General features: G+C 68.6%; 95 protein-coding genes, 1 tRNA gene and 1 pseudogene (1 of these 97 running past the window's edge). 46 read left to right on the forward strand and 51 right to left on the reverse strand.

The annotated features are described in order from the left end of the window. On the reverse strand, positions 1–887 hold an 887-nt coding region (locus PHN62_RS08390; RefSeq protein WP_300148999.1), incomplete at its 3' end, for a TRAP transporter large permease subunit. Next, positions 884–1393, reverse strand: a complete 510-nt coding sequence (locus tag PHN62_RS08395; RefSeq protein ID WP_300149002.1) for a TRAP transporter small permease subunit — start codon at positions 1391–1393, stop codon at positions 884–886. The genes PHN62_RS08395 and PHN62_RS08390, both read right to left, overlap by 4 nt. A 296-nt stretch (positions 1394–1689) precedes the next feature. Here PHN62_RS08395 and PHN62_RS08400 point away from each other — a divergent pair, with 296 nt between their 5' ends. Both PHN62_RS08400 and PHN62_RS08405 read left to right on the forward strand, forming a co-directional pair. Then, a complete protein-coding gene (locus PHN62_RS08400) occupies positions 1690–2910 on the forward strand; it encodes a class I SAM-dependent methyltransferase (protein ID WP_300149004.1) in 1221 nt (406 codons plus the stop codon). Between the two features lie 247 nt (positions 2911–3157). Next, entirely contained in the window at positions 3158–4378 is a 1221-nt protein-coding gene (locus PHN62_RS08405) for a hypothetical protein (protein ID WP_300149007.1), read from the forward strand. Between the two features lie 97 nt (positions 4379–4475). On the opposite strand, the gene PHN62_RS08410 is transcribed toward PHN62_RS08405, so the two are convergent. Then, the gene (locus PHN62_RS08410; protein ID WP_300149011.1) at positions 4476–6611 is read right to left on the reverse strand and encodes a ComEC/Rec2 family competence protein; all 2136 of its coding nucleotides are present in this window, start codon (positions 6609–6611) and stop codon (positions 4476–4478) included. A 97-nt stretch (positions 6612–6708) separates the two neighbouring features. Continuing rightward, complete coding sequence (locus tag PHN62_RS08415; RefSeq protein ID WP_300149014.1) at positions 6709–7722, reverse strand: hypothetical protein; 1014 nt, start codon at positions 7720–7722, stop codon at positions 6709–6711. A gap of 232 nt (positions 7723–7954) precedes the next feature. Here PHN62_RS08415 and PHN62_RS08420 point away from each other — a divergent pair, with 232 nt between their 5' ends. Beyond that, positions 7955–8524 (forward strand): cold shock protein, encoded by a 570-nt coding sequence (locus PHN62_RS08420; RefSeq protein ID WP_300149016.1) that lies wholly within the window; start codon positions 7955–7957, stop codon positions 8522–8524. Then, positions 8511–9062 carry a DUF192 domain-containing protein gene (locus PHN62_RS08425; protein ID WP_300149019.1) on the forward strand — a complete coding sequence of 184 codons (552 nt, stop codon included), beginning with the start codon at positions 8511–8513 and terminating at the stop codon, positions 9060–9062. The genes PHN62_RS08420 and PHN62_RS08425 overlap by 14 nt, the downstream gene beginning before the upstream one ends. Positions 9063–9191: 129 nt before the next feature. On the opposite strand, the gene PHN62_RS08430 is transcribed toward PHN62_RS08425, so the two are convergent. From PHN62_RS08430 to hemB, 7 genes are all read right to left on the reverse strand, one after another. Further along, entirely contained in the window at positions 9192–10607 is a 1416-nt protein-coding gene (locus tag PHN62_RS08430) for a class II 3-deoxy-7-phosphoheptulonate synthase (protein ID WP_300149023.1), read from the reverse strand. A gap of 98 nt (positions 10608–10705) precedes the next feature. Next, positions 10706–11671, reverse strand: coding sequence for an NAD(P)-dependent oxidoreductase (locus PHN62_RS08435; RefSeq protein WP_300149026.1), 966 nt, complete (start codon positions 11669–11671; stop codon positions 10706–10708). Then, entirely contained in the window at positions 11668–13065 is a 1398-nt protein-coding gene (locus PHN62_RS08440) for a glycosyl transferase family protein (protein ID WP_300149029.1), read from the reverse strand. Before PHN62_RS08440 ends, PHN62_RS08435 begins: the two co-directional genes overlap by 4 nt. Before the next feature lie 24 nt (positions 13066–13089). Then, a complete protein-coding gene (locus tag PHN62_RS08445) occupies positions 13090–14028 on the reverse strand; it encodes an AEC family transporter (protein WP_300149031.1) in 939 nt (312 codons plus the stop codon). Positions 14029–14062: 34 nt separating this feature from the next. Further along, complete coding sequence (gene metG, locus PHN62_RS08450) at positions 14063–15796, reverse strand: methionine--tRNA ligase (protein WP_300149034.1); 1734 nt, start codon at positions 15794–15796, stop codon at positions 14063–14065. 108 nt (positions 15797–15904) lie between these two features. Then, positions 15905–16885, reverse strand: coding sequence for a phosphodiester glycosidase family protein (locus PHN62_RS08455; protein ID WP_300149037.1), 981 nt, complete (start codon positions 16883–16885; stop codon positions 15905–15907). Further along, the gene (gene hemB / locus PHN62_RS08460) at positions 16882–17925 is read right to left on the reverse strand and encodes a porphobilinogen synthase (protein ID WP_300149040.1); all 1044 of its coding nucleotides are present in this window, start codon (positions 17923–17925) and stop codon (positions 16882–16884) included. The genes PHN62_RS08455 and hemB overlap by 4 nt, the downstream gene beginning before the upstream one ends. 185 nt (positions 17926–18110) lie before the next feature. Between hemB and PHN62_RS08465 the strand changes: the two genes are divergently transcribed. From PHN62_RS08465 to mfd, 4 genes are all read left to right on the forward strand, one after another. After that, positions 18111–18737, forward strand: a complete 627-nt coding sequence (locus PHN62_RS08465) for a hypothetical protein (protein WP_300149043.1) — start codon at positions 18111–18113, stop codon at positions 18735–18737. Between the two features lie 235 nt (positions 18738–18972). Continuing rightward, positions 18973–20067, forward strand: a complete 1095-nt coding sequence (locus PHN62_RS08470) for an outer membrane beta-barrel protein (RefSeq protein WP_300149046.1) — start codon at positions 18973–18975, stop codon at positions 20065–20067. A gap of 378 nt (positions 20068–20445) precedes the next feature. After that, complete coding sequence (locus tag PHN62_RS08475) at positions 20446–21663, forward strand: outer membrane beta-barrel protein (protein WP_300149048.1); 1218 nt, start codon at positions 20446–20448, stop codon at positions 21661–21663. Positions 21664–21826: 163 nt separating this feature from the next. Then, on the forward strand, positions 21827–25489 hold the full coding sequence (gene mfd, locus PHN62_RS08480) for a transcription-repair coupling factor (protein ID WP_300149051.1): 3663 nt from the start codon (positions 21827–21829) through the stop codon (positions 25487–25489). Positions 25490–25554: 65 nt separating this feature from the next. On the opposite strand, the gene PHN62_RS08485 is transcribed toward mfd, so the two are convergent. The 3 genes from PHN62_RS08485 to PHN62_RS08495 all read right to left on the reverse strand — a co-directional run bounded on the left by PHN62_RS08485 (position 25555) and on the right by PHN62_RS08495 (position 27383). Further along, positions 25555–25878 carry a hypothetical protein gene (locus PHN62_RS08485; RefSeq protein ID WP_300149053.1) on the reverse strand — a complete coding sequence of 108 codons (324 nt, stop codon included), beginning with the start codon at positions 25876–25878 and terminating at the stop codon, positions 25555–25557. 150 nt (positions 25879–26028) lie between these two features. Beyond that, complete coding sequence (locus PHN62_RS08490; protein WP_300149056.1) at positions 26029–26385, reverse strand: hypothetical protein; 357 nt, start codon at positions 26383–26385, stop codon at positions 26029–26031. Between the two features lie 152 nt (positions 26386–26537). Beyond that, a complete protein-coding gene (locus PHN62_RS08495) occupies positions 26538–27383 on the reverse strand; it encodes a 23S rRNA (adenine(2030)-N(6))-methyltransferase RlmJ (protein ID WP_300149059.1) in 846 nt (281 codons plus the stop codon). Positions 27384–27617: 234 nt separating this feature from the next. Here PHN62_RS08495 and PHN62_RS08500 point away from each other — a divergent pair, with 234 nt between their 5' ends. After that, positions 27618–28331, forward strand: a complete 714-nt coding sequence (locus PHN62_RS08500; RefSeq protein ID WP_300149062.1) for a CAP domain-containing protein — start codon at positions 27618–27620, stop codon at positions 28329–28331. 64 nt (positions 28332–28395) lie between these two features. On the opposite strand, the gene PHN62_RS08505 is transcribed toward PHN62_RS08500, so the two are convergent. Then, entirely contained in the window at positions 28396–29700 is a 1305-nt protein-coding gene (locus tag PHN62_RS08505; RefSeq protein WP_300149065.1) for an adenylosuccinate synthase, read from the reverse strand. 199 nt (positions 29701–29899) lie between these two features. Here PHN62_RS08505 and PHN62_RS08510 point away from each other — a divergent pair, with 199 nt between their 5' ends. Then, positions 29900–31420 carry a YifB family Mg chelatase-like AAA ATPase gene (locus tag PHN62_RS08510; RefSeq protein WP_300149067.1) on the forward strand — a complete coding sequence of 507 codons (1521 nt, stop codon included), beginning with the start codon at positions 29900–29902 and terminating at the stop codon, positions 31418–31420. On the opposite strand, the gene PHN62_RS08515 is transcribed toward PHN62_RS08510, so the two are convergent. Then, a complete protein-coding gene (locus PHN62_RS08515; RefSeq protein WP_300149069.1) occupies positions 31417–32658 on the reverse strand; it encodes an aminopeptidase in 1242 nt (413 codons plus the stop codon). The two genes, PHN62_RS08510 and PHN62_RS08515, sit on opposite strands and share 4 nt — an antisense overlap. A gap of 82 nt (positions 32659–32740) precedes the next feature. On the opposite strand from PHN62_RS08515, the gene PHN62_RS08520 reads away from it, so the two are divergent. Beyond that, positions 32741–34426 (forward strand): peptidase M14, encoded by a 1686-nt coding sequence (locus PHN62_RS08520; RefSeq protein ID WP_300149072.1) that lies wholly within the window; start codon positions 32741–32743, stop codon positions 34424–34426. Here PHN62_RS08520 and PHN62_RS08525 read toward each other — a convergent pair. Then, positions 34387–35547, reverse strand: a complete 1161-nt coding sequence (locus PHN62_RS08525; RefSeq protein WP_300149075.1) for a DNA cytosine methyltransferase — start codon at positions 35545–35547, stop codon at positions 34387–34389. The genes PHN62_RS08520 and PHN62_RS08525 overlap by 40 nt on opposite strands. A gap of 391 nt (positions 35548–35938) precedes the next feature. Between PHN62_RS08525 and PHN62_RS08530 the strand changes: the two genes are divergently transcribed. After that, entirely contained in the window at positions 35939–38272 is a 2334-nt protein-coding gene (locus PHN62_RS08530; protein ID WP_300149077.1) for a TonB-dependent receptor, read from the forward strand. Between the two features lie 350 nt (positions 38273–38622). Continuing rightward, the gene (locus PHN62_RS08535; protein ID WP_300149079.1) at positions 38623–40143 is read left to right on the forward strand and encodes a CoA-acylating methylmalonate-semialdehyde dehydrogenase; all 1521 of its coding nucleotides are present in this window, start codon (positions 38623–38625) and stop codon (positions 40141–40143) included. Between the two features lie 43 nt (positions 40144–40186). Here PHN62_RS08535 and PHN62_RS08540 read toward each other — a convergent pair whose 3' ends face one another. Next, entirely contained in the window at positions 40187–41095 is a 909-nt protein-coding gene (locus PHN62_RS08540) for a LysR family transcriptional regulator (RefSeq protein ID WP_300149082.1), read from the reverse strand. A 210-nt stretch (positions 41096–41305) separates the two neighbouring features. Here PHN62_RS08540 and PHN62_RS08545 point away from each other — a divergent pair, with 210 nt between their 5' ends. The 6 genes from PHN62_RS08545 to PHN62_RS08570 are packed head-to-tail and all read left to right on the forward strand — an operon-like array spanning position 41306 to position 47547. Further along, positions 41306–42508 (forward strand): ABC transporter substrate-binding protein, encoded by a 1203-nt coding sequence (locus PHN62_RS08545; protein ID WP_300149085.1) that lies wholly within the window; start codon positions 41306–41308, stop codon positions 42506–42508. Positions 42509–42544: 36 nt separating this feature from the next. Next, on the forward strand, positions 42545–43333 hold the full coding sequence (locus tag PHN62_RS08550; RefSeq protein WP_300149089.1) for an ABC transporter ATP-binding protein: 789 nt from the start codon (positions 42545–42547) through the stop codon (positions 43331–43333). 2 nt (positions 43334–43335) lie between these two features. After that, the gene (locus PHN62_RS08555) at positions 43336–44040 is read left to right on the forward strand and encodes an ABC transporter ATP-binding protein (protein ID WP_300149092.1); all 705 of its coding nucleotides are present in this window, start codon (positions 43336–43338) and stop codon (positions 44038–44040) included. A 2-nt stretch (positions 44041–44042) separates the two neighbouring features. Continuing rightward, positions 44043–44930 carry a branched-chain amino acid ABC transporter permease gene (locus PHN62_RS08560; protein ID WP_300149095.1) on the forward strand — a complete coding sequence of 296 codons (888 nt, stop codon included), beginning with the start codon at positions 44043–44045 and terminating at the stop codon, positions 44928–44930. 1 nt (position 44931) lies between these two features. Further along, positions 44932–45924 (forward strand): branched-chain amino acid ABC transporter permease, encoded by a 993-nt coding sequence (locus PHN62_RS08565; RefSeq protein ID WP_300149098.1) that lies wholly within the window; start codon positions 44932–44934, stop codon positions 45922–45924. Between the two features lie 21 nt (positions 45925–45945). Continuing rightward, positions 45946–47547 (forward strand): GMC family oxidoreductase, encoded by a 1602-nt coding sequence (locus tag PHN62_RS08570; RefSeq protein ID WP_300149101.1) that lies wholly within the window; start codon positions 45946–45948, stop codon positions 47545–47547. A gap of 6 nt (positions 47548–47553) precedes the next feature. On the opposite strand, the gene PHN62_RS08575 is transcribed toward PHN62_RS08570, so the two are convergent. Next, on the reverse strand, positions 47554–48186 hold the full coding sequence (locus PHN62_RS08575) for a LysE family translocator (protein ID WP_300149104.1): 633 nt from the start codon (positions 48184–48186) through the stop codon (positions 47554–47556). Positions 48187–48339: 153 nt separating this feature from the next. Between PHN62_RS08575 and PHN62_RS08580 the strand changes: the two genes are divergently transcribed. From PHN62_RS08580 to PHN62_RS08605, 6 genes are all read left to right on the forward strand, one after another. Continuing rightward, entirely contained in the window at positions 48340–49647 is a 1308-nt protein-coding gene (locus tag PHN62_RS08580) for an SDR family oxidoreductase (protein WP_300149107.1), read from the forward strand. Next, on the forward strand, positions 49644–50111 hold the full coding sequence (locus tag PHN62_RS08585; RefSeq protein ID WP_300149109.1) for a DUF2269 domain-containing protein: 468 nt from the start codon (positions 49644–49646) through the stop codon (positions 50109–50111). Before PHN62_RS08580 ends, PHN62_RS08585 begins: the two co-directional genes overlap by 4 nt. A 91-nt stretch (positions 50112–50202) precedes the next feature. Continuing rightward, positions 50203–50293, forward strand: a tRNA-Ser gene (locus PHN62_RS08590). A gap of 253 nt (positions 50294–50546) precedes the next feature. Then, positions 50547–54008, forward strand: a complete 3462-nt coding sequence (locus tag PHN62_RS08595; RefSeq protein WP_300149112.1) for a DNA methyltransferase — start codon at positions 50547–50549, stop codon at positions 54006–54008. Between the two features lie 45 nt (positions 54009–54053). Then, complete coding sequence (locus tag PHN62_RS08600) at positions 54054–54407, forward strand: type II toxin-antitoxin system RelE/ParE family toxin (protein ID WP_300149115.1); 354 nt, start codon at positions 54054–54056, stop codon at positions 54405–54407. Continuing rightward, positions 54400–54690: a helix-turn-helix domain-containing protein gene (locus PHN62_RS08605; protein ID WP_300149118.1), complete on the forward strand. Its 291-nt coding sequence runs from the start codon at positions 54400–54402 to the stop codon at positions 54688–54690. Before PHN62_RS08600 ends, PHN62_RS08605 begins: the two co-directional genes overlap by 8 nt. A gap of 12 nt (positions 54691–54702) precedes the next feature. On the opposite strand, the gene PHN62_RS08610 is transcribed toward PHN62_RS08605, so the two are convergent. The 9 genes from PHN62_RS08610 to PHN62_RS08650 all read right to left on the reverse strand — a co-directional run bounded on the left by PHN62_RS08610 (position 54703) and on the right by PHN62_RS08650 (position 62780). Continuing rightward, entirely contained in the window at positions 54703–55293 is a 591-nt protein-coding gene (locus PHN62_RS08610) for a hypothetical protein (RefSeq protein WP_300149121.1), read from the reverse strand. A 150-nt stretch (positions 55294–55443) separates the two neighbouring features. Next, a complete protein-coding gene (locus tag PHN62_RS08615) occupies positions 55444–55827 on the reverse strand; it encodes a hypothetical protein (RefSeq protein ID WP_300149125.1) in 384 nt (127 codons plus the stop codon). Further along, a complete protein-coding gene (locus PHN62_RS08620) occupies positions 55820–57601 on the reverse strand; it encodes a DUF927 domain-containing protein (RefSeq protein WP_300149128.1) in 1782 nt (593 codons plus the stop codon). Before PHN62_RS08620 ends, PHN62_RS08615 begins: the two co-directional genes overlap by 8 nt. Beyond that, positions 57594–58484 (reverse strand): toprim domain-containing protein, encoded by an 891-nt coding sequence (locus PHN62_RS08625; protein WP_300149130.1) that lies wholly within the window; start codon positions 58482–58484, stop codon positions 57594–57596. The genes PHN62_RS08620 and PHN62_RS08625 overlap by 8 nt, the downstream gene beginning before the upstream one ends. After that, on the reverse strand, positions 58471–58710 hold the full coding sequence (locus PHN62_RS08630; protein ID WP_300149133.1) for a helix-turn-helix domain-containing protein: 240 nt from the start codon (positions 58708–58710) through the stop codon (positions 58471–58473). Before PHN62_RS08630 ends, PHN62_RS08625 begins: the two co-directional genes overlap by 14 nt. Before the next feature lie 107 nt (positions 58711–58817). Beyond that, a complete protein-coding gene (locus tag PHN62_RS08635) occupies positions 58818–59696 on the reverse strand; it encodes a hypothetical protein (RefSeq protein ID WP_300149136.1) in 879 nt (292 codons plus the stop codon). Then, positions 59680–60876 (reverse strand): hypothetical protein, encoded by a 1197-nt coding sequence (locus PHN62_RS08640; RefSeq protein WP_300149139.1) that lies wholly within the window; start codon positions 60874–60876, stop codon positions 59680–59682. The genes PHN62_RS08635 and PHN62_RS08640 overlap by 17 nt, the downstream gene beginning before the upstream one ends. A gap of 79 nt (positions 60877–60955) precedes the next feature. Next, complete coding sequence (locus PHN62_RS08645) at positions 60956–62101, reverse strand: integrase arm-type DNA-binding domain-containing protein (RefSeq protein ID WP_300149142.1); 1146 nt, start codon at positions 62099–62101, stop codon at positions 60956–60958. Positions 62102–62312: 211 nt separating this feature from the next. After that, positions 62313–62780 (reverse strand): very short patch repair endonuclease, encoded by a 468-nt coding sequence (locus tag PHN62_RS08650; RefSeq protein ID WP_300149144.1) that lies wholly within the window; start codon positions 62778–62780, stop codon positions 62313–62315. 66 nt (positions 62781–62846) lie between these two features. Between PHN62_RS08650 and PHN62_RS08655 the strand changes: the two genes are divergently transcribed. Then, a complete protein-coding gene (locus tag PHN62_RS08655) occupies positions 62847–64439 on the forward strand; it encodes a DNA cytosine methyltransferase (protein WP_300149146.1) in 1593 nt (530 codons plus the stop codon). Here PHN62_RS08655 and PHN62_RS08660 read toward each other — a convergent pair. From PHN62_RS08660 to PHN62_RS08680, 5 genes are read right to left on the reverse strand one after another with little or no spacing between them, the layout of a single operon-like run. Beyond that, complete coding sequence (locus tag PHN62_RS08660) at positions 64417–66219, reverse strand: AIPR family protein (RefSeq protein WP_300149148.1); 1803 nt, start codon at positions 66217–66219, stop codon at positions 64417–64419. The genes PHN62_RS08655 and PHN62_RS08660 overlap by 23 nt on opposite strands. Further along, the gene (locus PHN62_RS08665) at positions 66209–67228 is read right to left on the reverse strand and encodes a PD-(D/E)XK motif protein (RefSeq protein ID WP_300149150.1); all 1020 of its coding nucleotides are present in this window, start codon (positions 67226–67228) and stop codon (positions 66209–66211) included. The genes PHN62_RS08660 and PHN62_RS08665 overlap by 11 nt, the downstream gene beginning before the upstream one ends. Then, positions 67212–70064, reverse strand: coding sequence for a Z1 domain-containing protein (locus tag PHN62_RS08670; protein ID WP_300149153.1), 2853 nt, complete (start codon positions 70062–70064; stop codon positions 67212–67214). Before PHN62_RS08670 ends, PHN62_RS08665 begins: the two co-directional genes overlap by 17 nt. Beyond that, positions 70061–71566, reverse strand: coding sequence for an ATP-binding protein (locus tag PHN62_RS08675; RefSeq protein WP_300149155.1), 1506 nt, complete (start codon positions 71564–71566; stop codon positions 70061–70063). The genes PHN62_RS08670 and PHN62_RS08675 overlap by 4 nt, the downstream gene beginning before the upstream one ends. A 3-nt stretch (positions 71567–71569) precedes the next feature. Then, positions 71570–73624 carry a sigma-70 family RNA polymerase sigma factor gene (locus tag PHN62_RS08680; protein ID WP_300149158.1) on the reverse strand — a complete coding sequence of 685 codons (2055 nt, stop codon included), beginning with the start codon at positions 73622–73624 and terminating at the stop codon, positions 71570–71572. Between the two features lie 434 nt (positions 73625–74058). On the opposite strand from PHN62_RS08680, the gene PHN62_RS08685 reads away from it, so the two are divergent. Further along, a complete protein-coding gene (locus PHN62_RS08685) occupies positions 74059–74853 on the forward strand; it encodes an alpha/beta fold hydrolase (protein WP_300149161.1) in 795 nt (264 codons plus the stop codon). A 3-nt stretch (positions 74854–74856) separates the two neighbouring features. Here PHN62_RS08685 and PHN62_RS08690 read toward each other — a convergent pair whose 3' ends face one another. Continuing rightward, positions 74857–75336, reverse strand: a complete 480-nt coding sequence (locus PHN62_RS08690) for a hypothetical protein (protein WP_300149164.1) — start codon at positions 75334–75336, stop codon at positions 74857–74859. A gap of 319 nt (positions 75337–75655) precedes the next feature. On the opposite strand from PHN62_RS08690, the gene PHN62_RS08695 reads away from it, so the two are divergent. From PHN62_RS08695 to PHN62_RS08705, 3 genes are all read left to right on the forward strand, one after another. Beyond that, a complete protein-coding gene (locus PHN62_RS08695) occupies positions 75656–76270 on the forward strand; it encodes a d(CMP) kinase (protein WP_300149166.1) in 615 nt (204 codons plus the stop codon). Between the two features lie 168 nt (positions 76271–76438). Next, a complete protein-coding gene (gene rpsA, locus PHN62_RS08700) occupies positions 76439–78133 on the forward strand; it encodes a 30S ribosomal protein S1 (protein WP_300149168.1) in 1695 nt (564 codons plus the stop codon). Positions 78134–78308: 175 nt separating this feature from the next. Next, positions 78309–79958 carry a hypothetical protein gene (locus PHN62_RS08705; protein ID WP_300149170.1) on the forward strand — a complete coding sequence of 550 codons (1650 nt, stop codon included), beginning with the start codon at positions 78309–78311 and terminating at the stop codon, positions 79956–79958. A gap of 165 nt (positions 79959–80123) precedes the next feature. Here the strand turns inward: PHN62_RS08705 and PHN62_RS08710 are convergent, their stop codons facing one another. The 8 genes and pseudogenes from PHN62_RS08710 to PHN62_RS08745 form a co-directional block, all read right to left on the reverse strand. Continuing rightward, entirely contained in the window at positions 80124–81170 is a 1047-nt protein-coding gene (locus PHN62_RS08710) for a Gfo/Idh/MocA family oxidoreductase (RefSeq protein WP_300149171.1), read from the reverse strand. A 5-nt stretch (positions 81171–81175) separates the two neighbouring features. After that, complete coding sequence (locus tag PHN62_RS08715) at positions 81176–81961, reverse strand: ThuA domain-containing protein (RefSeq protein ID WP_300149173.1); 786 nt, start codon at positions 81959–81961, stop codon at positions 81176–81178. 60 nt (positions 81962–82021) lie between these two features. Continuing rightward, the gene (locus tag PHN62_RS08720) at positions 82022–83029 is read right to left on the reverse strand and encodes an ABC transporter ATP-binding protein (protein ID WP_300149174.1); all 1008 of its coding nucleotides are present in this window, start codon (positions 83027–83029) and stop codon (positions 82022–82024) included. A gap of 148 nt (positions 83030–83177) precedes the next feature. Then, positions 83178–83897 (reverse strand): annotated as a pseudogene (locus PHN62_RS17425) (carbohydrate ABC transporter permease); the annotation flags it as partial. Next, positions 83897–84856, reverse strand: a complete 960-nt coding sequence (locus tag PHN62_RS08730; protein WP_300149176.1) for a carbohydrate ABC transporter permease — start codon at positions 84854–84856, stop codon at positions 83897–83899. The pseudogene PHN62_RS17425 and the gene PHN62_RS08730, both read right to left, overlap by 1 nt. A gap of 177 nt (positions 84857–85033) precedes the next feature. Beyond that, positions 85034–86299, reverse strand: a complete 1266-nt coding sequence (locus PHN62_RS08735) for an ABC transporter substrate-binding protein (RefSeq protein ID WP_300149178.1) — start codon at positions 86297–86299, stop codon at positions 85034–85036. Positions 86300–86637: 338 nt separating this feature from the next. Beyond that, a complete protein-coding gene (gene hemH, locus PHN62_RS08740) occupies positions 86638–87696 on the reverse strand; it encodes a ferrochelatase (protein WP_300149180.1) in 1059 nt (352 codons plus the stop codon). 16 nt (positions 87697–87712) lie between these two features. Then, positions 87713–88612: a class I SAM-dependent methyltransferase gene (locus PHN62_RS08745; protein ID WP_300149182.1), complete on the reverse strand. Its 900-nt coding sequence runs from the start codon at positions 88610–88612 to the stop codon at positions 87713–87715. 73 nt (positions 88613–88685) lie between these two features. On the opposite strand from PHN62_RS08745, the gene PHN62_RS08750 reads away from it, so the two are divergent. From PHN62_RS08750 to PHN62_RS08790, 9 genes are all read left to right on the forward strand, one after another. Further along, positions 88686–89441 carry a double zinc ribbon domain-containing protein gene (locus PHN62_RS08750; protein WP_300149184.1) on the forward strand — a complete coding sequence of 252 codons (756 nt, stop codon included), beginning with the start codon at positions 88686–88688 and terminating at the stop codon, positions 89439–89441. An 11-nt stretch (positions 89442–89452) separates the two neighbouring features. Next, positions 89453–89716, forward strand: coding sequence for a glutaredoxin 3 (gene grxC, locus PHN62_RS08755; protein ID WP_300149186.1), 264 nt, complete (start codon positions 89453–89455; stop codon positions 89714–89716). Further along, positions 89713–90561: a carbon-nitrogen hydrolase family protein gene (locus PHN62_RS08760; RefSeq protein WP_300149188.1), complete on the forward strand. Its 849-nt coding sequence runs from the start codon at positions 89713–89715 to the stop codon at positions 90559–90561. Before grxC ends, PHN62_RS08760 begins: the two co-directional genes overlap by 4 nt. A gap of 97 nt (positions 90562–90658) precedes the next feature. Next, complete coding sequence (locus PHN62_RS08765) at positions 90659–91405, forward strand: FadR/GntR family transcriptional regulator (protein ID WP_300149190.1); 747 nt, start codon at positions 90659–90661, stop codon at positions 91403–91405. A gap of 62 nt (positions 91406–91467) precedes the next feature. Next, positions 91468–91794 (forward strand): cupin domain-containing protein, encoded by a 327-nt coding sequence (locus PHN62_RS08770; protein ID WP_300149192.1) that lies wholly within the window; start codon positions 91468–91470, stop codon positions 91792–91794. Between the two features lie 119 nt (positions 91795–91913). Then, on the forward strand, positions 91914–92936 hold the full coding sequence (locus PHN62_RS08775) for an ABC transporter permease (protein ID WP_300149194.1): 1023 nt from the start codon (positions 91914–91916) through the stop codon (positions 92934–92936). Beyond that, positions 92933–93820 carry an ABC transporter permease gene (locus PHN62_RS08780; protein ID WP_300149196.1) on the forward strand — a complete coding sequence of 296 codons (888 nt, stop codon included), beginning with the start codon at positions 92933–92935 and terminating at the stop codon, positions 93818–93820. Before PHN62_RS08775 ends, PHN62_RS08780 begins: the two co-directional genes overlap by 4 nt. 4 nt (positions 93821–93824) lie before the next feature. Then, positions 93825–94664, forward strand: coding sequence for an ABC transporter ATP-binding protein (locus tag PHN62_RS08785; RefSeq protein ID WP_300149197.1), 840 nt, complete (start codon positions 93825–93827; stop codon positions 94662–94664). After that, complete coding sequence (locus PHN62_RS08790) at positions 94661–95422, forward strand: ABC transporter ATP-binding protein (protein ID WP_300149198.1); 762 nt, start codon at positions 94661–94663, stop codon at positions 95420–95422. The genes PHN62_RS08785 and PHN62_RS08790 overlap by 4 nt, the downstream gene beginning before the upstream one ends. A 133-nt stretch (positions 95423–95555) precedes the next feature. On the opposite strand, the gene PHN62_RS08795 is transcribed toward PHN62_RS08790, so the two are convergent. The 3 genes from PHN62_RS08795 to PHN62_RS08805 all read right to left on the reverse strand — a co-directional run bounded on the left by PHN62_RS08795 (position 95556) and on the right by PHN62_RS08805 (position 99029). Continuing rightward, positions 95556–97154 carry an ABC transporter substrate-binding protein gene (locus tag PHN62_RS08795; protein ID WP_300149201.1) on the reverse strand — a complete coding sequence of 533 codons (1599 nt, stop codon included), beginning with the start codon at positions 97152–97154 and terminating at the stop codon, positions 95556–95558. 80 nt (positions 97155–97234) lie between these two features. Next, positions 97235–97867, reverse strand: coding sequence for an SGNH/GDSL hydrolase family protein (locus PHN62_RS08800; protein WP_300149203.1), 633 nt, complete (start codon positions 97865–97867; stop codon positions 97235–97237). Positions 97868–97880: 13 nt separating this feature from the next. Continuing rightward, positions 97881–99029 carry a mandelate racemase family protein gene (locus tag PHN62_RS08805; RefSeq protein ID WP_300149206.1) on the reverse strand — a complete coding sequence of 383 codons (1149 nt, stop codon included), beginning with the start codon at positions 99027–99029 and terminating at the stop codon, positions 97881–97883. Between the two features lie 332 nt (positions 99030–99361). Between PHN62_RS08805 and PHN62_RS08810 the strand changes: the two genes are divergently transcribed. Genes PHN62_RS08810 through PHN62_RS08820 form a run of 3 tightly spaced genes read left to right on the forward strand, consistent with a single transcriptional unit; the run spans position 99362 to position 103284 of the window. Further along, entirely contained in the window at positions 99362–100726 is a 1365-nt protein-coding gene (locus PHN62_RS08810) for a glutamine synthetase family protein (RefSeq protein ID WP_300149209.1), read from the forward strand. A 33-nt stretch (positions 100727–100759) separates the two neighbouring features. Continuing rightward, entirely contained in the window at positions 100760–102136 is a 1377-nt protein-coding gene (locus PHN62_RS08815; protein ID WP_300149211.1) for an aldehyde dehydrogenase family protein, read from the forward strand. Positions 102137–102138: 2 nt separating this feature from the next. Further along, positions 102139–103284, forward strand: coding sequence for an iron-containing alcohol dehydrogenase (locus PHN62_RS08820; RefSeq protein ID WP_300149214.1), 1146 nt, complete (start codon positions 102139–102141; stop codon positions 103282–103284). Positions 103285–103356: 72 nt separating this feature from the next. Here PHN62_RS08820 and dhbA read toward each other — a convergent pair whose 3' ends face one another. The 6 genes from dhbA to PHN62_RS08850 are packed head-to-tail and all read right to left on the reverse strand — an operon-like array spanning position 103357 to position 111797. Further along, positions 103357–104124, reverse strand: coding sequence for a 2,3-dihydro-2,3-dihydroxybenzoate dehydrogenase (gene dhbA, locus PHN62_RS08825; protein ID WP_300149217.1), 768 nt, complete (start codon positions 104122–104124; stop codon positions 103357–103359). Further along, entirely contained in the window at positions 104124–108083 is a 3960-nt protein-coding gene (locus PHN62_RS08830; RefSeq protein WP_300149220.1) for an amino acid adenylation domain-containing protein, read from the reverse strand. The genes dhbA and PHN62_RS08830 overlap by 1 nt, the downstream gene beginning before the upstream one ends. A gap of 1 nt (position 108084) precedes the next feature. Next, a complete protein-coding gene (locus tag PHN62_RS08835) occupies positions 108085–108321 on the reverse strand; it encodes a phosphopantetheine-binding protein (protein WP_300149223.1) in 237 nt (78 codons plus the stop codon). A gap of 13 nt (positions 108322–108334) precedes the next feature. Further along, positions 108335–108970, reverse strand: coding sequence for an isochorismatase family protein (locus tag PHN62_RS08840; protein WP_300149227.1), 636 nt, complete (start codon positions 108968–108970; stop codon positions 108335–108337). Further along, the gene (locus tag PHN62_RS08845) at positions 108967–110595 is read right to left on the reverse strand and encodes a (2,3-dihydroxybenzoyl)adenylate synthase (protein ID WP_300149229.1); all 1629 of its coding nucleotides are present in this window, start codon (positions 110593–110595) and stop codon (positions 108967–108969) included. The genes PHN62_RS08840 and PHN62_RS08845 overlap by 4 nt, the downstream gene beginning before the upstream one ends. Continuing rightward, positions 110592–111797, reverse strand: coding sequence for an isochorismate synthase MenF (locus PHN62_RS08850; protein WP_300149232.1), 1206 nt, complete (start codon positions 111795–111797; stop codon positions 110592–110594). Before PHN62_RS08850 ends, PHN62_RS08845 begins: the two co-directional genes overlap by 4 nt. A 328-nt stretch (positions 111798–112125) precedes the next feature. Between PHN62_RS08850 and PHN62_RS08855 the strand changes: the two genes are divergently transcribed. From PHN62_RS08855 to PHN62_RS08870, 4 genes are all read left to right on the forward strand, one after another. Then, positions 112126–113523: a YncE family protein gene (locus PHN62_RS08855; RefSeq protein WP_300149235.1), complete on the forward strand. Its 1398-nt coding sequence runs from the start codon at positions 112126–112128 to the stop codon at positions 113521–113523. Positions 113524–113664: 141 nt separating this feature from the next. Next, positions 113665–114198 (forward strand): hypothetical protein, encoded by a 534-nt coding sequence (locus PHN62_RS08860; protein ID WP_300149236.1) that lies wholly within the window; start codon positions 113665–113667, stop codon positions 114196–114198. Then, complete coding sequence (locus PHN62_RS08865) at positions 114195–115073, forward strand: alpha/beta hydrolase-fold protein (protein WP_300149238.1); 879 nt, start codon at positions 114195–114197, stop codon at positions 115071–115073. Before PHN62_RS08860 ends, PHN62_RS08865 begins: the two co-directional genes overlap by 4 nt. Then, positions 115070–115343, forward strand: partial view of an ABC transporter substrate-binding protein gene (locus PHN62_RS08870; RefSeq protein ID WP_300149240.1) — the 5' end (the start) only. The gene runs 821 nt beyond the window's last position; the window shows 274 of its 1095 coding nt (coding positions 1–274); its start codon is at positions 115070–115072; its stop codon lies beyond the right edge, outside the window. Before PHN62_RS08865 ends, PHN62_RS08870 begins: the two co-directional genes overlap by 4 nt.

Genomic DNA, 115343 nt, shown 5'->3' on the forward strand with positions numbered 1-115343 from the left:
GCCATGATCAGCCACATGAACATGCAGCTGACGCCGAGCGTCTTGCGGGCGGTCTGATGGAGCACGTCCCAGGTCAGGCGCCCCCGGATCAGGGCCACGAAGGTCGAGGCCGACGCGCCCACCGCCGCGCTCTCCACGAGGCTGGTGACGCCGGTCAGGAAAAGCCCCGTCATCGAGAAGAAGATGACGAAGGGCCAGATCCCCGCCTGAAGCGCATGGAGCTTCTCGGCGCGGGTGATCTTCGCGCGCTCCTCCTCGGGCATGGGGGGGCCGAGCTCGGGATTCAGCCGGCAACGCACCATGATGTAGAGCAGGAAGAGCGTCGCCATGAGCAGTCCGGGAAAGACGCCCGCCATCCAGAGATGGCCCACCGGCTGACGCGCGATCATGCCGTAAAGCACCAGCACCACGCTCGGCGGCAGCAGGATTCCCAGCGTCGAGCCGCCCTGGATCACGCCGGTGACCATGATCTTGTCATAGCCGCGCCGGAGCAGTTCGGGCAGGGCGATGGTCGCCCCGACCGCCATGCCCGCCACGCTCAACCCGTTGATCGCCGAGATGACGATCATCAGCAGCATGGTGCCTATGGCGAGTCCGCCCCGGATCGACCCCATCCAGACGTGGAACATCCGGTAGAGGTCGTCCGCGATGCGCGATTCCGCGAGCATGTAGCCCATGAAGACGAAGAGCGGCAGCGTCAGCATGGGATACCAGCGCATCAGCTTCATCGCCGAGGAGAAGGCCATGTTGAAGCTGCCCGAGCCGCCCCAGAGGAACAGCGCCGCCACGGCCCCCACGAAGCCGATCACGGCGAAGACGCGTTGTCCCGTCAGGAGCATGAGCATCATGCTCGAGAACATCAGGGCGGCGATGAGTTCATAGCTCATTCGATGGGGGCTCCGCGCAGGGTCGCCCAATCGCGGAAGAAGATCGCCACCGCCTGAAGGAGCGTCAGGAAGATTCCGAAGGTCATGACCAGCTTGACCGGCAGCATGGGCGGACGCCAGGCCGAGAAGCTGTGTTCGTTGGTCTGCCAGGCGTAGTAGGAGCTCGCCACGCCCCCCGCGAGCAGCAGCGCGAGAAAGAAGATCATCGCCAGCCCGGTGAAGAGATCCACGCCCGCCTTCCTGCGGGGCGTCCAGCGGCTGTAGAGCAGATCCATCCGCACATGCTCGCCTTCCTTGAGCGTCCAGGCGCCGCCGAGCAGGTAATAGGAGACCATGACGAATTGCGCCGCCTCCACCGTCCAGAGCGACGGCAGGAACCAGGTCTTCATGATCACCGACCAGAGCAGGATCCCCAGCAGGGCGAAGAGCAGGAGCATCGCGAAGATTCCCGTCCAGCGGCTGAGGGAATCCACCCATCTGACGTAAAGCCGGATCGCCTTTGGCATGGGCGGCCTTCCGGCCTGCGGTCCTCCGGATGCGGCTGTCTCCATGAGCTCTCCTCCGGCGTCGTCCGTCCCGTCTTCGAGGGGAGGATCCGCGCCCGATCTCCTTTGTCCCAAAGAGGAAGAAGGACTGTCAACGCCGCAGCCTTCACCCATGCGGATAAAGCGGAGGACATCACGAATTTCAGGGTTGATTCCGCATCTGCGCGTTGCGTCGCGCCGGGATGGGTTTATGATCCGCCGCCCTGAATTCTCCCTGATTCTCCCCGCTTGAAGCCCCTCCAGATCGGAGTTCCCGGATGAGCCTCGCGCCCGCCGATTCTGTTTCTTCCTCCGCGCGTCCCCGGATCCGGTTCCGGGAGAAGCGCGGAGGTCGCTTTCTGCGCGAGGGCGCGCCCTGGGCCTATCTCGACGAGATCGCCTTCGACCGCCGGACCAAAGCCCTGCCGCCGGGCTCGGTGGCGGCGCTGGAGGACGAGGAGCGCCGCCTCGTCGCGACCGTGGCGCTGAACGCCGGGACTCAGGTGGCCCTGCGGCTGCTCGATTCCGATCCCGAGGCCCGGATCGACGGCGCATGGTTCGCGGCGCGCTTCTCGGCGGCGCGGGATCTGCGGGCGCGTCTGATCGGGGGCGAGCATTACCGCCTCATCCACGCCGAGGGCGACGGCCTGCCCGGCGTGATCGTGGACCGCTTCGGCCCGGCCTGCGTGGTCCAGGCCAACGCCGCCTGGGCGGAGCTGCATCTCTCCGCCCTGCTGGAGGGGCTCGACCTCGCGCTCGCGCCCGAGGTGGTGGTCCTCAACGACGAATCCCGCCTGCGCGCCCTGGAGGGCCTGCCGCCCGGACGCCGCCTCGTGAAGGGGACGCTCGACGGCCCCGTGGAGGTGCCCCAGAACGGCGCGATCTATCTGGCGGATCTGCTCAAGGGCCAGAAGACCGGCTGGTATTTCGACCAGCGCCCCAATCACGCCTACGCCGCGCTTCTGGCGAAGGGCGGTCGGATGCTCGACGTCTTCGCCCATGCGGGCGGGTTTTCTCTGGCGGCTCTGGCGGCGGGCGCGACCTCGGCTCTGGCGGTGGACAGTTCGGAGCTGGCGCTCGACCTCGCCCGCGAGGCCGCCGCCCGCAACGGCTTCGGCGCGCGCTTCGCCGCCGCCCGCGCCGACGCCTTCGGCGCCATGACGCGTCTGGCGGAGGAGGGCGCCCGCTTCGAGGCGGTGGTCTGCGATCCTCCGGCCTTCGCGCCCAACCGCGCCGCGCTGGAGGCGGGCCTCCGGGCCTATCGCCGCACGGCGCGTCTGGGATCGGCTCTGGTGGAGCCGGGCGGCTTCCTCATGCTCTGCTCCTGCTCTCAGGCGGTGGAGCCGGAGGCTCTGCGCGAAGAGGCCTGGGCGGGCATGCGCGCTTCGGGACGTCGGGGTCGTCTGGTCCATTCGGGGCGCGCCGGGGCGGATCATCCGATTCATCCGGCCCTGCCCGAAACGGGCTATCTCAAGACTCTCGCCTTCCAGCTGGATTGAAAAAACGCCGCCTTTCGGGGAAAAGGCGGCGTGAGGCGAGCGATCAGGAGGCGCTGGACCCACAGAGGCGCGGCGGCTCTTGTTCGTTCACGGTAAATCAGGAGTCTTGACGGAGCGTGAACCTTCTTCTTCCTTGCGGCGCGCCCGACCGCGCCTATATCGCCCCGGAAGCCTCGCCTTCTTTCGCCTTGCGCGCCTCCTCGCCGTCTTCCGGCCCGGAGGCCCCTCCTCCAGACGGAGCCGCGTCATGACGCTTTTCATCCGCCCCTCCGCCTTCGCGCCCTCTTCGGGCCTCCTGCTGGCTCTGGGGCTGGCTCTGGCCGCGCCCGCGCCGGGCTGGGCGCAGGCTCAGACGCAGGGGGCGGCGATCTCCGATCCTCTGGCGGAGGATCCGGCCATGCGCCGCCTCTACGGCGAGCTCCGCGAGGTGCTGGAGCGCGCCGCCGAAGCCCGCCGCCGCTCGGCGGAAGGGGGCTCGCAGATCCTGCGCCGTCAGTTCGGACTCGATTCCGACAGCCGCGCGCGCGAGCTTCTGGGCTCGGCCTTCGGGCTGGTCTCGGAGCTTCCGGTGGTCGAGACCCAGGAGGAGATCGCCCGCCGCCGTCAGAACGTCGAGGCCCTGCGGGAAGAGATCTCCCGTCTGCGCGAGCGGCGCATGTCGGCGCCCGAGGACGCGGGCGTGATGGGCAGCCTCGGCCTGGCCCACGACCGCCAGAGCATCGACGCCGCCATCGCCGAGCTTCAGAACCGCATCCTTGAAAACGAAGCCTCCGTGGTCGAGGCGCGGGAGAAGTTCCGCGCCGCCATGGAGGGCGCAGGCGTGGCGCTCACGCCGGAGGAGGCGGAGCTTCTGCTCGACAGCGTGTCGGGCGGAGACCTGACGCGCATCGCGGCGGCCTATCAGGCGGCGCGCGGCGTGAGCGAGCAGCTCCGGGCGCTGCTCGACGACTCCGGCGAGGATCTGACCCAGGCCCGCCGCTATTACGGCATGCACGCCGCGACCATCGCGCTGCTCGCCGAGGCCCAGACGCAATTCATCGAGACGGTGGACGGGGGCTATCTGCCCAAGCTCGACCAGATCGAACGGGATCTGCGCGCCGCCCGCGCCGAGACCATGCGCCTGCTGCAGGGCGATCCCACGCCGGAGCAGAAACGCGCCCTCGAAGCCAATCTGGAGAGCCAGCGGCTGGCTCTGGAGGCGGCTGCGGTCTATCGTCGGCATCTGTCGGGCCAGCGCGACGAGATCCACGCCGAGCGCGAGAAGACCCTTCGGGAGCTGCACGTCGCCGACAACACCCTGCGCACGGTGGACGCCAGCTTCCAGCTGCGCCGCCTCATGGAGAACGCGGACCTCTCCTTCGAGGCTCTGGGCAGCATGAAGAGCCCCGGACTCGAGCGCATCTTCGAGAATCAGGAGCTGCGCCGCGAATTCGAGGCCCTGACCCGCCGTCTCGCGCCGGGGAGCTAGAGCGTTCTCCAGCGAAGCCGGAAGGGCTTCGCGTCGTGAGAACGCGACCAGCAAGAAGCCGGAGCCTTTGAGCGATCCGGCAGGATCGGAAAAGGCTCTAGAACTCCAGGGGGTTCGCGCGGGTCCAGATGCGCCCGACGCGGCGGCCGGAGGCGAAGACCGGACCCTCCGGCCAGAAGCTCACGGCCTGGGAGCCCTCGCGGCGCAGACGCCAGGCCGGCAGATGCAGACAGCCGCCCTCGATCCCTTCCCATATCTCGCCCGTCACGAGCAGGGTCTTCGGGGCGCAGCGGGCCGTCAGAGCCTCAGGCGCCGTCTTGCCGGACCAGACGATCACGCGCCAGCCCTCCGGCGCCGAGGCTTCGCAGCCCGCGTCCGCGCAGAGCCAGCCCGGACGCGCCGCCGCCTCTTCTTGCGAGGCCCCGTCGCCCTCGCGCCGCAGCCAGGCCGAGGCCTCGTAGCTCTTGCGTCCGTCATGGCTCAGCGCCAGAAGCCCGTCGGCGCCGCGCAGGCCCAGAAGCCGACCCTCGGCGTCGATGAGCAGATCCGGCCTCGGCGCCGCCCCCCAGAAGGCCAGCCCCAGACCCAGAGGCGCCAGACCCGCCAGCCTCAGCCGCCGGTCGCGCCAGAGGCAGAGCCACAGCCCTCCGAGCGTCGCCAGCCCCAGAGCCCAAGGCGCAGGAGAAGGCAGGATCGGCGCCGCGCCGGGCAATCCGGCGAAGAACTCCGCCAGCCGGTTCAGCGCCTCCAGACTCCAGCCCAGAGCCCGGAGCGCCGGAGCTTCGAGGCCGAAGGGCGCGAGAATCGCCGAAAGCGCCAGAGCGGGCATCACCGCCAGACTCGACAAGGGCGCCGCCGCCAGATTGGCGGGCAGATTATACAGCTGGACCCGGTTGAAATAGGCCGCGCCGTAGATCCCCGAGGCCAGTCCCGCCGCGAGGCTCATCACCACCGAGCCGAGCAGCGCCAGAACCAGACGCCGCGCCCATCTGCGGGCCGCGCCCTCGTCCGGCGAGCCCGCGAAGATCCGTCCGACGGGGATGGCCTCGAAGGCCGCGACCAGAGCCGCCGTCGCCGCGAAGGACATCTGGAAGCCCGGCTCCAGCAGGCTTTCGGGCCGCAGCATCAGCAGGATCAGAGAGGCCGCCGCCAGAGACCGGAAGCTGATCGCCCGCCGATCCAGCAGGATGGCGACCATCGCCGTCCCCGACATCACATAGGCCCTTTGCGCAGGCGCGTCCGCGCCGGAGGCCGCCAGATAGACCGTCGCCGCCGCCAGAGCCGCCAGAGCCGCCCATTTCCGGATCGGCCGCCGCGCCGCCAGACCGGGGACCGCCGCCAGCAGAGTCCGCGCCGCGCCGAAGATCAGGGCGGTCATCACCGCCATGTGCGCTCCCGAGATCGACAGCAGATGCGCGAGGCCCGAATCCCGCAAGGCGATCTCGACCTCTTCGGGCGCGAGCCCCCGCACGCCCACCGACAGCGCCGCCGCCACGCCTCCCGTGCGGGCGCCGAGGCGCTCGACGAGCGCCATCGCGACCTCCGTCCGCCAGCGCGAGAGCCGCGCCCCGGCGTCGAGATCCTCGGGCCGGGGCGGAAGGATCAGGATGGTCTCGGCGCGCGCCGAGCCCACGCCGCCGATTCCCTGAAACCAGACCCTCTGGCCGTAATCATAGCCGCCGGGCATGGGCGGGCCTCCGGGCGGCGTGAGCCATGCGGTCATCTTCACGCGCTCGCCCGCCTGAACTTCGAGATCCGGCGGGACGCCGACCTGAATCCGCTCGGGGACGCCCGCGCGCGGCGGCTTCTCGAAGACGAGGCGGTCGAGAATCAGCCGCCGCTTGCCCTCGGAGCGGAAAAGCTTCGTCTCCACGCGGCCTTCCAGCACGAAGCTCCCCTGATGCGCGAGGATCGGCGCGGCGACCAGACGGGCGCGGATCGTCGCCGCGCTCCAGCCGAGGCAGAGCGTCAGCAGCGCCCCCGCGAGAATCGCGAGCGGCAGGCTTCCGCGCGCCCGCGCCAGAACCCAGACGCCGAAGGCGAACCAGGAGGCGCCCGCGGTCCAGAGCGGCGGCTCGAAGGGCGCCGCGAACCAGAGCAGGATTCCGATCCCCAGACCCACCGGCGCCCAGAGCGTCAGCCTCCGGCGCTCCGTCGCCCGGATCGGGGGGCGCTGCGGCGCCTCATGGGCGAAGGCCCCGGCGAGAAGCCGCGGTTCGGAAGCGGCGGACATGAGCGGCTCCCTCCCGCCGGAGTTCAGGGGAGCGGCAGCATCGACGCCCGCGCCGCGCGCGTCAAGCGGCGGCGGCGCGACCGGAGGAGGAAGATCCTCAGCGGGAGGCCTGAAGCTCCGCCGGAGCGGGCGGCCTGGGCGCGGCCTGCGCCAGAGCGGGCGGCACGGGCGCGGTCAGGGCGGGCGGCGGCTCGATCAACTCGGCGTGACGCTCGGCCAGCTCCTGCGCCTCGAAGCCGACGAGCACGACGCGCTCTTCGCCTGCGGCGTTGCGCAGGAAGGCGCGTCGCGCGACGCGTCCGCGCCGGAAGCCCTCGGCCTGATGGCGGCCGATCCATTGCGGATCGCGCACCGGGCCTTCGGAGAGCAGCGCCAGAGCCGCGATTCCGTCGGGCTCCAGATGGAGCGCCCCCTTGGGGCCGTCGAAGCCGAGCAGCCAGACCACGGAGGCGTCCGGGCGATTGGCGAGGACGCGCTCTTCGGCCACGAGCGTCATCTCCTGACGCGCCGCCGGATCGACCAGCGTGGCCGAAACCCCGAGGGCGTAGGAGAAATGCGCCGCCGTGGCCAGAAGCCGGTCGCTTTCCGCCAGCAGACGGCAGCCGCAGTCTTCCCGGCCTTGCAGCGCCGCGAAGCAGCCTTGCAGCGCCGAACGGGCGGCGGCGGGCTCGTCCGCTCCGCGCCCGAGCGTCAGGGCGGGGCATTGTCTGGCGGGCTCGCCCTGGGCCAAAGCGCGCGGCCCGACGGTCTCGACGAAGGCGCGGCCCTGCGGATCGCCGTAGAGAAGTCCGATCTGGGCGGCCTCCAGACGGGTGGGGCGATAGGCGGCGTCGCTGCGGGCCAGAGTGGCCGCATGGCTGACGGCGGCCTCTATTCCGGCGGGCGTCCCGGCGACCACGTCCAGCCGCCGGATGGGGTTCAGGAAGCTTTGCTGCGCCGCAGGAGCGCGAATCGCTTCGGCGAATCCGCTTGCGGCGGCCGGGGCCTCGAGGCGGACTCCCGCGCCGGAGGGAGCCGTCGCGCCGCCATGGGCGCATCCGGCCGCGAGGACCGCCGGAAGCAGCCATCCGGACCAGCGGAGGACGCACGCGAAAGTAAGGGGCGGGGCCATGAAACCAACTCCGGATGCGAGAAAGGGCCGTCGAGAGGCGCGGCGGCGATGATCGTACGGAAAAAACATTAACCTCAAGGCCACATCCGGAAAGTTAACGCGCTTGTGCGTCGAAAGGCGTTTTGCGGGCGCAATCAGTTGACTTAAGCTCCGGACGGGGATGCGCGCGGGGAGAGATCTTCCCGGGCGCGAGGGTGTTTGGTGTGTCTGGTGTTCACGGTTGGCTGAAGTCATGAATGACGACGACGCGAAATCCGCCATGGCGGCGGACCTGGGCGGCACGATCGTCGAAGGCTGGATCAAGTGGTATGATCCCGGCAAGGGATATGGATTCATGGTCCCCAGAGACGGCGGGCCGGACGTGCTGCTGCACGCCTCCACGCTGAGGGCCGCCGGGGTGCAGACCCTGGTCGAGGGAGAGGCCGTCTCGGTGGAGGCGGCCCAGAGCGAACGCGGGCTGCAGGCCCTGCGCATCCTCAAGCTGGATGAAAGGATCCTGCCGCCGCGCGAGCGGCCGCCGCAGGAAGAGGGCGCGCGTCCTTCCGATTTCGCGGCCTCGGCTTCGGCCGAAGGGCCGTTGCTGCCCGCCCGGGTGAAATGGTTCGACAAGGCCAAGGGCTTCGGCTTCGTGAACATTCTGGGGCATCGGGACGACGTCTTCGTGCACATGGAGACCCTGCGGCGCTTCGGCATGCCCGAGCTGATCGCGGGGGAAGCCGTTCTGGTGCGCACCGGTCAGGGGCCGCGCGGGCGCATCACGGTCGAGGTGCGGCCCTGGGAGCACGCCTGTGATCCGCAATGAGCCTCTGCGCCGGTCCCTGACGATCCTGACGGCCGTTCTGGCCCTCGGGTCGGGCTGCGCCTCCACCCGAGCCGCGCCGGCGGCGGCTTCTCCGGCGCTGATCGCGTCGAATCCCGAGGAGGCCGCGCTCGAGACGCTCGATTGCGCCGCCGCCAGGGGGCGGATCGGCTTCGCCGGACGCGAGGAGGCCGCCTTCGCGGTCGAGATCGCCGCCGACGCCGAAAGCCAGCGCCAGGGCCTGATGTGGCGCGAGGCTCTGGGGCCGGAAGCGGGGATGCTGTTCATCTTCTCGCCGCCGCGTCCTTCGCAGTTCTGGATGAAGAACACGATCATTCCTCTGGACATGATCTTCATCGATCCCCGGGGGCGGATCCAGCACATCGAGCGCGAGGCGGTTCCGGGCGATCTCGCCCCGAGGGGCCCCGCGCGGGCGGTCTCGGGCGCGGTGCTGGAGATCGCGGGCGGACGCGCCGCCGAAGTCGGGCTGGAGCTGGGCGATCTGGCCGTCTGCCTCGTGGAGGAGGCGCGAAGCCTCTGATGCGGCGGGCGGGCGCGCCAAGCCTTCTCCGGAGGCGGCGCCTGAGGATCCCGGTTCAAGCCCTTGCGACGCCATGAAAAAAGCCTCCCCGTCCTGCGACGGGGAGGCTTTCGCGTTTCATCCGGAATCTCAGCTCGCGGCGGCGAGCCGGGCGCGTTCACGTTCATCCTCACGCCTGCGTTCGGCCTTGGCGGCCTGGGCGATCTCGTCGAACTCCTCGGCGAGGAGGAAGGCCAGCTCCAGCGACTGGCTGGCGTTCAGACGCGGATCGCAGGCCGTATGGTAGCGGTCCGAGAGATCCGCCGCCTTGAGGTCCTGCAGGCCGCCGAGGCATTCCGTCACGTCGGCGCCGGTCATCTCGATATGCGCGCCGCCGGGCTGGGCGTTCTCGGAGCGGCAGATGTCGAAGAACTCGCGCACTTCCTGAAGGATCCGCTCGAAGGGGCGGGTCTTGTAGCCGTTCTCGGCCTTGATGGTGTTGCCGTGCATGGGGTCGCAGCACCAGACGACCTTCCGGCCCTCGGCCTGCACGCGGCGGACGAGGCTCGGGAGATGCTCCTGGGTCTTGCCCGCGCCGAAGCGGCCGATCAGCGTGAGGCGGCCCGCCTCGTCCTCCGGATTGAGCCGGTCGATGAGCCGGATCAGCTCGTCGGGCTTGAGGCTCGGGCCGCATTTCAGGCCGATGGGATTGAGCACGCCGCGGCAATATTCGACATGCGCCCCGTCGAGCTGACGGGTGCGGTCGCCGATCCAGAGCATGTGCGCCGAACCCGCGACCATCTGGCCCAGATGGGTGGAGTCCTCGCGGGTCAGGGCCTGCTCGTATTCGAGCAGCAGCGCCTCATGCGAGGTGAAGAAATCCACCTCGTGCAGGGCGGGGGCCTCCTTGGTGCCCACGCCGCAGGCCTGCATGAAGTCCAGCGCGTCCGAAACCCGCTCGGCGATGCGGCGGTAGTCCTCGGCGCCCTCTCCGGCGGCGAAGTCGAGGTTCCATTCCGAGACGCGGCGCATGTCGGCGTAGCCGCCCTTCGCGAAGGCGCGCAGCAGGTTCAGCGTCGCGGCGCTCTGGGTGTAGGCTTCGAGCATCTTCTCGGGCCGGGGCCGACGCGCCTCCGCGGTGAAGGGCAGATCATTGATGATGTCGCCGCGGTAGCTGGGCAGCTCCACGCCGTCGATGGTCTCGGTGGGGGCGCTGCGCGGCTTGGCGAACTGCCCCGCCATGCGCCCGACCTTGATCACCGGCTTCTTGGCGCCCCAGGTCAGCACGACGGCCATCTGCAGCAGCACCCGGAAGGTGTCGCGGACGGCGTTGGCGCGGAAATCGGCGAAGGCCTCGGCGCAGTCTCCGCCCTGAAGCAGGAAGGCTTCGCCTCTGGAGGCGGCGGCCAGGCGCTGTTTGAGGGTGCGCGCCTCTCCTGCGAAAACAAGCGGCGGAAAGCTGGCGAGCCTCGAGGTGACGCCCGAGAGAGCCGCCGCGTCTTCATAGACGGGGCTCTGGTGGACGGTGAAATTGCGCCAGCTTTCTTTGCTCCAAGAGGCGGTCATGATGGGTCTCCTCACATCGATCCGATGGAGATAAACATTTTTCAACGATAAGGAAACCCCGGCTTTCCCGAAACGGCTCACAAGGGCGCGCAAGGCGCTCAGGCGAGGGGAGGAAGCCCCGGCAGATGCTCGACCTCGAAGCCCGCCGCGCGCAGGAGGGCGGCTTCGGGCGCCTCGCGGGCTTCTCCGGCGCGCAGCCTCGCGACGCGACGGCCGGCCTCCGCCGCCGCGCGCATGAGGGCGGAGGCGTCGCCTGCGAAGGCCAGGCGCTCGGAATCGCGGCGGGCGATCTCCAGGAAGCCGGGGTCTAGCCCGGGATCATGCAGGATCAGATCCGCCTCCTGGAGCCTCTGGGCGGCCCGCAGGCTGAGGAGATCCGGAGCCCCCGGCCCCGCGCCGATCACCGCAAGCGCGCCGGGCTCCGTCTCGGGGAGGCGCCCCTCCGCCATGGCGCGACGCATCAGGGCTTCGGCCTCCGCGAGCCGCCCTTGCGCCGCCAGACGCCGCGGCTCTCCGGCGAAGACCCAGAGCCAGAAGCCGCGCCGTGCCTCGGGGGGCAGGCTTTCGGCGAGAGGTTCGCGCAGATCCGCCGCCAGAGCGGCCAGGGCTCCGAGATCAGGCTCCAGAAGGCTTTCGAGCCGCGTCTTGATCCTCCGGGCGAGGACCGGCGCCGCGCCCTCGGTGCCGATGGCCGCCACCAGAGGCGCGCGGTCCACGAGGGCGGGCGTATAGAAATCGCAGAGCTCCGGGCGGTCGACCACATTGACCAGAGCGCCCCCCGCCCGCGCCAGAGCCGCCAGCCTGGCGTCTTCGGCCTCGTCTCCCGTGGCGACGAAGGCGACGCGCGCGCCCTGGAGATCCGACTCCCGCGCGAGGCGCGTGGCGCGCCCCGAAGCGACCAGCGCCGCCAGTTCCTCATTCAGATCAGCGGCGAAGACCTCGATCTTCACGCAGGATTTCAGCAGCAGCCGCGCCTTGCGGGCGGCCTCCTCGCCGCCGCCGAGGATCAGGGCGCGCTCCCCTTCGACTTTCACGAAGAGCGGGAAGGCCTTCATTTCATTCATCGGCGGTTCGCCCAGAGCTCCTCGGCGCGGGCCTGAGCCGCCGCGACGTCCGGCGCCGCGCCCGCCGCCAGCAGCGCCAGAGCCGCCGTTCCGGTCGCCACCGACGCCGAGAACTCATCCTCCAGCCGCCCTGCCCAGAGCGCGGCCAGATCCGCCGGATCGCCGCCCTTTTCCGCCGCGAGCCGCCGTTTCTCGCTCCAGACGGGCGGAGCGGAGTCGTCGAGGATCGCGCCATGCTCCAGGCGGTAAAGCTCGACGGCCTTGGCCGGATGACGCTCGAATTCGCCGCCGCCGCCCTTCAGGGCCATGAAGCGCGGTTGTTCGAGCAGAACCGCCGCATCGCGCTGCAAGTCCCTGTAGGGCGGATGAAACACCCCCTGAAGGCTGGTCTCGGCCCGCGCAGGATTCAGCGCCCGCAGGCAGGAGTTCACCGGAGAGCGCAGCCCGAAGACTTCGCGCAGCTTCATCAGCTCCTGAAAGCGCGGGTTCAGCGCCGCCAGAGGCGCGAAGGCGATTCCCTCCGCCGCGAGGGCCGCCTTCGCGGCCTCCGGAGTCTCCGTCACGGCGATTCCCAGAGCCCGCGATCCGGCCTCCGGCGTGGGGCCGAGCAGCGGCGTCCAGCCATGGAGCAGCACCGGCAGACCCGCCCGCGCCAGAAGCTTCGCCGAGAGCAGGAACAGCGGCAGGCCCCGACTCGCGCCTGCGGCGTAGGCGGGCCAGTCCACGGCGGCGCCGACCTCGCTCCAGCCCGGCGCCAGAGTCTCGCGCATGGCCTCGACGATCCCCGCCGCCTCGGCCGCGTCCTCGCTGCGATAGCGCAGCAGCATGAGCATCGCGCCCAGAGCCTCCGGCCGGGCCTCGCCCGCCAGAGCCAGACGGAAGGCCTCGCGGGCCTCCTCGCGGGTCAGATGCCGCGATTTCGACGGGCCGCGCGCCAGAGCCGCCACGAAAGGCGCCAGAGCCTTGCGCCGGGGCGCGCCGAGCAGAGGCGCGAAGGGACGCCAGAGCTTCGCAGGCTCCAGCCCCCGCGCGCGGCAGAAGGCGCGGGCCTCGGGCGAATCGAGAAGCTGCAGGGCTTCGGGCTCGATCTGCGCCGCCAGACCCGCAGCCCCCGCGCCATAGGCCAGTTCGGCCAGAGCCGCGCCTTGCGCCGCGATCTCCAGAATCTCTTCTTCGGCGGGCAGAAGCTGAACGCCGCGCCCATCCTCGAGCTCCAGCAGATCGCCGGGGGCGGCCTCAAGCGGCGGGTCGAAGGCGTAGGAGACCGCTTCCTCGTGAACCGTGGTCAGGCTTCCGGTCCCCAGCCGCCAGGCGTGATGCGGCAGAACCGCGACGTCCCAGGCGGTCGGCGGAGTCCCGGCGGCGCGGATCAGGCGACGGGCGGAGAGACTCATGGCGGATTCCTCACAGAGCGGGGGTCAGAACGCCGCCCGCGCGATCAAGAGCCAGACGGGAATCGTCAGCGCGCCCAGAAGCGTGCCCACCAGCAGCGTGGCGGCCGCGACGTCCTGTCCGCGCTTGAAGAGCGTGGCGAAGAGATAGATGTTCAGCCCTCCCGGCGAGGCCGCCACCACCACCGCGACCTTGGCCAGATCCGGCGGCGCCCGGAAGGCCAGCGCCAGACCCAGCACCAGCAGGGGATGCAGCATGGTCTTGGTCAGGGCGGCCGTGAAGGCGGGCTTGAGCGAACCGCGCAGACGGCTCTGCGCGAGGGCGCCGCCCACCCCGAAGAGCCCCACCGCCGGCGAGGCCTCGCCGAGCATGCGCGCCCCCTCCATGATCGGCGAGGGCACCGGCAGATTCAGCAGATTGACGATCAGCCCCAGCGCCACGCCCCAGATCAGCGGATTGCGCCAGAGTCCGAGCCCCACTTCCCGCACCGCCGCCAGAGCGCCCTTTCCGTCGCGGCGCGAGGTCTCCATCACCAGCGTCCCGACCAGATAGAGCAAGGGCGCATGCAGGCCGATGATCGCGAAGGCGGGGCCTTCGGCCTCGGGCCCGAAGGCGCGCACCGAAACCGGATAGCCGATGAAGAGCGAATTCGAGAAGGTGCAGGCGAAGGCGAAGGCGGCGGCCTCGCCCGGCGTCATGCCGAAGGCCTTGCGGCCCATGGTCATGCCCACGGCGAAGCTCGTGACGGCGCCCAGATAGAAGGCCCCCACCACCCGCGGATCGAAGGCCACCCCGAACTCCAGATTCGCCGCCCCCGTGAAGAGCAGCGCCGGACTGGCCACCCGGTTCACGAAGGAGAGCAGGAAATCCAGACCCGAGGCCGGAAAGAATCCGGTCTTCACCGCCAGCCAGCCCCCGGCGAGCAGCGCGAAGATCGGCGCGACGACGATCAGCACCTCGGTCATGAGGCTCGCCTCCCTGGGCCTTCTGCGGGCGCTCTTACGCGGCGACGCCGCTGAAGCGCGCCTCCAGAGCCTCGCGTCCGGAATCCTCCATCTTGCGGAAGAGGTTCTCGGGCACGGCGAAGGCGTGGCCCGCCGGAAGGGCCGTCAGCGCCGAGGCGGCGTCCGCAGGCCAGGCCTTCAGCGTCTCCTCCTCGGGCAGGTTCAGCGCCCTGAGGATCTTGCCGGAGGCCTCCGGGATGAAGGGCGCCGACAGGATCGCGTAGAGCCGCGCGAGATTCACCCCCACCCGCACCGTCTGGGCGGCGAGGGCCGGATCGGTCTTGAAGCTCGACCAGGGCGCGGCGCGTTGCAGGTAGTCGTTGCCCAGCGACCAGATCGCCCGCAGCTCCGAAGCGGCCTTGCGGATCTCCACCGCCTCCCAATGGGCGGCGTAGGCGGTCAGGGCCTTGTCGAGGGCCTCGGTCAGCTCGGCTTCGAGCGGGCCGGGCGCCCCGCCTTCGGGCAGGGTCTCGCCGAATTTCGCGGCGGAGAACTTCGTCACCCGCGAGACGAAGTTCCCGAGGACGTCCGCGAGATCCTTGTTCAGCGCCGTCTGGAGGATTCCCCAGGTGAAATCGGAATCGCTGCCTTCGGGCGCGTTGGAGAGCAAGGTCCAGCGCCAGACGTCGGAGTCGGGCAGCACTTCGAGAGCCTGGTCCATGAAGACGCCGCGTCCCTGGCTGGTCGAGAACTTCCCGCCGTCATAGTTCAGCCAGTTGAAGCCCTTGATGAGGTCGACCAGCTTCCAGGGCTCGCCCGAGCCCATGATGGTGGCGGGGAAATTGATGGTGTGGAAGGGCACGTTGTCCTTGCCCATGAACTGGACGTAGCGCACGTCGGCGGCGCCTTCGTCCGTACGCCACCAGCGCCGCCATGCGGAATCGGGCAGGCCCCTGGCCTCGGCCCATTCCGCCGCCGAGGCGATGTATTCGATGGGCGCGTCGAACCAGACGTAGAAGACCTTGCCCTCCATGCCCGGCCAGGGCTGATCGCCCTTGCGCACCGGCACGCCCCACTTGAGGTCTCGGGTGATGCTGCGGTCCTGGAGCCCGTCGCCGTCGTCGAGCCATTTGCGGGCGATGGAGGAGACCAGATTCGACCAGTCCTGTTTGGAGGAGATCCATGCCCGCAGCCGCTCGCGCATGGCCGACTGGCGCAGATAGAGATGCTTCGTCGCGCGGATCTCCAGATCCTTCGCGCCCGAGATCGCCGAATGCGGGTCGAGCAGGTCGGTCGGATCGAGCAGCTTGGTGCAGTTCTCGCACTGATCGCCGCGCGCGCGGGCGTAGCCGCAGTTCGGACAGGCGCCCTCGACGTAGCGGTCGGGCAGGAAGCGGCCGTCGGTGGGCGAGTAGAATTGCCGCTCCTCCACCTCGGAGATCAGCCCCGCCTTGTCGAGTTCGCCCGCGAGATGCTGCGTCAGGGCGCGGTTCTGCGCGCTGGAGCTGCGGCCGAACCAGTCCCACGAGATCCCGAAGCCCTCGCAGAGCTTCTTCTGCACCTCGAACATCTCGGCGCAATAGGCCTCGACCGGAACGCCCGCCTTGGCGGCGGCGATCTCGGCGGGGGTGCCGTGTTCGTCGGTGGCGCAGAGGAACATCACTTCATGTCCGCGCTGACGCATGAAGCGGGCGTAGGCGCAGGAGGGCAGAATCGAGCCGACCAGATTGCCCAGATGCTTCACGCCGTTGATGTAGGGCAAGGCCGAGGTGATGAGGATGCGCGCCATGAGACCGGAAACTCCCTGCGAATCCCTCCTTCATAGCCCTTTCGCGCTGCGGCGCAAAGCGGCGAGAACGGAGTCGCGCCTCCGGCCGCTTCCGGAGCGCGGCCCGGATCAGGGGGCGGAGGGAGGAACCGCAGGCGGCGCAGCCGGAGGCGTCGCCGGACGGGGGCGGGGCTGGGGCTGGGCCGAGGGGGGCTGGGCGGCGGCGGCTTCGTCCCGGGCCGGAGCCGCGGCGGCGGCTTCCGGCTGGGGCGCGTCGCGGGCGATGGCGGCCACCATCGGCCCCAGAGGCCGGGCGCGGTCGTCGCGGCGCAGCTCGGGGCTGAAGAGGCTGGAGAGCGAGCCGTCCAGAAACAGGGCGTTGGGCGTCTTGAGCCCGTCGCGGAAGAAGCGTCCGAAGGCGTGGAAGGTCACGGGCAGATCCGAGATGACGAAGATCGCCTCGCCCCCCGCCGTGACGCCCACCCCGTTGCGGAATTTGCGCGAGGCGCTGTCCTCCATGAAGGCGGGGTGGATCTTCCCGTCGACGACCAGCATCGGCCCCGATTGCGTGGCGTATTCCGGAGGCTTCACGTCCTCGCGCTCGAACCTGCGGGCGTAGGCCTCGGTTTCGAGCACGCCGGGGCGGCCCTCGCGGATGTAGAAGACGCCGTTGGGCTTGAGATGGAAATTGCCGTATCCGGCGCGGCGGTTCAGGGCCTTCAGCTTGCGCCCGGCCTCGATGTAGAGCCCGATGGGCTTCAGGGCCTCGTCGAACATGCCCGCGTTGAAGGCGAAGACGATCCGCTCGCCCTGAGCGGCCAGATGGTCGCGCAGAGTCCCGAAGGCGCCGAAGGGCTGGCCCGCCGGGTCGAGGTTGAACAGCGCCAGACGCATCTTCGCCGGATCATAGCGGCAGACCTTGTAGAAGCCGCTCTCGTAGATCTGCGCGCGGCAGGCGGCGGGCTCCGCCGGAGCCTCCCGGGGCGCCTGCTGGGCGGCGGCGCTCCAGGGCGCCAGCGCGGCCAGAGCCGCCGCGGCCCAGAGGAGCGCGAGCGAGGCCCAGGCCCGCCGGAGCCGACGCCCGATCCCTGCGCGGGAGGGCGGAGTCACGGAGCCCCCGCCCGCAGGCGTTTCGCGGCCTCGACGGCGAAATAGGTCAGCACGCCGTCGCATCCCGCGCGTCTGAATGAAATCAGCGTCTCCATCATGGCGCGTTCTCCGTCGATCCAGCCGTTGCGGGCGGCGGCCTGGATCATCGCGTATTCCCCGCTCACCTGATAGGCGAAGGTGGGCGCGCCGAAGGCGTCCTTCAAGCGGCGGCAGAGGTCCAGATAGGGCAGGCCCGGCTTGACCATCAGCATGTCGGCGCCTTCGGAGAGGTCGAGGGCGGCCTCCTTCAGGGCTTCGTCGCCGTTGGCGGGGTTCATCTGATAGGTCTTCTTGTCCTTGGGGACGTCCTCGCCCTTGCCGAGATTCCCGCCCGAGCCCACCGCGTCGCGGAAGGGGCCGTAGAAGGCCGAGGCGTATTTCGCCGTATAGGACATGATCAGCGTGTCCTGATGGCCGCCCGCCTCCAGAGCCGCCCGCAAGGCGCCGATGCGCCCGTCCATCATGTCCGAGGGGCCGATGACGTCGGCGCCCGCCTCGGCCTGGGCCATGGCCTGCCGCACGAGGGCCGTCACGCTCTCGTCGTTGGCGATCCTCCCGTCGCGGAGGATCCCGTCATGGCCGTGGAGGCTGTAGGGATCCAGCGCCACGTCGGTCATGACGCCGATCTCCGGAAGCTCGCGCTTGAGCGCCCGGATGACCCGGCAGACCAGATTCTCCGGATTCCAGGCCTCGGCGCACTCGAGGCTCTTCAGCGAGGGATCCACATAGGGAAAGAGCGTGACGCAGGGAATCCCGAGCCTGGCCGCCTCCTCCACCCGGACCAGCGCCCGGTCGAGGGTCAGGCGCGAGACTCCCGGCAGCGACTCCACCGGATCCTCGCGGCCTTCGCCCTCCATGACGAAGATCGGCCAGATGAGGTCCTCGGGCCCGAGCCGCGTCTCGGCGACCAGCGCGCGCCTCCAGGGAGCGGCCCTCAGGCGCCGGGGGCGCGACGAAGGATAGGGCGCCCAGGGCGCGAAGGCGGCGAAGGATGAGCTCATGACGTCTTCTCCACGAGAGCCCGCAGGGAGGCACGCCCGCGCGGCTCTGTCAATGCGGCGCGAGGGGAGCCCCCCGGCCGCGCCTGTCGGGAGGCTTCGGACCATCCTCATGCACCGATTGTCAATACAAGCCTTTTACCTTGAGCCCAGCACGCAATCGGTCGACAGGCAGCAGGGGACAACGCATGCGCCGGACTTCTTTCATCATCGCAGCGGCCGCGTCGACGGCGCTTTCCGCCGCTCTCCCGGCGCGGGCCGAGGGTTCGGGCTGGGGCGGACAGGTGCGCTTCACCGCCTCCGTGGACGCCGGAATCGGTCAGACGAAGCTGGGCCATTACGTCCGGGTCTACGAGGAATCCGACTACTGGGAGCAGAGGACGCGCGGCAAGGGCCTGGCTCTGGGCGCCAACTTCGGCGTGGAGGTGGGCCGCGACTGGGCCTTCCAGCTGGAGGCCCAGTATCTGGGCCTCGACCGCAATCTCTTCCTCCATTACGGCGGCGAGATCGGCACCATCATGCAGGATCAGGAGGACCACCTCTTCGCCGGCTTCGTCACGGGGCAATACCGCATTCCGATGGAAGGCTATTTCCGGCCCTATCTGGGCCTCGGCCTCGGCTTCCTGACCCATGACTTCGGCTCGGACGGCGACGACTACCTCTGGGCGACGAAGTTCCAGCTCGGCGGCGACCTCGCCGTGGGCGACACCATCTCCCTCTACGGCCAGTACGACATGATCGCGGCGGAAGGGAAGTTCGACCAGACCAACTCCCTCATCCATGTGGGCCGCGTGGGTCTGAAGAAGCGCTTCTGAGGCCTTTTCCCCTTCTGGTCCCTTTCCGGTCCGATCTTCGCCGCCGCTCCGCAAGGGGCGGCGGTCTTGTTTCATTGTGGATCATCTGGAGGCGAGAAATCCGGTTTCGACCTGAAGGGGGCGCCTTCTCCGGATATCCTTTAACGTAAACTCCCTGTTCATCCGCATCTGGAACGCTTCTTGCTGTTTTCTCCGCAATCGATGTCCTCAACGGGAATTTTGCGGAGACTCGCAGATGAAGCGCCATCTTCTTGTTTACACGGCTCTGTTTGCGGGGGTCGCCGGATCCGCGCTGGCGGGCGGCTACGCGGCTGCGCCTCAGGGCGCCGGCGTCCAGTACGGCGCTCCCGTCGGAGCGGTCCAGGCCGCGCCGGGGCAGCCGATCTTCGTCAACGGCCGCCCCGTCTACGACGACCGCGGCGCGATCCAGACCGGCGGCGCCATCTGGGGCGGCGACTTCGCGGGCTCGGCCCAGGGCGCGCCCCTGGTCGAGAGCCAGGTGGTGAGCGAGGAATACCTCCTCCAGCAGCAGGCCGCCTACGGCGTCTCCCAGGGCCAGGTCCAGACCGGCTACGGCTACGGCGTCGCGCATCAGGGCGCCGTGGTCGGCGCGCCGGTCTACGAGCAGACCACCACCACCCAGGACATCGTGGCCGTGACGAGCGTCCAGCCGACCCTCGTCCAGACCCGCGGCGGCTGGGGCCCCCGCGTCTTCGTGGGCGTTCAGGGCGGCGCGGCTCTGGGCGCGGCCTTCTCCGGCGACGGCGACCGGCTCAAGATCGACCGCGGCTATAATTTCGGCGTCCATGCGGGCGTCGGCTTCAGCGGCGGATGGCGCGCCAAGGTCGAGTATCTGCGCCTGGCGGGCAAGATCGAGGTGGCCGGCTACGACGGCGGACATGGCGGCGGCGACTGCGGATCGCAGAAGCCGGGCTGCGGCGGCGGCAAGCCCTCCTGGGGCGGCGGCAAGCACGGCGGCGGCGGAAACGGCGGCGGAGGCTCCACCACCTACGAGATCGACCACAGCGCCAATGCGGGCTTCGTGACGGTGGAGAAGGCCTTCGAGGTCTCGAAGACCTTCCAGCCCTATGTCGGCCTGGGCGTGGGCTACGTGGATCCGAAGGTGGACGGCCTGGATCTGAAGGGCTCCTTCGGCGTCAAGGCCTCGGTGGGCGCGAGCGTCGCGCTGAGCGACAACCTCGAGGCCTTCGGCGAATACGCCTACGTCATCGCGCCCGACGTCGAGTGCGATTGCGGCGAAGACGGCCTGCTCAAGGTGGATTACGACACCCATCTGCTCTCGGCGGGCCTGCGCATTTCGTTCAACTGAGCGCCTCCCGAGCGGGAGCGCGTTCCGCGGACTCCGGCGGCGCGAGGTCTGCGTCGCCGGAATCCGCTGAAATCATCCCTGCGCCCATGAGTTTTCGTCATGGTCCTCCGGCGAGCCGCCGGAGGCCGGGCCGGAGCCGGGGCGCGGAAGGCCGGAGTTCGGACTGAAATCCCTGTCGCTTCGCCCTTCGTCCCATTCTGGACCGCATCGTCTGAAATCGGGACAAGCTAAGTTCATGATTAAACTTCATGAACTCCGCATGATCGGCGATAATGCCACGTATTTCGACGAATTTCCCGAAAGACAGAAACAGGATTGAGAAATTTGCGACTCGTGCGCAATATATCCTTCAGGTCAATGTAGCGTTTCGAGGCAATCATGAAACTCCTCACCCTCTCGGGAGTGGCGTCCGGCGTGGCGACGCTGCTCGCTGGAACGGCGGCGGCGCAGGCGTACGGCGCCTATTCCCCCCGCGACGTCTTCGTGTCGGCGGACGTGCTGCGCGGCTCTCTGAACGCTTCCGCGGGGGCGATGTCCGGAGCCCAGTATCACGCGGCCTCCGAGGTCGTCTCCTCGACGGGCGTCCTCCCCGCCTCCTACGCGCCGGTCTCCTACGCGACCAGCGTCGCGCCGGGGAGCTACACCTCGGGCACGATTTCGGCGCCCATCACGGCGGCGATCTCCGGACCGATGTCGGGCACCTTCACGGGCCAGATCACCGGCACCATCACCGGCACGATCACGCTGAACCCGGTCGCGCCGGTCACGACCACGACCTACGCCGCTCCGGCCTATGTGGCTCCGGCGCCTGCGCCGATCTACACGCCCGCTCCGGCGCCGATCTACACCCCGGCTCCGGTCGTGGTCTCCGCGCCGGTCTACGCCGAGCCGGTCTACGTGGCGCCGCCCGCGCCCGCCTATGTTCCGCCTCCTCCGCCGGCCTATGTGCCGCCGCCGCCTCCGGTGGTGGTGCCCGTGGTGGTCGAGCCGGTGGCTGATTACTGCGCGCCCTGGGGCGGCAACCGGAACTTCTACGGCCAGATCGGCGGCGGCTACGCCTACGCCGGCGACAACATCGACGGTCTGCGTCTGGCCAGCCGCGGCCTGGACAAGAACTATCATGTCGCGGGCGGCCTCGGCGTGCGGCTGCGCGGCCAGGGCGTCGGCTGCGACGACCAGGTGCGCGTCTCGCTGCAGAACCACTACATCCGGCATGAGCTGCCCCGCGGCGGCCAGATCATCAACGGCCGCCGGATGCTCAACAAGGACGCGATCAACGGCGAGGCCTTCTTCGCTCAGGTCGAATACGCGCCGGACCTCGGCTGGGGCGGGATCCGTCCCTACATCGGCGCGGGCGTGGGCGCGGCGGGGATCAACGTCGGCGACGGCCATGACGGCTACGAGAACGACTGGGGCTTCGCCTACAAGGGCATCGCGGGCGTGACCTTCGAGGTCAATCCCAAGCTCGACCTCTTCGCCGAATACAACTACATCGGCGTCCCCGGCGTGGATCTGAAGACCGGCTCCGGCCGCAAGGACGGCGAGATCGACTACGACGCGCATCTGGTCAACATGGGCCTGCGCTACAATTTCTGACGCGTGACCGGAGTCCGGAGCCTTTCGCCGCGGCGAAACGCTCCGGGCCTCGCAAAGTCGGGAAAAACGTCGCCGGATGGCCCGTCCGGCGGCGTTTTTCCGTCAGACCCCCCTGAAAAGGCGCGCTTGTCAGGCCGGGGCCGGAATGCTAGCTCGGGGCATCATGAGCAAGACCCCTCAGCGCCCGCCGCAGCCCTCGACCCCCGCCCTGACGCCCGGGCGCATCGTCGTGGGCGGGGCGCCCGAAGGCTATGACGCCCTGCTGCTGATCCGGCTCGTCGAGCGGGCCAGAGGCCCCGTGCTGCACGTCGCGCGGGACGACGCCCGCATGGCCGCCATGGAGACCGCCCTCGGGGTGGTCGCGCCGGGAGTCCCGGTCTTCAGGCTGCCCGCCTGGGACTGCCTGCCCTACGACCGGCTGTCGCCCAATCCGGCGGTGGCGGCGGAGCGTCTGGCGACGCTGGCCCATCTCGCCGAGGGCTTCGACCGGCCTTGCGTGATCCTGACCACGGTCAACGCCGTGGCGCAGCGCGTTCCGCCCCGCGAGAGCCTGCGCCGCGCGCGCTTCGCGGCGGATGTGGGGTCGCGGATCGACCTCGACCAGCTTCAGGCCTTCTTCGCCGAAAACGGCTATGTGCGGGCGAGCTCGGTGGCCGAGCCCGGAGATTACGCCATCCGGGGCGGCGTCATCGACGCCTTTCCGCCGGGCTCCGAAAAGCCGGTGCGGCTCGATCTCTTCGGCGACATGCTGGAGAGTCTGAAAAGCTTCGATCCCGAGACCCAGCGCAGCGAAGGCAAGTTGCAGCGTCTGGAGCTGGCGCCCATCTCCGAGACGCCGCTGACTCCGGCTTCGATCCGGCTCTTCCGCCAGCGTTACCGCGAGACCTTCGGCGCGGCGGGCGACGATCCGCTCTATGAAGCCGTCTCCGAGGGGCGCCGTCATCAGGGCATGGAGCATTGGCTCGCCTTCTTCCACGACAGCCTCGAAACGATCTTCGACTATCTGCCCGAAGGCGCGCCCGTCTCGCTCGACCACCAGGCCGAGGAGGCGCGGGAATCGCGCATGGAGGTGGTGCGCGATCATTACGACAATCGCCGTCAGGCTCTGGAGAAGCCGGGCATCGGCGGTTCGCCCTATCGGCCTGCGACGCCCGCCTCGCTCTATCTGACCGATCGGGATTGGGCGGCGGCTCTGGCGGATCGGGCGGTGCGGGGCTTCTCGCCCTTTCCTCTGGGCGCGGGGCCCAATCTCGCCGACGCCGGGGGGCGTCCGGGCCGGGATTTCGCCCCCGAACGGCTTCAGGAGAAGATCAACCTCTTCGACGCTCTGGCGGCTCACGCCCGCGAGCGGATGAAGTCGGGGCGACGGGTGGTGCTGGCGGCCTATTCCGAGGGCTCGCGCGAGCGCATGGGCGGCCTGCTGGAGGACCACGGGCTCAAGACCGTGATCCTGCCGCGCTGGGGCGATCTCCCGGCGGCGAGGGAAGGCGCCGAGACGGCGCGTCTGCTGGTCTGGCCTCTGGAGCATGGCTTCGAGACCGAAGACCTCGCGGTGATCTCCGAACAGGACATCCTCGGCGACCGGCTCGTGCGGGCGGCGCGCAAGAAGCGTCGGGCGGACAACTTCATCTCCGAAGCGGCGAGCCTCTCGCCGGGGGATCTGGTGGTGCATGTCGAGCATGGCGTGGGGCGCTATCTCGGACTCCAGATGCTCAAGACCGACGGCGCCGAACGCGATTATCTCGCGCTGGAATACGCCGGCGAGGGCAATTCCAGGCTTTACGTCCCGGTCGAGAACATCGAGCTTCTGTCGCGCTTCGGCTCGGCCACGGAGGGCGTGCAGCTCGACCGCCTCGGCGGCGGGGCCTGGCAGGCCCGCAAGGCGCGGCTCAAGAAACAGGTGCTGGAGATCGCCGAGCGCCTGATCCGCGTGGCGGCCGAGCGTCGCCTGCGGACGGCGGAGGCCTATCATCCGGCCTCGGGGCTCTTCGAGGAGTTCTGCGCCCGCTTCCCCTATCAGGAGACCGACGACCAGCTTTCGGCCATCTCCGACGTGCTGGGCGACCTCTCGGCGGGACGTCCGATGGATCGGCTCATCTGCGGCGACGTGGGATTCGGCAAGACCGAAGTCGCCTTGCGGGCGGCCTTCGTGGCGGCCATGGAGGGGGCTCAGGTGGCGGTGATCGCCCCGACGACCCTGCTCGCGCGCCAGCACGCGAAGAACTTCGAGACCCGCTTCCGGGGCTTTCCCTTGCAAGTGCGGGATCTTTCGCGCTTCACCTCCACGAAGGCGGCCGCCGACACGAAATCCGGCCTGCGCGAGGGCGTGGTGGATGTGGTGGTCGGCACCCATGCGCTGCTGGCGAAGGACGTCGGATTCAAGCGGCTCGGGCTGCTGATCATCGACGAGGAGCAGCATTTCGGCGTCAAGCACAAGGAGCGGCTCAAGGAGCTGAAATCCGACGTCCATGTGCTGACCATGACCGCCACGCCCATTCCGCGCACTCTGCAGATGGCCATGACGGGCGTGCGGGAGCTCTCGCTCATCGCGACGCCGCCGGTGGATCGTCTGGCGATCCGGACCTATGTCGGGCCCTATGATCCGGTCACGACGCGGGAGGCGCTGCTCCGCGAGAAATACCGCGGCGGTCAGAGCTTCTACGTCGCGCCGCGCATCGCGGATCTGGCGGCCATCGAGGACTTCCTCCGCGAGCATGTGCCGGAGGTGAAGGTGGCGGTCGCGCATGGCCAGATGGCCGCCGGGGCGCTCGACGAGATCATGAACGCCTTCTACGACGGCGCCTATGACGTGCTGCTCGCGACGACCATCGTGGAATCGGGCCTCGACATCCCGACGGCGAACACGCTGATCGTCCATCGGGCGGACATGTTCGGCCTGGCGCAGCTCTATCAGATCCGGGGGCGCGTCGGGCGGGCCAAGACCCGCGCCTACGCCTATCTGACCACCCAGCCGCGCAAGGCTCTGACTCCGGCGGCGGAGAAGCGGCTCAAGGCTCTGGCTTCGCTGGATTCGCTCGGGGCGGGCTTCACTCTGGCGAGCCACGACCTCGACATTCGCGGCGCGGGCAACCTGCTCGGCGAGGAGCAATCGGGCCATATCCGCGAAGTCGGCTTCGAGCTCTATCAGGACATGCTGCAGGAGGCTCTGGAGCGGATGCGCTCGGGCGAGACGGATCTCCCCGAGGTCGCCGAAGTCTGGTCGCCGCAGATCAATCTGGGCGTGGCGGCGCTGATCCCCGAGAGCTACGCCGCGGATCTCGACGTGCGTCTGGGGCTTTACCGCCGCCTCGCCTCTCTGGAGGAGGGCGCGGAGCTGGAGGGCTTCGCCGCCGAACTCCATGACCGCTTCGGGCCTCCGCCGCCGGAAGTCGAGGGGCTGATCAAGCTCATCCGTCTGAAGGGGCTCTGCCGTCGGGCGGGGATCGCCAGGCTGGACGGCGGACCCAAGGGCGCTTCGATCTCCTTCCGCGAGGGCGCGGTGAAGAATCCGGCGGGGGTGGCCTCCTGGGCGATGCGTCAGGGGGCTCTGGCGCGTCTGAAGCCGGATTCCTCTCTGGTGGTCCTGCGCGACTGGGAGACTCCGGAAGCCCGGCTCAAGGGCGCGCTGACTCTGGCGCGGGATCTGGTCAAGGCCGCCGAATCCAGCGAGATCGACGTCCTCAAGGCGCCGCCTCCGCCGCCGAAGGCGCCTCCGCCCAGGCATCTGGCGCCGCAGACCCCGACGCCGCCGAAACGCGGCTCGCTCGGCGTGACGCGGGTGATTCCCCGCGGCTCATGGCGGGGCGGGCCGCGCGGAGGGCGCTGAAGCGCCCGGCGCCTCCAGGGGAGAGAGAGCGCCCCCGCGTCGCGGCGAGGGCGCGCTCGGGCGTCTCAGACGCAGGTGATGGAGCGGATGTTGCTGGTGGCCTTGTCATAGACCACCGTCTGGCGATCAAGGCGCAGATCCATGGTCATGGGATCTCCCTCGCCGACCACGCGGCGCGAGACGCCGTCCGGCACGGCGGGCAGAGCCGAAAGCGGCCCCCCGACGAGGCTCTGGAGCGCGGCGGCCCGACAGAGATCCTGCGGAGTCTCGGCCAGTTCGGTCGGCGGCGTCGGGACGGGGCGCGGCGTCGGGGCGTGGGCGGCCTGGCGGCTGCAGGCCGGAACCGCGAGCAGGGCGACGCCGAGCGCGGCGAAGACGAAGGATTTCATGACAGGGAGCCTCCGGGGATTGCGTCTCGCGGATCATCCGCGGACGCCATGCGGAGTCCATGATAGCTCATCCTCCGGCCCCGGGGGCGATGATCCGTCCACGCGCAGGGGCGGATTCCGTCGCTCCGGCGGGGCGAGTCCTGCGGGCCTTCAGCGGCTCGAGCGCAGAAGCCGTGCGTTTCTGGCGGCGTCGCGCTCCCTCTGGCAGATCGCTCTGTCGAAGGCGCCGAAGGCCCGGGCGAGGCAGGCCTGGAACATCTGTTCGTAAAGCTCCGCTTCGGGAGGGCGCCCGACCGGAACCCCGCCGTAGACCGGCGGCGGGCCGACCTGCGGGCCGCCCTGAGCCCCGTGAGGGTCGAAGCCTTCGGGCGCGAGGAGGAGTCCGGCCTGGGGGCTCCGGAGAGCCTGGATCTCCGCCCGGGCTCCCTGTCCCCCGAAGGACCCGTGGTCCTGGGCTGCGGCGGGGAGGGCGGCGAGCAGGCTGAACGCGAGACTCAGGCGTCGCATGGGATCTTCCTCCTGAAGCCGCCTTCGCCCCAGACCCGGAGCGCAGCGCAGGCGGCGTGAAGCTGTCCGGATGTTCCGCGCACATCATACGATTCATCCGGAGGAGGGAAACCCGGAATCTCCGCGCCCGGGCCCCATCTTTCATGGAGGCTTCAGCTCTCCGGGCGGATCCATTCTCCCGACCAGCGCCCCCGGAATCCCTCCACCGCCAGGCGTGGGGTCAGCCATTCGAGCAGCGTGGCGGCCTCCTCCGGGAAGCCGTAGGGCGGGTTGACCACCGTCATGCCGGTGCCGGTCAGGCCCGGCGCCTCGCGGGGGGCGAAATCCAGCCGCAGGTCCAGCACCGGCGCCGAGACCTCCTGGAGCGCTTCGAGGAATCCGGCGTCCGCGCCCCCCGCCTTGATCGGGCGCCAGAGCAGCCAGACTCCGGAGGCGAAGCGTTTCAACCCTGCCTTCAACCCCTTGACCATGCGCTCATATTCGTCCCTGCGCTCGAAGGGGGGGTCCACGAGGATCAGCCCCCGCCGGGAGGTCGGCGGCAGGAAGGCGCTCAGGGCGTCGTAGCCGTCCATGTGATAGGCGCGCGCGCGGGCGAAGGGCCGGAGCGTCTCCTCCAGAAGCGGGACCTCCTCGGGATGCAGCTCGCAGGCCATGACCCGGTCTCCGGGGCGGGTCAGCCGCGCCATGAGCCAGGGCGAACCCGGATAGAAGCGCCGCTCGGGCTGGTCGAGGTTGAGTTCGTCCAGAGCGTCCAGCCAGGGGTCGAGCAGGGGATGGGGCGCGGGATCCTCAAGGATCCTCCCGACGCCGCCGCGCCATTCGCCGCCGCGCAGGGCGCGTTCGTCCATCGCCAGATCGAAGAGCCCCGCGCCCGCGTGGCTGTCGAGCGCGAGGAAGGGCTTGTCCTTGCGCGTCATGGCCAGCAGGGCCCGGCAGAGAAGGGCGTGCTTCACCACATCGGCGGCGTTGCCCGCGTGATAGGCGTGACGGTAGTTCACGGCGCTTCGGACTCCTGACAGCGGAAACCGGGAGACGGCTCCCGGAGGGGCCGCGCGGCCGGACCAGGGCCCGGCCCGCCCGGCGGACATGATCCATGCGGATAGGGAGAGTGTTTATGTCTCGGTAACCACAAGCGTTCAACCTGCGGGGGCCCTTGCGCGGAATCTCTTCGCGCTTTCGCCGCCGGTTCGTTCCTCCCGAGCCGCGCGGCGCCCTTTCGGAGCCGCCCGACCATGCGCACCTCTCTTCTGCTTCGCCGTTTGCTGGCCGGCGCGATCCTGACGCTCGGCGCGGTTCAGGCGCAAGCCCAGACCGCCTACATCGTCAGCGCCGGTCTGCCGACCATCCGCGGCGGCGATCCGTCGATCTACAAGCCCATCGACCTGACGTCCACCGGTTCGCTCGACCTGTCCTCCCTCGACCGCCGCGCGCCCTCGGGCGACGGGTCTTACCGGCCCATCGTCCCGGCCTCCTCGACGCCGCAGATGGCGGGCGATCTGCGCGGGCCCTGGGGCGTCTCCTCGAACCGCTTCGCCACGGACCTCAGCCTGGCGGTCTTCCAGGAGGCCAACGTCGAGCGCCGCAAGCGGGGCCTGCGGCCCCTGACGCCCGACTTCGCTCTGGCCAAGGCCGCCGGCGCCCACGCCGCCGACATGATCTCGGGCGATTTCTTCGGCCATTTCGCCCCCGACGGCCGCGCCCTCAAGGAGCGCCTCCAGCAGAACGCCGTCCCCTCCTACGAGGAGGTCGCCGAGAATCTCTGGGAGGCTCAGGGCCGCATCAACTGGACCATTCCCGACAATCAGCGCCGCGCGATCCAGGATTGGCTCAACAGCGACAAGGGCCATCGCGAGGCCCTGCTCGACGCCAATCTCTTCACGGCGGGCGTGGGCGTGGCCATCCGCGACGGACGCATCGCCGTGGCCATGATGCTCGCGCGCCCCTGAGGCCGCCGCCCGGTCCTCGAACAGGGACGCCGCGCGGAGCCCTCCGCGCGGCGTCTTCGTCGTTTCAGCGGGAATCGGAGCCCGCGAAGGGGTCGGTCACGAGGATGGTGTCCTCGCGCTCGGGGCTGGTGGAGAGCAGCGCCACCGGGCAGTCGATCAGCTCCTCGAGCCGCTTGACGTATTTGATCGCGGCGGCGGGCAGATCCGCCCAGCGCCGCGCGCCCTGCGTGCTTTCCGACCAGCCGGGGAGAGTCTCGTAGATCGGCTTGGCCCTGGCCTGGAGCGCGGCGGCGGTCGGGAGATGGTCGTGGCGGACGCCGTCGATCTCGTAGCCCACGCCGATCCGGATTTCATCCAGCCCGTCGAGCACGTCGAGCTTGGTCAGGGCGATTCCGTGGATTCCGGCGGTGGCGATGGTCTGACGGACCAGGGCCGCGTCGAACCAGCCGCAGCGGCGCTTGCGCCCCGTGACGGTGCCGAATTCATGGCCGCGCGCGCCCAGCCTTTCGCCGATCTCGTCGAAGAGCTCGGTGGGGAAGGGGCCCGCGCCGACGCGCGTCGTGTAGGCCTTGGCGATGCCCAGCACATAGCCCACGCCGCCCGGCCCCATGCCCGAGCCGCTGGCGGCCTGTCCGGCCATGGTGTTGGAGGAGGTCACGTAGGGATAGGTGCCGAAATCCACGTCGAGCAAGGCGCCCTGGGCGCCTTCGAACAGCACCTTCGCGCCCTGCTTGCGCAATTCCGAGAGCCGCAGCCAGACCGGCGCCGCATAGGGCAGCACCTGAGGCGCGATCTCCTCGAGGGAGGCCTTGAGCGCGGCCCGGTCGATGGGCTCGGCGCCGAGGCCCCTGCGGAGCGCGTCGTGATGGGCGAGGAAGCGGTCGAGCCGCGCCTCCAGCGTCTCGGGATCGGCGAGATCCGCCAGACGGATCGCGCGACGCCCCGCCTTGTCTTCGTAGGCCGGGCCGATGCCGCGTCCGGTGGTGCCGATGCGCGACGCGCCGGCGGCCTCCTCGCGCATCTGGTCCAGCTCGCGATGCGGCGGCAGGATCAGCGGCGTGTTCTCGGCGATGAAGAGCTTGTCCGGCCCGATCTGCACGCCCTGAGCCCCCAGCTTCGCGATCTCCGCGAGCAGCGCCCAAGGGTCGAGCACCACGCCGTTGCCGATGAAGGAGAGCTTGCCCCCCCGCACCACGCCCGAAGGCAGGAGCGAAAGCTTGTAGGTCTGGCCGCTGATGACGAGCGTATGGCCTGCGTTATGTCCGCCCTGGAAGCGCACGACCGCGTCGGCGCGCTCGGAGAGCCAGTCCACAATCTTTCCCTTGCCCTCGTCGCCCCACTGGGCGCCGATGACCGCCACATTCGACATGCGTCGTCCCTTTCCTGAGGAGTTTTTGCGCCGGAGTCATATCGGGCTTCCTCGCAAAGGCGAAGGATATTTCGCGGCGAGCCGCGGAACGGCGACGTTCGGTCCCAGCTTGCGCGGGAAAAGCGCAGGTCGCGGGAGTTCGCGCTTGCCAAGCCGCGCGCGGCCCTCTTCCATGGCGGGCGGCAAGCGGGGAGGGGACATGCTCGCGAGGATCCTGACGACGGCCTTCCGGGGAATCGAGGCTCAGGCGGTGGAGGCGCAATGTCAGCTCTCCGCGGGGTTGCCCGCCTTCAATCTGGTGGGGCTGGCCGACAAGGCCGTGGCCGAATCGAAGGAGCGCGTGCGTGCGGCTCTGACGTCGCTCGGGATCGGGCTTCCTGCGAAGCGGATCACGGTGAACCTCGCCCCCGCCGATCTCCCGAAGGAGGGCTCGCATTACGACCTGCCCATCGCTCTGGCGCTGCTCGGCGCCATGGAGGCCGCGCCTGCGGAGCGGCTCGCGGAATGGCTGGCCATGGGGGAGCTGTCTCTGGATGGCGCCCTGAATCCGGTTCCGGGGGTGCTGCCCGCCGCGCTTCTGGCCGCCGAAAGGGGCAGGGGGATGATCTGTCCGGCCGCCTGCGCCTCCGAAGCGGCCTGGGTGGGCGCGACGAAGGTCCTCGGGGCGCAGAGCCTTTTGAGCCTGCTGAACCATTTCAACGGAAGGACGCGGATCGCTCCGGCGAAGCCGGGCGGCGCGGCGGCGCCTGAGGCGGAGTCCGCGGCCCTCCCCGACCTGCGCGAGGTGCGCGGGCAGGAGGGCGCGAAACGCGCTCTGGAGGTCGCGGCGGCGGGCGGCCACAATCTCCTGATGATGGGGCCTCCGGGGGCGGGGAAATCCATGCTGGCGGCGCGGGCGCCGGGCCTTCTGCCGCCGCTGGAGCCTCGGGAGGCGCTGGAGGTCAGTCTGATCCATTCCGTGGCGGGGCTGCTCAAGGAGGGGCGCGTCTCGATGCGGCGGCCCTTCCGCGCGCCGCATCACTCGGCGAGCATGGCGGCTCTGGTGGGGGGCGGGCGTCGGGCGGGGCCGGGAGAGGCCAGCCTCGCGCATCGCGGCGTGCTGTTCCTCGACGAGACGCCGGAGTTCCAGCCGCAGGTGCTGGAGGCCCTGCGCCAGCCTCTGGAGACCGGGGAGATCCTCGTCTCGCGGGCCGAGGCCCATGTGCGTTATCCGGCGCGGTTCCAGCTCATCGCGGCGATGAATCCCTGTCGCTGCGGCTATCTGACCGATCCGACGCGGGCCTGTTCACGGGCTCCGCGCTGCGGCATGGCCTATCAGGAGCGGCTGTCGGGGCCCTTCCTCGACCGCATCGACCTTCAGATCGAGGTTCCGGCCTTGCCCTTGTCGGATCTGGCGGCGCCTCCGCCGAAGGAGGGCTCGCGCGAGGCGGCGGCCCGCGTGGCCAGGGCCCGGCGGATCCAGGCGGCGCGTCATCAGGCTCTGGGGCTCGGGGCGCGGCTCAACGCGGAGGTGGGCGCGGAGGCTCTGGAGGAGGCCATGGAGCCCGCCGCGAGGACTCTGGCGCTGAAGGCCGCCGAGGCCCTGAGGCTCTCGGCGCGCGGACATCTGCGCCTGCTCCGTCTGGCGCGGACTCTGGCGGATCTGGAGGAAAGCGAGAGCCTCCGCCCCGGCCATGTGGCCGAGGCGGCGAGCTTCCGCAGGACCCCCCTGCAGGGTTAGGCCCATTCGCCCTTGCGGAAGACGGGCGTGGCGGCGCCCTTCTCGTCGAGGCCGTCGATGTCGATTTCGCCCGAACCGATCATCCAGTCCACATGGATCAGGCTGGAGTTGCCGCCCTGGGCCGCGATCTGCTCCTCGCTGAGGGAGGCGCCGCCGACGAAGCATTCGGAATAGCATTGCCCGAGCGCGATGTGGCAGGCGGCGTTCTCGTCGAAAAGCGTGTTGTAGAACAGCAGCCCGCTGGCCGAGATCGGCGAGCCATGGGGCACCAGCGCCACCTCGCCGAGACGGCGCGCGCCTTCGTCGGTGTCGATGAGCTTCTGAAGCACGGCCTCGCCTCTGGCGGCGTGGGCCTCGACGATGCGGCCTTCCCTGAAGGTCACGCGGATGCCGTCCAGCAGGGCGCCCTGATGCGAGAGCGGCTTGGTCGAGCTGACATGGCCCTCCACGCGCAGCTTATGGGGCGTGGTGAAGACCTCTTCGGTCGGGATGTTGGGATTGCAGACGACGCCGTTGCGGGCGGAATTGGCGCCGCCATGCCATTCATGGCCGTCGGCGAGCCCCACCGTCAGATCCGTGCCCGGCCCCCGGAAGCGCAAGGCCGAGAAGCGCTTCCCGTTCAGCCAGGCCGAGCGGGTCTTGAGCGCCGCGTTATGCGCCGCCCAGGCCGCCACCGGATCGGGACCATCCACACGCGAGGCCGCGAAGATCGCCTCCGCGAGACGGCGCACGGCTTCGTCCTCGGGCAGATCGGGGAAGACGCGCTTCGCCCAGGTCGCGCCCGGCCAGGCGGCGATGCTCCAGTTGATCCTGAAATTGCTGATATGCTCCAGAGCGGGCTTGTAGGCCCTGGAGGTGGCGCGATTGGCCCGGCTCACCTTGTCGGGGTCCTGCTCGGCGAGCAGCATGGGGTCGTCGCCGACCAGAGCCAGACGCGCCGTCCCCTCCGAGAAGGCTTCCGCCACGCCCTTGTAGAGCCAGCCCGGCGCGCGGTCGAAGCTCTGGTCCTGGCCATGGACGAAGCGCGCGAGGGTCAGCTTCTCGTCGCCGTAGAGCGGCGTGACCAGCCCCGCGCCCGCCTTGTAGGCCTCCTCGACGACCAGCCGCACGAGGGGCGCCGCCGAAATCGGGGCGGTGAGGAAAAGATCCTGTCCGGGCTTCAGGCCGAGCCCCACCTTGACGATGGTTTCGGCCAGACGGGCGAGCTTCACGGGATCGACAGGCGAGACTTGAGACATCGGGGGGACTCTGAACAAATGCCGGGAGGTCCAAGCTAGACCCCGCCCCGCGCCAAGGTCAACGCCGGGGCGCCATAGAGCCATGAGAACGCCTGTGATCCTCTCCGCCAGCTTCCCCCGGACTCTCGAGATTCTGGCGCGCCGCTTGCGCGATGCGGCGGCCCCCGTCGAAATCTGGAGCTTCGACGGCCCGCAGGCGCGTCGGGATCATGAGGCGCGGCTCGGGGCCCGGGGCGTCGAGGCCAGGATCCGCAGCGCTTACAAGCCTCTGCTCCACGCCTTCCTCGAAGAGATCCCGACCGAAGGCCTGATCCGCGCGGAGATCCTGCATCCGGTCCATCCTGCGGCGACGAGGCGGCGTTTCCAGCTGGAGGCCTATCCTCTGGCGGGGTTGTTTCCTGAAACAGAGTTCGCCTTCCTCCCCGCGCCCTCCGGCGAAGACCTGACCTATCGGCTCCGGCTCTTCCGGCGCGACGGCCCGGAGCAGGAGATGGAGGTCTTCGCGCCCAACCGCCTCCATCCTGATCCGACGGGGGCTTTGGTCCTCTCGCCGACGGGCTGGCTGAAGATCGGCGCCGGAGATCCCGGCGAAAGGATCGAAACCGAGCTTGAGGCGCTCTTCGCGGCGGCCTTGAGGGCGGTCCCAAAGGCGGGCTTCGAGGAGCTGCGTCTCAGCGCCCGGATTCCCATGCCCGACCAGCCTCTGGGCTTCGGCGAGGAGGTCGTCAGCCTTCAGGAGGCGCTGCATGAAGACCTCTACTTCTCCCTTCTGGAGCTTCTGGGCGAGCGCCCCGGCCAGATCGTCCCGGAGGTGGGCCTCGGGCCTCCCGAAGCGGCGCGCCTGACCATCGAGGCGCGGCCTCTCGACGCCAACGACCCCCAGAGCGCCGCCAGGGACTCCGCGCCCCTCGCCGGGCTTCAGGCGCCGCCCTCGCCGGAGCGCGTCGCGCGGGAGCTGGCGGCTCTGGGCGGCGTCTCCTTCGAGGCCCGCAGCCGCGCAGGGCGCGTCCTGCGCGGGGTTCATCTCCAGGGCTCGGACGCGCCCATGCTGCTGACCGCCGGGCAGCACGCCAACGAGACCACCGGAATCGTGGGGGCTCTGCGGGCGGCGCGGGAGATCGCGGCGCGTCCGGGGGCGCATCTGGCCGTGACGCCTCTGGACAATCCCGACGGCTACGCCCTGCATCGACGGCTCACGCGGGAGAATCCGCGCCACATGCATCATGCGGCGCGCTTCACCGCCTGGGGCGAGGATCTGGAGCGCGGCCCGCCCGAGGCCGAAGCCGCCATCCGGAGCGCCGCCCTGAAGCTCTGTCCGGCGCGTCTGCATGTGAATCTGCATGGCTATCCGGCCCATGAATGGACGCGGCCTTTCAGCGGCTATCTCCCGCGCGGCTACGAGACCTGGACCTTGCCGAAAGGGTTCTTCCTGATCCTGCGCCACAAGCCGGGCTCGACCGCCTTCGCCGAGGCGCTGCTGACGCGCATCGCGCGGGATCTGGCGGAGGCGCCCGGCCTGCTCGACTTCACCCGCGCTCAGATGCGCCTCGCCGAGGCCCATGCGGGGCCGCTCGGCTTCCGGCTGGTCGAGGGCTTTCCCTGTCTGGTCTCCGTCCGGTCCGATCTGCGGACGGAGGTGGAGCTCGTCACGGAATATCCCGACGAGACGATCCTCGGGCCCGCCTTCGTCCGGGGCCACGAGGCCCAGACCCGCGCCGCCCTCGCCGCCTATGAGGCCTTGCAGGTTCTGGCGGGCTCCGAGGCCTGAGCGGCGGCGAGCAGCGGCTCGAAGAGATGCCGCGCCAGATGCCGCACCACCGGCGCGGCCACGCCGTCTCCGGTCAGATGATAGGCCGCGCCCTGGGTCGGGGGCAGCCGATAGGCGTCGTCCAGGCCCATGAGCCGCGCCGTCTCCCTCGGCGAGAGCAGCCGCGAGCGCAGGCTTTCGCCCTCGACCACGAGGATCGTCTGTCGGCTGGAGCCTCCGGCGGGCGTGCGCAGACATCCGGCCAGCCCGTCGAAGCGGATTTCGGCGCGCTGGATCTTGCCGCCGGTCCCTGGATCGCGGCGGGTGCGCTTGTAGAGCGTCCCGACCCTCCGCAGGCCCTCCGCCTGAGCCGCCGCGACCTTGGCCCGATGGGGCTCGGCCATCATGGCGAGGAGCTTTCCGGTCTCCTCCGGGGAATCCCAGGGGAGGCCCGGCGCCTCCTCGATCAGATCCGCCAGGACGAGGCTCCGCGTCGGCGGCGGCGGCGGACGCCACCAGAGCAGCTTGCGCCGCGTCTGGAGCGGCAGGGCGGCGGCGGCGCGCCTCAGGGCGGGGGTGTGGAAGGGCGCCTGAGGCCCCGCCCCGAGCAGCGCCTCGGGAATGTGGATCTCCTCGCGCGCGCCGATGAGGAAGAGCCTCGGCCGCGACTGGGGGAGGAACAAGGCCGCGTCCATCGCCAGAGCCCCGAAGCGGTATCCGCCCTGGGCGAGGGCTCCGCAGAGCGCGGCGAAATCCGCGCCGCCATGAGAGCCGAGCGTCCCGAGGACGTTCTCCAGCGCCACGATGCGCGGCCCTCTGCCCTCGGCCCCGAGCGCCTCGATCAGCCGCCAGAAGGGATGGAAGCTGCCCGAGCGCGCGCCCTTGAGGCCTCCGCCTGCGCCCGCGACCGACAGATCCTGACAGGGAAAGGAGGCCCAGGCCAGATCGGCCCGCCCCGGCGCCTCCTGCGGCGTGAGGGCGGCCACGTCGCCGAGCCGGAATTCTCCGCCCTCGCCCCAGTTCTCGCGATAGGAGGCGGCCTTGCGCGGATCGAAGTCGTTGGCGAGCAGACAGCGCCAGCCCGGCCCGAGCCCCGCCCGCGCCATGCCTCCGCCTGCGAAGAATTCGTAGAAATCCGCCATGGGCTCCGTTCCGCTCCGGTCCGGGGGCTCCGGGTTCGGGGCTCCGATCTGGGGCGCGGATCATGGCGCGGGCGGAGGCGGCTGTCCATGGCTGCGTCTTTCGCGCCGCAACCCGGCCCGAGGCGGCGGGCTCTTGCGAAGACATCTTGACAGAATGAGTCGGAAATTGAAATCAGGGGGCGAGCGACGGCGTGCGGCGTTCGGGGGAGCGCCTTCCGCACAGGAAGGACGCCTCAGGGGAACGGCGTCGCGCGCAAGGCTCCGGATGCGAGTCCGGACCACGCCGCCATGTCAGCCAGAGCCGAACGGCGCGCCTGGAAGCCAGGCCCCGCTCCCGACTCAAGCCAGCGATGAAAACGACGGCTTGACAGCCTTTCGGGAGATTTTGGCGATGCGAAGGACTTGGCGCGCGACGGGCACGGCCGTCGGCATGGCGCTTGCGGCATGGCAGGGGATGGCGCAGGCGCAGATCTACGACGGGGCGACGGCTCAGCCCTACGTCTTCAGTCCCGCGCCGACCGAGGCCGTCGCGGCCTCGATCCAGAGCGTCTCCGCTCCGATCTATGATCCTGGCGCGGCCTCCGGGGCCGTCTCGGGCGTCTCCTACGGCGCGCCCCTCGTGGTTCCGGCCGCTCCGGTCTCCGCTCCGACCCCATATGCGGCGCCGGTCGCGGTCCAGGCCGCGCCGGTCGCGGCGGTCGAGCCCGTCCGCGCGCCTCTGCCGAGCTTCTACGCCGCGCCTCCGGCTGCGCCCGTCGTTCCGGCGCCTGCGCCGGTCGCGGCCGCGGCGGCTCAGCCTGCGGTGGTCTATCTGGAGCCCATCGACATCTCCGGCGTTTCGGAGGTCCGCGCGGCCGGAACCGGCGCCGCCGAGATCTCCGGCGAGACCATGTTCGTCGAGAGCGGCGTGCGCAAGCTCGACGACGTGCTGCGCGAAGTCCCCGGCGTCTTCACCCGCGTGAACTCCGGACAGCCCGGCGTGGCGGCGAACATCCGCGGCTTCGAGGGCTCGGGCCGCGTCAACATGATGGTGGACGGCGTCCGCCAGAACTTCCGCTTCACCGGCCACGAGGCCCAGGGCTACGGCTATGTGGATCCCAACCTCCTCGCCGGGATCGACGTCTCGCGCGGCGCCGAGACGGGCGTGGGCGGCGGCGGTCTGGCGGGTTCGGTGAACTTCCGCACGCTGGGCGTTTCGGACATCGTGCGTCCGGGCCAGAATTACGGCGCTCTGGCGCGCCTCTCCTGGAGCGACAACGAGGACGACTGGTCGGGCGTGGTCGGCGGCGGCCTGCGCTTCCGGAATTTCGGTCTGGCGGGCGCCGTGGGCTATCGCGACGCCGGAGACTACAAGAACGGCGACGGCGCGACCGTGGCCAGCTCCGGACAGGAGCTGACCTCCGGCCTGATCAAGGCCGAAGCCGGCTTCGGCGACCACAGCGTGAATCTCGGCGGCGTCTTCTACGAGAACGACTTCGCCGCGAACAGTTATCACCAGACCGTGACCAACCGCACCTTCACGGGCGGCTATCGCTACAATCCCGAGAACGATCTGGTCGATCTGCGGGCCAACCTCCGCCTCAACGAGACGGAGATGGAATATGGCGCGGCCATCGTCCCCTCGCCCTTCGCGACCAGCTCGGGCCGCGTGATCAAGGACAAGGGCTTCGGCGGCGACGTCTCGAACCGCTCCGCGGCGCGTCTGGGCCCGGTGGATCTGGTGAGCGTCAACGGCGTGGAGTATTTCCGCGACGACGTGAGCGCCACCAGGGGCGGCGTGAACCCCGGCGACGGCCAGGCGACCTATCTGGCCGCCTTCACCGACAACACCCTGAGCCACGGGATCTTCGACCTCAACGTCGGCCTGCGCTACGATCATTACAAGCTGGAGGGCTCGGGCTTCGCCTTCGCGGGCGTGCCCTATGACGTGGACAACTCCGACGGCGTGTTCAATCCGAGCGTGACCCTCGGCGTGGAGCCCGTCGAGGGCGTGCGGCCTTACGCCAAATGGTCGCGTTCGCTGCGCGCGCCGACCCTTCAGGAGACCATGCTCGGCGGCACCCATCCGCCCGGCGGCGGCACCACGGGCAGCTTCGGCCCCAACCCGAACCTCAAGCCCGAGCGTCAGCAGACCTTCGAGCTCGGCGTCGGGCTGGACCGCGACGACGCCTTCCAGCCGGGAGACCGGCTGACCGGCCGCGCCAACTACTACTGGATGAACGTGGACGACTACATCGTCGGCACCTTCGCGGCGCCGGGCACGGGTCGCCCGAGCTTCATCAACCTCGACGGCGAGTCGAAGCTCCAGGGCTTCGAGCTCGAAGGCTCCTACGACGCGGGCCCCTGGTTCCTGCGGGCGGGCTACGCTCACATGGACGCCTCCAGGCTGCCGAGCCAGCTTCCCGGCCTCGGCGCGAGCCAGTATCAGCCGGACGACACCTTCACGGCGACGGCGGGCGTCCGGCTTCTGGACCGCAAGCTGACCCTTGGCGGCAGCTACAGCTACGTCTCGGGCGGCCTGACCGCCGACGGCTCGGGCGGCTCGACCCAGAACGAAGCCTCCTACGGCCTCGTGGACCTCTTCGCCGACTACCGGATCAACGAGAATTTCCGCGTGGGCGCCAAGGCGGCCAACGTCGGCGACAAGCAATACACCCCCTGGCTCGCCACCAGCGGGACCGGGCCGGGCCGCACCTTCACCCTCACGGGCGAAGTGCGCTTCTGACCCCTGCGGGCCTGCGGGCTTCAGGACGGACGACAGGACGAGCGATTCGGGCGCCGGAGTCTTCCGGCGCCCGTTTTCGTCTGCGGCGCGGGGCGTCGGGCGGCGGGCGGCGCAGGGCTCGACAAGGCCTGTTCGTTTCTGAACAGAACTCCCCCCACCGAGAGGCCTTTTCAGCCGGATTGCGACGATTCGCGCCGGATATGACGGAAAATCCCCTGGTTTCTGTTCGGAATCATATTGGCTCCGGCTTCGTCATGGGCCATGGTCGGAGCCGCGGACGGGCGTGGGGACTCCTGATCAAGGGAGCCTGAAGGCGCTCGGGACCGACGATGCTTCAGGGAGGATCCGGGATGGCTCAAGGCCAGACGACGCGTCTTTTACGCCATTACATCCACGGCCGGTCCGTCGAGGGCGAGGGCTCCCGGCGCGGCGACGTGCTCAACCCCGCCACGGGCGAGGTTCAGGCTCAGGTGGTCCTCGGGACGGCGGCGGATCTGGAGAAGGCCGTGGCCTCGGCCGAGAAGGCCTTCGCCAAATGGTCGAACACCTCTCCGATGGCCCGCGCGCGGGTGATGTTCAAGTTCCGCGAGCTGGTGCTGAACGAACTCGACAGCCTCGCCGAAATGCTCTCCAGCGAGCACGGGAAGACCTTCTCCGACGCCAAGGGCGACATCCAGCGCGGCCTCGACGTCGTGGACTTCGCCTGCGGCATCCCGCATCTGCTCAAGGGCGAGAACAGCGACGTCGACGGCTCCGGCATCGACATCCGCAGCTATCGCCAGCCTCTGGGCGTCGTCTCGGGGATCACGCCCTTCAACTTCCCGGCGATGATTCCGCTTTGGATGGGCGCCGTGGCCATCGCCTGCGGCAACGCCTTCATCCTCAAGCCCTCGGAGCGCGATCCGGGCGTGCCGATCCGTCTCGGCGAGCTGATGCTCGAAGCGGGCGCTCCGGAAGGCGTGATGAACGTCATCCACGGCGACAAGGAGATGGTCGACGCCATCCTGGCGCATCCGGCGATCAAGGCGGTGAGCTTCGTCGGCTCGACCCCCATCGCGCGTTACGTCTACGCGACCGGCGCGGCGAACGGCAAGCGCGTCCAGGCCATGGGCGGCGCGAAGAACCATGCGCTGATCCTGCCCGACGCCGACATGGACGTCGTGACCAACGCCCTGATCGGCGCGGGCTACGGCTCGGCGGGCGAGCGCTGCATGGCGATCTCGGTCGCGGTGCCCGTCGGCGAGAAGACCGCCGACCGCCTCATCGAGGCCCTTGCGCCGCGCGTGCGCGACTTGCGCATCGCGCCGCCGATGGAGGATCTCGACATGGGTCCGCTGGTGACGGCGGCCCATCGCGACAAGGTGCGCGGCTACATCGACCTCGGGATCGAGGAAGGCGCCGAGCTGGTCGTGGACGGACGCGGCTTCAAGATGGACCGCCAGGGCTACGAGAACGGCTATTACCTCGGCGGCTGCCTCTTCGACCGCGTGAAGCCCGAGATGCGCATCTACAAGGAGGAGATCTTCGGACCGGTCCTCGGGGTGGTGCGCGCCGCGAGCTACGAGGAGGCGCTGAAGCTCCCCTCCGAGCATGAGTTCGGCAACGGCGTGGCGATCTTCACCCAGAACGGCCGCCTCGCGCAGCATTTCGCGACCCATGTCAACGTCGGCATGGTGGGCGTGAACGTGCCGATTCCGGTGCCTCTGGGCTTCCACACCTTCGGCGGCTGGAAGGCTTCGGCCTTCGGCGGCGTGAACCAGCATGGTCCGGAGGGCGTGCGTTTCTACACCCAGGTCAAGACCGTGACCTCGCGCTGGCCGCTGGACGGCAGCTCCGGGCCCGAGTTCACCATCCCGACCCAGAAGACCTGAGGTCTCAGGAGACGGGCGGCGGAGCGATCCGCCGCCTGTGTCGTCAGAGCCGCTGGAATCGCGAGGTCCGGGCGCTCACGGCCTCCTTGAGGAAGCCGGAGACCGCCCGGATGCGCGAGGAATCCCGCAGGTCGCGGTGATGCACCATCCAGTAGCTGCGCGAGAGCGCGATCTCCTCGCCGAGCACGCAGACGAGCTCCGGATCGTCTCCGGCGATGAAGTCGGGCAGCACGCAGAGTCCGATTCCGCAGCGCGCGGCGGCGAGCTGCGCCGAAAGGCTGGAGCTCTGGAAGCGGGCCTTCAGCCCCTTGTGGACGTCGCCGAGGTAATCCAGCCCCGGCGAGAAGATCATGTCCTCGATATAGCCCACGAAGGGCTGATCCAGCAGCGCGGCGCGGTCGGCGACGGGCGGCCCCTCGGCGAGCCTCCGCCGCGAGCCGTAGACGCGCAGGGTGTAGTCGCAGAGCTTCTCCGCGAGATAGGGCCCGCCCTTGGGGGGCTCCAGGCCCACGGCGAGATCCGCCTCCTTGCGCGAGAGGGAGAGGATCTGCTGGATCGTCACCAGTTCGAGCGTCACATGCGGCAGACGGGCGGCGAACTCCGGCAGAAGCTCGACGAAGAAATGATTGGCGAAGCCCTCGGGCGCGCTGAAGCGCACGACTCCGCGCTGGGCGCTGCGGCCTTCGGCGATTTCGTCCTGAAGGCGCCCGGTCTCCGATTCGACGCTCTCGGCGGTTTCGAGGAAGCGCCGTCCCATGGGCGTCAGGGCGTAGCCGCGCGGACTGCGCTCGAAGAGCCGCACCTTGAGTCCGAACTCCAGGCGGTCGATGCGCCGGAGCACCGTGGCGTGGCTGGTGCGCAGGCGCCGCGCGGCGGCCGAGAGCTGGCCCGTGCGCGCCACCGCGAGGAAATACCGGAGGTTGTCCCAGTCGAAGCCTTCGGCGTAGGTCACGGCGTCCTCCTGTCCTTTCAGATTTGAACAGGACTTGTGCGAAATTAGAAATGATGCGATCTTGCGTCAACCCGGATTCCGGGGCCAGTCTGCGACCGGTCGAGGCCGTCGCGCATGCCGGAAACATCCGGAAGACGGCGGCCCGGACACATCCGACAAAAAATCCGATGGGAAAAACCCCGGAAAGAATTCTCTTGGGAGGAGAACCCGATGAATCGCATGCTCGCCGCCTCTCTGGCGGCTCTGGTCATGGGCGCCGGTCCGGCCCTGGCGCAGATTTCGGACGGAGTCGTCAAGATCGGCATCCTCAACGACCAGTCGGGCGTCTACGCCGATTTCGGCGGACGCTGGTCCTATGAGGCGGCCCTGATGGCGGTCGAGGATTTCGGCGGCGAAGTCGCCGGCGCGAAGATCGAGGTGGTCACCGCCGACCACCAGAACAAACCCGACGTGGCTTCGAACATCGCCCGTCAGTGGTATGACGTCGACAAGGTCGACAGCATCATGGAGCTGACCTCCTCCTCGGTGGGTCTGGCGGTTCAGGGGCTCAGCCGCGATCTGAAGAAGATCACCATCAACACCGGCGCCGCCACCACCGAACTGACCGGCGCGCAATGCTCGCCCTACGGCTTCCACTGGGCCTACGACACCCACGCCCTCGCGGTGGGCACGGGCGGCGCCCTCGTGGAGCAGGGCGGCGACAAGTGGTTCTTCATCACCGCCGATTACGCCTTCGGCTATTCGCTGGAGGAGAACACCTCCAATTTCGTCAAGGAGAAGGGCGGTCAGGTGGTGGGCTCGGTGCGCCATCCGCTGGCGACCACCGATTTCTCCTCCTTCTTGCTCCAGGCCCAGGCTTCGGGCGCGAACGTGGTGGGCTTCGCCAACGCCGGACTCGACACCGCCAACGCGATCAAGCAGGCGGCGGAGTTCGGGATCGTCGAGGGCGGACAGAAGATCGCGGCGCTGCTCTTCACGCTGGCCGAGGTCCACGGCCTCGGGCTTGAGGCGGCGCAGGGCACAACCTTGACCGAATCCTTCTACTGGAAGCGCGACGAAGAGAGCGAGAAGTTCGGCCGCCGCTATTTCGAGCGCACCGGCCGCATGCCGAGCATGAACCACACCGGCGTCTATTCCGCCGTGACGCAATACCTCAAGGCGATCCAGCAGGCCGGAACCGACGACGGCGACGCCGTCTCCAAGGCGCTGCACGAGATGCCGGTGAACGACGTCTTCGCCCGCGAAGGCCGCGTGGCCGCCAACGGCCGCATGATCACCGACGTCTATCTGATGCAGGTCAAGACGCCCGCCGAAAGCACGGAGCCCTGGGACTATTACAACGTCCTCGCGACGATCCCCGGCGATCAGGCCTTCATGGACCCGGCCAGGAGCGGTTGCCCGCTGGTTCAGTGAAGCCGCGCGCTGCGCCTTTTCGCGACGGGAGCGAGCATGACCCTCAGAGACCCTCGTCCCGAGGGCGCGGCGGAGCCTCGGGCGGTGCTGACCGCCCGGGGCCTCACCAAGAGCTTCGGGAATTTCAAGGCCGTCTCCAACGTCGACCTCGACGTCCATCCTGCGCGGATCCACGCGCTGATCGGGCCGAACGGCGCCGGCAAGACGACCGTCTTCAACCTGCTGACGAAATTCCATCAGCCGACCTCGGGAGAGATCCGGCTTCTGGGCGAGGACGTCACGCGCGCCCGGCCCGACCGCGTGGCGCGCATGGGTCTGGTGCGCAGCTTCCAGATCTCGGCGGTCTTTCCGCATCTGAGCGTTCTGGACAATCTGCGCGTGGCGCTGCAGCGCCCCAATGGTCTGGCGACGCAGTTCTGGCGCTCGCCCGCGGCGCTGGACGTGCTGACGCCCCGCGCCATGGAGCTGCTGCGGCTGGTGGGGCTGGAGCGCGAGGCCGCAAGCCTGACGGCGGACCTCTCCTATGGCCGCAAGCGCCTGCTGGAGATCGCCACGACCCTGGCGCTCGATCCGACGGTGCTGCTGCTGGACGAGCCTCTGGCGGGCATGGGTCAGGAGGACATCCGCCGGGTGGCCGAAGTCATCCGCGACGCCGCCCGCACGCGCGCCGTGCTGATGGTGGAGCATAACCTCTCGGTGGTGGCCGACCTCTGCGACGAGGTGACGGTGCTCCAGCGCGGCGAGGTGCTGGCGCAGGGCGATTACGCCGAAGTGAGCCGCAATCCGCAGGTGCGCGCCGCCTACATGGGTTCGGAGGAGGCCTGACCATGAGCAGCCCGGTTCTTGAACTCAGGAATCTCCAGACCTGGTATGGCGAGAGCCATATCCTGCATGGAGTGGACCTGCATGTGGATCGCGGCGAGACCGTGACCATCCTCGGCCGCAACGGCATGGGCAAGACCACCACCCTGCGCAGCATCGTCGGCGTGGCGCGCAAGCGCACGGGCGAGATCCGCTTCAAGGGCGAGGATCTGATCCGCACGCCGCTGCATCGGGTGGCGCACAGGGGCCTCGGCTTCGTGCCGGAGGAGCGCGGGATCTTCGCCACGCTCACGGTGATGGAGAATCTGCTCCTGCCGCCGAAGGTGGCGCCGGGCGGCATGAGCCTCGACGAGATCTTCGCGCTGTTTCCGAACCTCCACGAGCGGCGCAACAGCCCCGGCACGAAGCTTTCGGGCGGCGAACAGCAGATGCTCGCCATCGCGCGGATCCTGCGCACCGGCGCCGACACCCTCCTGCTCGACGAGCCGACCGAGGGCCTCGCGCCGGTGATCGTGCAGAAGATCGGTGAGGCGTTGGGGGCCTTGCGCGCGCGCGGCATGACCATCGTGCTGGTGGAGCAGAACTTCCGCTTCGCGGCCAGGGTCTCGGACCGGTTCTACGTGATGGACCATGGCCGGGTCGCTCTGGGCTTCCCCGCTTCGGAGCTCGCCGCGCGGATGGATGACCTTCACGAACTTCTGGGAGTCTGAACATGGAGACCATCTTCGGAGTCCCCGTCGTCGCGCTGTACGGGCAACTGGTGCTGGGGCTGATCAACGGCTCCTTCTACGCGCTGCTGAGTCTGGGTCTGGCGGTCATCTTCGGACTTCTGCGGGTGATCAACTTCGCCCATGGCGCGCAGTTCATGCTGGGCGCCTTCACGGCCTGGCTGCTGCTGAACCATCTCGGGGTCGGCTACTGGTTCGCGCTGATCCTGACGCCTCTGATCGTCGGGCTGCTGGGCGCGGTGATCGAGCGGACCATGCTGCGGCGGCTCTATGCGGCCGATCCGCTCTATGGGCTGCTCTTCACCTTCGGTCTGGCGCTGGTGCTGGAGGGAATCTTCCGCTGGTATTTCGGCGCGGCGGGCAAACCCTATACGCCGCCTTCGGATCTTCAGGGCGCGGCGAATCTCGGCTTCATGCGTCTGCCGAAATACCGGATCTGGGTGATCGTCGCCTCGCTGATCATGTGCCTGAGCGTCTGGGCGCTGATCGAGAAGACGCGGCTCGGCGCGACGCTCCGGGCGGCCACGGAGAATCCGACCCTCGTGCAGGCCTTCGGCGTCAACGTGCCTCTGCTGCTGACCTTCACCTATGCGCTGGGCGTCGGCCTGGCGGCCTTCGCCGGAGTCCTCGCGGCGCCGATCCAGCAGGTTTCGCCGCTGATGGGCTCTCAGATCATCATCATCGTCTTCGCGGTGGTGGTGGTGGGGGGCATGGGCTCGATCATGGGGGCCATCGTGACGGGCTACATGCTCGGCCTCGCGGAGGCCCTGACCAAGGTCTATTACGCCGAGGCCTCCAACATCGTGATCTTCGTGATCATGGCCGTGGTGCTGCTGGTCAAGCCCGCCGGGCTCTTCGGAAAGGACGCCTGAGATGACGATCTCCTCGCCTCTGGAGGCCCCTGCGGCGACCGGCGTGAACCCGGCCCTGAAGTTCGGACTTCTGGGCCTCGGGCTGCTCGGACTGATCGCGGCGCCCTGGCTCGGAGCCTATCCGGTCTTCCTGATGAAGTTCCTGTGCTTCGCGCTCTTCGCCTGCGCCTTCAACCTGCTGCTCGGCTATACGGGGCTTCTGTCCTTCGGCCATGCGGCCTTCTTCGGCGGAGCGGCCTATTTCACCGGCCACGCCGCCAAGGAATGGGGCCTGACGCCCGAGCTCGCGATTCTGGTCGGCGCGGCGGGCGCGGCGGCGCTCGGGCTGATCATCGGCTTTCTGGCGATCCGGCGTCAGGGCATCTATTTCGCGATGATCACGCTGGCGCTCTCGCAGATGTTCTATTTCATCTGCCTGCGCTCGCCCTTCACCAAGGGCGAGGACGGCCTTCAGGGCGTGCCGCGCGGAAAACTCTTCGGCGTGATCGACCTCGCGCCTTCGCTGAACATGTATTATTTCGTGCTGGCGGTCTTCGTTCTGGGTCTGCTGATCATCTGGCGCTTCGTGAATTCGCCCTTCGGGATGATCCTGCGCGCCATCCGCGAGAACGAGCCGCGCGCCGTGTCGCTCGGCTACGACGTGGCGCGCTACAAGCTGATCGCCTTCGTGATGTCGGCGGCGCTGACGGGTCTGGCGGGGGGCGTCAAGGCTCTGGTCTTCCAGTTCGCGACCCTGACGGACGTGACCTGGCAGATGTCGGGCGAGGTGATCCTCATGACCTTGCTCGGCGGCATCGGGACGCTGATCGGGCCGATCCTCGGGGCGGGGGTGGTGGTGACGCTCCAGAACTACTTCGCCACCTCGCAATTCCCGGTGACGATCCTCACGGGCGCGGTCTTCATGATCTGCGTGCTGCTCTTCCGGCGCGGGATCGTCGGCGAGTTCTACGCCTCGCGTCTGGGGGCGCGTCTGGGCTTCGATCTGCGGCGTTAGGCGAAAGGGGAGGGGGCGTCCATGTCCGAGGCTTACGACTTCGTCATCGTCGGAGCGGGCAGCGCGGGCTGCCTTCTCGCCAACCGGCTTTCGGCGGACCCGGCGCATCGGGTGCTGCTGCTGGAGGCGGGCGGCAGCGACGCCTATCACTGGGTCTACATCCCGGTGGGCTATCTCTACTGCATCGGCAATCCGCGCACCGACTGGCTGTTCAGGACCGAATCCGAGCCCGGCCTGAACGGCCGCGCGCTGAGCTATCCGCGCGGGAAGGTGCTGGGCGGCTGCTCCTCGATCAACGGCATGATCTACATGCGCGGCCAGGCTCAGGATTACGACGGCTGGCGGCAGCTCGGCTGCGAGGGCTGGGCCTGGGAGGACGTGCTCCCCTGGTTCCGCAGATCCGAAGACAACTGGCGCGGCGCCGACGAACTCCACGGAGCGGGCGGCGAATGGCGCGTGGAGAAATCCCGCGTGCGCTGGGCGGTGCTCGACGCCTTCCAGAAGGCCGCCGAGGAAGCGGGCATCCCCCGCAGCCCGGATTTCAATCGCGGCGACAACGAGGGCTCGGGCTATTTCGACGTGAACCAGCGTTCGGGAATCCGGGTGAACACGGCGCGGGCCTTCCTCAAGCCCGCGCGCAACCGGCCGAACCTCACGGTGCTGACGAAAGCTCAGGCCCGCCGCGTGATCGTCGAGGAGGGCCGCGCGGTCGGCGTCGAGGTCCAGCATGAGGGCGCGGTCAGAAGCTTCAGGGCCCGCAAGGAGGTGATCCTCAGCGCGGGGGCGGTGGGCTCGCCGCATCTGCTGGAGCTCTCGGGGATCGGGCGCGGCGAGATTCTGCAGGCGGCGGGGATTCCCGTGCTGCGCGACGTCGCGGGCGTCGGCGAGAACCTTCAGGATCATCTGCAGTTGCGCCTGGTCTACAAGGTCTCCGGCGTGCCGACGCTCAACGAGAAGGCCAGCTCCCTCTGGGGCAAGGCGGCCATCGGCCTCGAATACGCCCTGAAGCGCAGCGGCCCGATGTCCATGGCCCCGAGCCAATTGGGAATCTTCACCCGCTCCGACCCTGCGAAGGCGACGGCGGATCTCGAATATCACGTGCAGCCGGTGTCTCTGGACAAGTTCGGCGATCCGGTCCACGCCTTCCCGGCCATGACCGCCAGCGTCTGCAATCTGCGACCTGAAAGCCGGGGCTCGATCCACCTGAAAAGCCCCGATTTCCGCGAGGCTCCGGCGATCCGGCCCAATTACCTCGCCACCCCCGGCGACCGCGAGACGGCGGTGCGTTCGATCCGTCTGACGCGGCGCATCGCGGCTCAGCCTTCCTTCGCGAAATTCCGCCCCGAGGAATACAGGCCCGGCTCCGCCTTCGAGAGCGACGCCGATCTGGAGCGCGCCGCGGGCGACATCGGCACGACGATCTTTCATCCGGTGGGCACGGCGCGCATGGGCTCGGATCCGGAGAGCGTGGTGGATCCCCGGCTTCGCCTGCGGGGCGTCGAGGGGCTGCGGGTGATCGACGCCTCGGTGATGCCGCGCATTCCCTCGGGCAACACCAATTCGCCGACCGTCATGATCGCCGAGAAGGGCGCCGACATGATCCTCCGGGACTGGCGGGGCTGAGGGGCTTCAGCGCCGTCCGCCTTCCAGGACCAGCCGCAGTCCGAATCCGACCATCGCGGCCCCCAGGGCGCCGTCGAGCCCCCGCGAGACCGCAGGCTTGCGCAGAAGCCGCGCCAGAGGCCGCGTCGCCAGCGTGAGCGCCGCGAACCAGGCCAGCCCCATCGCTCCGTGAATCCCCGCGAGCAGGGCGCCGAAGGCTCCGGGCGAGATCCCCGGCGGCAGGAACTGCGGCAGGAAGCTGACGTAGAACATGCCGACCTTCGGATTGAGCAGATTGGTCGTCAGCCCGCGCAGGAGCCATTCCCGGCCTCCGCGCGGCTGCTGGGCCTCTTTGGGGGCGGCCTGCGCGGCCCCGCCGAGGAGCGCGCTCCGGAGCAGCTTCAGCCCGAGATAGAAGAGATAGCCCGCCCCCGCGATCTGGAGCGCCCGGAAGGCGGCTTCGGAGACCGCGAGCAGGGCGCTCAGCCCGAGCGCCGCCGCGATTCCCCAGAACAGCACGCCGAGCGAAATCCCGAGGCCCGCCATCATGGCCGGACGCGGCCCCTCGACGGCGGCGGTCCGCAGCACGAGGGCCGTGTCGAGCCCCGGCGTGATGGTCATCAGGAAGGCGGCGGCGGAGAAGGCGAGAAGCGCGGTCATGGGCTCCATGGCGCGAGACCTTTCGGACGGGAGGAGAATCAAGCCGCAGAGATTATCCGGTTTCGGGCTTCGAGGCTGCGGCGATCGGCGGAGAGGGCGCGTCAAGGGCTTGGGATTATCCTGCGGGGGCTGATCGGGCGCAGGGAGAGACGCATGGCGCGGGCGGTGGTTCTCGGAGCTTACGGGTTGATCGGCGCGGCCTGTCTGCGGGCGCTGCGCGAGGCGGGGTTCTCCGTGACGGGGGTGGTGCGTTCGGAGGCCTCGGCGCGGCGCGCGGATCCGCTCGGTTCGCGCGCCGGAAGCTGGATCTTTCTGGACGTCGCGAAGACCCCGGCCGCGCGCTGGCGGGAGATCTTCACGGAGGCGGATGTGGTGGTGAACGCCGCCGGAGCCCTTCAGGACGGCGCCCGCGACGACCTCACGGCGATTCACGAGACGGCGGCGGGCGAGATCCTCAAGGCTCTGGAGGGGACGCGCACGCGCTTCATCCAGATCTCGGCGGCGGGCGTCTCGGATTCCGCCCCGACGGAGTTCTTCCGCTCCAAGGCGCGCGGCGACCGGCTGGTGACCGGCTCCGGCGTGGACTGGATCCTGTTGCGTCCGACCCTGGTGATCGGGGCTCAGGCTTACGGGGGGACGGCGCTCCTGCGGGCGGCGGCGGCTTTTCCTCTGGGTCATCCGCGGGTTCTGCCCGAGGCGCGGATCCAGACCGTCTGGGTGGAGGATCTGGCTCAGGCCGTGGTCCAGGCGGCGCGCGGCGAGATCCCCGCCTGGACCATCGCCGAACTCACCGAGCCCGAAGCCCGCAGCTTCGCGGAGACCACGCGGATCCTCCGGCGCTGGCTGGGCCTGCCGGACTGGCGGCGCGAGCTGCCTATCCCTCGGCCTCTCCTGCGGCTGGCGAGTCGGGGCGCGGATGTCCTGGGCTGGCTGGGCTGGCGTTCGCCCTTGCGGCGCAACGCGCTGCTCAGCCTGGAGGGGGGCGTCACGGGTTCGCCGAAGGCCTGGGCGCAGGCGGGCGGCGCGCCCTGCCGCTCTCTGGAGGCGACTCTGGCGCGCATGCCCGCCCCGCTTCAGGAGGTCTGGTTCGCGCGGCTCTACGGGCTGTTTCCGGTGATCGTCGGCGTTCTGGCGGGGTTCTGGATTCTCTCCGGGGCGATGGGGCTGGCGAGCTTCGGCGCCGCCCGCGAGGTGCTGACCTCACGGGGGATGGGGGCCTTCTGGGCGGGTCTGGCGGTGGGGGCGGGCTCCCTCGTCGATCTGGCGCTTGGTCTGGCGATTCTGCGGCGCTCCTGGGCGCGGGCGGCCTGTTTCGGGATGATCGCGGTTTCGCTGGCCTATCTGCTCGGCGCGACGCTGTTCGCGCCGGGTCTCTGGGCGGATCCTCTGGGGCCGCTGGTGAAAGTCTTTCCTTCGATGATTCTGGCCCTGGTCGCGGCGGCGCTGCTGGAGGAGCGATGACCTACGAGATCCTGCTCTTCGCCCATGTGATCGGGGCTTGCGTGCTGCTCGGGACGGGGGCGGGGATCGCCTTCTTCATGGTGATCTCCAACCTGAGCCGGGATCCGGCGCTGATCGCCCATGTGGCGGGGATCGTGGTGCTGGCGGATACGGTCTTCACCGCGACGGCGGCGGTTCTTCAGCCGGTCACGGGGTGGCTTCTGGCGCGGGAGGTGGGCTGGCCGCTGACCGAGGGCTGGATTCTGGCGTCTCTGGGGCTTTACGTCTTCGTGGGGATGTTCTGGCTGCCGGTGGTCTGGATCCAGATCCGCCTGAGGCGTCTGGCGGAGGAGGCCCGCGATTCCGGGACGGAGCTTCCGGAGGAGTATCGACGGCTTTACCGGGTGTGGTTCGCCTTCGGCTTTCCGGCTTTCGGAGCGGTGACGGCCATCGTCTGGCTGATGCTGACGAAACCCTCCTTCTGAGGGAGAAAAAGAGGAGAAAGGAGCCTTGCGCTTCCGTGCGACGCGGCATATGGTGCGCGCGCTTCGCCTCCGGTCCTCTGGGGGCGCGCACGGAGAGATGGCCGAGTGGTCGAAGGCGCACGCCTGGAAAGTGTGTATACGTCAAAAGCGTATCAAGGGTTCGAATCCCTTTCTCTCCGCCACCCATCCCAATAAATCATTGTTTTTATTGGGAATTATGAAATCAGAAAAAATCGTTCCCACATCTGTTCCCACATTCGACGGGGGATTGCTGGACCGTTTTCCTCGCTCCTCCCCTAGATTCGCATCCCCTCCGCAAAGCCGATAACGGATCCTCCGCGCCTTCTCAGGCCCTGCGCCCCAAAGACTAGAGACGACGCCTCCGAAATATGGGAGAGGGGAGGCGGAGCGTTTTGCGTGCGGGGGAGTCTGCAAGTGTCCGTTGACGACGAGAATGCGCGGGCGGCGAAGTTCATAGAGCGCTGGGCGGCTTCAAGCGCCAGCGAACGGGCGAATTATCAGAGCTTCCTGATCGAACTCGCCGAGCTTCTGGGCGCGCCGCGTCATGATCCCGCCAACGGCCTTAAAGATGATTATGTTTTTGAAAGGCGCGTGACCTTCCATCACGCGGGCGGCGCGACCTCTCCGGGCTTCATAGACCTCTACAAGCGCGGTTGCTTCGTTCTGGAGGCCAAGCAAAGCGCCAAGCCCGAGAAACCCGCCGATCTCCCTCAACTGCCCTTGCTCGCTCCGAAGTCAGGCCCCAAATCCGGCAAAGTGGCGCGCACCTCCTCAAGCTTCGACGCGGCCATGTGGAAGGCCCGTGCCCAGGCCGAGAAATATGCGAAGGCCTTGCCTAAGGATCACGGTTGGCCGCCCTTCATCATCGCGGTCGATATCGGGCATATCATCGACGTTTATGCGGATTTCTCTCTGATCGGGAAGAACTACGCGCCTTTCCCCGATCCTCAAAGCTACCGCATCAAGCTGGAGGATCTGCTCAAGCCCGAGATCCGCGCCCGCCTTCTGGCGATCTGGACGGATCCCCTCTCTCTGGACCGCAGCCGCGAAGCCGCCCGCGTCACGCGGGAGATCGCCACGCATCTCTCCCTTCTCGCCGTGAGTCTGGAGAAGGACGGTCATCCTTCCGAGGTCGTGGCGCGCTTCCTGATGCGTTGCCTCTTCACGATGTTCGCCGAAGACGTGAAGCTTTTGCCGAAGGACAGCTTCAAGGAGCTGCTGCGCGCCGCGCGCGGAGCGCCTGAGAGCTTCCCGCCTCTCGTCACGGAGCTTTGGCAGAAGATGGACGGAGGCGGCTTCTCGACCAGCCTTCGCAAGCAGGTCAGCCGCTTCAACGGCTTTCTCTTCAAGGAGACTCAAGCCCTTCCCCTGCGCCCCGAGCAGCTCGGCTTGCTGATCGGAGCGGCGGAGGCCGATTGGAGCCAGGTCGAGCCTGCGATTTTCGGAACCCTTCTGGAGCGCGCCCTCGCCGCGAAGGAGCGCCACAAGCTCGGCGCCCATTACACGCCCCGGCCCTATGTCGAGCGGCTTGTCCGGCCCGTCCTCATCGATCCCTTGCGCGAAGACTGGATGACCGCCAAGGGCGCCGCCCTCGCTCTGGCGGAGAAGGACGAGATCGAGGAGGCCCGCAAGGTCGTTCAGGATTTCCACAAGCGCCTTTGCGCCCTGAAGGTGCTGGATCCCGCCTGCGGCTCCGGCAACTTCCTGTATGTGGCGCTGGAGGAGATGAAGCGCCTCGAAGGCGAAGTGAACGAATTGCGGGCGCAGTTGCGGGATGCGGATTTCGGCCTCTCCGGCGAGACGGTCAGCCCCGAGCAATTCCTTGGTCTGGAGGTCAATCCCTGGGCGGCGGCGGTCGCGGAGCTTGTGCTCTGGATCGGCTCGCTTCAGCAGCATTTCCGGCTTTTCAAGGACGCCAAGCCTTCGGAGCCGATCCTCCGGGATTTCCGCAACATCGAAAACCGCGACGCGGTTCTGGCCTGGACTGGAAAACCCGCCCCGCGCCTTGACGACAAGGGCCAGCCCGTCACCCGTTGGGACGGCGTGAGCATGATCCTCAACCCGAGCACGGGCGCCGTGATTCCCGATCCCGCCGCGCGGGTTCCGGTGCTGGATTACAAGGCCCCGCGCGCCGCCTCATGGCCGAAAGCGGATGTGGTGATCGGCAATCCGCCTTTTCTGGGCAAGGGCGAGCCGATGCGAAGCGCCCTTGGCGATGGTTACGTCGAGGCCCTGCGCAAGGCTTGGCCGGACATGCCGGAATCCGCCGATTTCGTCATGTTCTGGTGGAACAAGGCGGCGCAGCTCGCTCAGGCGGGCTTGATCCGGCGTTTCGGCTTCGTCGCCACCAACAGCCTGCGCCAGACCTTCAACCGCCGCGTTCTGGAGGTTTTCCTGAACGATAAAAAGAAGCCGCTTTCGCTGATCTATGCGATTCCGGATCATCCTTGGGTGGATGCGACGGACGGCGCCGCCGTGCGCATCTCCATGACCGCCGCCGAGCGGGGCAGCAAGGACGGGCTTTTGCTAACTGTCATGTCTGAAGGCGAGGCGGAGGTCGAAGACAGCGGAATCGCCGTAACGCTATCCGAGCAGCGCGGCAAGATCTTCGCCAATCTTCAGATCGGAGCGGATGTGTCCGGGGCTCAGGATTTGCAGGCGAATAAAGGACTTTCCTCAAACGGCGTGATGCTGGCGGGCGAGGGTTTCATCGTCTCAAGACAACATGCGCAGAAACTTGGTTTAGGTCGGGTTGAAGGTCTGAAGAGCCATATCCGCCCTTACATGAACGGTCGCGATTTCATGTCCATCTCAAGGGACGCTTTCGTCATTGATTTATTCGGCTTGTCTGAGAGTGAGGCCGTCAGCCAATTCCCGGACGTTTACCAGCATGTTTTAGATAAAATCAAACCGTCACGGATGGAGAGTGCTCGCAAAAGCCATCGTGATCGGTGGTGGGTTTTCGCAGAGCCGCGCAGCGTCATCAGGCCAGCCCTGAAGACGATCCCCCGCTATATCGCCACGCCGGAAACCTCAAAGCATCGGGTTTTTCAGTTCCTTCCACAATCGACTTTGCCTGATCATATGCTGATCGCCATCGCGCTCGATAGCGCGGAGCATCTGGCGATCCTCTCCAGCCGCATTCATGTCCTTTGGGCGCTGGCGACGGGCGGAACGCTCGAAGATCGGCCAAGATATAACAAATCCCAATGTTTTGATCCCTTCCCCTTCCCGGCGCTCGCCGAAGCCGACCGGGCGCGCCTCGCCGAGCTTGGCGAGCAACTGGACGCTCATCGGAAGAGCAGACAAAAACTCCATCCCAAACTGACGCTCACCGAGATGTATAATGTGCTCGCCGCCCTGCGCGCCAGAGAGCTGATCGAGGGCAAGGCGAAAACCATTTACGATCAGGGTCTGATCGGGATCCTGCGCCAGCTTCACGACGACATCGACGCCGCGACCGCCGCCGCCTATGGCTGGCCTGCGGATTTGACGGAGCCGGAGATCCTCAAGCGCCTTGTGGCTTTGAACCACGCCCGCGCCGATGAAGAGGCGCGCGGCCAGGTGCTTTGGCTGAGGCCGGAATATCAGAATCCCTCGGGCGGAGACGCCGCCCGCAAGACCGGAGAAATGGATCTTGTGAGGCCTCAGACGGGCGGAGCGGCGAAAAAGACGCCTTGGCCTGCGGAGATGCTGGAGCAGATGAAGGCGGTTCGAGCCGTCTTGCAGGCCGCCCCCGAACCGCTCAAGGCGGAGACCGTCGCGGCGCATTTCCAGCGCGTCAAAGCGGAGAAGGTGCAAGAGACGCTCAAGGCGCTCGTAGGCTTCGCTCAGGCTCATGCGCTGGATGATGGACGCTTCGCCGTCGCCTCCTGATTCTGGCGGCTTGCCCTGAGCTCCGCCAATGGCGTAGAATGAGGCATGGCCGGAGCCGCGCTTCATACCGTCGTCGAGACGGGGGAATTCATCCGCGCCGCCAAGGCGGCGGGCGTTTCCGAGGAGGAGCGCGCGCGAATCGTCGGGCTTTTCGCGGCGGATCCAGCCTTGGGCGTTGCGCTTGGCGGAGGCCTGTTCAAGGCGCGGATCCCTCGACCGGACGGCGGGAAAAGCGGCGGATATCGCACGATCCATTTCTTCCGTTCCCTGGATCTTCCGGTTTTCCTCATCACGATTTACGCCAAGAACGCGAAAGCGTCTCTGACCAAAGCCGAGCAGAACGCCTTAAGCGCCGCCGCTTCGCGGATCGGCCTGACCTATGGAGGCTCCGATGGGTGAAGTTTTCGAGAGCGTGATGCGCGGCCTCGCCGAAGTCGAGGCGCATCTGGGCGGGAAGAAGGTTCCGGGTCTCAAGGCGCATATTCCCGCCGCCTTCGATGTGGCGCGCATCCGCGCCGCGACCGGACTGACTCAGCGAGAGTTCGCCGGGCGGATCGGAGTCTCCCGGCGCACGCTGGAGAATTGGGAGCAGGGGCGTCGCGTTCCTCAAGGCCCGGCGCGGGCCTTGCTCCGCCTGATCGACGCCGATCCGGAGGCCATGCTGAAGAGGCTCGCGGCCTGAGGCGGCGCGCCTTCAGAGGCTCCATCCGAATTTTTCGATGGCGAGGCGGTCCAGCTCTTCGCGGAGGCGGGCCTCCTCCTCCTTCATCCGCTCATAGGTCGCGAGGCGCATGCGTTTCGGGCGCTCTGGGAAAGGCCATGCGAGGCTGATTTCCCCGCCCAGCCTGCGCCGGAGGCTCTGGATCCGCATCAGCTTCCGCTCCATCCGGTCGGCGTATTGGCTTTCATAGGTCACGCCCCCATGACAGGCGCGGCAAAGAAAGCGCTCCGATCCCCAGAGCGTGCGTTTGCGCGCCCCGCAGCCCGGACAGAGCATCCAGATCCGCCGCCCGCCGTAATGCGGCTCTGTGAAGGCGAGCGAAACCCGCTCGCGAATGCTCCGCCACTCGCCCCCGTTTCGCCGCGTCCGGTAGATCAGCATCAGATGATCCGGATAACTCTCAATGACGATATTCCCCTCTTCGCGGCCTCCGCGCGTCCAGATCAGGCTTTGGCGCCAATGAGGCTTGAGAAAGCCCAAAGCCTTCAGCCGGGAGAGGTCGAGGCGCAAAAAACCATCCTCGCGCGGCGCGTCGCGTCCGCCGCCTGAATTCCATCCGCCCATGGGGGCCTCCAGGTTTCTCGAAATCATCAGGCGCAAGCCGGGTTGATCGGTGAAAATCCCCTTCCGGATTTTTCCTCGAAACCTGCAGCCGCGCGCGTGGCGAGGGAGGCGCGGTCTTCGCTGCCTCCGCCCGATCCTTAAACCGACCCCCTATGGGGGAAGCCATTCCTCGGCGGCGCGCCGCTCCGCCTCCGCGCGGGAGAGGCCCGCCTCATATTCGAGGATCGCCGCCCGCTCCTCGAAGGCGCAGAAAGCTTCATCGTCAAGGATCCGGCGCAGGATCGTCGCCTCGCGTGAGAGCGTAAGAAACGTGAGATCATCGGTAGAATATTGATTTACCTGAGAATTTTTATCACGGGTCTCCGGATCCGGCCTCACGCCGCAGATGTGAGAACGTGAGACGGCGCCGGGTGGAAACGTGAGCTTCTTTTCCTGAAAGATCAGCGTCTTGGACATATCCTCACGTTTATTGCGCGCCTCACGCGGCTTTTCACCAAAGGCCGCAAGCAGCCGCGCCTTGAGATCCTCAGCCATGGCCCGGACCCTCCTCGCCCAGCCGCAGCACATGGACGCGCAGGCTCCGCCCCTCCGCGCCGATGTAAATAGATTGCGCCGCCAGAGCCTCGCCCTCCGTCCGGAGGATCCCCGCCGCCTTGAGGGCTTGCAGCATGAGCTTCGGATCATGGCCCGCCGCCAGCGCCCGCTTGAAGCTGGAGGTCGGAATCAGATATTCGCGGGCGCTGTCCGGACCTGAGCGCCAATAGCCCAGACGCTCGATCACCCGCTCGCTCGCCACCTCCGCCGATTGAAAGCGGCTCGCGCCATGGGCTTCGAGGAAGCCGCGCACCTGCTCGACCGCCGCCCGCGCTTCGGCGGATCCATCCCCGCCGCGCTCTTCCAGCCAGACCCGGAGGCAGATCTCCGCCGCCCGCAGCGCCTCGCCCGGAGGCCAGGGCAGGATCCCCGCCTCCCGCGCCAGCTCGCCCGCCGCCCCGATCAGCGCGAAGCGCCGCGCCGCGCGGCCAGCCTGGCCCGCCGTTTTCTCAGAGGTCGCGCGGCGCAGGAATTCGGTCATGAAGGCCTTCGCCGCCTCCCGCACCTCCTCCCGGCGCGGCGCGATCCATGCGACGAAGGCAGGCCCGGCCCATCCGTGATGACGCCGCGCGGCCTCCTTCAGCGCCTTGGAGAAATCCCCCGGCGCCCGGCCCTCCGGCAAGCGCTCGAAGATCCCGAGGCCCGCCCCCGCATCCGCAGGGAGGTCCAGAAAGCGCAGCTCCTGACCCGCCCGCGCCCGCTTGCCCGCGCCCGCCTCCGCGATCTTGTCGGAAAGCGAAAGTTCTCCGGTCGAGAGGAAGAGCAGCCGCCAGCGCGCCACGGCCCGCGCCGATCCCGAGCGCGAGGCCCGGCCCTTGCCCAAGCCGTTGCCCAGCATATAGGCCGCCTCGCCCGCCGCGCGGGGATCGCATTCCCCGAGTTCGTCGAGGCAGAGCAGCCCGTCGTTATGCGCCAGCGCCACGCCCTCCAGGGCGTTGGAGGTCGCGCGCCATGAGCGGACATAGCCCGGCTCGCCGCCGCCCCAGAGGCTCGCCGCCACGTTCAGCGCGGTCGTCTTGCCGAGCGAGGAGCCCCCGCGCAGGTGAACCCCGCCGCCTTCTTCCTCCAGAAGCCCCAGCAGCGGCGCGGCGAAGCCCATGCAGAGCGACAGAACAAGCCGCGAATTTCCGGCGCAAGGCGCGGCGATCTCCTCGCGCCAGCCTTCCAGAGACCCCGCCGCCCGGAAGGCGTGCTCGAAATCTCCGGGCGGCTGGAAGGCGATCCGCTCGCCCTGCGGCGCCCCGATCGCCTGATCCGGCAGGACATAGGCGCCGCCATGCCAGCCGAGGCGCTCGACCTTGCGCAGCCGCGCGGCGGGACGGGCCTGCATGATGCAGTTCAGGAGGTCGGAGCGCGCGGCGGACTGGATCGGCGTCTCATAGCCGCCCGAGGCCAGCAGCGCGAGCAGCTCCGCCCCGCGCCCAGCCCCGATCTCCGCCATGGCGAGCGGGATCTCATGGCGCCGCCCGTCGCGGTCCTTGAAGCCGATCAGCCGGGACCAGCCGCGCCCTTCGCCGTCGCGCAGATCGGCCAGCACCTCCAGAGGAGGCGCGAAGACGCGCCATTGCAGTTCATCGCCGATCTTCTGACGCTTCTGAACGCCCGCCTCCGCCAGACGATAAGGCCACGCCTCCGGATTCAGCAGCCCGTCGGGACGGGCGGGCCTGGAGCCCTGCGCCTCCTCCAGAGCGGCGCGGATCAGATCCTCAGCCATGCCCGCCTCCATCCGCCAAAGCCGCCAGATCGGCGAAATCCCGCCCTTCGCCCGGATCGGCCAGCCGCACCCGCCAGCCCAAGCCCGCCGCGCGATGCGCCAAAACCGCGCCCGCCGCCCTTCCGGGCGCATCCCCGTCGAGGCCGATCAGCAGCGCCCCCGCCTGAAGCGGCAAGCGCAAGCTCCTCATCCCGGAGGTCGAGAGCGCCGCCCAAAGGGAGGCCTCCGGCTCCAGCGCCCGCCCGAGGGCCAGCGCCGTCTCGATCCCCTCCGCCACGGCGAGCAGCCCGGATCCGCCTTCGCGCAAGCGCACGGCGCCGCCCCGCGCCGGACCCAGCATCGCCTTTTGCGGCAAGGCTCCGATCTTCGCGGGCGCGCCCCGAGGATCGAGCCAGGTCCGATGCAAGGCGAAGCCCTCTCCGCCCTCGATCCGCGCCAGCAGGGCGGGCGCGAAGCAGCCGGAGGGATGCTTCAGGCGGGGATGGTGGCGCAGATTGCGCGACAATGGCCCAAGGGCGCCGCGCTTGCGGAGATAGGCCTCCGCCTGCGTTTCGGAGATCGGCAGGCTCTCCCCCCAGATCCGCGCCGCCCAATCGCCGCAGCGGCTCCGCGCCTCCCGTCTCCGGGCTTCCTGTTCGCGGCGCAGGGCCTGCGCTTGGGGATCGGGGCGGACCTCGCCCGAGATCAGCCCACGCGCCTTGAGCGCCGCCAGCACCGCCGCGAAAGCGCATCCGGCGAAGCAGTTCAGCAGAAGCTTGCCGCTTTCGCCCTCGCGAAGGGAGAGGCTGGGCGCGCGGTCCTCATGGGCGGGGCAGCAGGCGAGACCCGATCCGCTCGACCAAAGCCCGCCGAGCGCCTTGGTCAAAGTCTCAGCCCTGGACATGGCGCGGCTCCTCGATCTGGGCGGCCTCGCAGGCCTCCAGCCACTCCCGCAGGGCGGCCATGGAGATCAGGCGACGCTTGCCGAGCTTGAAGCTCCGCAGCCGCCGCGCCGAAAGAGCGGCGTAAAGCGTGGTGCGTCCCACGCCCGCCAGACGCGCCGCCTTGGCGGGGGAAACCGCAAGGGGCGCAAGGGAGGGGCTGGATTGCAGGTTGGCGTCGTTCGTCATGGCGTCCTCATGCTTAGGTGAATGCCAGCGCATGGAACGACAGAGCAGGCGGACGGAAAAAGGAGACGGAAAATGATTTTCCGCCCTATTTTTCCACCCGCCTGAGATCAGGCTACAGAAGCGAGTTTCCTGAGATGATCTTTAATCGTTGAGATCGCAGGAATTTCCGATGCGGGATGCACCCCGCTCCAAGCCTCTTGAATCGCACGAATGCAAGCGTTCGTCCCTTTCGGCCAAGAGCCTTGCTCCTGCAAATGGCGGATCACGCGCTCCGTTTCCTCCGATCTTCCGGGACGCCCCCGATCCCGAAGCTCCGGGGAGAACCTTGCAATCTCCGGGAAGGCCTCCGCCAAAGCGGCGATGCGCAGACGAAGGCCGCCTTCAGTCAACTGGAGGGCTTCTGCGCAAGGGATCAGCCGATAACCCAGAGATAGTCTCAAGCCGGGCGCGGCCTCTCTCTGGAGCGTGAACACGGCGCCGACAGAGGGGCGAGGCCGTGAGGTGATCGCCTGATCCAAGAACACGAAGTCATCAGGAGTTTTCAGCCGCAAAGCCAAAAAGGCCGTTCCTGAAGCGCCACCCCGCGAGAATCCCCCCAAACGCCAAAGATGATCCGAAATTTTCGAGAAAGAAGCCCCGCCCTCCTCCCCTTCGGTCAGAGCCTCTCGCAGCGCCCGCGCGAAGCCGTCGCGCTCCAGACGGAAGGCGGCGAGGCTCTCCGGATCGCGTTCGACGAAGCCCTCGATCCCGCAGAGGATTCCGGTTCGCCCATTCCTGACCTCAACCAAGGCGGATTCGCCTTCCCCGCATTCGTCGCAAATCGTCGAATAAACAAGGTTGTCCTCCGTCAGGAAGCGCGCCCGAAGCAGATTCTCGAAATCATCAGCCGCAGCTCCGCTTATTCGGCGAAGGCGGGAGGCTTCGCCTTCCAGCAGACGGAGCAGGAGGCGCAGAGCGCCGCGCCTTGGGTCAGCCCGATTGAGCATAGAGGCCCCAACGCTCCATCAGTTCCCGCGCCAACTCCTGCTCTTCCTCGCGCAAATCGCGCAGGTTGGTGAGATTGGGCGTTTTTAACTTCAGCACTGGCTCGCGCGCTCTGGCCCCTTCCTCTGAGGGTCGAAGAACAAGGCGCAGGTTCGCCGCCCGCACCTGAGAAATCCGCTCCTCCGGATCGCCGCCCAGCAGATTTTTCAGGTGCCTGTGGAAAGCGCCCTCCACAGGTTCGGCTCGCCCTTCCAGCGTCGTTTTCATCGCTTCAGCGTCCGACATGATGAAAGAGAGCGCCTCCAGCGACACGCGTTCAACGCCATCCTCCGCCTTCAGAGGGAAATGCGTCATCGTCGTGAGGCGATCCAGATTCAATCTGCGGGGAAGACGGGAGGCGCGCCCCACCTCAGGCCCCAGAACATCGCAGAAAGCCCGGCTGATCTCTTCACGAAGGTCTCTTCCGCCTTTGGCGCAAACTTCGAGATCGCCCGTTGCAGGGTTGAAGACGATGCAGGCCTCGACGACAGGGCGGCGCGTCTGTGAGGTGAGTTCGTCCTTCTCATCGAAAGCGGTTTCCCGGCGCGCGAAATCCTCTTGATGGATTGTGATTTGAAGCGCTTCCTCTTCTTTGCGGAGCCGGGCGAACCATTCGACCTTGCAGCGGCGGCGTCCGTCGCGTCGCGCCCTCAGGATTTTTTCGACGCGCAGGCGGAAACGCTCCTGAAGGCTTTTATCCGTGATCCACTCCCGAGAAGTGGTGACGCCTGAGAGCAGGAAACCGCTCCAGTCTTTGCCGTGATAAAGGCGTTCAGCATAGAAAATCGCATGCGCCGTTTCGAAGGCCTTTCGGCTCCGTGCGATCAGGTGCAGAGCGCAGCCGCGCGGATCCTCTTGCTCGTTAAAGAAGGCCTGCGTCTCTTGATCGAGCAGATAAAGACCACGCATGCAATTCAAGCCCTTGGCGTCGCGCATCTGTTCGATCAGATCGCAATCGCTGTAGATCAGCGCCGCCAGTTCTTCCGGCGCTTGATCGATCCTCTCCATCAATTGCTCAAGCGCCGCACGCGAGAGGGCTTCGCCGTCAAGCGTTGCGGCGATCTCCGGCGCCACGCTCTCGAAATAGACCTTGAGGGCTTGAGGCGGCGCGTTGCGCAGCATGCTGCGTATGTCCTTGGCCATAAAACGCGGCTCCGAATCATAGTTAAAATCCGTGAATCGCCGTGCAGGTTCGTCCTTATGCGCGCGTTTGGGTAGGCAATTAACTGGCGAACATATGGCGTTCCCAAGCCTCCATGAGATCACGCCTCTTCGCCAAAAGATCCCCGCGCGCGTAAGCCGCCTCCGCCTTGTCCTTGAGGCGATGCGCCAGAGCGGCCTCAATCGTCTCGCGCGGAAAGGAGGTCGTCTCGCCCGCCCAATCTCGGAAGGTTGAGCGGAAGCCGTGCACCGTGATCTCTTCGCGCCCCATCCGCTTCAGAACCGCGCTCAGACTCATGTCGCTTAAAGGAGCGCCGGGCTTCGTCTGGCTTCCGAAAACTAAGGCGTCAGGCGCGCCCGGTTCGCCCATCGCCGCCAGAGCCCCCGCCGTCAAAGGGACGCGATGTTCTTTGCTCGCCTTCATCCGCTCAGGCGGGACGAGCCAGAGCTTCTCCTCCAGATCCACCTCGCCCCAGCGCATCCCCCGCACTTCGCCCGACCGGGCGGCGGTCAGGATCACGAATTCCAGCGCCCGCGCTGAAACCCCTTCGCGCTGGCGCAGGTCGGTCATGAAAGCGGCGATCTCTTTGAAAGACAGCGCCGCATGATGCTCCGCCTTCTTCACCTTCGAGGCTTGGGGCAGAAGATGATCCAGATGCCCTTTCCAGCGCGCCGGATTGAGACCCTCGCGCGCACCCATGGCGGCGGCGTAGTCGAGAACCGCCTCGATCCTCTGGCGCAGGCGGCTCGCAGTCTCCGGCTTTTCCGTCCAGATCGGGCGCAGGATCTCCAGAACCTCCGCCGTCTCGACCCGCCGCACGTCGAAAGCTTCAAGGATCGGGAAGGCGTAGGCTTCCAGCGTCGAGGACCATTGTTCAGCGTGTTTGGCGTTCTTCCAGCCGGAGCGCTTGCTTTCGATCAGGGCCTTTGCGGCGGCGGCGAAAGTCAGGCGGCGGGCCTTGGCGCGTTCGGCGAGAGGATCGCGCCCTTCGGCGATCATGCGGCGGGCCTCCAGAGCCTTTTCGCGGGCGCGGGCCAGCGTGACCTCCGGCCAAGCCCCCAAACCGAGATCCCGGCGCCTTCCGGCGAGCTGATAGCGCAGCACCCAGGAGCGGGCGCCGCTCTGTTTGACGAAGAGCGTGAGGCCCTGTCCGTCGCCATATTTTCCAGGCTGCGCCGTTTCGACTTTTCGAGCGGAGAGAGGCATTGCGTTCCCACATTCGTTCCCACACCTGAACGCGGTTTTAGACGAATGATTAAGAACGAAAAAGAACCATTACAAAAAATACGGATGATTTATATCATTGAAAACAGTATAATATGGAACGAATGCGAACATGAACGAACGTCAGTATGGCGGACTTTCTCTCCGCCACCTGCCCCGCCCGGCGAAGGGCGTTTCCCGAAAGCCCCTGAGATCAGGAAGACCGCTCCGGGGCCTCCGCGCCGAGGTCGAGCTCGGGCGCCTCCGACAGAAGCCAGGCCGCAAGAACCTCCGTCGACCTCTCCGCCTGACCGGCCTTGCGCAGGGCGCATTCCCAGACCGTCGCCACCCGCCAGCCGGCCGCAAGGAGCTTCGTCCGCACGGCGGCGTCCCGAGCCTGGTTCGCCGCGAACTTGGTCCGCCAGAATTCGGGCCGCGTCGAGGGAGTCGAGGCGTAGCGGCAGCCCTCGTGCCGATGCCAGAAGCAGCCATGCACGAAAACCGCCGCCCGATGCTGCGCGAAGGCCAGATCCGGCCGACCCTCGAGGGTCGGCGCATGCAGCCGGAACCGGAAGCCGCGCGCATGCAGCGCCCGACGCAGCGTCAGTTCGGGCTTCGTGTCCTTGCCCCTGATCCCGGCCATCATGCGGGAGCGGGTCTGGTGGTCGACGACGTCCATCATGCGCCTCCTGCCCTTGCGCGCCGGACTGGTGTACACCAAGAGCCTTCGATTCGAGAGGTTCGTGATTTGCCAGCAAGCTTCGGCGTCGTCGATCTCTTCGCCGGGCCGGGCGGGCTGGGCGAGGGGTTCGCCTCCCTCCGTCCGCAAGGCCGGGAGCCCTTCCACATCGGCGTCTCCGTGGAGAAGGAGGCCTCCGCCCACCGGACGCTCCGTCTGCGGGCCTTCCTGCGGGCCTTCCAGGCGCGGCGCGGCCTTCTCCCCGGAGAATTCGTCGCATTCCACGCGGGCCTGAGGCCCGAACCGGACTGGGCCGCCCTCGACGCCGGAGCCTGGGCCGAAGCCTGCGCGGAGGCGCGCGCTCTGGAGCTGGGATCGGAGTCCGCCGCCTCGGCGGTGGACGAGGCCGTCGTCCGGATGCGCGGCGCCCGCGACGATCTGATCCTGATCGGCGGACCGCCCTGCCAGGCCTATTCGCTCGTGGGACGGGCCCGCTCGAAGGGCAACCGCGATTACGTGCCGGAGCAGGACCACCGGCATTATCTGTTCCGGGAATATGTCCGGGTTCTCGACAGGATCCGCCCCGCCGCCTTCGTGATGGAGAACGTCAAGGGGATGCTCTCCTCGACGGTCGAGAGCCGGCTCGTCTTCGAGATGCTCATGGAGGATCTGTCCTCGCTCGGGGCGGGGCGGGGCCATCTCTACGAGCTGCGGGCCATCCGGATCGAGGAGGGCGAAGCGCGGCTGCGCGAGGCCCGCAAGCCCGCCGACTTCATCGTCCGCGCCGAGGAGTTCGGCGTTCCCCAGCGCCGTCACCGGGTGATCGTGGTGGGAATCCGCTCGGATCTGGCGGCGGGCGCCGCCGGGGCGCGCCTCGCGCTCCCGGGCGCGCGGAGGACCGTGCGGGACGCCACAGGCGCCTTGCCCGCCCTGCGCAGCGGCCTCAGCCGGGGCGCCGACAGCCCGGAGGCCTGGCGCGACGAGGTGATCGGGGCGGCGCTGCGTCTGGCGGGCGCGGGCGGCGCGGCGGATCCGCTCCGGGCGCGTTTCGCGGATCTGGCGCGCAGCCTGGCGGCCGGACCTCCGCCGCCGCGCGCCTCCTCGGCCCTGCCGGAGGGCTACGGCGAATCGCAGGACGAGCTGCTGCGCTGGCTCGAAAGGCCCGGATTGCGCGCCCTCGCCCAGCACGAGACCCGCGGCCACATGGCTTCGGATCTCGGGCGTTATCTCTTCGCGGCGGTCTTCGGCGAGCTGCGCGGCCAGAGCCCCAGGGCGGCGGATTTCCCCTCCGGCCTGAGTCCCGACCACCGCAGCTGGGGCGGCGAGGTCTTCAGCGACCGCTTCCGGACGCAGCTCGCCGCAGAGCCCGCGACGACCGTGACCAGCCACATCTCCAAGGACGGACATTACTTCATCCATCCCGATCCCGCCCAGTGCCGCAGCCTGACTCTGCGCGAGGCGGCGCGGCTGCAGAGCTTCCCCGACGACTACCTGTTCCTCGGCAACCGGACGCAGCAATACGTCCAGGTCGGGAACGCGGTGCCGCCCCTTCTGGCGCGGCGGATCGCGGAGCTGCTGCTCGCGGCCCTGTCTCCGTCCTCTCCGCCGGAGCGCGCTCCGTCCTCCGGGCCGGGACCGGTCAGGTTCCGGCGATCTCGCTGATCCGGCCGGTCGGCTGGGGATAGGCCTCGGCCCGGACGGCCCGCCAGACGTCGGGGCGTTTGGCCGCCTCCGAGATCTGCTGTCCGGGAGCGTGCCGGGCGAAGCCGTCGTTCACGACGACGGCCCAGTCCCGGAGCAGGTCGCGCAGCCCGTCGGAGATTCCCTGACGCATCCAGATCTGTTCGAAGTCGAGCCTCTCGCCGAACTTCTCCGCCGCCAGAGACACGACATAGGCGGCGATGTTGATCAGGCCCTGACGGAAGATCCGCCTGGCGTCTCCGGTCCGGAGCAGGCTCTCGACGGCCCTGAAGAGGATCGCCCGGGCGATCATCCCCCGGAACCAGCGCGCGTCCAGAGGATGGGGGACGATCCCGGGAGTCTCGTCGAGGGCGGCCATGAAGGCGGCGAAATTCTTCTCGGCGCCGAGCGCGACCTGATCGGGCCGGGCGCGCCAGGCTTCGTGATATCGGGCGACGTCGTTCTTGGTCAGCTTGCGCTTCGGAGGAATCGTCTCCTGGAGCTTGCGGCGTCGGGCGGCCGTTCCCTCGCGCAGCAGCATCACGTTGTAGGCTCCAGCCGCGCGTTCGTAGAACCAGCGCGTCGCGCCGTCCGGACACCAGACTTCGTTCGCCAGCTTTTCAAGCTGGACGTGGAAGGGGCGGTTCGCCGAGAGATCCGACATCTTCACGGCGTTCTGGCTGTTCGCGTAGCGCGAGATGCTGGAGATCAGCCTTTCGCGCGCCTCGTCCCGAGCCTCCTTCAGGATGACGATCTTCGCCGGGACCATCACATGGCTCAGATCGATGGTCCTGTCCTCGCGCGAGGCGAAATAGAGCGTCGCGGTGGTCTGGCCGCCGTTGACGATCTGCATGCCCCTCAGGAAGGTCAGGCCCACGCCGCCCTCGGGGGATCTCTCGAAGACCGCCTCGTCGCAGACGAGCACCAGCCCGTTGTTGAAGGCGAGGAAATGCTCCGGCTCCTTGCGGAGCGTCTCGACGACGCCCTTGTTCACCGTCTTCCTGGCCCCGAGGAAGGTCCGGACGTTGGCTTCGAGCAGGCGCGCGCCGAAGCGCAGATAGAGGTCGCGCAGAAGCCCGCCCGGAAGGGCGGTCAGGGCGTATTCGTAATCGGCGTCGGGATCGGGCACATGCACGCAGGGCAGAGGCCGCCCGATGGACTGGACGAAGCTCACCGCGATCTCGTCGCGCGGCCTGCCCTCGGCGTGGCGGAAGAGGCGCTCCATGTCCATGGCCTCGACGCCGACCATCTTCCCCTCGATCTCCTTGTCGGCGAAGCGTTTGACCTTCGTGCGGCCGTCGGTGATCACGAAGACCCGCAGCCTGTCGAGGCCGCTCCAGCGGGCGCGGATCGTCGCGACGAGATCGCCCACGGGATGGGTGGGGTCGAGCTTCGAATCGAGGCTTCCGCTCGCCGCCCGGATCAGGAAGCGCACGCCTTCGGCGGCGGTCGCGGCGGCCTCGGCGTCCTTGAGTTCGGAAAGCTCGTCGGTTCCGAAATAATGGGCGACGAAGAGATCCAGAGCCGTCTCGTCCGCGCTCAGGGCGTGGCCCGTGACGCGCAGCTGCGCGTTGCCGACCCGGCCGCTCCAGTGGCCGACGGTCGGCGTCTCGCTGATCCCCGCCGCGGCGAGATGCTCCATGACCATCTCCGCGAAGACCAGCTCTTCGGAGGGGAAGGGGCCTTCGTCGGCTTCGGCGCGCCCGACGACGAGGCTCTGGAGGGTGGAGCGGAAATTGCGGTGGAAATCTTCAAGGCTCATGGGAATCCAGTCCGAAGGCGTGGAGCATCTGCGGAAGTCCGAGGGCGGGAGCCTCCAGGGCGTCGAGATCGAGCACATAGCTCGCCGAGCGCAGGGCGGCGGGCAGCGCAGCCCGGACGAGGCGCGGCATGTCGCCTTCGACCGGAAAGGCCCTGGCCTCCCGGATCTCCAGGAGGCGGCCGTAGAAGGGAGCGTGTTCGTCGAGATAGCCCGCCGTCATCAGCAGCGCCTCGAAGCGGCGCAGGAGGCCCGCCGCGGCGAAGCGTCCGCGCAGCTCCTCCGCCAGATCGGCCAGCGAGGCGCCCTGAAGAGTCTCCGCCAGGCGCAGGGCGCAGAGAAACAGCGGCGCCCGCGCGCAATCGAGCTGCTCGACGCTGCTGATGCGCGCCAGGAAGGCGCCGGTCCTCAGGGCGCTCTTGACCTCGAGGGCGCCTTCCCCGAGGTGGAAGTCCTGAGCCGCGCGCAGGGGTCCGCGCCAGGCCTCCAGGGCGCCCGCCGCGCCGAGCGGCGTCTCCGTCAGGAGGCGGAGCGTCCAGAGTTCGCCGAAGAGGCCCGTCTGTTCGTCCGGAGAGAGCGGGCGACGGGTTCGGGCCATGAAGTCCTGCCATTCGCGCACCCGGTCGAGGAAGGCGTCCATGACGTCGCGCCAGGCCGCGCCCGCCGCGGCTTCGAGCGTCCGCAGGATGTCGACGGCGATGATCGCGAAGATGTCCGCAGGCCCCTCGGCCCGCCGGACGAGCGCGACGGCGGTTCGTCCCGCGAAATGCGCGCGGTCCTCCAGAGAGGCGACGTCGAAGCCTCCGCCTTCGGGGAGCCGCGCCGGATCGAGCGGACGGCTGCCGGGAAAGACGACGATCAGCGCCTCTCGTCCTTCGGGGAAGCGGCGCCCGGCCTCGACGGAGATTCCGCCCATCTCCGCGAGCCGCACGAAGCGCCAGGCCTCTCCGGCCTCCGGTCGGGCGAGCGCCCGCCAGGCCCGGGCGAGCCCTTCCTCAGTCCATCCCGTCATTGAGCCCCCCCCAGAGGACGCTGTTGGCGATGTAGTTCGCATTGGAGACGCGCCGTTCGGAATCGCTCGCCGGGAAGCTGAGCGCCCATGCGGCGATCGGCCCGACCTCCGCCAGATCCGGAACGCCCGATCCGGCCGGATCCAGCAGATAGAGCGTCAGCAGGCCCCGGTCCCGGCGATGGGGAAGCCCCGCTTCGGGCAGGCCCTGGCCGAGGATGCGGCGGATCTGCGGTCCTCTGGGCTCGGAAGGGGGGCCCTTGCCTTCGTTGCGGTCGGCGTCGTTGCGCCAGGTCTTGCGGCTGAGCTCCAGGGCGGCCTCCCATTCGGCTTCGGAGAGGTCGATGGCTTCGTCCCGGGGCGAGATCAGCGTCTTGATCGAATAGCGGTCGGGATGCTCGACGCCGCGTCGGCGCTCCAGCATCCGGACCCGGGCTCCGCCGAGCTCATGTTCGGGGCCCGCCTGCTCCTTGCCGACGAGGGCGACGGTCCATCTGACGAGTTCTCCGTCCTTGTTCATCTCCTCGATGAAATCGGCGATGAGGGGGCTCATGATGCGGAAGCTGGCCGGATGGGTCCGGTAGTCGCGCAGGAACGACGCGACGTCGAGGGCGGGGACGTCGCGCCACAGATGGCCGTTCCAGCTGCGCCCCGCAGGCGCATGACGCTGCGCGTTCAGGTCCAGAGAGGGCCCCAGCCCCCTGACGAAGCGGTCGGCGGCCGCGAGATTGGCCGCGATCTCGGGCTTGCGGTTCGGAAAGACGATGGTCTGGAGCAGATCGCCCGAATAGGTCAGACGCATCGCGCGGGCGTTGCGCATCTTCGCCCGGGAGGTGACCGTCAGGACGGAGTGGGACCGGACGCGCAGGCCGAATTGTCGGGGCGTCGCGCCTGCGGCGGCCATGTTGTCGAATTCCTGGCGCAGCTCCTCGGCGGCGTCGGCGATGTGGCCGAACCACTCGATCAGCTCCGTGGGGGCGTAGAGGCGGCAGAGATCCACATAGCCGTCGCGATATCCGAACCATCTGCCCATCTGCATCAGGGTGTCGTACATGCGGGCGCTGCGCAGGAAATAGCTCGTGCAGAGCCCTTCGAGGGTCAGGCCGCGCGCGAGCTTGTCGCCGCCCACGGCGATGGCCTTCAGGCCGAGGGCCTCGTTTCCGGCGTAGTCGAGCGCGTCCTTCGCCGAGCCGTTGATCTCGCGGACCTGGATGTCGGACAGGATCTCGGGCAGCACCTCCCGCAGGGCGCTCCAGCCGAACTCCGCGAGATTCTCCCCCTCCGCGAGGGCGTCGCGGATGCGCCGCGCCCCCGGCAGGAAGGACTCCTCGTATTCGGCCTGCATCATGGCCTCGAGTCCGGCGAGGTCGATTCCCCGCAGATAGCGCCCCTTGAGATCCCGCAGATGCGTCGAGATCTGTTCGGTCACGAGATGCTGCACCGCCGTGAAGCGCGTCACGTGGACGAGCATCGAGCAATGCCGGTCTCCCTGTCCGCGCAGCTTGCGGACGGCGCAGGCGTAGACGAAGGCGCGGACGGCCTCGGCCAGCGATTCCGGAATGCGGGCCTCTCCCTGCCATTTCGGGCGATATCCGCTCTTGTGGCGGGGCTCCATCCAGGGCGCGAACTCGGCGTCGGCCAGAGGGCGCAGGAGGGGCAGGTCTCCGGAGTCCGGGCCGAAGACGCGTCCCGGCCCGACGTAGTTCGAGGGCGCCGCCAGATTGGTCACGAAGGCCGACGGAAAGAGGTCGGGGCCATGTTCGCCGGTCTCTGCGCGGTCGTGGATGAAGATGTTGGCGAAGGGCGTCGCGGTGTAGCCCACATAGGCCTTCCGCGAGAAATGATGCAGGATCGAGCGGATGAGCCGGTTGATGGTCTTGGGCTCGTGTTCGAGGTCCGGAACGCCGTTTTCATCCACGACGTTCTCGCCGGTGTCGACCGATCCGTGATCCGCCTCGTCGTCGATGACGAGCAGCGGCAGGCTCCCGACCATCTTGCGCCCGCTCGGGAGGTCGACGTGGTCGGCGGCGCGGTTGCGGATCCAGAAGAGCAGGCGTTCGAGGACGGTCTTGTTCTTCTTCACCACGAAGAGCCAGGGCCTCTGTTCGGGCGAGACGTTCATCCTGGAGGCGACGGCGCTGTTGAAGTCGCCCTTCTCGCTGCGGTTGGTCGCGGCGTTCGGACGGACCGAGGGATCGGCGTCGGTCAGCCCCACTCCGACCGCCGGAAGCTCTTCGGCGTCGGCGAAGCTGGCGAATCCGAGGAACGCCTCGTCAAGGCGGATCTGCGTCTGGGCCCTGAGGTTGTTGTGCAGGCCCGCCAGCACGATGACGATCTTGTATCCGGCGTCGGCGGCCTTGCAGATCAGGCCCGCGTAATTCGCGGTCTTGCCCGACTGCACATGTCCGACCACCAGGCCCCGGCGATCCCAGACGCCTTCGCGGGTCGGATCCTCCAGCTGGGAGAGGATTTCATCCGTGGCCGAATCGAGCGCGTCGAGGGCCGTCCAGGGAATGCGGGCCTCCATGTATTCGGAGTAGCGCCGCCAGTAGGTCCAGTTCTTCTTGCGGGCGGCGTTCAGCCAGTCGACATGCCCCTGGGCGTTCCTGAGGGTGGCGTTGTCTCCGACGGTGCGGCTCGAGCGGCGGATGAGCTCCTCGAGCAGCGCCTCGCGGTCGACGAGGGCGAAGTCCTCCGGCATGAGGAGTTCGAGCTTCCGCAGCTCCTTGTCGATCATCCCGGGCGTGACGGCGCCTCCGGCGCGTCCGGCGGCGAGTCGGAGCATGTTCTGGGCCATCGACAGGATCTGGTCGAAGACGTTCGGGCTGGCGGCGTTCATCCTGAATCCCTTGCGGCGAGAGCGGCGACCAGATCGGGGCGCCGGTCGAAAGGCGGCGTGCGGCCGAGGCGCTCCCTGGCCTCGGCGGGGCTGAGCCCGCGATAGGTCACGAGCGCTTCGAAGAGCGAGGCCAGAGCCTCCCTGATCTCGCTGTCCGGAGCCTCGGCGAAGCCGGTCACGGGAGCCTCCCGGGCCTCGGCGACGTCCAGCCAGACCCGCTGGACGGGGACCGTCTCCTCGATCAGCCTGAGCAGGGCGAGGAGATCGGGCTTGAGCGGCCCCGCGCGGTCGAGGATCGAGGCGAGCAGATCATGGTCCCGGGCGATCCGGTAGGAGGCGCCCCGGGGCGAGCGCCGGACCTGCCAGAGCTCCGTGAGGGCCTGGGGGCCTCCGCCGCCCGAGGCCGGAGACAGGCGTCCGCGCCAGGCGAAGACGCGCCGTGCGGTCTCGCGCGTCTCGGAGGCCAGCCGGTGCAGCTGGGCGCGCAGCCGCACCGGAGGGCTGGCGGCGGACTTGAGCACGTTGATCTTCCATTCGGCGTCGGCGTCGTTGGGGATGTCCAGCCGGATGCGGGCGAGTCGGTGGGCTTCGTCGCGGGGCCAGGGCCTGCCGCCTTCTCCGAGGCCGAGCCAGCCGCCCGCCAGCAGCAGACGCCGGTTCCGGTAGACGTGGAAGCCTTCGTGCTGGATCCATCCGCCCGGCCCTGCGGCCCTGTCGTGCTCTGCGGGACCGAGCATGTCGCGATGGGGCAGCACATGGGCCTGAGCCGTCACGCCCGCCGCATGGAGGATCCGGTATTCGGGGCTTTCGAGCGCCTTGCCGGGATGACCCGTCAGGAAGGGATCCCAGGGCTTCACGGCCCGCCCGTTGAGCAGCAGCCGCAAGGCGGGGCGCGGCCCTTCGAGGAGCCGGTGGAAGACCATCGCCAGATGCTCCTCCAGGCGGTCGGCCAGATGGAGCAGGTCGTCGGCGGAGAAGCCCCTGGTCACGATGCGGTCGAGGTTCTCCCAGAGGACGAGCGTCCCGCTCTCCATGCGCTCCAGGGGTTCGAGCAGGGGCTCCGATCCGGGCGCCGGACCCTCGAACAGGGGCCATTCGGCGCCGGCCTCCGCGCCGATGAGGTCGAGATCCCAGCGCAGCGCGACGACGGGGCCGCCCTTGCGCCGGCTGGCGACCGTCAGCCGCCGCGCCTGGGAGAAGCTCGCCGTCTTGAGCCCCAGCCCGAAGCGGCCGAGGTCATGGGCGGCCCGTTCGGCGCGGGGATCGCGCGCGCCGAGGCGCATGCCCGCCTCCAGGGCCTGGTCGTCCATGCCCTCGCCGTCGTCGAGGATCAGGACCCGGCTGGCGGCGCCCGCCCAGTCGAGGCGGATCGAGACCTCGCCCGCCCGCGCGGCGATGGAGTTGTCGACGAGATCCGCGAGGGCGGTCTCGGGCGCATAGCCGAGGCCCCGCAGGGATTCGAGCATGGAGCCGGCGTGCGGCGGCGCGTTCCTCACCTTCATGCTTCAGATCCCGAGGCTGGCCGCAAGACGCTTCCGGCGTCCCGGATGCGCCAGATGCCGGAGCGCTCTGGCCTCGATCTGCCGGATGCGCTCGCGCGTGAGGCCGTAGAGCTGGCCGATCTCCTCGAGGGTCATCTCCGCCTCGCCGCCGAAGCCGAAGCGCATGCGGATCACCTCCGCGTCGCGTTCGGGCAGCTCCTCCAGAAGCTCCGCGACGATGCGCGTCGTCTCCGTCCGCTCGACGGAATTCTCCTCCTCTGCGGCCTCTGGGGCGCCGGTTCCGGCCTGGGGCGGGATCTCGTCCCAGTCTCCGGCGCTTTCGGGGCTGAAGGCCAGACGGGGGATGCGGCGCAGAAGGGCGACTTCCTCCGCCGACCATTCCAGAGCGGCGGCCAGGGCGGCGTCCGTGAGGGTGCGGTCGTGGTTCAGGTCCAGCCTGGAGATCGCCTGATCCAGCAGGCGGAGCCTCTCGCCGCGATGGACGGGCAGCCGGATCTCGGCGCCTTCCTCCGCGCGCCACCGGCCGATGGTCTGATGCATCCAGATGGCCGCGAAGACGACGAACCGGCGCCCTCCTGCGGGATCGAACCGGCGCGTCGCCCGCTGGAGGCCGATGAAGGCCGCCTGGAACACGTCTTCGGGATCCTCGCCCTCCCGGACGCTGCGCGAGGAGAAGCGGCGCGCATAGGGAAGATGGGCGAGCGCCATCCGCTCCGTGGCGGCGTCGAACCGCGCGGCGGCCTCCTCCAGACGCCGGGCCTCGGGGCCTGCGCCGCGCTCCGCCAGAACCTCCGTGGCCTCGCGGTGGAAGGCCGTCGAGAGGTCGAGCGCGTCGAGCGCCGCCAGGGCCGTCCTCCGGCGTCTGCCGTCCATGACCCGGCCTTCGGCGCGCCAGATCTCCAGAGTCTCCGCGGCTTCGGCGAAGCGGGCGGTCTCCGGATGGTCGGGGCGGGCGTGGAGGACGCTCCGCAGGGTCATGGCGGCGGGATCCGCCGCGCCCCGCAGCACCTGCCCGGCCCGCTCCAGGATGAGGTCGAGGGCGGGCGCGCAGCCGAGAAGCTCGAGTTCGAGCTCCTGACGCGCCCGGATCGCCGGATCGAGGATCCGGGCCTCTTCGGCCCTGTCCATGTGGAACCGGCGCGTCGCGCCCGGCGGGCGGACGTCGCGCGTGAGGCCCGCCGCGAGGGCCTCCGCCAGCTCCTCGACCTCGATCAGGCCGCAGGGCTCCCAGAGGGGAGGCTCCTCCCAGAGGGATTCGCGGGCCTCGATTCCCGCCGTTTCGAGGATGCGCGCGAGATGGGCGCGCAGTTCGGGGAAGGCGCCGTCGCCTGCGCAGGCGGAGATCAGCGTCTCCAGATCGTCTTCGTCGAACCAGCCCTTGCCGAGGATCTCCTCCGCCCAGGTCCGGCAGAGCGCGGGATCGATCGAGAGCCGCGTCCCCGACCGCAGCACGACCCTCCTGACCGACCTGCGGCCCCGGCCGCGCGTCTTGAGGAAGTCATGGGCGCCGCCCGGGTCGGGCGAGGGGGGGGCGGTCGGCCCCGAGAGGATCCCCTCTCCGGAGATCCGGGCCGGAGCCTCGTCCATCTCCCAGTCGACCTCTTCCGGATCCTCGGCGCGGAAGGGCGGGGGCGGGGGAGGCTCGGGCCCGCCGGAGGCCGGAGCCGCGCGCGCGGCCAGGGAGCGCCGGAGGAAATCCGCCGGAGCCTCTTCGGGCGCGAAGCCGAAGGGATCTTCGAGAGCCTCGCGCGGCGCGCTCGAGTCGGGGAGGGGATCGGCGGGGAAGGGCTCGGCGAGGGCGGGCTCGGCGAGGAGGGGTCCGGGACCGGGATCCGGCTCCGGATCGGCGGTCGGCTCCGGATCGGCGCGCCAGGCCGGAGGTTCGGGCTCGGGAGGGGGCTGGGCCTCCCGGAGGGCCTCGGCCTGCGCGGGCGGCGCGGCGATCCGGACGGCGAGGTCTTCCCCGGCGTCGGGCCTGACGTCTGGGGTCTCCTGCGCCGCTTCCCGCCCCTCGCGCCGGAAGCCCAGAAGTCGGGAGATCCGGTCCATGATCTTCATGGCGGCCCTCCCGGGAGGGCGGCGCGCGGGGCGTCTGCGGAAGGGCTCGGGACGGGGGACGGACGCGTCGTCCGGATGGCGGAGAGGGCCGACGGATCTCCAGGCTTCAAGGGGCTCCTCCCGGAACGACCGCGACTCGACGCCAGGTCGAGCCGCCGTCCGTCCGCCTTGCGGGCGGCCCGCCTTGCAGGTCGGCCCGCCGCGGGTTGGGTTGCTGCGCAAGGCGATCCTGCGCGCCCGTCGACCTGGAGGCCTTCAACCTATCGGAGCGGCGCAAGGCGTTCAATGAAAAAGCAGAAGTCCGAGGATCCGCCTTCCCGCGCCCTCCGGAGCCCTCCCGGGAGGCTGGGCTCTGGAAAGGCGGCGTCGCCCGGCTTAGGATCCGAGGCCCGGCGCGGCGCGTCGGAACGCGGTTCCGCAGAGGGAGGAAAGCCATGGCGCAGGATCATCGCGTCGCGACGCCCCGGGGCGAGGTCTTCGCGCGGTCATGGACGCCGGAGGGCGCAAGTCCGGAGTCTCCGGCGCTCCTGCTGTTTCACGATTCCCTCGGCTCTGTGGCGCTCTGGCGCGATTTCCCCGAGGCGCTCGCCCGCGCGACGGGTCTGCGCACGCTGGCCTGGGACCGCCCCGGCTTCGGCGCCTCGGAGGCCCGGCGCGACCTTCCGCAGCCCGATTTCGTCGCGCGCGAGACCCGCGAGATCCTGCCCGCGCTCTTCTCGGGGCTGGAGATCGGAGGCTTCGTCGCCTTCGGCCACAGCGTCGGCGGGGGCATGGCCGTCGAGGCGGGCGCCGCCTTCCCCGAGGCCTGCGCGGCGGTGACGACGGAATCCGCCCAGGCCTTCGTCGAGCCGCGCACCCTGGAGGGCGTAAGGGCGGCGCGGGCGCAGTTCGCCCGGCCCGGCGAGATGGGACGCCTCGAGCGCCATCACGGCGACAAGGCCCGCTGGGTGCTGGAGGCCTGGACGGAGACCTGGCTCGCGCCGGACTTCGCCGACTGGAGCCTGGACGCGGCCCTCGGCCGCCTGACCGCGCCGCTTCTGGCGCTCCACGGCGATCAGGACGAATACGGCTCCCTCGCCCATCCCGAGCGCCTGACCCGCCTGACCCGGGGGCCGCAGGAGATGCGGATCCTCGCGGGCTGCGGGCATGTCCCGCATCGGGAAAGGCCGGAGGAGGTTCTGAAGGCCGTCGCGGAGTTCCTGCGCCGTCATGAGATCGCGCGCGCCTGAGCCTCAGGGCTCCTTCGCGTTCCAGTGGTCGTGTTCGCGACGCTCGGTGGGGGTGGCGAGGCCCGCCTCCACCATGGCGGCGCCGTAGTCGCGTCCGTCCGGCAGCCGGATCACCGCCGCAGGACGCCCGAAGCCGCCGTCCTCGCCCGTCAGGCAGAGCGCCCCGCCTCCGGCCAGCAGCCTGCGCCCGTGCTCCAGAGCCTTCGCGCCCCATTCCGCCTCGCGCCGGGTGACCGTCGCCCCCGCCCGACCCGCCGCGCCTGCGCGGGTCTCGGGCGCGTTGATCGGGGTCTTCGCGCCGGTCAGCCGGTAGGAGCGGCCGCCCAGACGGGCCGAATCGCCGTCGGTGAGGTCGGCCGCCTGAATCCTCACGCAGAGAAGCCCCCCGCCCTCCGCGCCTCCGCAAGAGGCGACGATCCCCGCAGCCGCGGCCATGGCCAGAGGAAAGGCGAAGAAGATCGCGATGGACAGGCGGTCGGGCATGAGGCGGCGATCCTTGACGAGGGCCCGGACGGCGGACCTCCGGATCAGCGGATAAGCGAAGCCGCGCCCGAAGGCGAGGGCCATCCCCATAGGCCCCGCGAAACGTGAAGACTCCCTTCATGAGGCGCCTCCGCTTGCAGGCGGCCGCCTCCGGAGGGCCTTTTGCGCCCGCGAGCCGCCGCGATTCGGCCAGGGCGCCCGGCTTGGGACTGGACAAGCGGCGCGTCTTTGGCTTGAGTGCGCCCCGCTCCTCAGGGGAGATGTCCGGTTTCGGGAGGGTTCCGCCATTTCAGCCTCCAGTTCTCCGAAAATCGTCGCCGTGGACGGTCCCGCCGCCTCCGGCAAGGGCAGTCTGGCGCGCCGGATGGCCGGGCGGCTCGGCTACGCCCATCTCGACACCGGGCTGCTCTATCGCGCCGTGGGCGTGCGGCTCGTCGAGGCGGGCGGCGACCTCGCCCGGGCCTCGGAGATCGCCGCTGCCCTCTCGCCGGGGGATCTCGCGCGCCCCGACCTGCGCAGCGCCGGAGCGGGCGCGGCGGCCTCGCGGGTGGCGGTCCTGCCCGAGGTGCGCGCCGCCCTGCTGGAGTGGCAGCGCCGCTTCGCGCATCACCCGCCCGAGGGCGCGGCGGGCGCGGTGCTCGACGGACGCGACATCGGCACGGTGGTCTGTCCGGAGGCGCCCGCGAAGATCTTCGTGGTGGCCGACCCCATGGTGCGGGCCGAACGCCGCTGGAAGGAGCTGCGCGAAACCGATCCCTCCGCCGACCTCAAGACGATCCTCGAGGAGCTGCTCGCCCGCGACGCCCGCGACAGCGCCCGCTCGACGGCTCCCTTGAAGCGGGCGGACGACGCGCTCTTGCTTGACACGACGAATCTGACTATAGACGAGGCCGTCGCGCAGGCGCTCGTCTTCGCCGCTCCCCGCCTCTCCTGAGGCCCGGAGGGCTCCGGACTCCCGCCGTCTGACGCTTCGTCCAACGCCTTCGTCGCGTCCGCCTCCTCGCATGATCGGGGATTCGGGCGCATTGAGGCGTCCGCCAACTCCCAGACCGCCGGAGACAACCGGTCGGCCCGTAACTGATGAACCCCTAGGAGTAGATATATGGCTCACGCCGCCAGCGCTTCCCCCTCCATGAACGAATTCGAGGCGCTTCTGAACGAATCGCTGGGCGAAGGCCCGGTCGAAGGCACCGTCGTCAAGGGCCGGGTCATCGCCGTCGAGAACGGCCAGGCGATCATCGACATCGGCTTCAAGATGGAAGGCCGCGTCGACGTGAAGGAGTTCAACACCCCTTCCAAGACCGCCGACCTGCAGCCGGGCGATGAGGTCGAGGTCTATCTCGACCGCGTCGAGAACGCCAAGGGCGAAGCGGTCCTGAGCCGCGACAAGGCCCGCCGCGAAGAGGCCTGGGACCGTCTGGAGAAGGGCTTCGAAGCCCAGGGCCGCGTCGAAGGCACGATCTTCGGCCGCGTCAAGGGCGGCTTCACGGTGGACCTCGGCGGCGCGGTGGCCTTCCTTCCGGGCTCCCAGGTGGACGTGCGCCCGGTGCGCGACGTCGGCCCGCTGATGAACACGCCCCAGCCCTTCCAGATCCTCAAGATGGACCGTCGCCGCGGCAACATCGTCGTGTCGCGCCGCGCCGTCCTCGAAGAGACCCGCGCCGAGCAGCGCAGCGAGATCGTCGCGAAGCTGGCCGAAGGCGACGTGGTCGAGGGCGTGGTGAAGAACATCACCGATTACGGCGCCTTCGTGGACCTCGGCGGCGTGGACGGCCTGCTCCATGTCACCGACATGGCCTGGCGCCGCGTGAACCATCCCTCCGAGATCCTCACGATCGGCCAGACCGTCCAGGTCCAGGTCGTGCGCGTGAACAAGGACACCCAGCGCATCAGCCTCGGCATGAAGCAGCTGATGTCCGATCCTTGGGACGGCGTCGACCGCAAGTATCCGGTGGGCGGCAAGTTCACCGGCCGCGTGACCAACATCACCGATTACGGCGCCTTCGTGGAGCTGGAGCCGGGCGTGGAAGGTCTGGTCCATGTCTCCGAAATGAGCTGGACCAAGAAGAACGTCCATCCGGGCAAGATCGTTTCGACCTCCCAGGAAGTCGAAGTGATGGTGCTGGACGTCGATCCGCACAAGCGCCGCATCAGCCTCGGCCTCAAGCAGTGCCTGGCCAATCCGTGGGAGGCCTTCCTGGCCGAGCATCCCCGCGGCTCGACCATCGAGGGCGAAGTCAAGAACATCACCGAGTTCGGTCTGTTCGTCGGCCTCGACAACGACATCGACGGCATGGTCCACCTCTCGGATCTCGACTGGAACCGTCCGGGCGAGCAGGCCCTCGCCGACATCAAGAAGGGCGACGTCATCCGCGCCAAGGTGCTGGACGTCGACGTGGAGAAGGAGCGCATCAGCCTCGGCGTGAAGCAGCTCGACTCCGATCCCTTCGAGGAAGGCGCCTCGGGCGTGAAGAAGGGCGACGTCGTGACCGCCGTGGTCAGCGAAGTCAACGACGGCGGCGTGGAAGTCCAGGTCGAGGGCATGAAGGCCTTCATCCGCAAGGCCGACCTCGCCCGCGACCGCGGCGACCAGCGCCCCGAGCGCTTCGCCGTGGGCGACAAGGTCGACGCCAAGGTGCTCAGCGTCGAGAAGGCTTCGCGCCGTCTCTCGCTCTCCATCAAGGCGCTGGAGATCGCCGAAGAGAAGGAAGCCGTGGCGCAGTTCGGCTCTTCGGACGCCGGCTCCTCGCTGGGCGACATCCTCGGCGCGGCTCTGCGCAAGCGCGAAGAGCAGTAAGCCTTCACGGGCTTCCGCCTGAAGATCACGGAGGGCCGTCCCGCGAGGGGCGGCCCTTCGGTTTGGGGGCTCCGGGGGCAGCTCTCCTGCGAGGGGAAATCCCGTTTTGACCATCTCCCGGAAAGGATGTATGTATGAACGATGTTCATAGGCATCCCGCTTCAAGGAGATCCTCATGTCCGGATCCAGAGCGTCTTCCGATCAGCCCGGATCCCTCTCCGGCGGCGCCCGAGGGATCGCTCTGGCGGTCCTCCTCGGCCTGGCGCCGACTCTGGGCGGGGCGCCCGCCGCGCGGGCCCAGACGGAGGCCCAGGCGCGCGGCCTCGCCGAGGCGGTCGCGGTCCTCGGGATTCAGGCGGGCATGGCCCGCAGCGCCGTCGAGATCTGCGACCGGCGCGACCCCTCGCGCTCCGGCGAGCGTCGCGCGCATTTCGAGGCCTGGGCCGCCAGGAACCGGCTCGAGCGTTATGAGGCCCTGGTCGCAGCCCTGATCGCCGAGGAAGCCCTCGCGAAGGCTCGGGCGCAGATGCATGACGTCATCGGGAGCGTGCTGGAGAAGGACGATTCCATCTGCGCCCATATCGAGGTCTTCCTCGCCGATGATCAGGTGGATCTGCGCGCGGGGCTCGAACAGGCGCTGCGGATGGCGCGCGAGATCGGGCTGAATCCGGAGGGGCGACCCGCAGGCGCGACGCTTCCGGCTCCGCAGGGCGGAGAGGTCCGGCGCCTGTCGCAGTTCTCCGCCGAGGCCATGGAGATCATGGCCCGCGTCGCTCCCGCCCGCGAGGAGATGAGCGACGAGACCCGCGACGCCCGCGAAGCGCGTCTGATGGAGGTCCTCGAAGCCTCAGGGGGGCGCCTGACGCTCTACGGCCGCGTGACCGGCCGCGACGAGCTGCGCGAATGGACCGCGGAGCATCACTCCATCTTCGAGGTGGATTGCCGCAATTTCGCCGACGACCGCTCGAAGGCCCTCATGGCGGCGAGCAAGGGACAGGACATGGTCGTCTCCGGCGAGGCGCGCCGCATCTTCGACGTCAGGAGCGGAATCCGCGCCGTGCTCTATCTGAACGACTGCAAGGTCTCGACGCTGGCGGCGGCGGGGAGTCTGGCGCCGGGCGAGCCGCCCGCCGAGGGCCTGAGCCCGCGTCCGCCCAGCGAGGAGGAGGCCTACGCCGGGCCGGGGAAGGGCGTCGCCCTGAAGGACGTGGACCGCGTGCTCTACGACGCGGATTTCACCACCGGCCTCGACGGCTTCGGCAATCTCTACACCAACCGCCGCGAAGACATCTACGTGCTGCTGAAGGACGGAACCTCCTATCGGCATGACTGGAGCTTCCCCTTCGCCGACCTCGACGTGGCGCTCTCGCAGCGCCGCGAGCCGGAGCAATGGGGCCGCTGGTCGGACAGCGGCGGCGAGACGACCATCCGGGCCGGGGGCGAGAGCCGGGAGCTGAAAGACGCGCGACGGCTGGTCGCCCTGTCGCCGGAGACGCGGCTGGATCATCATTATTATTATCTGAACGTCGGAATGGGCGGCGGCCGCAGCGACCGGGGCGCGACCTTCCATGCGGATGGCCGCATCGAGCGTTCGCGGGGCGGCTTCGTGGCGGGGCATGTGGCGGGGGGCTTCCTGACCGTGGTGGGTCCCGATGAACCGATCCTCAAGGGGCGTTATCGCTTCGAGGATTTCGCCCTCGTCGTGCGAGGCGAGGACGGCCGGGAGGATCGCGTCTTCCTCGGCGTCCCTGACGACGAAGACCTCTCCGCCCCGGAGAACCTGGTGATCGGCGGCGAGATCTACTGGACGAAGGACGACGAGTGATCCGCGCCAGGGCGCCTGAAAAAAACGCCCGTCCGGGGGGGCGGACGGGCGCAGTGGAGAGGAGCGCAGGAGCTTTCGCAACCGCAGTCATCCTGCGGCTTCGCGCCGACGCGGGGAAGCTCCGGCAATCATGCTCCCCGGATCATGGAGGCCCTCAGAGAGGCTTCAGACTTCGGCCTCCTTGCGGGTCTCCTCGGTGCGGGCGGCGAGATCGACGATCTGCTGGATCCGCGCCGCATGGCGGAAATCGGGCTCTCCGTTGACGCCCGTCCGCACGGCCTCGACGAAGCCTTCGTAGGTGGTGGGGGTTTTCGGGGCCTCCAGATCGCGCCAGACGAAGCCCTCTGTATCCGCTCCGAGGCAGCCCCGCAGTCCGGAGCCCTCCTTGTTGCTGTGATTGACCTCCAGAGCGCCCTTGTCGCCGTAGATCCTCAGGCGCAGATCGTTGGAATGGCCCGTGGCCCAGCGCGTGGCGTGGATGACTCCGGCCGCGCCATTGGCGAATTGCGCGGTCATGACGAAGCTGTCGTTGGCGTCGAGGGGATATTCTCCGATGCGCCCGCCGGGGGCCTTGTCGAAGGTGAGCAGCCGCGCGAAGGCCCGCGAGACGTCCGCGCCCGCGCCATGGACGGCGAAGTCGAAGATATGCACCCCCACGTCGCCGAGCACGCCGTTGGAGCCATGGCTCTTCGAGAGCCGCCAGAGCCATTGCGATTCGGTCTTCCAGTCGCCCCAGGCCTTCGAGACCAGCCAGCTTTGCAGATAGCTCGCCTCGATGTGCTTGACCGCGCCGATCTCGCCCGCGAGGACGCGCCGCCGCGCCTCCTGAAGCTGCGGCACGTTGCGATAGGTGAAGTTGACCATGTTGATCAGCCCGGCGGCCTCGGCGGCTTCGGCCATCTCGAAGGCCTTCGCGGCGTCGGTGGCGAGGGGCTTTTCGCAAAAGACATGTTTGCCCGCCCTGATCAGGGCCATGGTGGTGGCGTGATGGGCGCCGTCCGGCGTGACGTTGGCCGCGGCGTCGAATTCGCCCCATGCGAGCGCCTCCTCCAGAGAGAGGAAACGCCGCTCCACGCCATGTTTGGCCGCGAAGGCCTCGACGCGCGCCGGATCGCGGTCGACCGCCGCGACCATCTCCAGGCCGGGGATGGCGGCGAAATGTTCGGCGTGGGTGTTGGCCATGCCGCCGGTTCCGAGGATCAAAAGCCGCATGGCGCTCACCGATATCCCGCTTCGCCGGGGGCGTGGAGCTTCGGCCCGCGCTCCACGAGAGGTTCGAGGGCCTTCTCCACCGGCACGTTGGGGGCCTCGTGGATGGCCTTGTAGGCGCCCTGCGGATTATGGGCCCAGCGCACGGCGTTGCGCAGGACCTGGCGCACATTGGCGTCGTGATAGCTCGGATAGGTCTCGTGGCCGGGGCGGAAGTAGAAGACGTTCCCCGCGCCGCGCTTGTAGGTCAGGCCGGAGCGGAAGACCTCGCCGCCCTGGAACCACGAGATGAAGACCGTCTCCAGAGGCTCCGGCACGGAGAAATGTTCGCCGTACATCTCCTCCATCTCCAGCTCGAAACATTGCGGCAGACCCTTCGCGATGGGGTGATGCGGCGCCGTGACCCAGAGCCTTTCGCGTTCTCCGGCCTCGCGCCATTTGAGGGCGCAGGGCGTGCCCATCAGCCGCTTGAAGATCTTCGAGAAATGGCCGGAATGCAGCACGATCAGCCCCATGCCCTCATGGACGCGGGCCGCCACGCGCTCCACGACCGCGTCGGCGACGCCGCCGTGATCCTGATGCCCCCACCAGAGCAGGACATCCGTTTCGGCGAGCTTCGCCTCGGTCAGGCCATGCTCGGGATCCTGCATGACCACCGTCGAGGCGGAGATCTCCGGATCCTCGCGCAGGGCGGCGGCGATGGTCTCGTGCATGGTGTCGGGATAGACCTGAGCGACGGTCCTGTTCGTCCGCTCATGGATGTTTTCGCCCCAGACGAGCGCGCGGATGGGCATGGCCCGAACTCCTCATGAAGTGAGAGGGGCGAACCTGCGAGGCCCGCCCCCGAAGGAAAATCAGACGGGACGTCCCGCTTCGTCGAAGCGATGGACGTAATGCGGCGCCATGGGCGTCAGGGCGATGGAATCGCCGGGATTGCGCCCGGAGATCCCCGTTTCGCGCAGAGTGATCAGCTCCGGCCCGCCGACGTCGATGTAGAGATAGGTGTCGGAGCCCATGACCTCGCGATGGGCCACCTGTCCGCTCCATGTCCCGGCCTTCTCCGGCGCCGCCACGAGATGTTCGGGCCGCACGCCGATGGTGTGCGCGCCCAGAGGCGAAGCATGGGCGCCCGAGAAGAAATTCATCTTCGGCGAGCCGATGAATCCCGCCACGAAGACCGAAGCGGGCTTTTCATAAAGCTCCAGCGGCGTGCCGACCTGCTCCACCAGCCCGTCGCGCAGCACGCAGATGCGGTCCGCGAGGGTCATGGCCTCGACCTGATCATGGGTCACATAGATCATGGTCGCCTTGCCCATGTCGTGATGCAGCTTGGCGATCTCCAGACGGGTCGCCACGCGCAAGGCCGCATCGAGGTTCGACAAGGGTTCGTCGAAGAGGAAGACCCTCGGATCGCGCACGATGGCCCGCCCGATGGCCACGCGCTGACGCTGGCCGCCCGAAAGCTGTTTCGGCAGGCGCTCCAGATATTGCTTGATCTGCAGCATCTCCGCCGCCCGCTCGACGCGCTTGCGGGTCTCGGCCTCCTCGCCCTTCGCCAGACGCAGGCCGAAGGCCATGTTGTCATAGACGCTCATGTGCGGATAGAGCGCATAGCTCTGGAAGACCATGGCGATTCCGCGTTCCGAGGGGGTCTTGTCGTTCATGCGCTGGTCGTCGAAGCGCATCTCGCCGGAGGTGATGTCCTCCAGCCCCGCGATGAGCCGCAGCAGCGTCGACTTCCCGCAGCCCGAAGGCCCCACGAAGACCATGAATTCGCCCGCGCGGATGTCGAGATCCACGCCCTTGATCACATGCACGCCGCCGAAGCTCTTGCGCACGCCGTTCAACTGGATGCGAGCCATCTCTTATCCTTTCACGCCGCCGGCGGTCAGGCCGGACACGATCTTGCGTTGGAAGGCCAGCACGAGGAGGATGATCGGCAGGGGTCACGATCACCGAAGCGGCCATGATGTTGCCCCAGGGAACCTCGTATTGGGTCGAGCCGGAGAGCAGCGCGATCCCCACCGGAACCGTGCGCATCTGCGCCGAAGAGGTGAACGTCAGCGCGAAGAGGAATTCGTTCCAGGCCGCGATGAAGGCCAGAAGCCCGGTCGTCACCAGAGCGGGCCACATGAGCGGCAGAAAGACCTTGCTGACGATCTGCCAAGGCGTCGCGCCGTCGACGATGGCGGCCTCCTCGATCTCCATGGGCAGATCGCGCATGAAGGTGGTCAGCACCCAGACCGTGAAGGGCAGGGTGAAGATCGTATAGCTGAAGACCAACGCCCAATGGGTGTTGGAGAGGTTGATCCCTAAAACTCGCGTCCCGAAGTTATTGACGCCGCTGACCAGCTCGAAAAGGCCCGAGAGAACCGCCACCTGCGGGAACATCGAGACGCCGAGGATGATGAGCAGCAAAGCGCCCCGGCCTCTGAAGCGCACCCGCGCCAGAGCATAGGCCGCCGTGATCCCCATGAGCATGGCCAGAGCCACCACCGAAACCGCCACCACGATGGAGTTCCAGATATTGCGCAGGAAATCGCCGGAGGTCAGGACGCTTTTATAATTCTCCAGCGAGAAGGAGGTCGGCCAATAGCTGACCTGAAATATCTCGCCGGGCTTCTTGAAGCTGGTGACGATGGCGTAATAGAACGGAAACACCGACATGAAGACGATGAAGGCCACCAGAAGCCAGAATCCGATCCGCCAGACGATCTTTGGAACCGCCATCACTTGCCCCCATCGAAGCGCACCCGGCCGAGGGTGATGTAGAGGATGGTGATCAGCGCGATGATGAAGAACAGCATCGTGGCCTGAGCCGAGCCATAGGCGAAATTGTCGAAATCGAAGAGGTTCTCCCGGACCGCCACCGACATGGTGCGGGTCTGGGCGTTGTTGGGCGTGAGCACGTAGATGAGGTCGAAGATGCGCAGCGCGTCGAGCAGGCGGAAGATCACCGCCACCATCACCGCGGGCCAGATCAGGGGCAGGGTGATCCTGAAGAACTGCTTCACCGGATGCACGCCGTCGATCTTCGCGGCTTCGTAGATGTCCTTGGGGACCATCTGAAGCCCCGCGAGGATCAGCAGCGCCATGAAGGGCGTGGTCTTCCAGATGTCCACGATGAGCACGGCGGTCATGGCGGTGTCCGGCGAGGCGGTCCAGGCCACCTTCTCCGAGATCAGCCCGAGCCTCAGGAAGGCGTCGTTGATCACGCCGAACTGGTCGTTGAGCATCCAGGCCCAGATCTTCGCCGACACGATGGTCGGGATGGCCCAGGGCACCAGAACCGCCGCCCGCACCAGAGCGCGGCCCTTGAACTCCGCGTTGAGCACCAGAGCCACGATCAGCCCGAAGACCGTCTCGAAGCCCACCGAGAGGAAGGCGAACCGCAGGGTGTTCCAGACCGCCCCCCACCAGGCCGGATCCACCAGAAGCCCGGAGGTCACTTCGCGGCCGCTGGCCAGGGTGATCTTCGAATAGTAATTGTCGAAGCCGATCCACCGCGCCGCCCCCAGATTGGTCAGGGAGGCGTCGGTGAAGGAGAAATAGATGTTGCGGAACAGAGGCCAGCCCGCGACCAGCGTCAGAGCCAGCATCATGGGCGTCAGAAAGATCCAGGCGGATCTGATGCGCTGCGCCGTCAGGCGCGAACGCCGCGTCGCCTCCGGAGGCGGCGCCTGGGACAAGGAGGTCTCCGCAGTCATGGGAATCCCGACGAAGCGGGCGTCCGGGCCTCGGGAGCAGGCGTGAAGCCTCCGCCCGCAGCGCCGGACGCGATGCGGATGCCCCGCGCGCACGCGGGACGGCGAATTCCGGGAGAAGGGAGCCCCTTCAGCCCCTGAGGGCCGGAAGCTCCGCGGGCCTCACCAGCCGCGGCCCTGAAGCCGCGCCAGACCGACCTCCAGCTCCTCCAGCGCTTCGGCGCCGGTCTTCTGGCCCGAGAGCACGCTGTGGGCGGCGTTCCAGAAGCGCGAGGAGACTTCGTTGTATTTCAGCTTCGTCGGGGCCGAGGGGCGCGGCACGGCGTTGGTGAGGATGTCCTTCCACATGATCGTGACGGGCTGCTTCTCGGCGATCTCCGGATCGTCGTAGAGCGCCATGACGGTCGGGAACTGCGAATTCTCGATGGCGCGGCGCTTCTGGGCCTCGGCGGAGGTGAGGAAGAGCACCAGCTCGGTGGCGGGCTCCTGAACCCGCGAATGCCGCGAGACCGCGAGATTCCAGCCGCCGAGCGTCGCCGCCGAGGCCTGGCCCTCGACCGAGGGCAGGGGAATGGCTGCGAATTTCCCCTTGATGACGGAATCCGCGCTGGAGCCCAGCCCGTAGGCGTAGGGCCAGTTGCGCATGAAGACCGAATTCCCGAGCTGCCAGACGCCCCGCGCCTCCTCCTCCTGATAGGAGAGCACGCCCGGCGGCGTGATTCCGTCGGAGATCCAGCCGCGCGCGCGGTCCAGAGCGGCGGCGGCTTCGGGATTGTTGATCGAGATGGTCCCGTCCGCCTCGACGATCTGGCCCCCGCCCGAGGACTTCACCCATTCGAGCGCGTTGCAGGTCAGGCCTTCGTAGCTCGCGCCCTGCCAGACGAAGCCCCACATGTCCTTGGCTCCGGCGGCGCGCTCGGCCTCGACGATCTTCTTCGCGGTGGCGGCGAGTTCGTCCCAGGTCTTCGGGGGCTGTTCGCCGTGCTTCTCCAGAAGGTCGGTGCGGTAGTAGAGCCCCGGCGCGTCGGTGAAGATCGGCAGCGCGACCAGCTTGCCGCCCACGGTCTGGGATTCGATGATGGCGGGGAAATGCGCCCCGACCACATCCTTTGCGGCTTCGGTCAGGTCGAGGAACTGATCCGCGAGCTGGGGCGCCCAGATCACGTCGGTCTGATAGACGTCGATGTCGTTCTTTCCCTGGGCCAGCCAGAGCCGGTATTGCCCGAATTGATCGGTGGTCGAGGCGGGCATGGGGACGATGGTCACCTTGTGGCCGGTGGCCTCCTCGAAGAGCTTGACCTCCTTGGCCATGAAGGTCGCGTCCTGGCCGACCGAGCCGAGGACCATCGAGATGTCGGCCGCGAGGACCGGAGTCGCCGTCAGGACTCCGCCCGCGACGAGAGCGGCGAGAGATGCGCGAAACTTCATGAAACTCCTCCCTGGAGCGTCTTTCCTGGACGGCCCTCTCATGAGGACGCCGAAGCGCGGAGGGCCTTTGTCGAAGCGTCGACCGAAAGCGGTCCGGGCGCGGCGCGGCGATTCCGGATCGCGTTTTGTCAAAACGCTTTGAAGATTAAAATCCCTGAAGAGCCACAAGGTGTCAAGGGAGATGGGGCGCCGGTCGGGCCGATTTCTCAAAGCGTTTTGGAAGAAATTCCGGAGGCCGGACGCCCCCGCCTCCCGGCCCGCCGCCGCGCGGAAAACGGAGCGGCCCGCCCCTTCGTCGGAAGGCGCGGGCCGCTGGAGATTCTGCGGAAGGGGAGGACTCAGGCCTGCGGAACGCCCGCCGGCGCCTCGGGCAGCCAGCCCGCAAGCTCGCGCTCGACGATGGCCAGCAGCGCCGAGACATGGGCGTCTTCGGCGTTGAGGCAGGGGATGTAGTCGAAGCGCTTCCCGCCCGCATGGACGAAGGATTCGCGGATCTCCTCGTTGATCTCCTCCAGGGTCTCGACGCAGTCGGCGGAGAAGGCGGGAGCGAGAATCGCGATGTCCGTCACACCCGAGCGCGCCAGATCGGCCACGCGCGCCACGGTGTAGGGCTTGACCCATTCCTCCTTGCCGAAACGCGACTGGAAGGCGCTCTCCACCCAGCCCTCCGGCCCGCCGAGGGCCGCGCCGAGCAGGCGGGTGGTCTCGCGGCATTGATCGGCGTAGGGATCGCCCGAGGCCACATAGCGCTCCGGCAGGCCGTGATAGGAGCAGAGGATGCGCTGAGGCGCCGGAGCCCCCTCGGCCTTGCGGGCCTCCAGATGGCGCCGGACGCTCCCGGCGAGGGCCTCCATGTAGAGCGGATGATCGTAATAGGCCGGGACCGTGCGCAGCGCCGGCTGACGGCGCAGCTTCATCAGGCCGCGAAAGGCCTGGTCGTTGGCGGTGGCGGTGGTGGCGGCGGCGTATTGCGGATAGAGCGGAAAGGTCAGGATGCGGTCGCATCCGGCTTCGGCCATGCGCCGGAGGGCGTCGGGGGTGTTGGGCTCGCCGTAGCGCATGGCGAAGTCGAAGACCACGTCGGCCTCGGGGCGCCGGGCGGTGAAGGCCTCGAAGAGCTTGCGCGTCTGCTCGCGGGTGATGGTGAGCAGGGGGGATTCGTTCAGCTCGTTGTTCCAGATGCCCTTGTAGGCCTCGCCGGAGGAGAAGGGCCGCTTGGTCAGGATGATTCCATTGAGGATCAGCCACCAGAGCGCCCGCGAGGGCGGGGGCTCGATCACGCGGGCGTCCCAGAGGAATTCCTTCAGATAGCGCCGCACGGACCAGTAATCGGTCCCGGAGGGCGTACCGAGGTTCAGCAGCAGAACCCCGAGGCGGGAGGCGTTGGGCGAAGTCATGGAGGGCTCCGGGATTTCAGAGGGGTTCGGGCTTGTCGTCGAGAGGATGCTCGGGGGTCTTCAGCGCCTCCGCGAGGCGGAATTGCGCCGAGCCCGGCTTCAGCGGCTTCTGCTGGCTTTCATGCGGCGCCCATCCTGTCAGGAAGGCGACGTCGAAGCGGATCTTCAGCGGCGGATCCAGAGCGAGGATCTCCAGAGCCCTGAGCAGGGTGTCGCGGCGCAGGAAGGCCCTCCGGCGCTCGCGCAGCGGATTGGACTCGCCCATGGCCTTGAGGTCGTGCAGCAGCCGCAGAGGCTCGCGATAGCTGGCCTCGATGCGGTCGAGATCGGCGGCGGGCAGGGCGAATCCGGCCCTTTGCAGCAAGCCCCCGAGGCTGCGCAGATCGGCGAAGGGCGCCACCCTCGGCGAGAGCCCGCCTGCGGTCTGGATCTCGGCCTCGGCGAAGGCGGAGCGCAGGTTCTGCAAGGTCTCGCCCGCCAGCATGGCCCCGAGAAACAGGCCGTCGGGCCTGAGCGCGCGGCGGATCTGGGTCAGGGCGCCGGGCAGGTCGTTGACGCCATGGAGCGTCAGGGGCGCGAGGATGAGGTCGAAGCTCCCTTCGGCCAGAGGAAGCGCCTCCTCGTCGGCCACGACCACCGGACCGAACTCCGCCGCGCAGGCCGCCATGAGCGGCGAGGACTCCACCTGGATCAGACTCCCGATTCCGGAGCGCCCGGCCAGAATCCGCGCCGGAGTCCCGTCCCAGGCCCCGAGGATCGCGACTCGCGGAAAGCTGCGCAAGACGTCCTCCAGCCGCTCGGCCAGCCGTTCGGAGACCTCCGTCAGCAGGAAATCCGCCTCCCCGAGGCTGCGGGCGGCGCGGTCGCGCCTCAGGCGCCTCAGGGCGGGGTCGAAGAGGGAGGGCGCGGCGGACATGAAGGCTGGGGGCTTCTCTTGGCTGAAGGAGGCGGCTTAGAATGGTTCTCAGGTTTATTCTCCGGAGGCCGCCTTGACCAGAGCCGCCGCATTGCGCCTTTTGACGCCCCTTTCGGATCTGCTCTTTCCGCGCCTCTGCCCCATCTGCGAGGCGGAGACCGAGGATGAAGGGCTCTGCGGCCCCTGCTGGCGCGAGGCGCGCTTCTTCGAGGGCCCGGAGCTCTGCGAGGCTTGCGGCGTCCCGGCGGAGGCCCCCCTCTGGCCCGAGACGCGGCGGCTCTGTCCGGATTGCTTCAAGCGGCCTCCGCCCTGGGAGCGCGGGCGCGCGGCCATGGCCTATCGCGGAGCGGGGCGGGCTCTGGCTCTTGCGCTCAAGCGGGCGGATCGTCTGGAGGCGGCGCCGCTCATGGCCCGCTGGATGGCGCGGGCGGCGGGGCCTCTGCTGGAGGAATGCGAGGCGGTGGCTCCGGCCTCGGCCCATTGGCGCCGGACTCTGCGGCGGCGGTTCGATCCGGCGGCGGAGCTGGCGCGGGCTCTGGCGCGGCTCGGGGGCAAGCCTTATCGTCCCGAATGGCTGCGGCGTCTGCGCGCGACGCCCTCCCAAGGCGGCTTGACCGCCGAAGAACGACGGGCGAACTTAGTCGGCGCCTTCGCGGTCCCGGAGCGCTTCCGGGCGGAGATCCGCGGAAGGCGCGTTCTGATCGTGGACGACGTGAGCACCACAGGCGCCACTTTAGGCGCGGCGGCTCAGGCTTTGACCGCGGCCGGGGCGAGGGTCGACGTCCTCGCCTTCGCGCGGGTCTGGGACGCAGAGGAAGACGCGGAATGAAGGAGGCGCCCATGGCGCGAGTCGAGATCTACACCGGACCCGCCTGCGGCTATTGCATGGCCGCCAAGGCGCTGCTCAAGCGCAAGGGCGTCGCTTTCGAGGAAAAGGAGGTCGGCGGAGATCCGGCCCTGCGCGAGGAGATGATCTGTCGCGCGGGCGGGCGCCGCACCGTGCCCCAGATCTTCATCGAGGGCGAGCATGTCGGGGGCTCCGACGATCTGCATGCGCTGGAGCGGGCCGGAGAACTCGACGCGAAGCTGGGGATCGGCGCATGATGGGCGAGAATAAAACTCTGCGCGTCGGGCTGATCCAGATGCGGGGCGGCCCCGACGAAGCCGCCAATTTCAAACAGGCCGAGGCTCTGATCCGCGAAGCGGCGGGCAAGGGCGCGCGGCTCATCCTGACGCCGGAGGTGACCAACCGCATCGCCGCCGCCGGATCGGGCGTTTCGGCTCAGGCCAGACCCGAGGGCGAGGACGGCTTCCTGAAGGCTTCGCAGGCTCTGGCGGCGGAGCTGGGCGTGTGGCTTCTGCTGGGCTCGCTGATGCTCAAGGCGGAGGACGATCCCGCGCGGGCGGCGAACCGCTCGATCCTCATCGACGAATTCGGCGAGATCCGCGCCCGCTACGACAAGATCCACGCCTTCCGCGCCGATCTGCCCGGCGGCGAGACCTATGACGAGGCGAAAAGGGTGCGTCCGGGGGCGCGGACCGTCGTGGCCGAAACCCCCTGGGGCGGGCTCGGCATGACGGTCTGCTACGATCTGCGCTTTCCGCATCTCTATCGCAGGCTGGCCATCGGCGGCGCGCGGCTCCTGACCATTCCCGCCGCCTTCACGGTGCCCACCGGCAAGGCCCACTGGCATGCGCTGCTCAAGGCCCGCGCCATCGAGACCGGAGCCTTCGTGCTGGCGCCGGCGCAATGGGGCGTGCATGGGGGCTCGGATTCCGGCACCCTGCGCGCCAGCTACGGCCATTCGCTGGCGGTGGGGCCCTGGGGCGAGATCCTCGCCGACGCGGGCGAAGGCGTCTCGGCGACGGTGGTCGATCTGGACCTCTCCGCCGTGGAGGAGGCGCGGCGGCGCATCCCCGCCTGGAGCCACGAACAGCCCTTCGCGTGAGGCGGCGCAGGCGCGGCGGAGCTTGTCAAGCCGCGGGATCTCGGGCTAGCTGCCGAACTGGCGGATGATCTGTCCGGCAGGCCATCGGGAGACCCCCATGAAGGAACCAGCCCGAGCCGCGCGTCCGCGCGGCGAGGAGACGCTCGCCGGACAGCTCGCCCAGGCCCTGCGCAAGGAGCTGGAGGCGGGCGCCTTCCGCCCCGGCGAGAAGCTGCCGAGCGAACACGAGATGACCCGCATCCATTCCGTCAGCCGGGCCGTGGTGCGCGAGGCCGTGGCCGCCCTGCGCGCCGACGGCCTTGTGGAGGCGCGCAAGGGCGCGGGGATCTTCGCGCTGGATCCGGCCGACCGCCCCTCGCGGCCCTTCGACGATCTGACCAGCTCGCGCATCTCCTCGGTGATCGAGCTTCTGGAGCTGCGCACCGCCTGCGAGATCGAGGTGGCGGCTCTGGCGGCGACGCGGCGGTCTCCGGCGCAGCTGGAGGGGATTCTCGAAGCCCACGCCCGGATCGGCGAGCTTCTGCGCGCCGGAGAGCCCACCCGAGACGCCGATTTCGCCTTTCACCTCGCCATCGCCGAGGCGACTCAGAACCGCCGCTTCCCGGAGTTCCTGCATCTGATCCGGGCGGGGGTCATCCCTCGGGGCGAATTGCAGGGCGCGGAGCCGGGGGCTCGTCCGAAGGACTACAACCTGCATCTCCAGGAGGAGCACGGCCGGATCGTGGACGCCCTCATCGAAGGCGACGCCGACCAGGCCCGCGAGCGGATGCGCGCCCATCTGCGCGGCAGTCTGGAGCGCTACAAGGCGCTCCTGCGCAGCGGGCGGAGCCTGGCCGAGGGTTGATGCGCTCTTGTCAGACAGGAAGGCCGGAGATATAGGGCGATCTTCCCCTGATGGAGATCCCCATGACCCAGACCGATTCCCTGCCCGAATTCCCCGTCCGGCGCGCCGATCCCGGCGTGGAGCGCCAGGTCCTCTCCGAGGATCCGGCGCTGATGGTGGTGTCCTTCCGCTTCGAAAAGGGCGCCGTAGGGGCTCCGCACAGCCATCCGCATGTGCAATCGACCTATGTGGCGCGCGGAATCTTCGAATTCCAGCGCGGCGGCCGGACCTATCTGCTCAAGGCGGGGGACAGCCTGATCGTTCCTTCGGGCGTCGAGCATGGCTGTCGCTGTCTGGAGGCGGGCGAGCTGATCGACGGATTCACGCCTCGGCGCGAGGATTTTCTCTGACGACCTGCTTGACAGGCGGCTTGCCGTGTGACAGTCCTTCCTAACTTGTCATACAAATAGCCGCTTCTGTCTGCCTTGTCGCAAGGGGCGACGGGAAAAGAGCGCGTCAGGGAGGAATCATGTCCACAGGTCGCCGGCGCTTGAGACGCGCCGCCGGGCAGCTCGCGAGCGTCGCGATCACGTTGCTCGGGCTTCTGGTTCTCACCTTCTTCATCGGCCGCATGATGCCCGCCGATCCTGTGCGGGCCATCGTCGGCGAGGACGCCACGCCCGAAACCTACGACATGGTCCACGCCCAGCTGGGCCTGGACCGCCCGCTCTGGGCGCAGTTCCTGCGCTACATGGGCGACGTGCTGACCGGGAATTTCGGCCAGTCGATCCGCACCGGCCAGCCGGTGATCCAGGACATCCTGCATGTGATGCCCGCCACCATCGAGCTGGCCACCTTCGCCATCGTGATCGGCGCGGGGCTCGGGATTCCGCTCGGGGTGCTGGCGGCGGTGAACAGGGACCGCTGGATCGACCATGCGGTGCGGGTCTTCAGCCTCTTCGGCCATTCCATGCCGATCTTCTGGACCGGCATGATCGGCCTTCTGGTGTTCTACGCCTGGCTGGGCTGGGTCGGCGGCTCGGGGCGGATGGATTATTTCTACATCGGCATGGTTCCGGGCCGCACGGGCTTCCTGCTGATCGACAGCCTGCTGGCGGGCCGCTGGGAGGTCTTCCGCTCGGCGGTCAACCACCTGATCCTCCCGGCGGCTCTGCTGGGCTATTCGGCCTCGGCCTACATCACCCGCATGACCCGCAGCTTCATGCTGGACCAGCTGAACCAGGAATACATGACCACCGCCCGCGTGAAGGGTCTTTCGCGCGGCCAGACCATCTGGCGTCACGCCTTCGGCAACATCCGGGTGCAGCTGGTGACCATCGTGGCGCTCTCCTACGGGGCGCTGCTCGAAGGCGCCGTGCTGATCGAGACCGTCTTCGCCTGGCCGGGCTTCGGGCAATATCTGACGAACAACCTCGTGATCGGCGACATGAACGCGGTGATGACCTGCGTGCTGATCGTGGGGGTGATCTTCATCCTGCTGAATCTGCTCTCCGACGTCCTGTATCGCCTCTTCGACCCGAGGACGAAATGACCGACATCGCATCTTCTCCTGCGCGCCTGCCGGGATGGCTGTCGGCGCTGCGCAACATCCTCGCCTATCTCCTGCGCTCTCCGACTTCGGCCTTCGGGCTGGCGGTGATCGCGGTTCTGGTCCTGACGGCGGCTCTGGCGCCCTGGATCGCCACGCATGACCCCTTCGCGCAGAATCTGGACAACGTGCTCCAGCCGCCGGGGAGCGGCCATCTCTTCGGCACGGACGAACTCGGCCGCGACATCTTCAGCCGCCTCGTCTACGGCGCGCGGATCACCTTGCGGATCATCTTCCTGGTGAGCGTGGTGGTGGGGCCCATCGGGCTGATCGTCGGGGCGACGGCGGGCTACGTCGGGGGCTGGATGGACGCCGTGCTCATGCGCGTGACGGACATCTTCCTGGCCTTTCCCTCGCTGATCCTCTCGCTGGCCTTCGTGGCGGCTCTGGGGCCGAGCCTCGGCAATGCGATCATCGCCATCGCCCTGACGTCATGGCCGCCCATCGCGCGTCTGGCGCGGGCCGAGACCATGACCTTCCGCAAGGCCGACTACATCGCCGCCGCGCGGCTTCAGGGAGCTTCGCCGCTGCGGATCATCCTGAAATCCATCATTCCGATGTGTCTGCCTTCGGTGGTGATCCGGCTGACGCTGAACATGGCCACGGTGATCCTGACGGCGGCCGGACTCGGGTTTCTGGGCCTCGGCGCCCAGCCGCCCGAGCCCGAATGGGGCGCGATGATCGCCACGGGCCGCCGCTACATGATCGACAGCTGGTGGCTGGTGGCTTGTCCGGGCGTGGCGATCCTCTGCGTGAGCCTCGCCTTCAACCTTCTCGGGGACGGCCTGCGCGACGCGCTCGACCCCAGACAGATGAACCGGAGGTGAGGCCATGACGGATCCCATTCTGGAAGTCTCCAATCTCTCCATCCGTTATCCGGGCGCGTCTTCGGAGGCGGTGCGGGGAGTCTCCTTCACGCTGGGCCGCGAGAGGCTCGGGGTGGTGGGCGAGAGCGGTTCGGGCAAATCCACGGTGGGGAGGGCGCTGCTCAAGCTCCTGCCCGGCGCGCGGATCACGGCGGACAGGCTCCGTTTCGAGGATCTGGACCTCCTCGCGCTTTCCGAAGCCGAGATGCTGAAGGTCCGGGGCCGACGAATGTCGATGATCCTCCAGGATCCGAAATTCTCGCTGAATCCCATCCAGCGCGTCGGGAGTCAGGTGGCGGAGACCTGTCTGCGTCATTTCCCCGTCAGCCGCGCCGAGGCTAAGGCCAAAACCCTCGAAATGCTGGCGGCGGTGAACATCCGCGATCCCGAGCGGGTGCATGACCTCTATCCGCACGAGATCTCCGGCGGCATGGGCCAGCGCGTGATGATCGCCATGATGCTGCTGGCCGATCCGGATCTCGTCATCGCCGACGAGCCGACTTCCGCGCTGGACGTCACGGTGCGGCTTCAGGTGCTGAACATCCTCGACGGGCTGGTGCGCGATCGCGGAATCGGGCTGATCATGATCAGCCACGACCTCAATCTCGTCCGCAATTTCTGCGACCGCGTGCTGATCATGTATGCGGGCCGGGTGGTCGAGACCCTGAAGGCGGGCGAATTCGACAAGGCGCAGCATCCCTATACGCGGGGACTTCTGGCCGCCCAGCCGCGCATCGGCGGGCCGCGCAAGCCGCTCGCGGTGCTGGACCGTCGCCCCGAATGGACAGAGGAGCTGCCCGCATGACCGCCTCCCTCGAGATCCGCGACCTCTCCATCACCTTCGGCGAAGGCCCGGACGCCGTGAAGGTGCTGCCGTCGGTGAGCTTCTCCGTGGCGCCGGGCGAATGCTTCGGGCTGGTCGGCGAGAGCGGTTCGGGCAAATCCACCGTGCTGCGCTGCGTCTCGCTGCTGACGACCATCTGGAGCGGCGAGGTCAAGATCGACGGCCGGGATCTGCGCGAACTGCCGCTCAAACAGCGCTGCCGCCTGATCCAGATGGTGTTTCAGGATCCCTATGGCAGCCTGCATCCGCGCCAGTCGGTGCGGACGACCCTCGCCGAGCCTCTGCGCATCCATGGGCTGGACGATCATGAAGGCCGCATGAAGCGGGCCATGATCGAGGTGGGCTTGCCGGTCGGATTCCTCGACCGCTTTCCGCATCAGCTTTCGGGCGGCCAGCGTCAGCGCGTGGCCATCGCGCGGGCGCTGATCCTCGAACCGGCGCTGCTGCTCCTCGACGAGCCGACTTCGGCGCTGGACGTCTCGGTGCAGGCGGAGATCCTCAATCTTCTGGCGCGTCTGCGCGAGGAGCGGGGGCTGACCTACGTCATGGTGACTCACGACCTCGCGGTGGTGGACCACATGTGCGACCGCTTCGCGGTGATGCTGCGCGGCGAGATCACCGAGATCCTGCCTCGCGAGGCCATCCCCGGCAATCAGGCGACGCATCCTTACGCCCGCGAATTGATCGGCGCCTCGCTGGATTACGAAGGGCGGGCTTGAGCCCCTTCGCTTTCTTTCTCCCCAGACTTGAGGCCGCGCTTCCCGCGCGGCCTTTTTTCATGGGCGGCCCCTGCGCAAAAGAAAGGGCGCGCTCCACGAGGGAGCGCGCCAGTCCGCCGCTGGGGAGGAAGCTTCAGCGGTTCTTCGTGACGCCCTCGAAGCGCGAAACCCAGGGGCTGACGATCATGCCCTCGACGTCGGCGCGATAGGCGGCGGTGTCCACCACTTCGGAGAAAGGCATGATCGGCGCGGCGACTTCATCCATATGGATCTGAATCGCTTCGTAATCGCGGATCTGGGTTGCGGGATCGCGCTCCAGAAGGGCCTCTTCGATCATCCGGTTCAGCTTGGCGTCGTAGAAGCTCACGCGCCAGCTCTGATAGTTGGTCAGGCGGGCGGCGTCGGAATTATCGGGGTTATAGGCCATGGAGCGCAGGTTGCTGTCGGGATGGGGCTGCTGTCCGCCGCCGCCGCGCCCGATGAGCAATTCGAAATTCCGGTCGCGCATGGCGCCGTAGATCTGATCTCCCGAGCCGGTGATCAGCTCCACCTGAAGTCCGCCCTGAGTCAGGGTGTTCTGAATGGCGGTGGCGGCCTTCATGAAGGGATCCTCCGACAAGGCCCGCAGAGTCACGCGGAAGCCGTTGGGATATCCCGCCTCCGCGAGCAGCGCCTTCGCCCGCGCCACGTTCAGCCGATAGCCCGGATCGGGCAGAAGCCCCATGGCGCCGGTGCTGATCGGCCGCTGATGCAGCTTGCCGTAATAGGGCATCACGGCGCGGTCGAGGCCTTCGTAGTCGATGAGCAGGCGCAGGGCCTCGCGGACCTTCAGGTTCTGGAAGCGCTCGTCCTTCATCGACATGGCGAGGTAATAGAACCCCGAGCCCGGCGTCGAGGCCACCGTGATCTCGTCGTCCGCCGCCAGAGCCTTGAGGTCGGGCGCCTGGAGCGAATAGGCGACGTCGATGTCGCCGCGCCGGAGCATCAGGCGTTGAGTCTGGGATTCCGGCAGATGCCGCACGATGATCCGCCACATCGCCGGAGCCGGGCCCCAATAGCCGTCGTTGCGCAAGAGGAGGATATGCTCGTTCGAGGCCCATTCCCCGAGCAGGAAAGGCCCCGAGCCCGCCGCGTTCAGCGTCAGCCAGCCCGCCCCGAGATCCTCGCCGCGCGCATGGCTCTGCACGACCTTGCTGTCGAGGATGGTGCCGGGGCCGTTCTGCGCCAGCAGCATGAGCAGCATCAGGGGATCGTTGGGCTCGGGCAGGGTCAGCAGGAAGGTATGGTCGTCGAGGGCCTGGAACTGCCGCTCCGAGCCCTCGGCGGAGAAGCCCCGCGACTTGAAGAAGGAGGATTGCGCCAGATTGATCTTCATCAGCCGCGTGAGGCTCCAGACCACGTCCCGGGCCGTGACCGGATTCCCCGAAGCGAAGACCGCGTCCTTGCGCAGATGGAAGACCACCGACATGCGGTCTTCGGCGATCTCCCAGCTTTCCGCGAGGCGGGGGAGAATGCGTTTGTCCTCGTCGAGGATGACCAGCGTGTCATAGATATTGTTGAGCACCTGCACGGTCTCGCGCCCGGTGATGGCGGCGGGATCGAGGGTCAGGATGTTGTTCATCGTCGTGGCGACGACGAACTGATCCTCCGGCGTGCGGGCCGAAGCCGGAGCCGTCAGACAGGTCGTGAAGGTCAGGGCCGCCAGAGCGGCGGAGGCGAAGAAGCGGTTCATGATCTCCTCCCGATCCCGCCTTTCCGGCGGGGGCCGCTTGCGATGCGCGGCTGTTCCAGCGCCGTCCTGCGGCGTTTGATTTAGTCGAGCAGGGCCGCGACCGGCCCCGCCAGAGCCCGCCCGAGGGCCGCCGTGGCCTCGGCCTCCAGATGGACGCCGTCGGCGGGCGAGGGATCGGCCACGTTGGCGGCGTCGAAGAAGCCGCAGCCCGTCGCGGCGGCGAGTTCGGCGTAGAGCGGAGCCAGAAGCCGGGATTCCGCGATCTCGCGCCCGCCCGCCGGAGCCTTGCCGCCGCTTCCCTCGCCGCAGAGCGGCGGCGCCACGATCAGGATCTTCGGCTTGGCGGAGCGGGGCTTAAAGGGGAAAGTCTCGACGATCTCGACGAGCCGCCGCATCCCGGCCTGAGCCGAGACCGCGCGTCCGCCGTGGATCGCCTTGAGGTCGTTGGTCCCGAGCAGGAAGATGACGAGATCCAGCGGCATATGCGCCGCCAGAGCCCCCGGCAGCGCCTTGGCGCCGTTGCGGCAGGCGGGTCCGCCATGATCGTCGCGGCAGGTGGTCCGCCCGCCGAGGCCGTCGGCGATCACCCGCGCGCGTCCGGCCAATTCGGCCTCCAGCGCGCGAGGCCATTGAAAGGCCGGAGGATGACGCAGCCCCGTCGAGGGATCCGCGCCCCAGGTGAGGCTGTCGCCGAAAGCGAGGATCTCCTTCATGGCGGTTCGCTCCTCAGGAGATGCGGTTGTTCTCGATGAAGTCGAAGTCGATCTCCTCGCCCAAGCCCGGGCGATCCGGCACATGGACGAAGCCTTCTCGGTCCATCGGATCGGAGAGCGATTTCAGGTAATCATGCCCGTCGTCATATTCGAGGAAGGGATGGAGCAACCCGCGCTCATACCAGCGGCAATTCTTCACGGCGGCGACCACCTGCAGATTCATGGCCGTGTTGCCATGGACTTCGCAATCCATGCCGAAGCTCTCGGCGAGATGCAGGGTCTTGAGCGCCGGCGTGATCCCGCCCACGTCGTTGACGCCGGTGCGCAGGATGTCGCAGGCGCCGCTCTTGATCCATTCGGCGCGATGCCAATGTTTGCCCGCCGCGCTCTCCGGCCCGATCACCGGGATGTCGAGGTTGTCGGCCAGCCATTTGTAGGAAGACATGGATTGCTCGTCCATGGCCTCCTCGATCCAGTCGAATCCGAGCTTCTCCAGCCCCTTGCCGAGCGCGAGGGCGTCGCTGCGGGAATACCAGTGGAAGGCGTCGATCATCAGGCGGACGTCCGGCCCGACGGCCTCGCGCACGGCGGCGCAGGCCTTGAGGTCCATCTTCACGTCGGGCGCCCAGCTCACCGGAGGCATCCAGGTGTGCAGCTTGATCCCCTGATAGCCGCGCTTCACGAGGGTCTCGGCGAAGCGGCCGTAATCCTCGGGGGTGGCGAGGCCGCCCTCCATCTCGTCGCCGCACATGATCGAGCCATAGGCCGGAACCTTGTCGCGATAGGCCCCGACGAGCTTGTAGACCGGTTGGTTCAGCGTCCGTCCGGCGAGATCCCAGAGCGCGCAATCCACCACGGCCAGGGTGCGGTCGGTCAATTGCGCCGCCGAGCCGCGTTGCCAATGCGCCAGATCCTGCCAGAGCCTTTCGCGGTCGCGGTGATCCTGTCCGATCAGCACCTTCCGGACGAATTTCTCGATCACATGCGGACGGAGGATCTCGGGGGCGGTGAAGGAATGGCCTTCATGGCCGTCCTCCGTGCGCAGGGTGAGCATGGCCTGAGGAACCTGATGGGCCGGACCCGGATGGGCGTGGCCCGCGCTGTCGGAATGACGGCGGGTCATGGTGCGGAAGACCCGGACCTCGACATCGGTGATGATCATGCTCGCTCCCTGAAGCTTCGAAGGCGTCCGCCTGAGGCCCGGCCTCTGAATCGGGCTGGCCGCGGGAGGGAGTAAGACATTCGTCCGGCATGATGTCAATATATGTCTGACAAGTTGTCGGATAACCTGATCCGCCCTCCGCCTCCGGAGCCCGCGCGCAAGCCTGGTCCGGGGGCTTCCGAAAAGCGGTTTCCAGTTTCCGGATTGCCCTCTACTATGCCCGGGGTCGGCGCGCGGAGGCCTCAGGAAGAGGCGCCCGGGGGGAGCGTCGGGCCGTTCGACGCGCCCTTGCAGCCGACAAGAGCGCCCATACAGAAGACATGAGGGGACGAATGCCGGGAAATCTGAGCTTCGACGAATTGCGCAAGGCCGTCGAGGCCGGGGAGATCGACACGGTGGTGGCCGCCATCGTCGACATGCAGGGCCGTCTGATGGGCAAGCGCTTCCATGCGCGCCATTTCGTCGAGAGCGCCTTTGCGGAGAGCCATTGCTGCAATTATCTCCTCGCGACCGATCTGGAGATGAACACGGTGGCGGGCTATCTCTCGACCGGCTGGCGCGCGGGCTACGGCGACTACATGATGAAGCCCGATCTCTCCACGCTGCGCCGCATCCCCTGGCTGGAGAAGACCGCGCTGGTCCTCTGCGACGTGCTGGACCATCACGGCCATCACGAGATCGCGCATGCGCCGCGCGCCATGCTCAAAAGGCAGATCGCCCGGCTGGAGGCCATGGGGCTCAAGCCCATGATGGCCACCGAGCTCGAATTCTTCCTCTTCGAACAGAGCTACGAGCATCTGCGCGACCAGGGCTTCCGCGACCTCAAGCCGGTCAGCGGCTACAACGAGGATTACGCGATCTTCCAGACCACCAAGGAAGAAGACGTGATGCGGGCCATCCGCAACGGGCTTTACGGCGCGGGCCTGCCGGTCGAGAACTCCAAGGGCGAGGCCGAGGCCGGACAGGAAGAGATCAACATCCGTTATTCCGACGCCCTCGACACCGCCGACAACCACGTCATCGTCAAGAACGGCTGCAAGGAGATCGCCTGGAGCAAGGGCAAGTCGATCACCTTCATGGCGAAATGGCGTCATGACCGGGTGGGCTCCTCCAGCCATGTCCACATGTCGCTCCGGGACGCCGGAGGCAATCCCGCCTTCCATGACCCCAGGGGCGAGCGGGGCATGTCGAAGCTCATGCGCGCCTTCACGGCGGGGCAGCTGGCCCATACGCCGGAGTTCATGGTCTTCCTCGCGCCCTATGTGAACAGCTACAAGCGCTTCGCGCGCAGCAGCTTCGCGCCGACCTCCGCCGTCTGGTCTCCGGACAACCGCACCGCCGGATACCGGCTCTGCGGCGAGGGCACGAAGGCCGTGCGCATGGAATGCCGCATCGGCGGCGCCGACCTCAATCCCTATCTGGCCATGGCGGCGCTGATCGCGGCGGGGATCTCCGGGGTCGAGAAGAAGATGAAGCTCGGCGAGCCCTTTTCGGGCGACGCCTACGACGGCGACGCGACGCCTCTGCCGCGCACGCTCAAGGAGGCTGCGGCGGCGCTCGAAGGCTCGGCGCTGATGCGCGCGGCCTTCGGCGAGGAGGTGGTGGAGCATTACGTCCGCGCCGCCCGCTGGGAGGTCGAGGAATCCGAGCGCGTCGTCAGCGACTGGGAGGTCGCGCGCGGCTTCGAGCGCTGCTGAGCCTCGCCGGGAAGAATTTCTGAGGAGACGAAGATGACGACCATCCTGACATGCGTCTCGCCCGTGGACGGCTCCGTCTACGCCGAGCGCCCCGCCGCCAGCCGCGCCGAGGCCGAAGCCGCCGTGGCCCGCGCCCGCAAGGCTCAGGCCGCCTGGGCCGCCCGTCCTCTGGCGGAGCGCGTGGCTCTGGTCTCGCGGGGGATCGAGATCCTCGGCGAGCGCAACGCCGAGATCGTGCCGGAGCTGGCCCGGCAGATGGGCCGCCCGACGCGCTACGGCGGCGAATATGGCGGCGTCCGCGACCGCACCGCCTATATGGCCGAGATCGCCGCCGCGACCCTCGCGCCCATCGAGATCGAGGAGAGCGCGAAATTCATCCGCCGCATCCGCCGCGAGCCTCATGGCGTGGTGCTGGTGGTGGCGCCCTGGAACTATCCCTTCCTGACCGCGATCAACACGGTGGTTCCGGCGCTGATGGCGGGCAACGTGGTGATCCTCAAGCCCGCGACGCAGACCCTGCTGACCGGCGCGCGGATCGTCGAGGCGCTGCATGCGGGCGGCGTGCCGGAAGACGTCGTGCAGAACCTCTATCTCGATCACGAGACCACCAGCGGCCTGATCGCCGCGCGGGCCTTCGACTTCGTGAACTTCACGGGCTCGGTGGCTGGAGGACAGGCCATGGAGCGCGCCGCGGCGGGCACCTTCACGCCGCTCGGGCTGGAGCTGGGCGGCAAGGATCCGGGCTACGTCATGGCCGACGCCAATCTGGACGCGGCGGTCGAGACCCTGATCGACGGCGCCATGTACAACGCCGGACAATGCTGCTGCGGCATCGAACGCATCTACGTCCATGAAAGCCTCTACGGCGATTTTCTGGAGAAGGCCGTGGCTCTGACGCGCGGCTACAAGCTCGGGAATCCGCTGGATCAGGCGACGACTCTGGGCCCCATGGCCAACCGGCGCTTTTCGGATCTGGTGCGCGCCCAGACCGCCGAAGCCGTGGCGGCGGGGGCGAAGGCCCATGTCCCCACCATGGCCGAGGACGACGGCGGGGTTTACCTCACGCCGCAGATCCTCACCCAGGTGAACCACGACATGCGCGTCATGCGCGAGGAGAGCTTCGGGCCGGTGGTCGGAATCATGCCGGTCAGCGGCGACGAGGAAGCCCTCCGCCTGATGAACGACAGCGCCTATGGCCTGACGGTCAGCCTCTGGACGCAGGATCCCGAGCGCGCCCAGCGGCTGGGGGCTCTGCTGGAGACGGGCACGGTCTTCATGAACCGCGCCGACTACCTCGACCCCGCGTTGGTCTGGACGGGCCGCAAGGACACCGGACGCGGCGGCGCGCTTTCGGTGATCGGCTATCACAATCTGACCCGTCCGAAATCCTACCACCTGAAGAGGCTCTGATCATGACGCGGGCGAACTGGTCCTATCCCACGGCCATCCGTTTCGGCGAAGGCCGCATCTCCGAGATCGGCGAGGCCTGCGCGGCGGCGGGCCTCAAGAGGCCTCTGCTGGTCACCGACCGGGGGCTGGCGGCTCTGCCCATCGTGGCGAAGACTCTGGGTCTGATGCGCGAGGCGGGCCTCGGCGAGGCGATCTTCTCTCAGGTGGATTCCAATCCCACGGAGAAGAACCTCGCGGCGGGTCTGGAGGCCTACAAGGCGGGCGGCCATGACGGCGTCGTGGCTTTCGGCGGCGGCTCGGGACTGGACCTCGGCAAGGCGGTGGCCTTCATGTCCGGCCAGACGCGACCCCTCTGGGATTTCGAGGACGTCGGCGACTGGTGGACCCGCGCCGATCCGGCGGGAATCGCGCCCATCGTGGCGGTCCCGACCACAGCGGGCACCGGCTCGGAGGTGGGGCGCGCCAGCCTCATCACCGACACCGTCACCGAGATGAAGAAGATCATCTTCCACCCGAAGATGCTCCCCACCGTGGTGATCGCCGATCCGGGCCTGACGCGCGATCTGCCGCCGAACCTCACCGCCTGGACGGGCATGGACGCCTTCGCCCATTGCCTCGAGGCCTATTGCTCGCCCTTCTTCCATCCGATGTCTCAGGGGATCGCGCTGGAGGGTCTGCGCATCGTGCGGGACTATCTCCCGCGCGCGGTGAAGGACGGCGGCGACATGGAGGCCCGCGCCCAGATGCTCGCGGCGGGGGCCATGGGCGCCGTGGCCTTTCAGAAGGGCCTCGGGGCGATCCATGCGATCAGCCATCCGGTCGGGGCGATCTACAACACGCATCACGGCGCGACCAATGCGGCGGCCATGGCGGCGGTGCTGCGCTTCAACCGTCCGGCGGTGGAGGGGCGGCTCGCTCAGGCGGCGGCTTATCTCGGGATCTCCGGCGGCTTCGACGGCTTTTACGAAGCCGCGCTGAAGCTCCGCGACGAGGTGGGCGCGCCCAGGAATCTGACCGAACTCAGAGTCCCGCAGGATCGTCTTGAAGAGCTGACCGCCAAGGCCCTCGAAGATCCGAGCGTGGGCGGAAATCCCGTGGCCATGACTCCGGAGAACACCCGCAAGCTCATCGAGGATTGCTTTATCTGAGCCAAGCGCAATCCGAAAAGTTGGCAGACTTTTCGGATAAATTGCGCGCAAATCTAAAGACGAAATCAGGCGTCACGCTTTGAGCGTGGCGCCTCCGTCGACATAGATCTCGGCCATGGTGACATGGCCCGCCCGATCCGAGAGCAGGAAGGCCGCCGCCTCCGCCACGTCTTCCGGCGTGGCGAGTTTGCCGAGCGGAATCCCGACCTTATATTGCTCCGGAAAGCCCGCGATCACCCGCGCGGCGCCTTGGTCGTCGGCCCACATGCCGGTCTGCATCGGCGTCAGGGTCGAGCCCGGCGCGACGATGTTCGCTCGAATTCCGAAAGGCGCCAATTCCAGCCCAAGGCAGCGCGTGAACATGGCCGAGGCCGCTTTCGAGGCTCCGTAAGCCGCCATGGCGTGACGCGGTACTCCGGCGGCGTTGCTCGCCACCGTGACGAGGGCGCCGCTTTTGCGCGGCTTCATGCGCTTGGCCAAAGCCCGCGAGACATGAAACACCCCGTCGACGTTCACCGCGAAGACCTGACGCCAGGCCTCGTCGGTCGTCTCCTCGACGAGGCCGGTGGTCAGAACTCCCGCGACGTTCGCGCCGCAAGCGACGGGCGCCCAAGATTCGGCGGCCTCCACCGCCGCCTCGACCGCCGCCGGATCCCGCACGTCCAGCGGATGAAGCCGCAGATTCTCGCCCGCCAGCGCCTCGATCTCCGGCGAAAAGCCGAGATCTGCCGCGAAGACCTTCGCGCCCTCCTCCAGCAGCAGCCGGACCAGAGCCGCGCCTATGCCGCGCCCGGCGCCGGTCACGAAAGCGAGCTTTCCCTCAAAGCCGGAAGGGCGCATCAGGCGTTTTCCTTATTTTGTGGGTCGCGCGATTGATCCGAAAACCGGTTCCCACTTTTCGGATCGCGCTCCTTATCAAAAGCCTTGAGCCGCTCCGCCAGAAGGGGCGCGATCACGGCCACGGCGGCGGGCGAAACAAGCTGAGGATGGAGGAAAGGCGCCTCCAGCTTCTCCAGCGCGGCGCAATGCGCCAGCCAGAGATCCGCCTGCAAGCCGGGATCGTTCTGGTGGTCAAGCCCGGCGCGGATATGGGTCAGGCGTCCGGGGAAGCGCCGATGCTCATGGCCGCGCACGAGGGCGTTGGCCCCGAGCGCCACCTTGACCACGCCTTCCAGAACCTCGGGCGGCAAAAGGGTCATCGGGCCGCCGCCTTTCTCGCGCAGATAAGCCAGAAGCTCGGCCCGGTTCGCCAGAGGCGGCGCCTCGGTTGGGTCCAGCCCCGCGATGGCCACGAAGGCCCGCAGAGCCTCGGCCTCGCTGGGTTCGAGGCGACCGCGCCAGACTTCGGCGGGATAGGAATCGAGCAAAGCCGCAAGCCCGACCTCCCGGCCCCGCTCCGCGAGCCTGGCCGCCATCGCCTGAACGATCACCCCGCCCACCGACCAGCCCGCCAGATGGATCGGCCCTTGCGGAACGGCCTCCGCGACGCGGGCGGCGTAATCCTCGGCGAGGGCGTCGAGGCTGGCGAAAGGCGCCGCTCCGGTGAGCGAAGGCGCTTGCAGCGCATAGACCGAACGCGCGGGCGCCAGAGCCTTGGCCAAAGCGCGATAGCCCCAGCCCAATCCCCCCGCCGGATGCGCGAGGAAGATCGGCGGCGCTTCGGGGTCGCCTTTGGCCAGCAGGAGCAGAGGCTCCAGACCTTCGGCGGGGCCCTCCGCCGCGAGGATGCGCGCCGCGATCTCGGCGAGGCTGGCGGAATCGAAGATCGCGCCCACGCCGGGATCCTTGCCGAAGGCCTCGCGGATGCGCAGAGCGAGGCGCATCGCCAGAAGCGAATCTCCGCCGAGCCGGAAGAAATCCGCCTCCGGGCCGGGGGGATGGGGAAGCTCCAGAACCTCCGCCACGAGACCCGCGAGCCGCGCCTCCTCCGGTGAGGCGGGACGGCTCGGGCCGCCTTCCTCCAGAGCGGGAGCGGGCAGGGCGGCGCGGTCCAGCTTGCCGTTGACGTTCAGCGGCAAGGCGGGCAGGGCGAGGAGATGGCTCGGGATCATGGCGGGAGTCAGGGAAGCCGCCAGAGCCGTCCGCAGCTGTTCGGCGTCATAGCCCGTCGCCGGGACCACATAGGCCGTCAGACGCTTGACGCCCGGCTGATCCTCGCGGGCGATCACGGCTGCCTCTCGCGCGAGGCCGGTCCCAAGGATCGCCGCCTCGATCTCGCCGAGTTCGATGCGCTGGCCGCGGATCTTCACCTGATGATCCGAGCGCCCGAGGAACTCCATGGCGCCGTCGGGCCGCCAGCGGGCGAGGTCGCCCGTCGCATAGATGCGTTCGCCGGGGCGGAAGGGATCAGGCGGGAAGCGCTCCGCCGTGAGGTCCGGCCGCCCGAGATAGCCGCGCGCCAATTGCACGCCGCCGAGATAGAGGTCTCCGGCCAGCCCGGCGGGCAGAGGCCGCAAACGGGAATCCAGAGCGTAAAGCCGCGTGTTCCAGACCGGAAAGCCAATCGGCACCGGCGAGGAATGGTCTTCGGGCGTCGCGGGCCAGAAGGTCACGTCCACGGCGGCCTCGGTCGGGCCGTAGAGATTATGGAGTTCGCCGGAAATCCGCGCATGGAAGCGTTCGCGCTGATCGGCGGTCAATTCCTCGCCGCTGCAAAAGACGCGCTTGACCTTCAGCCCCGCAGATTCCGGAGCCGCCAGAAAAGCCGAAAGCATCGAGGGCGTGAAATGCAGGGTGTCGATGCGCTCCTCGCGGATGATCCGCGCCAAAGCCGAAGGATCGCGATGGGCGCCGGGGGGCGCGACCACCAGAGTCTCGCCGCTCAGGAAGGCGAGGAAGAACTCCCAGACGGAGACGTCGAAGACCGCCGGAGTCTTTTGCAGGATGCGTTCTCCGGGGGCGAAGCCGTAATGTTCGCGCATCCAGATCAGGCGGTTGACGATGGCCCGATGCTCGATCATCACGCCCTTGGGCTCTCCGGTGGAGCCGGAGGTGAAGATCACATAGGCGAGGTTCTCCGGCCCTGTGGCAGACGGCGGAGCCTCGCCGGTCGTCGGCCATTGGTCGGGCGTCAGGGCGGGGAAGCCTGCGAAGGCCTCGGCGTCTTCGGCGCGGCGGAGCGTCAGGACCGGGGCCGCGAGATCCAGCACGCGTTTGCGGCGGGCGGGCGGATGCTCAAGGTCGATGGGCAGATAGGCCGCTCCGGCGCGCTGAATCGCCAGAAGCGCCACGATCAACTCCATAGAACGCGGCAAAGCCACCGCCACGACCCGATCCGGCCCCGCGCCCAATTCCTTGAGCTTCGCCGCCAGAGCGCCCGTGCGGGCGTCCAGCTCGGCGTTGGTCAGGCTGAGGCCCTCGAAGCGCAGGGCCTCGGCTTTAGGGTTTTCGCGGAGTTTGTCGAGGATCAGATCGATGAGCGTCCGGTCCGTCGGGAAAGGATGCTCCGTGGCGTTGACGTCGATGAGGAAGCGCCGAGCCTCGGCGGGGCTGGCGGTCGGCAGATCCGCGAGGCGCTCCGCCTTGAGCGCGCCCTCCAGAAAGGCGAGGAAGCGATCCGCATGGGCCTCGGTCTCTTCGGCGGAATAGAGGGCGGGATTGGAATCCGCCTCGAAGATCGCGCCTTCATGAGCGTCGCCGCGAAAGCTGAAGGTGAAGTCCTCCACCGCGCCCGCGCTGAGGATATGGAGGCGCGTCTCCAGCCCCGGCATTTTCGGCGCCGAGTCGAAAGGCTGGATGTTGATGAGCGGACCATGCAGCCGCCGCCCTCCGCCGATGCGGCCGAGGTCGCGGCGCAGAGCCTCGGCGCGATAGCGGCCATGGCGACGCAAGGCGATCAGGCTTTTCGAAACGCCCTTGAGCCAATCGCCCAAAACCGCTCCTTCATCGGGGATGATCCGCAGCGGCGGGACGTTCATCGCCATGCAGGGCAGACGCGCCAGAGAACCGCCCAGCCGCGCCATGAAGGGAACGCCGAGCACCGCCTCCGGCCCGCCCGTGAAACGCTGGACATAGGCTCCGGTCAAAGCCGTGACGAGATCCGGCCAAGTGGCGTTTCGGCTGCGGGAGAAATCGCGCAGGCGGGCGAGGAATTCGGGCGGCAGAAGCCGCGTCGCGCGATGGAAGCCATGGCCCGAGACGGCGCGTCCGGGCTTCATCCCGAGCGCTTCGGGAGCGCCCTCCATGGCGGCGCGTCCCCATGCGGCGTCCTGCTCGCGGCGGGCTGAGGCGCGATATTCGGCGTCGGCCTCCAGAGCCAGACGCAAGGGCCCGAAATCCGGACCCGCCGCCGGGCCGCCCTTCAGGGCCGCGTAACGCTCGGCGGCGCGATCCGTGACCAGCGCCATGCCATAGCCGTCGAGGCAGAGATGATGCACGCGCTCATACCAGAAGGCGCGCTCCGGCCCGAGGAGATGCAGATGAAAGGCCGCCGTGGCGTCGCGCGCCAGATCCAGCGGCTTGTCGGAATCCGCGCGCATCATCGCCAGAGCCGCCGACTCGGGATCGGGGGCGCGACGGTGGTCGTGAACCGCCAGGGCGGGGAATTCGGGCGCGAGGCGCTGGCGCGGGCCTTGCGGCGTCTCCCGGAAGCGCAGGCGCAGAGCCTCGGTTTCGGCGATCATCCCGCCGACGGCCTCCGCGAAGGCCGCGACGTCCAGAGGCCCGAGGATCTCCAGATATTGCCCCGCGTTGAGGATGGGATTATCCGGGTCCATCGCCTGAAAGCGCCAGAGCCCTTCCTGAGCTTCGGTCAGAGGCTGGCCTTGGGGCGCGGTCAGGTCGAAAGGATCCGTGGTCATGTCAGGCCGCCTTCGGGCGGGCCTGGACCAGGGCCCACCATTCCGCCAGCGTCGATTTCTCGGCGAATTCCGCGAAGCCCGCCGCCGTGCCGAGTTCGCGCCAGAGGAGCGTCAGCTCCATCAGCCGCATGGAGTCGAGGCCGAGATCCATGAGGTTCTCGTGATCGCTCACGGCGTCGGGTTCTTCGTGGATCTTGGCGGCGACGTCGGCGCGCATGCGCTCAAGGGTCAGGGCCATGGCGGCGCTCCTGTCAGGCGAGGCGGTTCAGGGTCTGGGCGGTCGAGAGGACGCCCGCGCAGCGTCCGGCGGCCCATTTCAGAGCCATGTCCTGCTCTTCGCGCGAGAAATCCGCGAGGGCGTCGGCGATCATGAAGGCCTCGACGTCGCGCTGGAAGGCCTCGACGGCGGTCGCCATGCAGCCGATATGCGCGTAGATCCCGGTGATCAGCAATTGATCCCGGCCGCGCACGCGCATCAGGCTTTCGAGATTGCTCCGCTGAAAGGCGCTGTAGCGATGCTTCACAAGGGTGAAGTCGCCGGGCTGGGGCGCAAGCTCGGGGAGGATCTCCTCATGCTCGGGCGTATGGGACATGCCCGGCCCCCAGAGATCGGCCTGAAGGCCCCGGTCGCGACGATCCTGATTTCCGATCTGGGCGGTGTAGAAGACGGGGATTCCTCTGGCCCGGCAATGGGCCGCCAGACGCGCGATGTTCGCCAAGGCGGGGGCCAGAGGCGACTCGCCGGGGGGGAAGATCCGCGCGAAATAGCGCTGCATGTCATGGATCAGCAGCGCCGCGCGGGCGGGTTCCGGAACCCAGGGCCCTTTCGCCGTCGGGAGTTCGGCTTCGGTCGGGAGGGGATAGGGCGCGATCTGCGGCAGACTCAATTTCCGGCCTCTTGTTCAGCGAGATAACGCGCGCGGAGCGCCGCCCGCAGCGCCTTGCGGCTGATCTTTCCGACGGCGGTCGTCTCGAAATCGGGGACGAAGACCACCTGATCGGGAATCTTGAACCCCGCGAGCTCGCGGCCCCTCATGAAGGCCTTGACCTGCGGCCCTTTCAGAGCCTCGGCGCCGGGATTGCGGATGACGAAGGCGCAGATCCGCTCGCCGAGAGAGGGGTCCGGCAGAGACACCACCGCCGCGTCGAAGATCTCGGGGTGGGCGAGGAGGTGGTCCTCGATCTCCTCGGCGGAGATCTTTTCGCCCGCGCGGTTGATGTGGTCCGTGGCGCGGCCCTGAACCACGAGATTCCCCTCCGGCGTGCGCTTGACCACGTCGCCGGTGCGATAGAAGCCGTCGGGAGTGAAGCTGCGGGCGTTGGCGGACTCGTCGTCGTGATAGGCGCGGATGGTGTAGGGGCCGCGCGTCAGCAGATTCCCCGGCTCGCCTTCGGGAACCGGATTCCCCGCGTCGTCGAGGATCAGGATCTCGTCGTCGGGGCTGATGGGGCGGCCTTGAGTCTCCAGCGTGACGGCTTCGGGATCGTCGAGGCGGGTGTAGTTCACCAGGCCCTCGGCCATGCCGAAGACCTGCTGCAGCTTGCAGCCGAGCGCCGGGCCGATGCGCCGCGCCGCCTCCGGGATGAGCTTGGCGCCTCCGACCTGCAGCACCTGCAGCGAGGACAGATCCTCGGTCGCGGCCGACGCCGCCTGAGCCCAGAGCAGCGCCAGAGGCGGCACCAGTCCCGTGATGGTCACGCGCTCGCGGGCGATGAGGGGAAAGGCGGCCTCCGGGCTGGGGCTCGGCGCGAGCGCCACCTTGGCCCCGACGCAGAAGGCGCCCATGAAGCCCGGCGAGGACATCGGGAAGTTATGCGCCGCCGGAAGCGCGACCAGATAGACGCTGTCGGGCGTCAGGCCGCAGATTTCGGCGCTGGCGCGGAAGCTGTAGATGTAGTCGTCATGGGTGCGCGGAATGAGCTTCGACAATCCCGTGCTGCCGCCCGAAATCTGGAGGAAAGCCACCTCCGAAGGCGAAGGCTCCGGCTCGCCCTTGAGCTTCTCGTCCGGGAAGGCGCGGAAGTCCGTGAATTCCTCCGCCTCGCCGAGGATCACGGTCCTGATCTCCGGGCGCTCCTCGCGCAAAGCCCGCGCGAGGCCGCGATGATCGAAGCCGTCCCAGCGATCCGCCGCCATATAGCCCACGGCCTCGCTTTTCGTCGCGAAATGGCGGATCTCCGTCAGGCGATGGGCGGGCAGGGCGTAGACCGGAACCAGCCGCGCCAGAAACAGCCCGAAGACCACGCTGAAGAATTCGGGGATGTTGGGCAGATGGACCACCACCCGGTCCCCCGGCTCCCAGCCGAGCGCCCGGAATCCCGCCGCCGCGCGTTCGGCGCGGGCGAGAAGCTCGGCGTAGCTCCAGCGCTGATCGCCCCCCACCACGGCTTCACGGTCGCCATGCCGGGCGGCCAGAGCCCGGAGCATCCCCGGGAAGCTCTCGCCGCGCCAATAGCCCCTGGCGCGATAGAGCGAGGCGAATTCCTCCGGCCAGATCTGCTGAGGTCTCACGCCGCCCTCTCCGCCAGAGGCCGGCCCGTCTCGTCGACTCCGAGCGCCCGCAGCATGGTCACCAGCTTGGCGGAGGTCTCTTCGGCCTCGGCCGCCGGATCGGAGCCCGGCACCACGCCCGCTCCGGCGTAGAGCCGCGCCTTTTCGCCCGCGATCTCGGCGCAGCGCAGCGACACATGCCATTCGCCGTCGCCCGCCTCGTCGAGCCAGCCCACGGCGCCTGCGTAGAATCCGCGGTCGTAGCCCTCCAGACGCGAGATCGCCCGAGCCGCCGCCGCCCGCGGCAATCCGCAGACCGCCGGAGTCGGATGCAGATGCGCCAGAAGCTCCGCGACGGGGACGTCCTCGCGCAATTCGCCCTCGATCCGCGTGCCCAGATGCCACATGGCCGCCGTCGCGCGCAGGGAAGGCGACTTCGGCGCGTTCAGCCGCAGACAGAGCGGCGCCAGGGCGTCGGCCACGGCCTCGACCACGGCGGCGTGCTCGCGCTGATCCTTCTCGGAGGCGAGCAGCCCCTCGCTCTGGCGACGATCCGTCTCGGGATCCGCGCCGCGCCGCGCCGAGCCCGCCAGAGGATGCGACGCCACCATCCGCCCCTTGCGCGAGACGAGCAGCTCCGGCGTCGCGCCGAGCAGCGCCCTCGGCGGCTCGCCGAGCCCCGAGAGCGGCGCGCAGAAGACCGTCACGCTCGGGTCTTCGCCCAGCCGCGCGAGCAGGGCCTCGCGGTCGATGGGCCGGTCCGCCAGAATGGCCACGCTCCGCGAGAGCACCACCTTGCGCAGTTCGGCGTCCTCCTCGCGGCGGAGGAGCTTCAGCGCCTCGGCCACGGCCTGCATGTAGGCGGCGCGGCTCGGCTCGGGCGAGACGCCCCAGGGAGAACCGCCCTCCGCCAGAGGCGGCGCGGCGCGGCGCCGGAATTCGGCGGGCCCTTCGAGCCTGCGGATCTTCTCGGGCTGATGGAGCCGGTCATGGGCCTCGCGGTCGAAGGGCAGGGCGCCGAGCAGCCGTCTCGGACCCTCGGACTCGGCGGCGAAGAAGGTCGCCGCCCGCGTCGCCAGAGTCTCCACCGGGCCGCCCGGCAGAAGCCGCCGGAAGCCGCGCGCCGCAAGCCCGCCTTCGGGGCCTTGCAGGGCGAAGGCGGTCGGGTCCTCGCCCACGACCTGACGGGCGGGCTCAAGAGGCGAGATCGGGCTGGGAGCCATGGCCGGGATTCCTGAAATCTCCGCCGCGGCGCGAAGCCTCGGCGTTCCGATCTTTTGACTAGTCTATCCGAGAATTTCGGTCAACTATGACCCGCCGCGCCTCTCGGCCCTGTGATTCGAGCCTTGGAGGCCGGCGAAGCGCATGGGATTTCCGCAACTTCGCGAGCCTTCCCCATGAGGGAAAAAAATCTTGACAGAATCCGTCGGCTTTGGATCTAAGGCGTTCACGGCCCCGGCTCCGCCTTCTGCGCGAGCCTGAAGGCGGCGAAGGCGCGGGGCCTCGGCCTCCCTTCGCCGGACGGACAAGATCATCAGGGAGATTCGAGCGATGGCCTCCAGACTCAAGACGTCCTTCCGGGGCGCCGCCCTTGCGGCCCTCCTGCTCGGGCTGAGCGCGCCCGTCGCTCCGGCTCAGGACGCCGGACCCCGGCTGAGCGCCGGTCCCGCCGCTTCGGCGCGTTCCGTGATTCCGGGCGGCCAGGCCAAGGTGAGCGGGACGGGCCTCAAGCCCGGACAGGCCGTCAGCCTGACCAGCGCCGCCCTCGGCGGAGCGGCTCTGGGCGGCGGGATCGCGGACGCCGAAGGCAAGTTCGAGACGGTTGTGACCCTGCCTGCGGGCGTCGCGCCGGGAGATCACCCCGTGCAGGCGGCCCTGAGCAATCCGGCGGGCTCCGCGACGCTGAACCTGCATGTCTCGCCCCATTTCGACCTCGCCGGACAGGAGGCCTTCGACCTCTTCGGCCGCAAGACCTCGCGCGGGCTCTACCAGACCGCCTACAGCCCGAAGACGGGCAAGCTCTTCGCGACCTCCGCGGTGGGGCGTCCGCCGGTGAAGGAATCGGAGCTTCTGCGCCTGAACCCCCAGACGCTCGAAGTGGAGGCCCGCGTCACGCCCGCCGAGGCGCCCGCCCGTCCCGACGGCTCCGCCTGGGGCCTCTACGCCGTCTACGGCCTGGGCCTCGACGACGCGAACGGCAACATCTGGGTGAGCAACACCCGTCAGGACACGGTGGCGGTCTATCGTCAGTCCGACCTGTCGCTGGTCAAGCAGTTCCCGCCCGGCGCGGCGCTCCATGCGCGCGATCTGGTCGTGGACGAGGAGCGCGGCCGCGTCTACGTCTCGACGGCCCGCGGCGGCTCGGCGCTGGAGGTCTTCGACGCCAGGACGCTGGAGCATGTCGGAACGACGCCTCTGGTCTCGAAGGTCCCCGGCAAGGAGTTCGTGGCGATGAGCCTTGAGCTCGATCCGGTCAACGACCGCCTCTATACGGTCAGCATGCCTTCCGACGAATGGGCGGCGGTGGATCTGCTGACGGGCGAAGTGGCCTATGTCGGCCCGGTTCCGGGCGCCAGGGGCGCGAGCGGCGTGGCCTTCGATCCGCAGACCAACCGCCTTTACGTCGCCTCGCAGGAGAGCGACAATCTGGTGATCCTCGACACCACCACCAACGCCGTGGTGGCCGACGTGCTGGTGGGCGCCATCGCGCTGAACGTCGCCTTCGAGCCGAAGAACCGCCTCGTCTATGTGGCGAATCGCGGCGCGGGGACCATCACGGTCCTCGACGCCGAAGGGAAGCGGCTGGGCGATCTGCCGGGCGGCGTCTACGCCAACCACGTCTCCGAAGACGGGCTGGGGCATGTCTATACGACGGATCGCGCCATCGACGACAAGGATCCGGCGGGCGACATGATCCGCCGCATCTCGCCGAAATCCGCGAGCCGCTGATCCCTTGGGCGGCTCGGGCCCTCCTGGAGCGAAGACGCCGGATCTCCCTCGCCCGAGCGGGGGAGGTTCGCGCTATCGTCGGGCCGGTTTTCGTTTTAAGCTCCTTTGCGCTTCAGGCGGGAATGTCGGAGGAGATGCAACATGACGATCTCGGGATTTCTTCATGGGCTTCGCGGCTCGTCGGCGTCGGGAGCCAAGGCCCTGCTCCGGGCGGCGGCTTTCGCGGCGTTTGCGGCGCCGCTGAGCGCGCCTGCGGCCTTTGCGCAGGTCGGGCCGGGCGGCTTTGGCTCCGGGCCTTCGGGAGGCTCGCTCTTCATGCCGCACGGCCAAGGCTGGGCGCCGCATCATCCGGCGGCGCTCGGCGGCGAGATCACGGTCGGCGGCATCATGCTGCCTCCCCCTCCGCCCCGGCCGACCAGCGACGGGCTCGTCGGGAACGAGGAGGGCTTCTATGCGAAGCCCTATTCGCCTCAGTCTCGACAGCACGCCGGCGAGATCACGTTCGGCGGGATCGTGCGGCCTCCCCGGCCGACCAGCGACGGGCTCGTCGTCGATCCTGCTGTCTCCGACTTCCCCATCATGAGGATGGCCCCTCAGGAGGGCCGGGCCTTCAGAGAGAGCTTCGGGGGCGAGGCCTCCGGCGCTCTCCCGGCTCCGGGAGCCGCCGGGCCTTGAGCGAAGTCTCTCTTCCCCGGACGATGACGCTGGATCTTCCCCGCGCGGGCGAGGGAGATCTGCGGGCTTTCGTGGGCTGGCCCGAGGAGCCTGCGCCGCCCGAAGGCTGGCCGGTGGTCTATCTGCTCGACGGCGAAAACTACTTCGCGCCCATGCTGGCTGCGGCGCGCTCCCTGTCGCTGCGCCCGAAGACGACGGGCGTCGAGCCCGCGCTGATCGTCGGGATCGCGCCGCAGGAGGACGAAACCCGCGACGAACGCGAATTCCGCCGTTGCCGCGACTTCACCCCGCCCGCCCCGCGCGAGCTGCTTCCGGCGCGTCCTCATGGGCGGCCCTGGGGCGAGACCGGAGCGGCGGGCGAGCTGCTCGACTGGATCGAGGACGTGGTCAAGCCGCGGGTCGAGGCGAAATTCCCCGTGGACCGCAGCCGTCAGACGCTCTTCGGCCATTCGCTCGGGGGGCTCTGCGCGCTTTACGCGGCCTTCCGCTCTCCGGAGCGGTTCCAGCGCTACGCCGCCTCCAGCCCCTCCATCTGGTTCGCCGAACGCTGGATTCTCAAGGCCGAGGCCGAATTCCCGGCGCGTCTGCGGGTTTCGCCCCATCCGGTGCTGCTGAGCCTCACGGTGGGGTCGCTGGAATCGGAGCCGCCCGAGCATCTGCGCGCGGGAACCGACCCCTACGCCCATTGGGTGCGCAGGAACCGCATGGTCGAGAACCTCATGGAGATGGGGCGGCGGCTCGCGGCGCTGGACCCCGGAAAGCTCGAGGTGGTTCAGGCCGTCCTCGAGGGCGAGAACCATCCTTCGGCGGCCTTCGCCGCCCTGAGCCGCGCCTTGCGCGCGGCGCTCCGGCCGGAAAGGGCTCTGACGACATGACCTATTGGAGACGGGCGGCGGGCGCCTTCGCTCTGGCTCTCCTGACGGCTTTCCCGGCGGCGGCGGAGGTCCGCACGGAGGACCTCACCGGGCGCGAGGTGGTGCTCGCCGAGCCCGCCAGACGGATCGTGCTGGGCGAGGGGCGGCATCTGGCGGTTCTGGGGCTCACGCATGAGGATCCGGCGTCTCTGGTGGCGGGGTGGCGTCTGAGCAAGCCGCTCGACGAGGGCACCCTGGAGGCCTGGCGGGCGAAGTTCCCCGAGATCGACG

The sequence above is a fragment of the Neomegalonema sp. genome (assembly GCF_028688855.1).
Lineage (GTDB): Bacteria > Pseudomonadota > Alphaproteobacteria > Rhodobacterales > Rhodobacteraceae > Neomegalonema.

Coding starts and splice junctions, on each gene's coding strand:
- PHN62_RS08395 (WP_300149002.1), bottom strand. CDS start 1,393: ATGCCAAAGGCGATCCGGCTTTACGTCAGATGGGTGGATTCCCTCAGC.
- PHN62_RS08400 (WP_300149004.1), top strand. CDS start 1,690: ATGAGCCTCGCGCCCGCCGATTCTGTTTCTTCCTCCGCGCGTCCCCGG.
- PHN62_RS08405 (WP_300149007.1), top strand. CDS start 3,158: ATGACGCTTTTCATCCGCCCCTCCGCCTTCGCGCCCTCTTCGGGCCTC.
- PHN62_RS08410 (WP_300149011.1), bottom strand. CDS start 6,611: ATGTCCGCCGCTTCCGAACCGCGGCTTCTCGCCGGGGCCTTCGCCCAT.
- PHN62_RS08415 (WP_300149014.1), bottom strand. CDS start 7,722: ATGGCCCCGCCCCTTACTTTCGCGTGCGTCCTCCGCTGGTCCGGATGG.
- PHN62_RS08420 (WP_300149016.1), top strand. CDS start 7,955: ATGAATGACGACGACGCGAAATCCGCCATGGCGGCGGACCTGGGCGGC.
- PHN62_RS08430 (WP_300149023.1), bottom strand. CDS start 10,607: ATGACCGCCTCTTGGAGCAAAGAAAGCTGGCGCAATTTCACCGTCCAC.
- PHN62_RS08435 (WP_300149026.1), bottom strand. CDS start 11,671: ATGAATGAAATGAAGGCCTTCCCGCTCTTCGTGAAAGTCGAAGGGGAG.
- PHN62_RS08440 (WP_300149029.1), bottom strand. CDS start 13,065: ATGAGTCTCTCCGCCCGTCGCCTGATCCGCGCCGCCGGGACTCCGCCG.
- PHN62_RS08445 (WP_300149031.1), bottom strand. CDS start 14,028: ATGACCGAGGTGCTGATCGTCGTCGCGCCGATCTTCGCGCTGCTCGCC.
- metG (WP_300149034.1), bottom strand. CDS start 15,796: ATGGCGCGCATCCTCATCACCTCGGCCTTGCCCTACATCAACGGCGTG.
- hemB (WP_300149040.1), bottom strand. CDS start 17,925: ATGAGCTCATCCTTCGCCGCCTTCGCGCCCTGGGCGCCCTATCCTTCG.
- PHN62_RS08465 (WP_300149043.1), top strand. CDS start 18,111: ATGCGCCGGACTTCTTTCATCATCGCAGCGGCCGCGTCGACGGCGCTT.
- PHN62_RS08470 (WP_300149046.1), top strand. CDS start 18,973: ATGAAGCGCCATCTTCTTGTTTACACGGCTCTGTTTGCGGGGGTCGCC.
- PHN62_RS08475 (WP_300149048.1), top strand. CDS start 20,446: ATGAAACTCCTCACCCTCTCGGGAGTGGCGTCCGGCGTGGCGACGCTG.
- mfd (WP_300149051.1), top strand. CDS start 21,827: ATGAGCAAGACCCCTCAGCGCCCGCCGCAGCCCTCGACCCCCGCCCTG.
- PHN62_RS08485 (WP_300149053.1), bottom strand. CDS start 25,878: ATGAAATCCTTCGTCTTCGCCGCGCTCGGCGTCGCCCTGCTCGCGGTT.
- PHN62_RS08490 (WP_300149056.1), bottom strand. CDS start 26,385: ATGCGACGCCTGAGTCTCGCGTTCAGCCTGCTCGCCGCCCTCCCCGCC.
- PHN62_RS08500 (WP_300149062.1), top strand. CDS start 27,618: ATGCGCACCTCTCTTCTGCTTCGCCGTTTGCTGGCCGGCGCGATCCTG.
- PHN62_RS08505 (WP_300149065.1), bottom strand. CDS start 29,700: ATGTCGAATGTGGCGGTCATCGGCGCCCAGTGGGGCGACGAGGGCAAG.
- PHN62_RS08510 (WP_300149067.1), top strand. CDS start 29,900: ATGCTCGCGAGGATCCTGACGACGGCCTTCCGGGGAATCGAGGCTCAG.
- PHN62_RS08515 (WP_300149069.1), bottom strand. CDS start 32,658: ATGTCTCAAGTCTCGCCTGTCGATCCCGTGAAGCTCGCCCGTCTGGCC.
- PHN62_RS08520 (WP_300149072.1), top strand. CDS start 32,741: ATGAGAACGCCTGTGATCCTCTCCGCCAGCTTCCCCCGGACTCTCGAG.
- PHN62_RS08525 (WP_300149075.1), bottom strand. CDS start 35,547: ATGGCGGATTTCTACGAATTCTTCGCAGGCGGAGGCATGGCGCGGGCG.
- PHN62_RS08530 (WP_300149077.1), top strand. CDS start 35,939: ATGCGAAGGACTTGGCGCGCGACGGGCACGGCCGTCGGCATGGCGCTT.
- PHN62_RS08535 (WP_300149079.1), top strand. CDS start 38,623: ATGGCTCAAGGCCAGACGACGCGTCTTTTACGCCATTACATCCACGGC.
- PHN62_RS08545 (WP_300149085.1), top strand. CDS start 41,306: ATGAATCGCATGCTCGCCGCCTCTCTGGCGGCTCTGGTCATGGGCGCC.
- PHN62_RS08550 (WP_300149089.1), top strand. CDS start 42,545: ATGACCCTCAGAGACCCTCGTCCCGAGGGCGCGGCGGAGCCTCGGGCG.
- PHN62_RS08555 (WP_300149092.1), top strand. CDS start 43,336: ATGAGCAGCCCGGTTCTTGAACTCAGGAATCTCCAGACCTGGTATGGC.
- PHN62_RS08560 (WP_300149095.1), top strand. CDS start 44,043: ATGGAGACCATCTTCGGAGTCCCCGTCGTCGCGCTGTACGGGCAACTG.
- PHN62_RS08565 (WP_300149098.1), top strand. CDS start 44,932: ATGACGATCTCCTCGCCTCTGGAGGCCCCTGCGGCGACCGGCGTGAAC.
- PHN62_RS08570 (WP_300149101.1), top strand. CDS start 45,946: ATGTCCGAGGCTTACGACTTCGTCATCGTCGGAGCGGGCAGCGCGGGC.
- PHN62_RS08575 (WP_300149104.1), bottom strand. CDS start 48,186: ATGACCGCGCTTCTCGCCTTCTCCGCCGCCGCCTTCCTGATGACCATC.
- PHN62_RS08580 (WP_300149107.1), top strand. CDS start 48,340: ATGGCGCGGGCGGTGGTTCTCGGAGCTTACGGGTTGATCGGCGCGGCC.
- PHN62_RS08585 (WP_300149109.1), top strand. CDS start 49,644: ATGACCTACGAGATCCTGCTCTTCGCCCATGTGATCGGGGCTTGCGTG.
- PHN62_RS08600 (WP_300149115.1), top strand. CDS start 54,054: ATGGCCGGAGCCGCGCTTCATACCGTCGTCGAGACGGGGGAATTCATC.
- PHN62_RS08605 (WP_300149118.1), top strand. CDS start 54,400: ATGGGTGAAGTTTTCGAGAGCGTGATGCGCGGCCTCGCCGAAGTCGAG.
- PHN62_RS08610 (WP_300149121.1), bottom strand. CDS start 55,293: ATGGGCGGATGGAATTCAGGCGGCGGACGCGACGCGCCGCGCGAGGAT.
- PHN62_RS08615 (WP_300149125.1), bottom strand. CDS start 55,827: ATGGCTGAGGATCTCAAGGCGCGGCTGCTTGCGGCCTTTGGTGAAAAG.
- PHN62_RS08620 (WP_300149128.1), bottom strand. CDS start 57,601: ATGGCTGAGGATCTGATCCGCGCCGCTCTGGAGGAGGCGCAGGGCTCC.
- PHN62_RS08625 (WP_300149130.1), bottom strand. CDS start 58,484: ATGTCCAGGGCTGAGACTTTGACCAAGGCGCTCGGCGGGCTTTGGTCG.
- PHN62_RS08630 (WP_300149133.1), bottom strand. CDS start 58,710: ATGACGAACGACGCCAACCTGCAATCCAGCCCCTCCCTTGCGCCCCTT.
- PHN62_RS08635 (WP_300149136.1), bottom strand. CDS start 59,696: ATGCTCAATCGGGCTGACCCAAGGCGCGGCGCTCTGCGCCTCCTGCTC.
- PHN62_RS08640 (WP_300149139.1), bottom strand. CDS start 60,876: ATGGCCAAGGACATACGCAGCATGCTGCGCAACGCGCCGCCTCAAGCC.
- PHN62_RS08645 (WP_300149142.1), bottom strand. CDS start 62,101: ATGCCTCTCTCCGCTCGAAAAGTCGAAACGGCGCAGCCTGGAAAATAT.
- PHN62_RS08650 (WP_300149144.1), bottom strand. CDS start 62,780: ATGATGGACGTCGTCGACCACCAGACCCGCTCCCGCATGATGGCCGGG.
- PHN62_RS08660 (WP_300149148.1), bottom strand. CDS start 66,219: ATGAGCCTTGAAGATTTCCACCGCAATTTCCGCTCCACCCTCCAGAGC.
- PHN62_RS08665 (WP_300149150.1), bottom strand. CDS start 67,228: ATGACGGGATGGACTGAGGAAGGGCTCGCCCGGGCCTGGCGGGCGCTC.
- PHN62_RS08670 (WP_300149153.1), bottom strand. CDS start 70,064: ATGAACGCCGCCAGCCCGAACGTCTTCGACCAGATCCTGTCGATGGCC.
- PHN62_RS08675 (WP_300149155.1), bottom strand. CDS start 71,566: ATGAAGGTGAGGAACGCGCCGCCGCACGCCGGCTCCATGCTCGAATCC.
- PHN62_RS08680 (WP_300149158.1), bottom strand. CDS start 73,624: ATGAAGATCATGGACCGGATCTCCCGACTTCTGGGCTTCCGGCGCGAG.
- PHN62_RS08685 (WP_300149161.1), top strand. CDS start 74,059: ATGGCGCAGGATCATCGCGTCGCGACGCCCCGGGGCGAGGTCTTCGCG.
- PHN62_RS08690 (WP_300149164.1), bottom strand. CDS start 75,336: ATGCCCGACCGCCTGTCCATCGCGATCTTCTTCGCCTTTCCTCTGGCC.
- rpsA (WP_300149168.1), top strand. CDS start 76,439: ATGGCTCACGCCGCCAGCGCTTCCCCCTCCATGAACGAATTCGAGGCG.
- PHN62_RS08705 (WP_300149170.1), top strand. CDS start 78,309: ATGTCCGGATCCAGAGCGTCTTCCGATCAGCCCGGATCCCTCTCCGGC.
- PHN62_RS08710 (WP_300149171.1), bottom strand. CDS start 81,170: ATGCGGCTTTTGATCCTCGGAACCGGCGGCATGGCCAACACCCACGCC.
- PHN62_RS08715 (WP_300149173.1), bottom strand. CDS start 81,961: ATGCCCATCCGCGCGCTCGTCTGGGGCGAAAACATCCATGAGCGGACG.
- PHN62_RS08720 (WP_300149174.1), bottom strand. CDS start 83,029: ATGGCTCGCATCCAGTTGAACGGCGTGCGCAAGAGCTTCGGCGGCGTG.
- PHN62_RS08735 (WP_300149178.1), bottom strand. CDS start 86,299: ATGAAGTTTCGCGCATCTCTCGCCGCTCTCGTCGCGGGCGGAGTCCTG.
- hemH (WP_300149180.1), bottom strand. CDS start 87,696: ATGACTTCGCCCAACGCCTCCCGCCTCGGGGTTCTGCTGCTGAACCTC.
- PHN62_RS08745 (WP_300149182.1), bottom strand. CDS start 88,612: ATGTCCGCCGCGCCCTCCCTCTTCGACCCCGCCCTGAGGCGCCTGAGG.
- grxC (WP_300149186.1), top strand. CDS start 89,453: ATGGCGCGAGTCGAGATCTACACCGGACCCGCCTGCGGCTATTGCATG.
- PHN62_RS08760 (WP_300149188.1), top strand. CDS start 89,713: ATGATGGGCGAGAATAAAACTCTGCGCGTCGGGCTGATCCAGATGCGG.
- PHN62_RS08765 (WP_300149190.1), top strand. CDS start 90,659: ATGAAGGAACCAGCCCGAGCCGCGCGTCCGCGCGGCGAGGAGACGCTC.
- PHN62_RS08770 (WP_300149192.1), top strand. CDS start 91,468: ATGACCCAGACCGATTCCCTGCCCGAATTCCCCGTCCGGCGCGCCGAT.
- PHN62_RS08775 (WP_300149194.1), top strand. CDS start 91,914: ATGTCCACAGGTCGCCGGCGCTTGAGACGCGCCGCCGGGCAGCTCGCG.
- PHN62_RS08780 (WP_300149196.1), top strand. CDS start 92,933: ATGACCGACATCGCATCTTCTCCTGCGCGCCTGCCGGGATGGCTGTCG.
- PHN62_RS08785 (WP_300149197.1), top strand. CDS start 93,825: ATGACGGATCCCATTCTGGAAGTCTCCAATCTCTCCATCCGTTATCCG.
- PHN62_RS08790 (WP_300149198.1), top strand. CDS start 94,661: ATGACCGCCTCCCTCGAGATCCGCGACCTCTCCATCACCTTCGGCGAA.
- PHN62_RS08795 (WP_300149201.1), bottom strand. CDS start 97,154: ATGAACCGCTTCTTCGCCTCCGCCGCTCTGGCGGCCCTGACCTTCACG.
- PHN62_RS08800 (WP_300149203.1), bottom strand. CDS start 97,867: ATGAAGGAGATCCTCGCTTTCGGCGACAGCCTCACCTGGGGCGCGGAT.
- PHN62_RS08805 (WP_300149206.1), bottom strand. CDS start 99,029: ATGATCATCACCGATGTCGAGGTCCGGGTCTTCCGCACCATGACCCGC.
- PHN62_RS08810 (WP_300149209.1), top strand. CDS start 99,362: ATGCCGGGAAATCTGAGCTTCGACGAATTGCGCAAGGCCGTCGAGGCC.
- PHN62_RS08815 (WP_300149211.1), top strand. CDS start 100,760: ATGACGACCATCCTGACATGCGTCTCGCCCGTGGACGGCTCCGTCTAC.
- PHN62_RS08820 (WP_300149214.1), top strand. CDS start 102,139: ATGACGCGGGCGAACTGGTCCTATCCCACGGCCATCCGTTTCGGCGAA.
- dhbA (WP_300149217.1), bottom strand. CDS start 104,124: ATGCGCCCTTCCGGCTTTGAGGGAAAGCTCGCTTTCGTGACCGGCGCC.
- PHN62_RS08830 (WP_300149220.1), bottom strand. CDS start 108,083: ATGACCACGGATCCTTTCGACCTGACCGCGCCCCAAGGCCAGCCTCTG.
- PHN62_RS08835 (WP_300149223.1), bottom strand. CDS start 108,321: ATGGCCCTGACCCTTGAGCGCATGCGCGCCGACGTCGCCGCCAAGATC.
- PHN62_RS08850 (WP_300149232.1), bottom strand. CDS start 111,797: ATGGCTCCCAGCCCGATCTCGCCTCTTGAGCCCGCCCGTCAGGTCGTG.
- PHN62_RS08855 (WP_300149235.1), top strand. CDS start 112,126: ATGGCCTCCAGACTCAAGACGTCCTTCCGGGGCGCCGCCCTTGCGGCC.
- PHN62_RS08860 (WP_300149236.1), top strand. CDS start 113,665: ATGACGATCTCGGGATTTCTTCATGGGCTTCGCGGCTCGTCGGCGTCG.